Origin of the sequence: Streptomyces sp. NBC_01092 (assembly GCF_045039535.1) — a bacterium.
In the GTDB taxonomy this organism is placed as follows: domain Bacteria; phylum Actinomycetota; class Actinomycetes; order Streptomycetales; family Streptomycetaceae; genus Streptomyces.
The window spans coordinates 1,828,628-1,940,111 of record NZ_CP108659.1; the positions used below are offsets into that span (position 1 = coordinate 1,828,628).

Annotated in this window: 107 protein-coding genes, 1 pseudogene and 1 riboswitch (2 of these 109 cut by a window edge); of the genes and pseudogenes, 50 read left to right on the forward strand and 58 right to left on the reverse strand. The window is 71.1% G+C overall.

Features of this window, described 5'->3' with window-relative positions:
• Both OG254_RS07985 and OG254_RS07990 read right to left on the reverse strand, forming a co-directional pair.
• A protein-coding gene (locus OG254_RS07985) for an immunity 21 family protein (protein ID WP_351195648.1) crosses the window boundary here: on the reverse strand, nt 1-352 show its 5' portion. Its footprint begins 164 nt before the window's first position; the window shows 352 of its 516 coding nt (coding positions 1-352); its start codon is at nt 350-352; the stop codon falls past the left edge of the window.
• 56 nt (nt 353-408) lie between these two features.
• On the reverse strand, nt 409-930 hold the full coding sequence (locus OG254_RS07990; RefSeq protein WP_405594893.1) for a rhodanese-like domain-containing protein: 522 nt from the start codon (nt 928-930) through the stop codon (nt 409-411).
• 121 nt (nt 931-1,051) lie between these two features.
• On the opposite strand from OG254_RS07990, the gene OG254_RS07995 reads away from it, so the two are divergent.
• Nucleotides 1,052-1,498 carry an Lrp/AsnC family transcriptional regulator gene (locus tag OG254_RS07995; RefSeq protein WP_405578848.1) on the forward strand — a complete coding sequence of 149 codons (447 nt, stop codon included), beginning with the start codon at nt 1,052-1,054 and terminating at the stop codon, nt 1,496-1,498.
• A gap of 68 nt (nt 1,499-1,566) precedes the next feature.
• Here OG254_RS07995 and OG254_RS08000 read toward each other — a convergent pair whose 3' ends face one another.
• Nucleotides 1,567-4,593: an AAA family ATPase gene (locus tag OG254_RS08000; RefSeq protein ID WP_405578851.1), complete on the reverse strand. Its 3,027-nt coding sequence runs from the start codon at nt 4,591-4,593 to the stop codon at nt 1,567-1,569.
• Nucleotides 4,590-5,753: an exonuclease SbcCD subunit D gene (locus tag OG254_RS08005; protein ID WP_405578854.1), complete on the reverse strand. Its 1,164-nt coding sequence runs from the start codon at nt 5,751-5,753 to the stop codon at nt 4,590-4,592. The genes OG254_RS08000 and OG254_RS08005 overlap by 4 nt, the downstream gene beginning before the upstream one ends.
• 269 nt (nt 5,754-6,022) lie before the next feature.
• On the opposite strand from OG254_RS08005, the gene OG254_RS08010 reads away from it, so the two are divergent.
• From OG254_RS08010 to OG254_RS08045, 8 genes are all read left to right on the forward strand, one after another.
• On the forward strand, nt 6,023-6,421 hold the full coding sequence (locus OG254_RS08010) for a hypothetical protein (RefSeq protein ID WP_405578857.1): 399 nt from the start codon (nt 6,023-6,025) through the stop codon (nt 6,419-6,421).
• A 145-nt stretch (nt 6,422-6,566) separates the two neighbouring features.
• Complete coding sequence (locus OG254_RS08015; protein ID WP_405578860.1) at nt 6,567-8,909, forward strand: hypothetical protein; 2,343 nt, start codon at nt 6,567-6,569, stop codon at nt 8,907-8,909.
• A gap of 52 nt (nt 8,910-8,961) precedes the next feature.
• Nucleotides 8,962-10,392, forward strand: a complete 1,431-nt coding sequence (locus OG254_RS08020) for a hypothetical protein (protein ID WP_405578863.1) — start codon at nt 8,962-8,964, stop codon at nt 10,390-10,392.
• A gap of 125 nt (nt 10,393-10,517) precedes the next feature.
• Nucleotides 10,518-11,672: a serine/threonine protein phosphatase gene (locus tag OG254_RS08025; protein ID WP_405578866.1), complete on the forward strand. Its 1,155-nt coding sequence runs from the start codon at nt 10,518-10,520 to the stop codon at nt 11,670-11,672.
• Nucleotides 11,669-12,829, forward strand: a complete 1,161-nt coding sequence (locus OG254_RS08030) for a protein kinase domain-containing protein (protein WP_405578869.1) — start codon at nt 11,669-11,671, stop codon at nt 12,827-12,829. The genes OG254_RS08025 and OG254_RS08030 overlap by 4 nt, the downstream gene beginning before the upstream one ends.
• A gap of 55 nt (nt 12,830-12,884) precedes the next feature.
• A complete protein-coding gene (locus tag OG254_RS08035; RefSeq protein WP_405578872.1) occupies nt 12,885-13,589 on the forward strand; it encodes a vWA domain-containing protein in 705 nt (234 codons plus the stop codon).
• Entirely contained in the window at nt 13,586-14,011 is a 426-nt protein-coding gene (locus tag OG254_RS08040; protein ID WP_405578875.1) for a hypothetical protein, read from the forward strand. The genes OG254_RS08035 and OG254_RS08040 overlap by 4 nt, the downstream gene beginning before the upstream one ends.
• A gap of 40 nt (nt 14,012-14,051) precedes the next feature.
• Complete coding sequence (locus OG254_RS08045; protein ID WP_405578878.1) at nt 14,052-15,185, forward strand: hypothetical protein; 1,134 nt, start codon at nt 14,052-14,054, stop codon at nt 15,183-15,185.
• A gap of 1 nt (nt 15,186) precedes the next feature.
• Here OG254_RS08045 and OG254_RS08050 read toward each other — a convergent pair whose 3' ends face one another.
• From OG254_RS08050 to OG254_RS08060, 3 genes are read right to left on the reverse strand one after another with little or no spacing between them, the layout of a single operon-like run.
• Nucleotides 15,187-15,813: a YigZ family protein gene (locus OG254_RS08050; protein ID WP_405578881.1), complete on the reverse strand. Its 627-nt coding sequence runs from the start codon at nt 15,811-15,813 to the stop codon at nt 15,187-15,189.
• A 58-nt stretch (nt 15,814-15,871) separates the two neighbouring features.
• On the reverse strand, nt 15,872-16,414 hold the full coding sequence (locus OG254_RS08055) for a histidine phosphatase family protein (protein ID WP_351195671.1): 543 nt from the start codon (nt 16,412-16,414) through the stop codon (nt 15,872-15,874).
• Complete coding sequence (locus tag OG254_RS08060) at nt 16,411-17,169, reverse strand: hypothetical protein (protein ID WP_405594895.1); 759 nt, start codon at nt 17,167-17,169, stop codon at nt 16,411-16,413. The genes OG254_RS08055 and OG254_RS08060 overlap by 4 nt, the downstream gene beginning before the upstream one ends.
• 274 nt (nt 17,170-17,443) lie before the next feature.
• Between OG254_RS08060 and OG254_RS08065 the strand changes: the two genes are divergently transcribed.
• Nucleotides 17,444-17,851, forward strand: a complete 408-nt coding sequence (locus OG254_RS08065) for a CoA-binding protein (protein WP_405578884.1) — start codon at nt 17,444-17,446, stop codon at nt 17,849-17,851.
• Between the two features lie 81 nt (nt 17,852-17,932).
• Nucleotides 17,933-19,156, forward strand: a complete 1,224-nt coding sequence (locus OG254_RS08070) for a 4-hydroxybenzoate 3-monooxygenase (protein WP_405578887.1) — start codon at nt 17,933-17,935, stop codon at nt 19,154-19,156.
• Nucleotides 19,157-19,181: 25 nt separating this feature from the next.
• Here OG254_RS08070 and OG254_RS08075 read toward each other — a convergent pair whose 3' ends face one another.
• A complete protein-coding gene (locus OG254_RS08075) occupies nt 19,182-19,541 on the reverse strand; it encodes a metalloregulator ArsR/SmtB family transcription factor (protein ID WP_187284572.1) in 360 nt (119 codons plus the stop codon).
• A gap of 61 nt (nt 19,542-19,602) precedes the next feature.
• On the opposite strand from OG254_RS08075, the gene OG254_RS08080 reads away from it, so the two are divergent.
• Complete coding sequence (locus OG254_RS08080; RefSeq protein WP_405578890.1) at nt 19,603-20,688, forward strand: cation diffusion facilitator family transporter; 1,086 nt, start codon at nt 19,603-19,605, stop codon at nt 20,686-20,688.
• Nucleotides 20,689-20,692: 4 nt separating this feature from the next.
• Here OG254_RS08080 and OG254_RS08085 read toward each other — a convergent pair whose 3' ends face one another.
• Both OG254_RS08085 and OG254_RS08090 read right to left on the reverse strand, forming a co-directional pair.
• Nucleotides 20,693-21,253: a YbaK/EbsC family protein gene (locus OG254_RS08085; RefSeq protein WP_405578893.1), complete on the reverse strand. Its 561-nt coding sequence runs from the start codon at nt 21,251-21,253 to the stop codon at nt 20,693-20,695.
• 43 nt (nt 21,254-21,296) lie between these two features.
• The gene (locus OG254_RS08090; RefSeq protein ID WP_351195678.1) at nt 21,297-21,869 is read right to left on the reverse strand and encodes an XRE family transcriptional regulator; all 573 of its coding nucleotides are present in this window, start codon (nt 21,867-21,869) and stop codon (nt 21,297-21,299) included.
• Between the two features lie 107 nt (nt 21,870-21,976).
• Here OG254_RS08090 and OG254_RS08095 point away from each other — a divergent pair, with 107 nt between their 5' ends.
• Complete coding sequence (locus OG254_RS08095; RefSeq protein ID WP_405578897.1) at nt 21,977-22,834, forward strand: EamA family transporter; 858 nt, start codon at nt 21,977-21,979, stop codon at nt 22,832-22,834.
• Between the two features lies 1 nt (nt 22,835).
• On the opposite strand, the gene OG254_RS08100 is transcribed toward OG254_RS08095, so the two are convergent.
• A complete protein-coding gene (locus OG254_RS08100; RefSeq protein WP_405578900.1) occupies nt 22,836-23,627 on the reverse strand; it encodes an acyltransferase in 792 nt (263 codons plus the stop codon).
• A 116-nt stretch (nt 23,628-23,743) separates the two neighbouring features.
• Here OG254_RS08100 and OG254_RS08105 point away from each other — a divergent pair, with 116 nt between their 5' ends.
• A complete protein-coding gene (locus OG254_RS08105; protein ID WP_405578903.1) occupies nt 23,744-24,274 on the forward strand; it encodes a gamma carbonic anhydrase family protein in 531 nt (176 codons plus the stop codon).
• Nucleotides 24,275-24,365: 91 nt separating this feature from the next.
• Here the strand turns inward: OG254_RS08105 and OG254_RS08110 are convergent, their stop codons facing one another.
• The 3 genes from OG254_RS08110 to OG254_RS08120 form a co-directional block, all read right to left on the reverse strand.
• Nucleotides 24,366-25,010 (reverse strand): DedA family protein, encoded by a 645-nt coding sequence (locus tag OG254_RS08110; RefSeq protein ID WP_405578906.1) that lies wholly within the window; start codon nt 25,008-25,010, stop codon nt 24,366-24,368.
• 71 nt (nt 25,011-25,081) lie between these two features.
• On the reverse strand, nt 25,082-26,626 hold the full coding sequence (locus OG254_RS08115) for a carboxylesterase/lipase family protein (RefSeq protein ID WP_405578908.1): 1,545 nt from the start codon (nt 26,624-26,626) through the stop codon (nt 25,082-25,084).
• Between the two features lie 162 nt (nt 26,627-26,788).
• Nucleotides 26,789-28,627: a ricin-type beta-trefoil lectin domain protein gene (locus tag OG254_RS08120; RefSeq protein ID WP_405578910.1), complete on the reverse strand. Its 1,839-nt coding sequence runs from the start codon at nt 28,625-28,627 to the stop codon at nt 26,789-26,791.
• 371 nt (nt 28,628-28,998) lie between these two features.
• Between OG254_RS08120 and galU the strand changes: the two genes are divergently transcribed.
• A complete protein-coding gene (galU, locus tag OG254_RS08125) occupies nt 28,999-29,949 on the forward strand; it encodes a UTP--glucose-1-phosphate uridylyltransferase GalU (protein ID WP_405578912.1) in 951 nt (316 codons plus the stop codon).
• A 64-nt stretch (nt 29,950-30,013) separates the two neighbouring features.
• Here the strand turns inward: galU and OG254_RS08130 are convergent, their stop codons facing one another.
• On the reverse strand, nt 30,014-30,466 hold the full coding sequence (locus tag OG254_RS08130; protein ID WP_405578915.1) for a DUF4442 domain-containing protein: 453 nt from the start codon (nt 30,464-30,466) through the stop codon (nt 30,014-30,016).
• 184 nt (nt 30,467-30,650) lie between these two features.
• On the opposite strand from OG254_RS08130, the gene OG254_RS08135 reads away from it, so the two are divergent.
• Nucleotides 30,651-31,952 (forward strand): MFS transporter, encoded by a 1,302-nt coding sequence (locus OG254_RS08135; RefSeq protein WP_405578917.1) that lies wholly within the window; start codon nt 30,651-30,653, stop codon nt 31,950-31,952.
• Here OG254_RS08135 and OG254_RS08140 read toward each other — a convergent pair.
• The 3 genes from OG254_RS08140 to OG254_RS08150 all read right to left on the reverse strand — a co-directional run bounded on the left by OG254_RS08140 (nt 31,914) and on the right by OG254_RS08150 (nt 35,050).
• Nucleotides 31,914-32,759 (reverse strand): spermidine synthase, encoded by an 846-nt coding sequence (locus OG254_RS08140; protein ID WP_405578919.1) that lies wholly within the window; start codon nt 32,757-32,759, stop codon nt 31,914-31,916. The genes OG254_RS08135 and OG254_RS08140 overlap by 39 nt on opposite strands.
• A gap of 97 nt (nt 32,760-32,856) precedes the next feature.
• Nucleotides 32,857-34,026 carry an elongation factor Tu gene (gene tuf, locus OG254_RS08145; RefSeq protein WP_405578921.1) on the reverse strand — a complete coding sequence of 390 codons (1,170 nt, stop codon included), beginning with the start codon at nt 34,024-34,026 and terminating at the stop codon, nt 32,857-32,859.
• A 301-nt stretch (nt 34,027-34,327) separates the two neighbouring features.
• Nucleotides 34,328-35,050 carry a DNA alkylation repair protein gene (locus OG254_RS08150; protein ID WP_405578923.1) on the reverse strand — a complete coding sequence of 241 codons (723 nt, stop codon included), beginning with the start codon at nt 35,048-35,050 and terminating at the stop codon, nt 34,328-34,330.
• 49 nt (nt 35,051-35,099) lie between these two features.
• Here OG254_RS08150 and OG254_RS08155 point away from each other — a divergent pair, with 49 nt between their 5' ends.
• Nucleotides 35,100-35,882, forward strand: coding sequence for a TVP38/TMEM64 family protein (locus OG254_RS08155; RefSeq protein ID WP_351195701.1), 783 nt, complete (start codon nt 35,100-35,102; stop codon nt 35,880-35,882).
• A 27-nt stretch (nt 35,883-35,909) separates the two neighbouring features.
• Here OG254_RS08155 and OG254_RS08160 read toward each other — a convergent pair whose 3' ends face one another.
• Nucleotides 35,910-37,079: a thiolase family protein gene (locus tag OG254_RS08160; RefSeq protein ID WP_405578925.1), complete on the reverse strand. Its 1,170-nt coding sequence runs from the start codon at nt 37,077-37,079 to the stop codon at nt 35,910-35,912.
• Between the two features lie 172 nt (nt 37,080-37,251).
• On the opposite strand from OG254_RS08160, the gene OG254_RS08165 reads away from it, so the two are divergent.
• The 4 genes from OG254_RS08165 (at nt 37,252) to OG254_RS08180 (ending at nt 39,749) form a co-directional block, all read left to right on the forward strand.
• A complete protein-coding gene (locus OG254_RS08165; protein ID WP_351195703.1) occupies nt 37,252-37,722 on the forward strand; it encodes a helix-turn-helix domain-containing protein in 471 nt (156 codons plus the stop codon).
• Nucleotides 37,723-37,972: 250 nt separating this feature from the next.
• Nucleotides 37,973-38,845: an undecaprenyl-diphosphate phosphatase gene (locus OG254_RS08170; RefSeq protein ID WP_405578928.1), complete on the forward strand. Its 873-nt coding sequence runs from the start codon at nt 37,973-37,975 to the stop codon at nt 38,843-38,845.
• Between the two features lie 119 nt (nt 38,846-38,964).
• Entirely contained in the window at nt 38,965-39,144 is a 180-nt protein-coding gene (locus tag OG254_RS08175; RefSeq protein WP_351195706.1) for a hypothetical protein, read from the forward strand.
• 29 nt (nt 39,145-39,173) lie between these two features.
• A complete protein-coding gene (locus OG254_RS08180; protein WP_405578931.1) occupies nt 39,174-39,749 on the forward strand; it encodes a chloramphenicol phosphotransferase CPT family protein in 576 nt (191 codons plus the stop codon).
• Between the two features lie 41 nt (nt 39,750-39,790).
• Here OG254_RS08180 and OG254_RS08185 read toward each other — a convergent pair.
• Together OG254_RS08185 and OG254_RS08190 are read right to left on the reverse strand one after the other, a co-directional pair.
• Nucleotides 39,791-40,054 (reverse strand): annotated as a pseudogene (locus tag OG254_RS08185) (GNAT family N-acetyltransferase); the annotation flags it as partial.
• A gap of 89 nt (nt 40,055-40,143) precedes the next feature.
• On the reverse strand, nt 40,144-41,223 hold the full coding sequence (locus tag OG254_RS08190; RefSeq protein WP_405578933.1) for an LLM class flavin-dependent oxidoreductase: 1,080 nt from the start codon (nt 41,221-41,223) through the stop codon (nt 40,144-40,146).
• A 140-nt stretch (nt 41,224-41,363) separates the two neighbouring features.
• Between OG254_RS08190 and OG254_RS08195 the strand changes: the two genes are divergently transcribed.
• The 3 genes from OG254_RS08195 to lnt all read left to right on the forward strand — a co-directional run bounded on the left by OG254_RS08195 (nt 41,364) and on the right by lnt (nt 44,602).
• Nucleotides 41,364-42,344 carry a threonine/serine dehydratase gene (locus OG254_RS08195; protein WP_405578935.1) on the forward strand — a complete coding sequence of 327 codons (981 nt, stop codon included), beginning with the start codon at nt 41,364-41,366 and terminating at the stop codon, nt 42,342-42,344.
• A gap of 112 nt (nt 42,345-42,456) precedes the next feature.
• A complete protein-coding gene (locus OG254_RS08200; protein ID WP_405578937.1) occupies nt 42,457-42,942 on the forward strand; it encodes a nuclear transport factor 2 family protein in 486 nt (161 codons plus the stop codon).
• A gap of 73 nt (nt 42,943-43,015) precedes the next feature.
• The gene (gene lnt, locus OG254_RS08205) at nt 43,016-44,602 is read left to right on the forward strand and encodes an apolipoprotein N-acyltransferase (protein WP_405578940.1); all 1,587 of its coding nucleotides are present in this window, start codon (nt 43,016-43,018) and stop codon (nt 44,600-44,602) included.
• Here lnt and OG254_RS08210 read toward each other — a convergent pair.
• Together OG254_RS08210 and OG254_RS08215 are read right to left on the reverse strand one after the other, a co-directional pair.
• Nucleotides 44,526-45,431, reverse strand: coding sequence for a Gfo/Idh/MocA family protein (locus OG254_RS08210; protein WP_405578943.1), 906 nt, complete (start codon nt 45,429-45,431; stop codon nt 44,526-44,528). The two genes, lnt and OG254_RS08210, sit on opposite strands and share 77 nt — an antisense overlap.
• 13 nt (nt 45,432-45,444) lie before the next feature.
• Entirely contained in the window at nt 45,445-46,647 is a 1,203-nt protein-coding gene (locus OG254_RS08215) for an FAD-dependent monooxygenase (protein ID WP_405578946.1), read from the reverse strand.
• Nucleotides 46,648-46,731: 84 nt separating this feature from the next.
• Here OG254_RS08215 and OG254_RS08220 point away from each other — a divergent pair, with 84 nt between their 5' ends.
• From OG254_RS08220 to OG254_RS08230, 3 genes are all read left to right on the forward strand, one after another.
• Complete coding sequence (locus OG254_RS08220) at nt 46,732-47,322, forward strand: TetR/AcrR family transcriptional regulator (RefSeq protein WP_351195719.1); 591 nt, start codon at nt 46,732-46,734, stop codon at nt 47,320-47,322.
• A gap of 67 nt (nt 47,323-47,389) precedes the next feature.
• Nucleotides 47,390-47,899 carry a DinB family protein gene (locus OG254_RS08225; RefSeq protein WP_405578948.1) on the forward strand — a complete coding sequence of 170 codons (510 nt, stop codon included), beginning with the start codon at nt 47,390-47,392 and terminating at the stop codon, nt 47,897-47,899.
• Nucleotides 47,900-48,011: 112 nt separating this feature from the next.
• Complete coding sequence (locus OG254_RS08230) at nt 48,012-48,509, forward strand: hypothetical protein (protein WP_405578950.1); 498 nt, start codon at nt 48,012-48,014, stop codon at nt 48,507-48,509.
• A gap of 21 nt (nt 48,510-48,530) precedes the next feature.
• On the opposite strand, the gene OG254_RS08235 is transcribed toward OG254_RS08230, so the two are convergent.
• The 8 genes from OG254_RS08235 to OG254_RS08270 all read right to left on the reverse strand — a co-directional run bounded on the left by OG254_RS08235 (nt 48,531) and on the right by OG254_RS08270 (nt 54,756).
• Complete coding sequence (locus OG254_RS08235) at nt 48,531-48,986, reverse strand: hypothetical protein (RefSeq protein WP_405578952.1); 456 nt, start codon at nt 48,984-48,986, stop codon at nt 48,531-48,533.
• 124 nt (nt 48,987-49,110) lie between these two features.
• The gene (locus tag OG254_RS08240) at nt 49,111-49,794 is read right to left on the reverse strand and encodes a uracil-DNA glycosylase (protein ID WP_351195725.1); all 684 of its coding nucleotides are present in this window, start codon (nt 49,792-49,794) and stop codon (nt 49,111-49,113) included.
• A 120-nt stretch (nt 49,795-49,914) separates the two neighbouring features.
• Complete coding sequence (locus tag OG254_RS08245) at nt 49,915-51,495, reverse strand: ABC transporter substrate-binding protein (protein WP_405578955.1); 1,581 nt, start codon at nt 51,493-51,495, stop codon at nt 49,915-49,917.
• Between the two features lie 202 nt (nt 51,496-51,697).
• Nucleotides 51,698-52,459 carry an SDR family oxidoreductase gene (locus OG254_RS08250; protein ID WP_351195728.1) on the reverse strand — a complete coding sequence of 254 codons (762 nt, stop codon included), beginning with the start codon at nt 52,457-52,459 and terminating at the stop codon, nt 51,698-51,700.
• 19 nt (nt 52,460-52,478) lie between these two features.
• A complete protein-coding gene (fabG, locus tag OG254_RS08255; protein ID WP_405578958.1) occupies nt 52,479-53,240 on the reverse strand; it encodes a 3-oxoacyl-ACP reductase FabG in 762 nt (253 codons plus the stop codon).
• Between the two features lie 114 nt (nt 53,241-53,354).
• Nucleotides 53,355-53,804, reverse strand: coding sequence for a DUF3037 domain-containing protein (locus OG254_RS08260; protein ID WP_351195731.1), 450 nt, complete (start codon nt 53,802-53,804; stop codon nt 53,355-53,357).
• Nucleotides 53,801-54,565 (reverse strand): HipA family kinase, encoded by a 765-nt coding sequence (locus OG254_RS08265; protein ID WP_405578961.1) that lies wholly within the window; start codon nt 54,563-54,565, stop codon nt 53,801-53,803. Before OG254_RS08265 ends, OG254_RS08260 begins: the two co-directional genes overlap by 4 nt.
• A gap of 56 nt (nt 54,566-54,621) precedes the next feature.
• Complete coding sequence (locus OG254_RS08270) at nt 54,622-54,756, reverse strand: hypothetical protein (protein WP_405578964.1); 135 nt, start codon at nt 54,754-54,756, stop codon at nt 54,622-54,624.
• 559 nt (nt 54,757-55,315) lie between these two features.
• On the opposite strand from OG254_RS08270, the gene OG254_RS08275 reads away from it, so the two are divergent.
• Nucleotides 55,316-55,642, forward strand: a complete 327-nt coding sequence (locus OG254_RS08275) for a hypothetical protein (protein WP_405578967.1) — start codon at nt 55,316-55,318, stop codon at nt 55,640-55,642.
• Between the two features lie 62 nt (nt 55,643-55,704).
• On the opposite strand, the gene OG254_RS08280 is transcribed toward OG254_RS08275, so the two are convergent.
• A complete protein-coding gene (locus OG254_RS08280) occupies nt 55,705-57,009 on the reverse strand; it encodes a M64 family metallopeptidase (RefSeq protein ID WP_405578970.1) in 1,305 nt (434 codons plus the stop codon).
• A gap of 792 nt (nt 57,010-57,801) precedes the next feature.
• On the opposite strand from OG254_RS08280, the gene OG254_RS08285 reads away from it, so the two are divergent.
• Nucleotides 57,802-58,290 (forward strand): Rieske (2Fe-2S) protein, encoded by a 489-nt coding sequence (locus OG254_RS08285; protein WP_405578972.1) that lies wholly within the window; start codon nt 57,802-57,804, stop codon nt 58,288-58,290.
• Between the two features lie 21 nt (nt 58,291-58,311).
• Here the strand turns inward: OG254_RS08285 and OG254_RS08290 are convergent, their stop codons facing one another.
• Nucleotides 58,312-58,962 (reverse strand): cysteine hydrolase, encoded by a 651-nt coding sequence (locus OG254_RS08290; RefSeq protein ID WP_405578975.1) that lies wholly within the window; start codon nt 58,960-58,962, stop codon nt 58,312-58,314.
• Between the two features lie 138 nt (nt 58,963-59,100).
• Between OG254_RS08290 and OG254_RS08295 the strand changes: the two genes are divergently transcribed.
• Nucleotides 59,101-59,568, forward strand: coding sequence for a pyridoxamine 5'-phosphate oxidase family protein (locus OG254_RS08295; RefSeq protein ID WP_351195740.1), 468 nt, complete (start codon nt 59,101-59,103; stop codon nt 59,566-59,568).
• 12 nt (nt 59,569-59,580) lie between these two features.
• Here the strand turns inward: OG254_RS08295 and OG254_RS08300 are convergent, their stop codons facing one another.
• Nucleotides 59,581-60,483, reverse strand: a complete 903-nt coding sequence (locus OG254_RS08300) for a LysR family transcriptional regulator (protein ID WP_351195741.1) — start codon at nt 60,481-60,483, stop codon at nt 59,581-59,583.
• 74 nt (nt 60,484-60,557) lie between these two features.
• Here OG254_RS08300 and OG254_RS08305 point away from each other — a divergent pair, with 74 nt between their 5' ends.
• The gene (locus tag OG254_RS08305) at nt 60,558-61,502 is read left to right on the forward strand and encodes a DMT family transporter (protein WP_405578978.1); all 945 of its coding nucleotides are present in this window, start codon (nt 60,558-60,560) and stop codon (nt 61,500-61,502) included.
• A 48-nt stretch (nt 61,503-61,550) separates the two neighbouring features.
• Here OG254_RS08305 and OG254_RS08310 read toward each other — a convergent pair whose 3' ends face one another.
• Nucleotides 61,551-62,882, reverse strand: a complete 1,332-nt coding sequence (locus tag OG254_RS08310) for an aminotransferase class I/II-fold pyridoxal phosphate-dependent enzyme (RefSeq protein WP_405578980.1) — start codon at nt 62,880-62,882, stop codon at nt 61,551-61,553.
• Nucleotides 62,883-62,917: 35 nt separating this feature from the next.
• On the opposite strand from OG254_RS08310, the gene OG254_RS08315 reads away from it, so the two are divergent.
• Together OG254_RS08315 and OG254_RS08320 are read left to right on the forward strand one after the other, a co-directional pair.
• On the forward strand, nt 62,918-63,601 hold the full coding sequence (locus tag OG254_RS08315) for a pyridoxamine 5'-phosphate oxidase family protein (RefSeq protein ID WP_405578983.1): 684 nt from the start codon (nt 62,918-62,920) through the stop codon (nt 63,599-63,601).
• Nucleotides 63,601-64,233, forward strand: a complete 633-nt coding sequence (locus tag OG254_RS08320) for an FMN-binding negative transcriptional regulator (RefSeq protein ID WP_405578986.1) — start codon at nt 63,601-63,603, stop codon at nt 64,231-64,233. Before OG254_RS08315 ends, OG254_RS08320 begins: the two co-directional genes overlap by 1 nt.
• A gap of 69 nt (nt 64,234-64,302) precedes the next feature.
• On the opposite strand, the gene OG254_RS08325 is transcribed toward OG254_RS08320, so the two are convergent.
• From OG254_RS08325 to OG254_RS08335, 3 genes are all read right to left on the reverse strand, one after another.
• Nucleotides 64,303-65,265 carry a DMT family transporter gene (locus OG254_RS08325; protein ID WP_405578989.1) on the reverse strand — a complete coding sequence of 321 codons (963 nt, stop codon included), beginning with the start codon at nt 65,263-65,265 and terminating at the stop codon, nt 64,303-64,305.
• 200 nt (nt 65,266-65,465) lie between these two features.
• The gene (locus OG254_RS08330) at nt 65,466-66,470 is read right to left on the reverse strand and encodes an EamA family transporter (protein WP_405578991.1); all 1,005 of its coding nucleotides are present in this window, start codon (nt 66,468-66,470) and stop codon (nt 65,466-65,468) included.
• Between the two features lie 186 nt (nt 66,471-66,656).
• Nucleotides 66,657-67,217, reverse strand: coding sequence for a Clp protease N-terminal domain-containing protein (locus tag OG254_RS08335; RefSeq protein ID WP_351195751.1), 561 nt, complete (start codon nt 67,215-67,217; stop codon nt 66,657-66,659).
• A 198-nt stretch (nt 67,218-67,415) separates the two neighbouring features.
• On the opposite strand from OG254_RS08335, the gene OG254_RS08340 reads away from it, so the two are divergent.
• Together OG254_RS08340 and OG254_RS08345 are read left to right on the forward strand one after the other, a co-directional pair.
• Nucleotides 67,416-67,604 (forward strand): hypothetical protein, encoded by a 189-nt coding sequence (locus OG254_RS08340; protein ID WP_187284622.1) that lies wholly within the window; start codon nt 67,416-67,418, stop codon nt 67,602-67,604.
• Between the two features lie 115 nt (nt 67,605-67,719).
• Nucleotides 67,720-68,151 (forward strand): SRPBCC family protein, encoded by a 432-nt coding sequence (locus tag OG254_RS08345; protein WP_147997294.1) that lies wholly within the window; start codon nt 67,720-67,722, stop codon nt 68,149-68,151.
• Between the two features lie 85 nt (nt 68,152-68,236).
• On the opposite strand, the gene OG254_RS08350 is transcribed toward OG254_RS08345, so the two are convergent.
• The gene (locus OG254_RS08350; RefSeq protein ID WP_405578996.1) at nt 68,237-68,857 is read right to left on the reverse strand and encodes a PadR family transcriptional regulator; all 621 of its coding nucleotides are present in this window, start codon (nt 68,855-68,857) and stop codon (nt 68,237-68,239) included.
• A gap of 192 nt (nt 68,858-69,049) precedes the next feature.
• Between OG254_RS08350 and OG254_RS08355 the strand changes: the two genes are divergently transcribed.
• Nucleotides 69,050-69,859: a PhzF family phenazine biosynthesis protein gene (locus OG254_RS08355; protein WP_405578998.1), complete on the forward strand. Its 810-nt coding sequence runs from the start codon at nt 69,050-69,052 to the stop codon at nt 69,857-69,859.
• 13 nt (nt 69,860-69,872) lie between these two features.
• On the opposite strand, the gene OG254_RS08360 is transcribed toward OG254_RS08355, so the two are convergent.
• Nucleotides 69,873-70,673: a CPBP family intramembrane glutamic endopeptidase gene (locus tag OG254_RS08360; protein ID WP_405579001.1), complete on the reverse strand. Its 801-nt coding sequence runs from the start codon at nt 70,671-70,673 to the stop codon at nt 69,873-69,875.
• Nucleotides 70,674-70,778: 105 nt separating this feature from the next.
• Between OG254_RS08360 and OG254_RS08365 the strand changes: the two genes are divergently transcribed.
• Entirely contained in the window at nt 70,779-72,551 is a 1,773-nt protein-coding gene (locus tag OG254_RS08365) for a substrate-binding and VWA domain-containing protein (protein ID WP_405579004.1), read from the forward strand.
• Nucleotides 72,552-72,690: 139 nt separating this feature from the next.
• Here the strand turns inward: OG254_RS08365 and OG254_RS08370 are convergent, their stop codons facing one another.
• Nucleotides 72,691-74,208 carry a glutamate-cysteine ligase family protein gene (locus tag OG254_RS08370; protein WP_351195761.1) on the reverse strand — a complete coding sequence of 506 codons (1,518 nt, stop codon included), beginning with the start codon at nt 74,206-74,208 and terminating at the stop codon, nt 72,691-72,693.
• Between the two features lie 554 nt (nt 74,209-74,762).
• Between OG254_RS08370 and OG254_RS08375 the strand changes: the two genes are divergently transcribed.
• Both OG254_RS08375 and OG254_RS08380 read left to right on the forward strand, forming a co-directional pair.
• Nucleotides 74,763-75,365 (forward strand): hypothetical protein, encoded by a 603-nt coding sequence (locus tag OG254_RS08375; RefSeq protein WP_351195763.1) that lies wholly within the window; start codon nt 74,763-74,765, stop codon nt 75,363-75,365.
• 513 nt (nt 75,366-75,878) lie between these two features.
• Nucleotides 75,879-76,085 carry a DUF5999 family protein gene (locus OG254_RS08380; RefSeq protein ID WP_147995577.1) on the forward strand — a complete coding sequence of 69 codons (207 nt, stop codon included), beginning with the start codon at nt 75,879-75,881 and terminating at the stop codon, nt 76,083-76,085.
• Nucleotides 76,086-76,295: 210 nt separating this feature from the next.
• Here OG254_RS08380 and OG254_RS08385 read toward each other — a convergent pair whose 3' ends face one another.
• The 5 genes from OG254_RS08385 to OG254_RS08405 all read right to left on the reverse strand — a co-directional run bounded on the left by OG254_RS08385 (nt 76,296) and on the right by OG254_RS08405 (nt 81,557).
• Complete coding sequence (locus OG254_RS08385) at nt 76,296-77,135, reverse strand: carbohydrate ABC transporter permease (RefSeq protein ID WP_405579008.1); 840 nt, start codon at nt 77,133-77,135, stop codon at nt 76,296-76,298.
• The gene (locus OG254_RS08390) at nt 77,132-78,130 is read right to left on the reverse strand and encodes a carbohydrate ABC transporter permease (protein ID WP_405579010.1); all 999 of its coding nucleotides are present in this window, start codon (nt 78,128-78,130) and stop codon (nt 77,132-77,134) included. The genes OG254_RS08385 and OG254_RS08390 overlap by 4 nt, the downstream gene beginning before the upstream one ends.
• Nucleotides 78,131-78,136: 6 nt before the next feature.
• Nucleotides 78,137-79,432, reverse strand: a complete 1,296-nt coding sequence (locus tag OG254_RS08395; RefSeq protein WP_405594897.1) for an extracellular solute-binding protein — start codon at nt 79,430-79,432, stop codon at nt 78,137-78,139.
• A 324-nt stretch (nt 79,433-79,756) separates the two neighbouring features.
• On the reverse strand, nt 79,757-81,097 hold the full coding sequence (gene lysA / locus OG254_RS08400; protein WP_405579013.1) for a diaminopimelate decarboxylase: 1,341 nt from the start codon (nt 81,095-81,097) through the stop codon (nt 79,757-79,759).
• Nucleotides 81,098-81,110: 13 nt separating this feature from the next.
• Nucleotides 81,111-81,557 carry an SAV_915 family protein gene (locus OG254_RS08405; RefSeq protein WP_405579016.1) on the reverse strand — a complete coding sequence of 149 codons (447 nt, stop codon included), beginning with the start codon at nt 81,555-81,557 and terminating at the stop codon, nt 81,111-81,113.
• A gap of 345 nt (nt 81,558-81,902) precedes the next feature.
• Between OG254_RS08405 and OG254_RS08410 the strand changes: the two genes are divergently transcribed.
• Nucleotides 81,903-82,466 (forward strand): universal stress protein, encoded by a 564-nt coding sequence (locus OG254_RS08410; protein ID WP_405579018.1) that lies wholly within the window; start codon nt 81,903-81,905, stop codon nt 82,464-82,466.
• 37 nt (nt 82,467-82,503) lie between these two features.
• Here OG254_RS08410 and OG254_RS08415 read toward each other — a convergent pair whose 3' ends face one another.
• The 7 genes from OG254_RS08415 to OG254_RS08445 form a co-directional block, all read right to left on the reverse strand.
• The gene (locus tag OG254_RS08415) at nt 82,504-85,065 is read right to left on the reverse strand and encodes an ATP-binding protein (RefSeq protein WP_405579021.1); all 2,562 of its coding nucleotides are present in this window, start codon (nt 85,063-85,065) and stop codon (nt 82,504-82,506) included.
• A gap of 2 nt (nt 85,066-85,067) precedes the next feature.
• A complete protein-coding gene (locus OG254_RS08420; protein WP_405579023.1) occupies nt 85,068-85,751 on the reverse strand; it encodes a response regulator in 684 nt (227 codons plus the stop codon).
• A 109-nt stretch (nt 85,752-85,860) separates the two neighbouring features.
• Nucleotides 85,861-86,529, reverse strand: a complete 669-nt coding sequence (locus OG254_RS08425; protein ID WP_405579026.1) for a potassium-transporting ATPase subunit C — start codon at nt 86,527-86,529, stop codon at nt 85,861-85,863.
• Between the two features lie 6 nt (nt 86,530-86,535).
• A complete protein-coding gene (gene kdpB, locus OG254_RS08430; protein ID WP_405579028.1) occupies nt 86,536-88,668 on the reverse strand; it encodes a potassium-transporting ATPase subunit KdpB in 2,133 nt (710 codons plus the stop codon).
• Nucleotides 88,668-90,329 (reverse strand): potassium-transporting ATPase subunit KdpA, encoded by a 1,662-nt coding sequence (kdpA, locus tag OG254_RS08435; protein ID WP_405579030.1) that lies wholly within the window; start codon nt 90,327-90,329, stop codon nt 88,668-88,670. The genes kdpB (OG254_RS08430) and kdpA overlap by 1 nt, the downstream gene beginning before the upstream one ends.
• An 8-nt stretch (nt 90,330-90,337) precedes the next feature.
• Complete coding sequence (gene kdpF / locus OG254_RS08440; RefSeq protein ID WP_016434100.1) at nt 90,338-90,427, reverse strand: K(+)-transporting ATPase subunit F; 90 nt, start codon at nt 90,425-90,427, stop codon at nt 90,338-90,340.
• A gap of 241 nt (nt 90,428-90,668) precedes the next feature.
• Nucleotides 90,669-92,510 carry an APC family permease gene (locus tag OG254_RS08445; protein WP_405579034.1) on the reverse strand — a complete coding sequence of 614 codons (1,842 nt, stop codon included), beginning with the start codon at nt 92,508-92,510 and terminating at the stop codon, nt 90,669-90,671.
• A 265-nt stretch (nt 92,511-92,775) separates the two neighbouring features.
• Here OG254_RS08445 and OG254_RS08450 point away from each other — a divergent pair, with 265 nt between their 5' ends.
• Nucleotides 92,776-93,339 carry a hypothetical protein gene (locus OG254_RS08450; protein WP_405579036.1) on the forward strand — a complete coding sequence of 188 codons (564 nt, stop codon included), beginning with the start codon at nt 92,776-92,778 and terminating at the stop codon, nt 93,337-93,339.
• Nucleotides 93,340-93,467: 128 nt separating this feature from the next.
• Here the strand turns inward: OG254_RS08450 and OG254_RS08455 are convergent, their stop codons facing one another.
• The gene (locus tag OG254_RS08455) at nt 93,468-95,966 is read right to left on the reverse strand and encodes an ATP-binding protein (protein ID WP_405579039.1); all 2,499 of its coding nucleotides are present in this window, start codon (nt 95,964-95,966) and stop codon (nt 93,468-93,470) included.
• Nucleotides 95,967-96,069: 103 nt separating this feature from the next.
• Here OG254_RS08455 and OG254_RS08460 point away from each other — a divergent pair, with 103 nt between their 5' ends.
• The gene (locus tag OG254_RS08460) at nt 96,070-96,204 is read left to right on the forward strand and encodes a hypothetical protein (protein ID WP_405579041.1); all 135 of its coding nucleotides are present in this window, start codon (nt 96,070-96,072) and stop codon (nt 96,202-96,204) included.
• Between the two features lie 13 nt (nt 96,205-96,217).
• Here the strand turns inward: OG254_RS08460 and OG254_RS08465 are convergent, their stop codons facing one another.
• Nucleotides 96,218-97,630: a hypothetical protein gene (locus OG254_RS08465; protein WP_405579043.1), complete on the reverse strand. Its 1,413-nt coding sequence runs from the start codon at nt 97,628-97,630 to the stop codon at nt 96,218-96,220.
• Between the two features lie 622 nt (nt 97,631-98,252).
• Here OG254_RS08465 and kdpB (OG254_RS08470) point away from each other — a divergent pair.
• The 6 genes from kdpB (OG254_RS08470) to OG254_RS08495 all read left to right on the forward strand — a co-directional run bounded on the left by kdpB (OG254_RS08470) (nt 98,253) and on the right by OG254_RS08495 (nt 105,474).
• Nucleotides 98,253-100,418, forward strand: a complete 2,166-nt coding sequence (gene kdpB, locus OG254_RS08470) for a potassium-transporting ATPase subunit KdpB (protein WP_405579046.1) — start codon at nt 98,253-98,255, stop codon at nt 100,416-100,418.
• 342 nt (nt 100,419-100,760) lie between these two features.
• A complete protein-coding gene (locus OG254_RS08475; protein ID WP_405579048.1) occupies nt 100,761-101,570 on the forward strand; it encodes an SDR family NAD(P)-dependent oxidoreductase in 810 nt (269 codons plus the stop codon).
• Nucleotides 101,571-101,601: 31 nt separating this feature from the next.
• Entirely contained in the window at nt 101,602-101,679 is a 78-nt protein-coding gene (locus tag OG254_RS08480) for a 50S ribosomal protein bL37 (RefSeq protein ID WP_405594899.1), read from the forward strand.
• A gap of 439 nt (nt 101,680-102,118) precedes the next feature.
• Entirely contained in the window at nt 102,119-102,715 is a 597-nt protein-coding gene (locus tag OG254_RS08485; protein WP_405579051.1) for a GNAT family N-acetyltransferase, read from the forward strand.
• A 155-nt stretch (nt 102,716-102,870) separates the two neighbouring features.
• Nucleotides 102,871-104,826, forward strand: a complete 1,956-nt coding sequence (locus OG254_RS08490; protein WP_405579054.1) for an APC family permease — start codon at nt 102,871-102,873, stop codon at nt 104,824-104,826.
• A 126-nt stretch (nt 104,827-104,952) separates the two neighbouring features.
• Nucleotides 104,953-105,474: a hypothetical protein gene (locus tag OG254_RS08495; protein ID WP_405579056.1), complete on the forward strand. Its 522-nt coding sequence runs from the start codon at nt 104,953-104,955 to the stop codon at nt 105,472-105,474.
• On the opposite strand, the gene OG254_RS08500 is transcribed toward OG254_RS08495, so the two are convergent.
• On the reverse strand, nt 105,452-106,036 hold the full coding sequence (locus OG254_RS08500) for a DUF1707 domain-containing protein (protein ID WP_405579058.1): 585 nt from the start codon (nt 106,034-106,036) through the stop codon (nt 105,452-105,454). The two genes, OG254_RS08495 and OG254_RS08500, sit on opposite strands and share 23 nt — an antisense overlap.
• 188 nt (nt 106,037-106,224) lie before the next feature.
• Here OG254_RS08500 and OG254_RS08505 point away from each other — a divergent pair, with 188 nt between their 5' ends.
• Entirely contained in the window at nt 106,225-106,644 is a 420-nt protein-coding gene (locus OG254_RS08505) for a molybdopterin-binding protein (protein ID WP_405579060.1), read from the forward strand.
• 102 nt (nt 106,645-106,746) lie between these two features.
• On the opposite strand, the gene gcvP is transcribed toward OG254_RS08505, so the two are convergent.
• Nucleotides 106,747-109,632: an aminomethyl-transferring glycine dehydrogenase gene (gene gcvP, locus OG254_RS08510; RefSeq protein WP_405579063.1), complete on the reverse strand. Its 2,886-nt coding sequence runs from the start codon at nt 109,630-109,632 to the stop codon at nt 106,747-106,749.
• A gap of 176 nt (nt 109,633-109,808) precedes the next feature.
• Nucleotides 109,809-109,904, reverse strand: a riboswitch (glycine riboswitch).
• A 114-nt stretch (nt 109,905-110,018) separates the two neighbouring features.
• Between gcvP and OG254_RS08515 the strand changes: the two genes are divergently transcribed.
• Nucleotides 110,019-110,420: a PRC-barrel domain-containing protein gene (locus tag OG254_RS08515; protein WP_351201685.1), complete on the forward strand. Its 402-nt coding sequence runs from the start codon at nt 110,019-110,021 to the stop codon at nt 110,418-110,420.
• Between the two features lie 610 nt (nt 110,421-111,030).
• Here OG254_RS08515 and OG254_RS08520 read toward each other — a convergent pair.
• Nucleotides 111,031-111,484: the 3' end of a DNA polymerase IV gene (locus OG254_RS08520; protein ID WP_405579066.1), read on the reverse strand. The gene runs 968 nt beyond the window's last position; only the last 454 of its 1,422 coding nucleotides appear in the window; its start codon lies beyond the right edge, outside the window — the gene reads right to left on this strand; the stop codon is at nt 111,031-111,033.

Consider the following 111,484-nt stretch of genomic DNA (forward strand, 5'->3'; position numbering starts at 1 on the left):
TCCCCGGCACCTTCCAGCGCACCTCGCGTCCCCAGTCCGCGGTGGCGAGCGCGTCCGGGACCCGGGCGAGCAGTTCCGCCTCGGAGTCGGCCGCGCACCACCGTACGAAGGTGGCGTGGTCGGGCAAATAGGAGGTCGACGCGGGCTCGTCACCGAAGACCAGCGCCGCGCTGTCTCCCACGGGCAGCAGTCCGACGAACCCGTCGACCTCGCAGGCCCGGTCGTAGTCCGAGGCCGTCTCGTCGCCGTCGGCGCCCGCCCAGAACGGCAGTACCGTCTCCGGTACGGCTATCAGGGGGCCGCCGCCCGACTCGATCCACTCCACCGTGCCCGGATCCGCGTATCTCACCATGGCAGCAGAACCTACACGCACAGCGGGCCCACAAGCTCACCGGTCCAACAGGGGCCTCAGCAGCCACAATTGTCCGCGTCGACCGGGGCCGTGAGCGGGTCGGGGGTACGGCGTTCGCGCCCCTGCCAGGTCTCGTACTCGAAGCCCTCTCGCGCCCAGTACTCGAAGCCGCCGAGCATTTCCTTGACCCGGTAGCCGAGTTCGGCGAGGGCGAGGGCGGCGCGGGTCGCCCCGTTGCAGCCGGGGCCCCAGCAGTACGTCACCACGGGCACGGACCTGTCGAGGAGCTGCTCGGCCTGCTCGGGGATGAGGGCGGTGGGCAGGTGGATCGCGCCCGGGATGTGGCCCTGGTCCCACGACTCGGTGGAACGGGAGTCCACGACGACGAATCCTGGGTTGCCGTCGGCCGAGAGCCCGGCGGCGACGTCGGACACGTCGGTGTGGAAGGCAAGGCTCGCACGGAAGTGGGCGGCGGCCTCGACGGGCGTGGCGGGCGCGACGCGCAGGACGGGATGGGCGCTGGTGGCGGTGGCGGTGGCGGTGGCAGGGATGGTGGTGGCGGTCGCAGGAACGGTCATGGTGGCGATGGCGGCAGGGTTCGTCATGCCCATCAACCTATGACCCATGATCCACTTCCTGAAGGGGCAATCCCCGGCTCTCCTCTTGATCTGCCGGTGATTCCCCTGCTATTTCTCGCTCATGACCACGTATTCCCCGGACGCCACTGACTGGCGCATCCTCGATGTCCTCCAGCGCGAGGGCCGCGCCAGCTTCGCCGAGCTGGCCCGTGCCGTGTCCATGTCCGCGAGCGCGGTCACGGAGCGGGTGCGGCGGCTGGAAGAGGCGGGCGTCATCCAGGGCTACGCCGCCGTGGTGGACCCGGAGCGGCTCGGCCTGTCGATCCTGGCCTTCGTGCGCCTGCGCTACCCGAACGGGAACTACAAGCCCTTCCACGACCTGGTCGCCGCCACGCCCGAGATCCTGGAGGCCCACCACGTCACGGGCGACGACTGCTTCGTCATCAAGGTCACGGCCCGCTCGATGCGGCACCTGGAGAAGGTGTCGGGAAGGATCGGCACGTTGGGCTCGGTGACGACGAGCGTCGTGTACTCCTCACCGTTGCCTCGCCGTCCGCTCGGTCACTGAGGTCACCGATGCCTCGACAGGTCGTACCGGCCTCACCGAACTCCTGTGGTTGCCGGCAGCTACGGGACTCAAGCACCTCGCTGCCGCAGCACCGACCCCGATCTCCCCTTCACCACCTCCAGCTGCGCATGGATCCGCCGCCGCAGATCGGGGACATGGCTGACGATCCCGACGCTGCGGTCGCGCTCGCGCAGTGAGTCGAGGACGTCGAGGACCTCGTCGAGGGTCTGGTCGTCGAGGCTGCCGAAGCCCTCGTCGATGAAGAGGGTGTCGAGGCGGACACCGCCGGCCTCGTCGGTGACGACGTCCGCTAGGCCGAGGGCGAGGGCGAGTGAGGCGAAGAACGTCTCGCCGCCGGACAGAGTCGCCGTGTCACGCTCGCGGCCGGTCCAGGCGTCGACGACGTGCAGCCCGAGGCCGCTGCGGCCACGGCCGGTGCGGTCGTCGGAGTGGACCAGGGTGTAGCGGCCGGAGGACATGCGCCGCAGCCGTGCGGTCGCGGCGGCGGCGACCTGTTCCAGACGGGCCGCCAGCACGTACGACTCCAGGCGCATCTTGCGTTCGTTGTCCGCCGAGGTGCCCGAGGTGAGCCCGGCGAGGCGGGCCACGCGGTCGTACTCCGTGCGCAGCGGGGCGAGTTGGCGTACGGCGGTGGCCACGCGCGCGGACAGCCGGTCGAGTTCGGTGCAGCGGCGGGCGGCCGCGTCGCGCGTGGAGGCGGCGTCACGGGTCCGCCGGGCGGCGGCTGAGGCGGCGTGCTCGGCGCTCATGAGGTCGGCGGGCGGCTGCTGGGCGGCGGTGGCCGTGTCGGCCTCGGCGAGGACGGCGCGGACGGCGGCCTCCTCGGACTGCCAGGCGTCCAGGCGTCGTTGCAGGTCGCGGTGGGCGGCGTCGTCGAGGAGCGCGGCGGCCGCGGCCTGCGGGGTGTCGAAGCCCGCGCGGAAGGCGGCGTCGGCGAGGCGGGCGTCGGCGGTCTTGAGCCGCTGGGCGGTGTCCTCCGCGGCACGTGAGGTGTCGGCGGCCTCGGTGAGCAGCGCGGCCTGCCGCTCCAGCTGCCTGGCCCGCGCGGCCACACTCCCGGCGGCGCCGCGCGCCTCCGCCAACTCCGCTTCCAGGGTGGCCTTCTCCCGGTCCAGCCGCTCGCGATGGCCGACCCGCGCGGCGGCCCGGACCTCCGCCTGCTGATGGGCCGCGGTGCGTTGGTCGTGTTCCGCCTCGGCCCGGCGCAGCTCCTCGTGGGCGGAGTGCAGCCCGGAGGCGTCCCGGCGGGCCTGGGTGTACAGCCGCTCCAACTCCTCGGCCGCCTCGGCGAGTCGACTTGTCGGCATGTCACCGGCCTCGGCGGTGGCCGCGGCCAGGGCTTCCCGTACGACGCCCAGGCGGCGTTCGGCCTCGGCGTGCCGCTCCTCCGCCTGCTGGTAGGCGGCCTGTGCGCGCTCCTCCGCCGCCCTGTCGACGTGGCCGACGTCCTTGCGGGCGGGTGCGGGGTGGTCGACGGCTCCGCAGACCGCGCAGGGTTCGCCGTCCTGAAGCTGCGCGGCGAGCTCGGCGGCGATGCCGTTCAGGCGCTGTTCCTTGATGTCCAGCCAGTGTGCCCTGGCCTTGAGCGCCTGGTCCTGGGCCTCGGTCGTCTGTCGGGCCGCCGTGTCCGTGTCGGCGGCCAGCTGGTCGCGCATCCGAGCGGCGGCGAGCCGCTGCCGCGCGGGCTCGCGCCGCTCGGCCAGCTGGTCGGCGCGGTTCGCGGCGTCCTGCGCGGACTCGATGCGCGTCTGGAGCGCGACGCGGGTCTCCTCCCACTCGCCGAGCCAGGCCTCCGCCTCCAGCCGGACATCGTCGTCGGCGCGCTCCTGACGGTCCAACTGGGCGCGCTCGTCCACGAGTTCGGCCAGCCGCCGCTCGCCGCGACGGGCCGATTCGAGCCCGCCCAGCTCCTCGGCGACCCGGCGCGCGGCGGTGGCGAGCCCCACCGCACCGGCATCGGCGAAAGCGCCCTGCGCCGGGGAATCAGCGACGTCTGCGAACGCATCCCGCAGCAGCTCACGCGCGCGTACCTGTGCCGTGGCCGCCTGCCGGTGCTCGGCGTCGGCCGCCTCCCGCAGCTCCAGAGCGGGTGCCACGACCTCGGCCTTGCGGCCGCGCTCCATGCGCGCCTGTGCCTGACGGTGGGCGTCGGCCCGCTCCTCCAGCAGCCCAGCCCGCTCCCGCGCCTCGGCGAACCGCCGCTGCAGGCGGGCCACTTCGCGTACGTCGGCCAGCGCACGCTCGGCGGCCGCCTGGGCGGACTCGGCGGCCAAGAGGCCGCAGTGGGCGATGGTGAGCTGCTCGCGGGCGGTGCTGCGGGCGACGGCAGCGGCGCCGAGGATGGCCTCGGCGAGGCCCGGCTCACCCGGTGCGAGTTCGGGCAACCGCATCGCGTCGCCCGCCGCCTGCTGCATGCGGTGCGCATCGGCCAGCAGCGCGGCGTCGCCCTCCCGCACCTGCGCCTCGGCGCCCCTGCGGCGCTCGGCGAGACGCTTCTCGACCTCGGCGAAGCGATGGGTGTCGAAGAGACGCCCCAGCAGCTTGCCGCGGGCCTCGGCGTCGGCGCGCAGGAAGCGCGCGAAGTCGCCCTGCGGCAGCAGCACGACCTGGCAGAACTGCTCGCGGCTCATGCCGAGCAGCTGGGTGATCTCCTCGCCGATCTCCTGGTGCGAGCGGCTGAGGTCCTTCCAGGAGCCGGGCTGCGCGTCGTACTCGCGCAGCCAGCTCTGCGCCTTGTCGAGCGTGGTTCCCGAACCGCGCTTCTTGGCGCGCTCCCAGGGCGGCTGACGTGTGACCTCCAACCGGCGTCCGGCAATGGTCAGTTCGAGGCGGACCTCGGTGCGGGTGCCGGCCTCGGCGTGGTCGCTGCGCAGGGTCATGCCCTGGCCGCTCTGCCGGGCGCCGGGCACGGAGCCGTAGAGCGCGTAGCAGACGGCGTCCAGGACGGAGGTCTTGCCGGCGCCGGTCGGTCCGTGCAGAAGGAAGAGGCCGGACAGGGACAGCGTGTCGAAGTCGACGGTCTGGGAGCCGCCGAACGGTCCGAACGCCGTCATGTCGAGGCGATGCAGCCTCACCGCGCCACCTCCCGCACGGTCTCGTCCGCCCGTACGGCATCGAAGGCGTCCCGCAGCACGCCCTGCTCGTGCGCGTCGGGACCGGCCCCGCGCACATGCGCCACGAAGTCCTCCGCGATCTCCTGATCGCTGCGGCCGGCGAGCCGCTGCGCATACGACACGTCGGGATCCTCCGGCGCCCGCTCGGGGGCGAAGGCGAGGCTGAGTGTGTGCGGGAAGCGTTCGGCGAGGCGGGCCATGGGGTCCGCCGGGCGCACCGCGTCCGTGAGCGTCGCCTCGATCCACGCCTCCTCGTGCCGGGTGAGCCCGGGATCGGCGAGCAGTTCCTCCAGCGTGCCCCGGATCCGGGCCAGCGCGCGGGGCACCGGGCAGTCGACGCGCTCGGCCGTGACCGCGCCCTCGGCGTCCAGGTCGACGAGCCACATGCTCTTGCGGTGGTCGGCTTCGGAGAAGGAGTACGGCAGCGGCGAGCCCGAGTAGCGGACACGCTCGGTGATGGTCTGGCAGCCGTGCAGATGGCCGAGCGCCGCGTAGTCGACACCGTCGAAGACCCCGGCGGGCACCGCGGCCACCCCGCCGATCGTGATGTCCCGCTCGCTGTCGCTGGCCTGGCCGCCCGTGACGAAGGCGTGCGCCAGGACGACCGACCGGGTGCCACGCGGGCGCGTGGCGAGGTCGGCGCGCACGCGGTCCATGGCGGCGGCGAGCACGGCCTCGTGCCCGGGCTTCTCGACGCCGAACTCGTCCTTCACCAGGGCGGGTTCGAGATAGGGCAGACCGTAGAAGGCGACGTCTCCGGAGTCGTCCCGAAGTACGACCGGCGTGCCGCACGCCGACGGCTCGGTCCGCAGATGGATACCCGCGCGGCCGATCAGCCCCGCTCCCACACCGAGCCGACGTGCCGAGTCGTGGTTCCCGGAGATCATCACCGTCGGCACGCCGAGGTCGGCGAGCCGGTGCAGGGCGTCGTCGAACAGCTCGACCGCGGCGAGCGGCGGCACCGCCCGGTCGTACACGTCTCCCGACACGACCACGGCGTCGACGCCGCGCTCGCGCACGGTCGCGACGAGGTGCCCGATGAACCCGGCCTGGGCACCGAGCATGTTGACCCGGTGGAACGCCCTGCCGAGATGCCAGTCGGAAGTGTGCAGCAGTCTCATGATCCCCGAGACTAACGGCCGGGTCTGACAGCACGGTCAGTTACTCCCGTTATCGTCCCGCGCCCGACTGCACCTGTGTCGCCGGGCCGACTGCCCGACGACACCCTGGGGCACCGGTTGGTCAGGAAGCGGAACGGAACCGAGCAATCCTGGCCGCATCCCGATCAGGAAGCGGCGCATTCCAGCCATAGTGAGAAGAAGCACTCCGGGTCCGACGGACGCCGCCCTACAGTTTCTCCCCTGTTCAGGCAGGACTTCGGGGGAACGGCATGGATCCAGTGACGGCCGTCGCAGCGGCAGGTGTGGCGCTCGTGGTCAAGGGAGCGTTGGAGAGTGCGGGGCAGGAGGCCGGCCGCTCGGGCTGGGCCGGAGGTGCCCGGCTGGTGGAGCGGATCCGCGCACGGTTCCGTGGCAACGCGGCAGCGGAGCAGGCCTTGGAGCAGGTGACCGGCTCCCCCGACGACGAGAACGCTCAACAGGACCTTCAGCGCCAGCTCGCCGGGCACATGATGCTCGACTCGGATTTCGAGGCGGAGATCCGCAAGCTGGTCGACGAGGCCGTCGCCGCGCAGGGCCGGTCCGGTCCGCAGATCAGTGCGGGGCTGATCAAGAACGCCCAGGTGTTCAACGGCAAGGTCGAAATCCAGGGGAACTGGACGACGTCGTAGCACCACCGACGTCGTGAGGCCGTGTCGGCCGGGACCGTCCGGTCCGACGTCGGCACGTCCGCCTTCCCCGCGTCCCGATCCGCACGCGCGGGCACGTTCCGTGCACCGACACCACTGCTGATCCGAAGGCCGAAAAGACCAGAACATGAGCGAGGACAGCGCCCCCGAGAGTGCCCGGCCCGCAGCCGGTACGGGGGACCGCAGAGACGATCCGCCACGAGGCAAGAACAAGGAAGACACCAAGCGGGCCGCCGTCGACGAGGACGCGGCGGAGCCGAAGAAGGACGTCGAGACCCCCGGCACCGAGGCACCTCGGACGGATGCCGAGGTGCACGACGGGCCGGTCAGCGAGAAGGACGCGCTGCTTTCGCTGGCCGAGGGGTACGGGCGGGACGACGCCGAGCGGTCCGAAGCGCTGCGTGCCGGGGCCATCGCCGACGAGATCGCCCGCCGGCTGAGCGCCGACGCCTCCGGTACCCGCATCGGCACGCTCGCTCTCTTCAACGCGGACGTGAGCTTCGGCGGGGGCTTCCACGCCGGCGGCGCCCGTGCCGGCGGGCCGCGGCCGGGCGGAGTGTCCGTGCTGGCCATGGACGCGGCCGACATCGCCGACCACACCGAACTGTTCGTCGTGCCCGAGGCCTACGGCGAGGCGCTGGACGCCCTGTGCGAGCGACGGGTGCTCGTGCTCACCGGTGCGCCCGGAAGCGGCAGGGAAGCCGCGGCGGTGAACCTGCTCGGGGAGGCCCTGGCCATGGACGGCGGCGGGGCGGGCTGCCACCGGCTGCTGACCCCCGCCGCCGTGCTGGAGGTGAGCTGGGACCCGCCGGTGAAGCACTCGGGGTACCTGGCAGCGCTCGACGACGGGTCCGCCGTCGTCGAGAAGTTCGCCTCCGCCTTCCTCAGCGGGCACTCCCACGGGACGGCACAGTGGGCCGCGGTGGTCGCCACGCTGCGCGCCACCGGCTGTTTCCTGGTCCTGACCGGCGGGCACGACCTGGAGGTCCTCGCGGGCGGCCCGGGAGGCGACCAGGTGGCCCGGCACGCGCTCACTCCCGTGGACCCGCTGGCCGTCGTCGAACGCCGGGTCCTCGGTCACAGCGGCGGCGCGGACGCCTCCGCCGACCTCCACTCGCTGCTCGAGCGCACCGGCGCCACCACCGCCCTGCGCGAGCAGCCCTCGGCCCGCAACGCTGCCCGGCTGGCCTCCGTGATCCGCGCCGATGCCGATGTGGCCGCCGCCGTGGCCCAGCTGCGGGACCCCAGTGAGCAGGTGCGCGCCTGGTTCAACCAGTACGGCGCCCCGGACGCCGTGGCGTTCGCGCTGGCCGCTGCCGTGCTCGAGGAGTGCGGCTACCTCACCGTCGCGGACGCCGCGATGAAGCTGCGGGCGGCCCTCAGCGAACCCGAACCCGCCCCACCCGATGTGAGGTTCGGGGACCGGCTCGGACACGAGCAGCAGTGGATCCGGCTGGACCTGCCCGCGGCGGGCGGTTTCGGGGCCCCGCGGGTCCGGTTCCGCAACGCGCTGCTGGGCCAGGTCATCCTCGCCTACGCCTGGAATCTGCTCGACGGCCGCCGTGACGCCGTCCTCGACTGGCTTCGTCAGCTGCTGAGCCATCGTGACCTGGACGTGCGTGCCCGGGCCGCGGTCGCGGCGGGCGTGCTGGCGCTTGCCGATCCGCACCATGCGGTGCACCGGTTCCTGACGACGTGGGCGGGCAGTACGTCCTGGCCGTTGCGGCAGGCCGCCGCCACCGCGCTCAGTGTGGCGGGAAGCCGCCCGGAGACGGCGGAGGCGGTGTGGGAAGTGCTGCACCAGTGGGCGCGCGGCGACGCCTCCGCCTACCAGCGCCGGCTGGCGGGGACGGCGGCCAACGCGGTCGGCGGGCTGCTCGGCCGTACGGCGCCCGGGCGGGCCGTGGCCGTGTTGCGCAGTGCGCTGGACCGGGAGGACGACTGGGGCACCCTGCCGTCCGTGGCATGGGGCGGCGTCCACCTCATCCACCAGGGGCAGACCTCCGCGGTGCTGGACGCCTATCTGGAGTGGTCCGAGCCGCAGGACCTGTCCCCCATGGTCGTCAAGTCGCTGTCGGCGTTCGTGTTCGCCGTCTCCCAGCCGTACGAGGAACCGGTCCTCGACGTCGGCGGCAGCGGACACGCCCGTGTGCCGGGCGTGCCTGTTCTCCTGACCGAGCTGCCGCGCCACCGTGAGCGGCTGGCGGAGCTGTGGGCGCGTGCCCTGGCCCGGCGCCCGGTGCAGGACGCCGCCCTGGACGCGCTGCACAAGTGGATCGACGACTTCGCGGTCAAGTCCTCCGGTTCCCTGGACGCCGTCGAGGCACTGCTGCTGTCCGTGTCCCGCCGGCCCGGCCGGCACCGCGAGCGGCTGACGTGGTGGCTGGACAAGTGGGCCCGCGACCGCGAGCGGCCTTCGGCGGGAGCCGCCCGCCTGCTGCGCACGCTCGACCGCTCCAGGTCCAGGTGAGCGGCCTCGTACCACCCGCATTCGCAACAGCACTGAAAAGAGAGGGGGAGACATGGAGGAGCAGACCTACGACCCGGTCCTGAGCATCGACGACGTCCCCAAGTGGCGGCTGGTGAACCCGTTGCGGCCACCGGCTCCCGGCCGGGCCCTGGTTCTCGTCCGGGACAGCGGTCCGTCGCTGACGGTCCGCAGCGGCGAGGAAATACCCTCGTCACGGTTCGGGGCCTACCTCAGTGTGTTCACGGTCGACATGGCGGAGCACCGGCTGATCCTGGACATCCCGCTGCTCAGCCGCGATCCCACGTTCTCCTTCCGCAGCCGGGTGGACCTCGTGTGCCGGGTCGCCGACCCCGCCGAGGTGGTCGCCCGCGGGATCCGTGACATGAGCGGCGCGCTCTACGGCTTTCTGCGCAAGACGATGCGCTCGGTCGCCCGGGACTACGACATCGCCGAGTTCCACCAGGCCGAGATGGCGCTGAACGCCGCGCTGGCCGGGTTCAGCGGCGACGACGCGATCCGGCTGCGCAACCTGCAGATCGAACTCCTCGTCGACGAGGACGAGATCGCCGCCAGCGGGCGGGAGTTCCGGGACGTCGTACGCGAGACACGGCTGGAGGGCATGCGCCGCAAGCGGCACCTGGACATGATCCGCGAGGAGGGCGTCGACGGTCTGATCGCCGGGATCATGGAGAAGGAGGGCCCGCGCGCCGCCCTGGCCTGGATCGAGAAGGGCGAGGCGGAGAAGCGGGAGGTCCGGCGCGAGGTGATGCGCATGGTCCTGGAGCGCGGCGACGCCGACCGGGAGCCCTTCGAACAGGCGGAGCTGGAGCGGGCCGTCCTGGACGAGGTGCTCAGGGACGGTGACGGCCTGTTCGAGACAGCCACCCGGCGCGGGCGCCTGAGCGGCACCCTCGCGCGAGCCCTGGAACCCGGCGGCGACGGCGACGACCGGGACCTGCGGGACCGGGAACCCGAACCGCTCAAGGGCGAGGTCCTGCGGGAGCGGTACGACGACGGTTCGGACTTCGGCACGGACCGCGCGCGGCCGCGCGGCGATGGGGGTACGCCCCGTTCGCGGCTGTCCGGTTCCGGCGGCCGGCGCTCCGGCTCCGCGCCCGCCGGACCACCTGCCGGACCACCCGCTGACGAACCGTTGCCGGGACCCTTCGGCGGAGGTGCGGACGACCGGTCGACGGAACGCCGCGCGGACACCCCGGGCGGCCGCGCCGAGGACAGCGGCAGGACACGGCCCTGGCGGGAGCCGACGGCCGACACGGAGAGCGAAGGCGCCGGGAGGACAGGCGACGACCACCGTTCCGACCGCGCCACCGGCGACCGTCGCGGCGACGGCGGCACGGACCGGGACAGCGGCGGACGCACCGACCGTCGCAGCGACGACACCGCGCCGAGGGTGAGCCGCGTCCGCGGAACCGCCAAGCAGCGCCGCCCGGACGCGTCCGACGGCAAGGGGGAGCGACGATGACCCACTACGACCACTCGGCCCAGTCCCCGCTACCGACCGGCACACGGCCGCCGTACACGCCGCAGCCACATCCGGATTGGCCCCCCGTGCCTTCGCGCGGGCCGCAACCCCCGTCTCCGGACGCGGTGTCCCCGGCGCTTGCCGCCCCACCCGACAGTGCGCGGTCCGCACTGGACGGCGCCCCCGCGGACCGACCGGTACCCCAGCGGATCTGGTGCGTCGACGACGACCGTTTGGGTCTGCTGGCGATGTCCGTGTGGAGCGAGCAGGTCCCGGGCCGCGGCGAGGACGCGGAGCCGTTCGTCGCGTTCCACACGCAGAGCCAGCAGGGCGTGCTCGCGGTCTTCGACGGCTCGGGCGGCGCCGGGGCGGCACCGGCGTGGCAGGCGTCCGACGGGGAGTACCGCACCGGTGCCTGGGTCGGCGCGCGGGTGGCACGGCTGGCCACGGACGTCTGGTTCCACGACGTGGTGGACGGCGAGCCGGCCGCGCCGGAGACCCTGCACGACTACCTCCAGTTCTTCCAGGAGCGCGCCCCACAGCGCCGCAGCAAGATCAGCGGCACCATGCGCCGCCAACTGCCCACCACCCTGGCCGCCGTGCACTACCGCGTGACCCATCCCCAGGGCCGGCCACAACTGGAGCTGAGGCCGCTGTGGGCCGGCGACTCTCGCGCGTACGTGCTGCGCCCCGGGTCCGGGCTGCGGGTGCTCACCCGCGACCACACCCGGGAGAGCGACGCCCTGGAACTGCTGCGCACGGACCCGCCGATGACCAACCTGGTGTGCTCGGACCGGGACTTCGAGATCGACAGCCAGCAGCTGACGTATTCGCTGCCCTGTGTTCTGGTGGTCGCGACGGACGGGTTCTTCGGCTATGTGCACACCCCCGCCGACTTCGAAGTGCTGCTGCTGCGCACCCTGGCCGGGGCAGGCACCGCCGAAGAGTGGGCCGACCTGATCCGCCGAGAGGTGCAGTCCTACACGGCGGACGACGCCTCGCTCGCGATCGTGGCCCTCGGCTACGGCGGCTTCCAGCAGCTGCGGGACCGGTTCGCGGACCGACTGCAGACGCTGACCGATCGCTACCTCCGCAACCGTCCGCAGGGCCTGGACCTTTCCTCTCCCGTACGGGGCGAGTCGGGACCCGGCCCGGTGCCGGCGCCGGAGGATCCCGCGGACCTGCCGGCCCGTGTACGCGCCTGGCAGGACCAGACCTGGCACTCCTACCGCGCCGACTACGAGACCCATCTGCCCCCGGCACCCGAGGAGCGCATGTGAAGCAGGGCGATGTCATCGGGGGCTACCGCATCGTCAGCGAGCCCACGAACGCCAACGGCGGCAAATGCATATGGGCCTTCGCCGAGAAGGACGGCCACCAGTACTTCATCAAGCGGTTCCTGGAGCCCAAGCGCCCCCGCGACGACGCGGCCGACTCGGCGAGCGTACGGATCCGGCGGCAGCTGGCCCGGGAGTTCGAGGAGCGGCACCGCACGATCATGAACCGGCTGCGCCCGGACGCACGCGGCGGGGGCAACCTGGTCCTGGCCACCGACTTCTTCCACGAGGGCAGCACCTACTACAAGGTCACCGAGCGGATCGACACCTCCAGCCTGGAGAAGCCGCAGGCCCTGGAGCCCCGCCACAAGCTGGTGCTGCTCAAGACCCTCGGCAACAGCCTGCAGCAGTTGCACGACATCGACATCGTGCATGGCGACCTCAAGCCGCTGAACGTACTGGTGCAGAAGCGGCCCGACGCCACCTTCCACACGGCGAAGCTGATCGACTTCGACGACTCCTACGTCTCCGGAAACCCGCCGGAGCCCGACGACATCGCGGGCGACTCGGTGTACGGAGCGCCGGAATGGCGCCGGTACATGCAGCGCGACGGCTCGGTCGGCCCCGATCAACTGACCTGTGCGGTGGACGTCTTCGCACTCGGGCTGATGACGCACCTGTACCTGACGGGCGAACTGCCGCACCACGACGGGCGGTACGGCTCACCTGCCGATGCCGTCAGCGCGGGCGAGCTCCTCGACCTGGACACCCGGCTGTCGAACGAGATGCTCGGCCTGCTGCGCGCCATGACCGCCCGGGCCCCGCACAGCCGTCCACGGATCGCGACGTTCCTCAAGACGCTGTCCGACCCGAAGGTGTGCGCCCTCCAGCACCGGCGCCCGGGCACGGCCAAGACGGCCTCGCCCGCTTCGGCGACGGATGCCGCGAAGCCGTCGGGACCGCGCACCAGCCGGATCAAGACCAACTTCTCCTCGCGCCCGCGCCCCGCGACACCCCCGCCGGAGCCGCCCCGGCCGGCCGCCGCGGAGGACACGCCCGCACCTCCCGTGACCCCGCCGGCCGCCGACGGCCCGGTCGAACGGACCTCGCGCGTCCGCATCAACCTCGGCGACCGCGGCCGGCGCCGCGACTCGTCCTGAGCCCACGACCGGCAACGACCCGACGCACCCGCCCGAACCACCCAGGAGACCTCGTATGACCAACTCCGAGCAGTACCAGGGGAATCTGCAGTACGCCGTCGACATCGTGCTGTGCGTCGACGCCACGGGCAGCATGCACCCCGTCCTCGACACCGTGAAGTCGAGCGCGTTGCAGTTCCACGACCGGCTCGACGACGTGATGGCCAAGAAGGGCAAGGCAATCAGTCAGCTACGGCTGAAGGTCATCGCCTTCCGTGACTTCGGCGACGACCCCTCGACCGCCATCCAGCAGACCGACTTTCTCCAACTGCCCTCGCAGGCAGGCAACTTCGAGGACTTTGTGCGCGGCATCGACGCCTCGGGCGGCGGTGACATCCCCGAGTCGGGCCTGGAGGCGCTCGCCCTGGCGATCAACTCGCCGTGGGAGACGGGTCTGGACCGCAGGCGTCATGTCATCGTGATGTTCACCGACGCCCCGGCCCACGCGCTGGGCACGCACGCGGCCACCCAGTCGTATCCGGCGAGCATCCCGCGCAGCATGGACGACCTGTTCGAGCAGTGGGGGTACTCCCGCAGCCAGACCGCGGTGATGGAACAGTCGGCGAAGCGTCTGGTGCTGTTCGCACCGGACCTGGCGCCCTGGTCCGATCCGATCGCCGAGGAGTGGGACCTCACCCTGCACTTCGCCTCCAAGGCAGGTCAGGGACTGGAGGAGTTCGAGATGGACGAGATCATCGAAACGATCGCGAACAGCCTGTGAGGTTCGACTGGCCGGATTTCACGCTGGAGTGCCGCGAGGACGACCGTCTGCTCTTCGTGTGGCGCCGTTACAGCCGCATCGAGTCGAACGTGCGCCACTGCACCCGCCTACGGCTGCTCCCGCCGGGCTCCGACGGACTGTCCCAGTGGATCTTCCACCTGCGCTTCCCCGAAGGGCCGACGCCCGGCCTCCTCGTGGTCCGGGTGGACGTCCCGGCCGACCGGCTTCAGGAGGCGCAGGACTTCACCGATCTGCTGCGACGCCGCTTCGACATCCCCGAACAGGCTCCCGACGGCGCCGAGGACGAGGAGCTGCGCCGGGTGCCCCTGGACGGGCCCGAGTGGATCGCCGCTCCCGCGTCGAACGCGTCGGAGGAGTTGTTCACGACCGTGATGGCCCGCGCCCAGGGCGACACGGGCTGACGGCACCGCGGCACGGAGACGAGAGGGAGGGCAGGAGAAGGTGGCGGCATCGGCCAACTGGCGTTGCGCGGACTGCGACACGTTCAACAAGCCCGCGGAGGCGTCCTGCACGACCTGTGGCGGAACCCGGCGCGGCAGCGCGACGCCGGCGGCCCCTGCGGCGCCGAAACCATCCGCCACAGCGCGGCCCAAGACGGGTCCGAAGCCGGCGGGTTCCGGCGGAGGTGGCGCCAAGCGGCCCGGGGGCGGTGCCCGCCCGCCCGGCGCCTGGCGCTGCTCGGAGTGCGACACGAACAACGCGCGCACCGACCTGTCGTGCATCGGGTGCACCACGCCCTGGAAGGCGGCGGCGAAGCCGAGCACCCCGAAGCCGTCACCGTCCGGGGCGACGGGCACCGCGGGCGCGAAGAAGGCCACGCCCCGCACGACGACGCCCAGGAAGTCCGCGTCGTCGTCGCCCTCGACACCCCGAAGTACGCCGAGGAGTACGCCCAGAAGCACACCGAGGAGCACACCCCGGAGTACGCCGAGGACCTCGCGGCCCGCCGGCACCGCGTCCGGGACGGCCGGGCCGGGTGCCGGGGAAGGAGTGTTCTTCCCGTCGACCGGGACCACGGGCTACCGCCCGACCGCACCCCACACCCCGGTCACCCCACCGGTCCACACCCCACCGCCGCTCTACACGCCGCCTCCCGGACCCCGTTACACCACACCGCCCAGGCCCGCGAAGAGCGGCGGCCGGCTCCGCGGCTGCTTCGGGCTCCTGGTGGGGTTCTTCCTGCTCAGCGCGTTGGTGCGCGGCTGCGACGGCCTCCTCGACTCCGGCGGCTCGGACTCGGACGGAAACGACGGCACGACCGTCGCCGCCACCTGTCCCGACCGCATCGCCGCCGAACTCCCCGACGGGGACGGCGCCGAGCTGGTCCAGGCGTACCGCACGAAGAACAAGCAGATCACCCTGTGCCGCACCACATCCGGATCGCTGTACTACTACGGCGAGTTCAGCGACGGGCGCGAGCAGGGCATCGCGATGGAGGCGGAGGAGACGAGCGACGGCTACGAGGCCCGCAACGGCGAGTATCTCTATGTCATCGAGGGCGGCGTCGTGACGATCTACCAGTCGGGCACGCAGATCGGCGAGGAGGACGTGACCCCGGAGCCCTCACCGTCGTGACTCACGCGTCCCCGTACGCCTCTCCCCCGAGCGCGAACCCCGCAGTCCCCGCCGTCGCATCCGCCAGCCACGCACGGAACGCCTCCACGTCGGCGTCCGGCAGGCCGATCTCGATCGTGACCGCCTCCCCGTAGTGCACGCCCCGCACCTCGCGCCCGGTCGACCGCAGGTCGTTCTCCACCTTGCCCGCGCGCTGGTGGTCGACGGTCACCGAAGCCAGTCGGAAACGGCGCCGGGTGATCGTGCCGAGGGTGTCCAGCGCCTCGCCGACCGCGCCGCCGTAGGCACGGATCAGTCCGCCCGCGCCGAGCTTGACGCCGCCGTAGTAGCGGGTGACGACGGCGACGACGTAGCGCATGTCGCGGCGCAGCAGCATCTGCAGCATGGGGACGCCGGCCGTGCCGCCCGGTTCGCCGTCGTCACTGGCCTTCTGGATCGCGGCGTCGGCGCCGATGACGTAGGCCCAGCAGTTGTGGGTCGCGTCCGCGTGCTCCTTGCGGACGGCTGCGAGGAAGTCCTGGGCCTCCTTCTCGGTGGCCGCCGGGGCGAGCGCACAGATGAAGCGTGAGCGGTTGACCTCGGTCTCGTGCACGCCCGCGTGGGCGACTGTGCGGTACTCGTCCTGCATCCGGCCAGCCTATGCGCAGCGCCCGCGCCGGCCGCGCGGGAGGGGTTCGCCAGGCGTCTCACTTCTTCTTGCCGCGTGCCACCATCACGCCCGTCAGCAGTGCGGTGCCGGGCGCGAGGGCGCTCCAGGTGGTGCCGTGCCAGGCGAGGACGGCGATCGCCGAGGTGGGGAACTTGGTCCGGACGTCGTCCAGTGTGTCGTCGAGGCCGTCCCCGGCGAGTTCGAGGACGAGCTCCTCCAGGCCGGGGTTGTGCCCGATCAGGAGCAGCGTGGCGACCTCGGGGGACGCCTCGTGCACGACTTCCAGCAGCTCGGGCACCTCCGCCGCGTACACCCGCGGATCATGGCGCACCGGGGGCGGTGTGCCCCACTGGGCGGAGGCCAGTTCCCAGGTCTGGCGGGTGCGCACAGCGGTGGAGCACAGGGCGAGGTCCGGCAGGCAGTCGGCGTCGGCGATCATCCGGCCCGCCACCGGGGCGTCGCGCCGGCCGCGCGGGGCGAGCGGGCGCTCGTGGTCGGCGACGCCGTCCGGCCAGGCGGACTTGGCATGCCGCAGGACGACCAGGCGGCGCAAGGGGCCCGCTCCGAAGTGTGCGGTCACGACAGGGCTCCCAGGTCGTGGGTGAGGTCGAGGCCGAGGAGGCGGTCGGCGTAGGCGTAGGTCTCGAAGCGGGCGCCGTCCGGCAGGTCGGGCGCGCTCTCCACCCAGCGCAGCACCCCGAGCACCCCGGGCACGTCGAGGTCGTCCTCCCAGGCGGTGCGCAGCTCCGCCCGCACCTCGTCGGGGATGGGCCGCGACGGCTGCCGGGCCCAGGCGGCGACGGCGCGGCGCCAGCGTACGAGGGTGTCGTGGGCGTCGCTGAGAGCGGCCGCGTCGAGCTGCACGGGCACGCTTCTGCGCCGGGACAGCAGGACGAGGCGCAGGGCGGCGGGGTCGGCGTCCTCGGGGGGTGCATCCGAGTGGGCCGGGGCCACGGCGAGCCGTACGCCGTCCGGCTGCGCGCCGCCCTCGCGTACGACGTGGATGACCTGCGCCTCGCCCAGGCCCGAGGCGGGGTCCCGGCCGTCCTCGAAGGGCCGCACGCCCAGCGCCGCGGCGCCGGCCCTGAGCTCGGCCTGCTCGCGTTCCGCGTCGAGCAGCGCCCAGACCGGCGTCCCGCCCAGCTCCAGGGCGCGGAAGAGGAGATCCGCGGCCAGCAGCACCCGCAGGGCGGTGATGTCGAAGCCCTCCGTGTGCGCCTCGATGCGGGTCAGGCCCCGGCGGGCGGGCGCGGCGTCGACGGGTTCGCCGGTTCGGGCGTCGATGATGCGCAGCACGGAGTGAGCGTAGGCGCACTGGCGGTCGTCCGCAGCCATCCGGGCCGCTTTGCGGGCCGCGTGGCGGGAGTCGGTTCGGTCGGGAGTTCGCTGGTCGTCCGTGTCGTACCCGGGCATCGCCACCCCCTGCGGTGCGGACTGCCCGAACGGTACTGCGCGTCTGCCCGAGCGGACAGGAGTTCGGTCCGGGGCATTCGGAAAGGCCGGGGAAGTCGGTGCGCCGGCCCGCGCCGGGGAATCCTCGCGGGCCGTCGGCCGTTGTGCCTGGTGACGGAGATCGACAGCGGTTCTACGAAGCACGAGGGGGCCTGTGGTGTACGGCGACGAGGCTGCGGTTCGCAAGATCCTGACCGAACTGGGCGACACGTGGGCCATCGTGGGCCTGTCGTCGAACCAGCGCCGGGCGGCCTACCGGGTCGCCGAAGTACTCCAGCGCTACGGCAAGCGCATCGTGCCGGTCCATCCGAAGGCGGAGACGGTCCACGGCGAGCAGGGCTACGCCTGTCTGGCGGACATCCCGTTCGACGTGGACGTGGTCGACGTCTTCGTGAACAGCGATCTCGCGGGCCCGGTCGCCGACGAGGCGGTCGCCAAGGGCGCCAAGGCGGTCTGGTTCCAGCTGGATGTCATCGACGAGGCGGCGTACGACCGCACCCGCGCGGCCGGCCTGGAGATGGTCATGGACCGCTGCCCGGCGATCGAGATACCCCGCCTGGGCTAGCGGCGGCTCATCCGCGTCGGCTCGGCCCGGCCGGCCCCGGAACCCTCCCCTCCCCAGGCCGGCCGCCCGCATAATGCTCGGGTGACCTCCACTTCCCCCCACCACAACTCCAGCCCCGCGCGGCGCTTTCCGGTCGTGGTCGTGGGCGCCGGACCGGCCGGCCTCACCATCGGCAACATCCTGCGGGCGGCGTCCGTCGACTGTCTGGTCCTGGAGATCGAGACGCGCGAGTTCATCGAGCAGCGGCCGCGCGCCGGGGTGCTAGAGGAGGGGGCGGTCCGCGGCCTCCAGCGGCGGGGCCTCGCGGAGAACCTGCTGGCGCGGGCGCAGCGGCACACCGAGTGCGAGTTCCGGTTCGCCGGGGAGCGCTACCGGTTGGAGTACTTCGATCTGACGGGGGTTCACCACTGGGTATACCCGCAGCAGTTCCTGGTAACGGACCTGGTGCGGGAGTACGTGGACGTGCGGGGCGGGGACATCCGCTTCGGCGTCCAGGACGTGGAGCTGCACGACCTCGACACCGACCACCCCTCGGTGTCTTACACCTGCCCCGAGACGGGTCTGAGAGAGGTGGTGCACTGCGACTTCGTCGCGGGCTGCGACGGCGCGCGCGGCGTCACGCGTACGGCGCTGCCCGCCGGCCGGGCGCAGATCGCCCGCAGCGACTACGGCATCGGCTGGCTCGCGCTGCTCGCTCAGGCGCCGCCGTCCTCCGACTGTGTCCTGTTCGGCATGCATCCGAACGGGTTCGCCGGGCACATGGCGCGCAGCCCCGAGGTGACCCGCTACTACCTCGAGTGCCCGCCCGGCGACAGCCCGGAGAACTGGTCGCACGAGCGCGTCTGGACGGAGCTGCAGCAGCGGCTGGGCGCGAACGGCGTGCCGCCGCTGACGGAGGGGCGGCTGATCGAGAAGCGCGTCCTCGACATGCACAACTACGTCGTCGAGCCGATGGTGTTCGGCCGTCTCTTCCTGGCCGGCGACGCCGCCCATCTGACGGCCCCCATCGCCGCCAAGGGCATGAACCTCGCCCTGCACGACGCCTTCCTGCTCGGCGACGGTCTCGTCGCCCACGTCACGAAGGGCGACGGCGCCGGTCTGGACGCCTACTCGGCGACGTGTCTGAACCGGGTGTGGGACTCCCAGGAGTTCTCCCACTGGCTCTCCGACGTCTACCACGGCACGTCATCGGGTGACCCGTACCGCGCGGGCACCACCCTCGCCCGGCTCCGCCGCATCTTCGACTCCGAGACTGCGGCGAGGGCGTTCGCGGAGCAGTACCTGGGCAGGCACACCGCCGGCTGAACGAGCGCCGGTGCGGGCGGCCGGGTCAGTCGTGCAGGGGCCGGTCGGTGAGCCGGTGGTCCGCCACGTTCAGCGCCTCGTCGACGAGACGGCGCAGATGGCCGTCGCCGAGGGAGTAGATCACCCGGCGGCCCTCCTTGCGCGTGTTCACCAGGCCGGCGAGCCGTAGCCGGGCCAGATGCTGGCTGACGGCCGGACGGGCCGCGCCGCAGGCCTCCGTGAGCGTGGTGACGTCGGCCTCGCCCGACGTCAGTGCGTGCAGCAGCGTGAGCCGGGTGCGGTCGCCGAGCAGGGCCAGGAGTTCGGCGGCGAGCGCGAACTGTTCCTCGCCCGGGGTGCGCGGATGCGCATCGTGCGCAGTTGATAGGTGCATGCGTGCGCTCATACGCACATAATGGCGTCGTGGGCGGTCCGCGTCCACACCCGCGCACCGGAAGGGGTCCGCCGTGAGCGACCGGCACGAGCACGCACATGGTCGGGAGCACCGTCACAGCCACCCCCACCACGCCCACGATCCGCATCCGCACCCGCACTCCCCCACCGGCGCCGGACTCCGCCACCGCCTCACTCATCTCCTCAAGCCGCACTCCCACGAGACGGCCGACAAGCTCGACTCCGCCCTGGAGTCCTCGGCCCGCGGCATGCGCGCCCTGTGGGTGTCGCTGGCGGTGCTCGGTGTGACGGCGCTCCTCCAGGCGCTCGTGGTGGTCGCCTCGGGTTCGGTGGCGCTGCTCGGCGACACGGTGCACAACACGGCGGACGCGCTGACCGCCGTACCGCTCGGGATCGCCTTCGTGCTGGGCCGGCGCGCGGCGACCCGCCGCTTCACCTATGGCTATGGACGGGCCGAGGACCTCGCGGGCATCGCCATCGTGCTGACGATCGCCGCGTCCGCGGCCTTCGCGGCATGGACGGCCGTCGACCGCCTGCTCGACCCGCGCCCGATGGAGCAGATCCCGGCGGTGGCGGTGGCGGCGCTCGTCGGGTTCGCGGGGAACGAGTGGGTGGCCCGGTACCGGATGCGGGTGGGCCGCGCCATCGGGTCGGCGGCCCTGGTCGCGGACGGTCTGCACGCCCGTACGGACGGATTCACCTCACTGGCCGTCCTGTTGAGCGCCGGGGGTGCGGCGCTGGGGTGGCAACTCGCGGACCCGATCGTGGGGTTGGCGATCACGGCCGCCATCCTGCTGGTGCTGCGGGACGCGGCGCGCGAGGTGTTCCGGCGGGTGATGGACGCCGTGGACCCGGCCCTGGTGGACCGGGCCGAGCAGGCGCTGCGCGAGGTCGAGGGCGTGCGCGAGGTGGGCGAGCTGCGGTTGCGCTGGATCGGGCACCGGCTGCGGGCCGAGGTCGCGGTGGTCGTGGACGGCGAGGCGACGGTACGGCAGGCACACGCCATCGCCGTGGAGGCCGAACACGCCCTGCTGCACGCCGTACCCCGGCTCACCGCGGCCCTGGTCCACGCGGACCCGGCACCGGTGCCGGGCGAGGCGGATCCGCACCTGGCCCTGGCGCACCACACGGCCGTCTGAAGCGTCAGACCGCGACGCCGAGCCCTTCCAGGACGACGGCACCGGGAATCTCGGCGAACGCCTTGCCCGGCACCAGCAGTTTGCCGCGCCTGCGTCCGCTGCCGACCAGGACGTAGGGCAGATCGACGACGGCCGAGTCCACCAGCACCGGCCAGCCGTCCGGCAGTCCGAGCGGGGTGATGCCGCCGTACTCCATGCCGGTCTCGCCGGTGGCCGTGTCCATCGAGGCGAACGACGCCTTGCGGGCGCCGAGTTGGCGACGTACGACGCCGTTCACGTCGACCCGGGTGGTGGACAGCACGACGCAGGCGGCCAGTGTCGTCTCGCCGCCGCGCTTGCCGGCGACGACCACACAGTTCGCGGACTGTTCGAGCAGTTCTTGTCCGTAGTGCTCGACGAAGACGGCGGTGTCGGCCCACTGCGGGTCGGTCTCGACGTGGACGATTTGCTCGGCGGGGACGCTGCCGTGCCAGTTGCGTACGGCGTCGGCGACCGGGCCGATGAGTTCGTCGAGGCAGTCGGGGGCCGCGGTAGCGCTGTCGAAGTTTCCGATGGGTGCGTCCATGAGCGCACGCTAACAGGGCCGCCGACGCCGTCCGAGCGACGTCTCAGCGGGCGGGCGGGACCGAGACGGCCAGCATCCACTCGGTGGGGACGTCGCCCTGATTGCCGTAGGTGTGCGGGGCGTCGGCCTCGAAAGTGGCGCTCGCGCCGGCCGGCACGAGGTAGTCCGTGCCGTCGACGGTGAGGGTCAGTTCGCCCGCCGTGACGTGGACGATCTCGACGGTGCCGACGGGGTGCGGATCCGAGGCACTGCTCTCGCCCGGCATCACCCGCCAGTGCCACATCTCCAGCGGACCGGGCGCCTCGGTCCCGGCGAGGAGCCGGCTGTGGCTGCCCGCGTCGGTGTGCCACAGCCGCACGACCTGGTCGGCCGGGACGATCCGCACCTTGGGTCCCTGCTCGTAGTCGAGCAGCGTGGTGATGCTGATCCCGAGCGCGTCACCGATCTTGATCACGGTGCCGAGGCTGGGGTTGGTGCGGGCCTGCTCGATCTGGATGAGCATGCCGCGGCTGACACCCGCCCGGGCGGCGAGCACGTCCAGCGTGAAGCCGCGCACCGAGCGCCAGTGTTTGACGTTGCGCGCCAGGGACTGGGTCAGCAGGTCGAGGTCCGACACATTCCGTCCATCGTTGCGGAGTTCAATATTCTGAATGACAGGGTTTACCCGACTGCACTACGGTGAGGTGGACCCGATCGTGCACCGAACTGTACTGCGAGGCCACCATGACGGCACTCTTCGCCCTGGCCACCAGCCTGCTGTGGGGGCTGGCCGACTTCGGCGGCGGACTGCTGACCCGGCGCACCCCGGCGCTGACGGTGGTGGTCGTCTCGCAGGCGATCGCGACGGCGGTGCTCGGCGTGATCGTGGTGGCCACGGGCGCCTGGAGCGAGGCCGGCGACCATCTCTGGTTCGCGGTCGCCGCCGGTGTGGTGGGCCCGGTCGCCCTGCTCTGCTTCTACAAGGCACTCGCGCTCGGCCCGATGGGTGTGGTCTCCCCGCTCGGCACCGTGGGCGTGGCCGTCCCGGTCGGCCTCGGCCTCTTCCTCGGCGAGCGGCCGGGGCTGCTGCAGGTCGCGGGGATCGCGGTCGCCGTGCTCGGTGTCGTGCTCGCGGGCGGGCCGCAGCTACGGGGGGCCTCCGTGCAGCGGCAGGCCATCCTGCTCACCCTGGTCGCGGCCTTCGGCTTCGGCACGGTGTTCGCGCTGATCGCGGAGGCGTCGACCACCGTCACCGGCCTGTTCCTCGCGCTCTTCGTCCAACGCGTGGTGAACGTGACGGCGGGCGGCCTCGCCCTGTACGCCTCCTCGCGGCGGGGTCTCGCCGCCCTGCCCGACGGCGGTTTCCCCTGGCGGTCGCTGCCGGCGCTGGCCTTCGTGGGCCTCGCCGACGTCGCGGCGAACGGCACGTATGTGGTCGCCGCCCACCACGGCCCGGTGACCGTGGCCGCCGTGCTCGCCTCGCTCTACCCGGTGGTGACCGCCCTGGCCGCCCGCGGTTTCCTGCGGGAGCAGCTGCGCGCGGTGCAGGCGGCGGGCGCCGGGCTCGCGCTGGTGGGCACGCTGCTGCTGGCGACCGGCTGACTCAGGACTCCGCGTCCACTTCGGCGAGCCGGGCAGCCGCCTTCTCGTCCAGCTCCGCCAGCTTGGCCGCCGTCTCCTCGTCCAGCTCGGCCAGCGCCTGGAGCTGCTCGGGGGTGACGCCGTCGGGGATCGGCACGGGCGCCGGGGTGCGAAGCGGCGGCTGCCAGCCCTCGTCGGGCGTCCAGCGCCGTACGACCCGGGCGGGGGCCCCCGCCACCACGGCGTGGTCGGGCACGCTGCCGCGGACCACTGCGCCGGCCGCCACCACGACGTTCCTCCCGATCCGCGCGCCCGGCAGGATCACGGCCCCGGTGCCGATCCAGCACCCGGGGCCGATCTCGACCGGCTCCATGCGCGGCCACTGCTTGCCGATGGGCTCGTGGGGATCGTCGTAGGAGTGGTTGGTGGACGTGACGTAGACGTACGGCCCGAAGTAGCAGTCGCTTCCGATGGTGACCGTCGTGTCGGCGATGACATGGCTGCCGCGGCCCAGGACGACCCCGTTCCCTATGCGCAGGATCGGCTCCGGGCCCAGGTCGAGGTCGGGCATCAGACCGGCGGTCAGGGTCACCTGCTCGCCGACGATGCAGTGGGAGCCGAGGTGGATCCAGGGTTCGCCGAAGACCGTGCCCAGCGGGAAGGCCAGGCGGGTGGCCTCGCCGATCGAGCCGAAGCGGAAGCGGCCGGGGTGCTCGGCCGTCACCGAACCCGTGCGCTGCGCCCAGGCCCAGCCCGCGTGGACGGCGCGCTGCGCCAGTCGGCGTCGCCAGGATGAGAACGTGTTCTTGCGCATGAGCACCCGCTTACCGTACTGAGCATGCGGCGCCCTTACGCGGTGGAGGGGCTGTGATCTTCGCCCCAACGGGTGGCGGTAGCGTTCTGCCGTACCGCGGACGACAGGAGACGGTGATGACGCACACGGCGCTGATCAAGGGCATCGGCGGCAGGGAGCCGAAGATCGACGGCGAGGTGTTCGTGGCGCCGACGGCCTCGGTGATCGGGGACGTGACGCTGGATGCGGGCGCGAGTGTCTGGTACGGCGCGGTGCTGCGCGGCGACGTGGAGAAGATCTCCGTCGGCGCGAGCAGCAATGTGCAGGACAACTGCACATTGCACGCCGATCCCGGGTTCCCGGTGACCGTGGGCGAGCGGGTGTCCATCGGGCACAACGCCGTCGTGCACGGAGCCACCGTCGAGGACGACTGTCTTGTCGGGATGGGGGCGACTGTGCTGAACGGGGCGGTGATCGGGGCCGGGTCCTTGGTCGCGGCGCAGGCTCTGGTGCCGCAGGGGATGGTGGTGCCGCCCGGGTCGCTCGTCGCGGGAGTGCCCGCGAAGGTCAAGCGGCAGCTGACTGAGGAAGAGCGTCAGGGTGTGACACTCAACGGGACGATGTATGCGGAGCTGGCGAAGGCTCACCGGGAAGAGCACGGGGCGTAAGGTCGCGCGCGGTCTGCGGGTTCGTCGTGGTTGATCGCGCCCACGCGGCGGAGCCGCATATCGATACAGCCCCGCGCCCCTAGGGGGCGCTTCAGTCCCCGGTGGCCACCGGCTGCGGTTCCTGGTGTGCCGTCTGGGCCTTCTTCGCCTTGCGCTTCAGGATGAGCATCGACGTCAGGCCGACCAGGACCGCCGCCACCAGGCCCAGCCACGAGAAGCGCTTCAGCCAGGACTCGGCCACCACTCCGACGTAGTAGATGACCGCCGTCGTGCCGCCCGCCCAGACGATGCCGCCGAGGACGTTGGCGGTCAGGAACTTCCAGTACGGCATCCGCAGGACACCCGCGAGCGGGCCGGCGAAGATCCGCAGGAGAGCGACGAAGCGGCCGAAGAAGACGGCCCACATGCCCCACTTCTGGAAGGAGCGCTCGGCGGTCGCGATGTGGGCTTCGCTGCAGTGTCTGGGGAACTTCGCCCCCAGCCAGGCCAGCAGTGGGCGTCCGCCCTTGCGGCCGATGGCGTAGCCGATGGAGTCGCCGATGATCGCGCCCGCGGTCGCGCAGGCGCCGAGCACGACAGGGTTGATGTCACCGTGCTGTGAGGCGAGCAGCGCCGAGGAGACCAGGATGATCTCGCCGGGCAGCGGGATACCCAGGCTCTCCAGGCCGATGACCACGCCGACCAGCAGATAGATCGCCAGCGGGGGCACCGTTTCGAGCCATTCCTGGACGTGCAACGCCGCATCCTCTCGTGTACTGGACCCTTGTTCCCGGCGCACGCTCGACCGTGAGCGTGCGCCGGGGCAGCCTACCCGTTCTGTGTGACGCCTTCGGAGTCCCACAGGTTGCACTGGTGGTCACGGTGCACGGTGACGCTCACCTCATTCCCACCGGCGGACGGGGTGCGCAGGGCCAGCACGCTGCCCGGCTCGGATGGCATCGCGGGCTGTCCCGTGGCCCGCGGGACCCCGTCCCGCACGAAGGAGCCCCAGTACTGGACCATCTGTCGCGCGAGCCCGCGCTGCTCGGCGTTCAGCGGGGCCTGCAGACCGAAGTGCTTGAACAGGTACTGCACCTCGTTGACGTGGGTCGCGCCGAAGTCGAAGTCCGTGCCGAGGTCGCGCAGCGAGGCGAAGGGCGGGGAGGTGCGGTCGGCGAACTCGTACGCGTAGACCTTGCCGCGCCCGGCGAGCGTGCCGTCGAGGCGGAGCGCAGGGCAGGCGAAGAGCTGGTCGCCCTGGGCCGCGGCGTAGGCGAGGGTCGGCGAGGGGTGGGCCGAGAGCGGGTAGCGCGCGAGCGCCTCGTCGCCGTAGTCCGCGCGCATGACGGCCGGGTACTGGTCGGCGGTGAGCGGAGTGCCGTTCAGGTCGAACCGGGCGAAGGCGAACAGCCGACCCTCGTCCTGGTTGGCCCCGTTCATGACCGGCACACCGGCCGCGGCTCCTTGCGCGAACGCCTCCTTCGGCTGCCTCGGCAGGAAGGCTCCACCGGCGACCGGCGCCCAGTCGAACATGCCCTGCGCGGCCAGGATCTCGGCGGCCGGCTTGGCGCGCAGGCACGCCAGGTCGGCGCAGCCGAGCTTCTGCGCGAAGGCGGCGCCCTGGGCCGTGGCCGTCTCGTGCGTACGAGCACCGCAGTCGCCGTACGCCCCGCTCTGGATGATCCCGGCCCGCAGCAGCCCCTTGGCCGTCGGCGAGGCCAGCTGGGTGCAGACCGAGCCGCCGCCCGCCGACTCGCCCGCGATGGTCACCCGGCCCGGGTCACCGCCGAAGCGTCCGATGTTGGCGCGCACCCAGCGCAGCGCGGCCTGCTGGTCGAGCATGCCGAAGTTGCCGGAGACCCCGTCACGGGCCTCGCTGTCGAGGCCGGCGGTGGCGAGGAAGCCCATGGCGCCGAGGCGGTAGTTGACGGTCACGACGACCGTGCCGGTCTGCCGCGCGAAGGTGTCGGGGACGACGTCCTGACCGGCGCCGGCGGTGAGGCCGCCGCCGTGGAACCAGACCATGACGGCACGACGGGCGGCGCCCTGGGGGACGTACACATTGAGGTCGAGACAGTCCTCGGTGTGGCTCGGCTGCTCGTAGCCGGGGTCCCAACTCGCGCTCTGCACACACTTGTTGCCGAAGTCCTCCGCGCTGCGGACGCCCTGCCAGGGCCGCACCGGACGCGGCTCCTTCCAGCGGAGCTCTCCGACCGGCGGCTGCGCGTAGGGGATGCCGAGGAACTGCCGTCCCTCGGCGGTGGTTTCACCGCGTAACCAACCGGCGTCGGTGCGGACGACGGGAGGGTCGGCGGCCTGCGCCGGCACGGGCGTGACGAGCGCGGCCGCGAGGGCCATCAGTGCAACGGACATACGACGAATCACCGGTCCACCTCCGTCTTACGGGCATGGGACAGCACTGGTGCGGCGGGAAAACTATGAACCCGAGTGACTCGTGTCAATGATGTGAACGAGAAAACGGCCGAATGGCGTCAGGAACCGAAGAAGGGGTCACCCCGGCGGGGTGACCCCTGACTAGCGGAGGGCCGAGTCGAGCGTCGACGTGGCGGTGCCGGCGACCGTGGAGACGATGGCCGACACGTCGGCCGGGAGGGCCACGACGGTGTCGACCGGGGTAGCGGGTGCGGGTTCGCCGCCGGAGTCGTCCTGGACGTAGCGCGTCTCGTACTGCGACTGCGGGGGATCCTCCGGCTCGCCCTGCGAAGGCTCGGGGCCGGGCGGATCGGGAATCGCGCCGTGCGGAGATCCGCGATCGGGCTCTACGGGCGCGGTGCCCTGCTCCTTCTTCTCGTCCTGCCGCTCCTCGGTGTCCTGCCGCGGCTCCTTCTCCGGTGTCTCCTGCTTCTGCTCGCCGACGTCCGCCAGCCCGCCGTCGAGCATCCAGCGCTGCGCCTCGGAGCCGTCGCGTTCGGCGACGACCACGCCGGTGCCCTTGCCCCGGGCTACCGCCAGCCGCTCGGCCCGGCGCAGCAGCAGTTCCCCGTGGATCGTGAGGTCGTAGCGCACCTCCCCGGCGTGAGCGAGGCAGTGCGCCAGGACGACAGTGCCCTCGTCGGGGTCGGAGTCGAGGCAGAGGGTGGGATCGACGGCGCTGCGCAGCACGCCGTTGTCCCGGTACGACCACTGCTGGGACGCGCTGGACGAGCAGTCCGCGAGCTCGGCCCGGGCTCCGGTGCGGACCTGGCCGGCGCGCAGGTCGAGGCACAGTCCGCCGTCGAGGTTGCGGAGCCTGCCCTGGGCGATCTCGACGGGGTCCTCGGCCGAGGCGGCCGAGGGTGTGCCGCCGGATGAGGGTTCGGCGACCGCGCTCGGGTGGACGGTCCTGCCGCTGGGCGCGCCCCAGGTGGCCTGCGCGCCCGGGACGCCGTTCTCGTCGGACCAGCCCTTCGCGGTGAGCACGGTCACGAGCAGGGCGAGGGAGGTCAGACCGACGCCCACGGCGACGGCCTTGCCGCGTACGGGCGGTGGCGTGAGCCGTTCCGGGCGGTGGCGCCCGCCCCGTCTGCGGCGGTCGCACACCGTCGGCCCGGAGCCGCCCCGCCCGGGCCGGGAGTCGAGATAGCGGCGGGCGCCCCAGCCGAGCACGGTCTCGGCGAGCAGCACTTCCAGGCCGCCCTCGAAATGGCTGAGCTGTTCGGCGGCGTGCCGACAGTAGCGGCACTCCATCAGATGCTGCTGGACATCGGGCAGCAGGGCCCCGCCGCGGCGAATGGGGACGTCGAGGAGACGGTTGTAGAAACGGCATTCACGGGTGGGCGCGAGTTCGCCGTGCGCGCGGACGCACCCCCTGCGGAATTGCTCGCGCGCTCCCTCCAGAGCGGCCGCCGCGGTGGGTGTGTCCACCCCCAGCAGACCAGCGGGTATGGTTATCGGTTCCGCCTCGACCTCGGTGTGCCAGAGGAGGCATTGCGAAGCGCCCGGCAGGGCCCGGAATGCGCGCTCGGCGATTTGCCGCCTTTCGGGCGTCGCGGGCCGTGCGGCACGCAGCCCTCGCCCGCCGGTCGGTTTGCCGAGTTCCGGCAGCAGGGCGGAAATTCCGTCGTCGGCCGCCCACTCCTTCACCATGTCCCTTACGGCGACGAGGAGTTGGGGTCGCAGGGCGCCGATGGCCGGTCGGTGGAGCACGCGATGGAACGCAGCGGCGGCCACCATGGAGGCCGAACTCTCCGTGGAGGCCAGGCAGATGGCCGCGTAGTCGTAGGTCGCACGCCAGTGTCGCGCCATCAGCAGGGCGACGGCGTGGGGGTCCGCGCCGTCCTTGTCCAGGCGCGCGACCAGGTCGCGGTCGGACTCACCGGGGCTCAGCCCGGGCCGTGGCGGGTACGGCGGTCGTGGGGGGTAAGGGGATTGCACTGAACCATTTCCTTCCCAGCCGCAGGACGGCATGGGGAATGCGCGTCCTTCGGAAAAGCAGGCGCCTGATTGGTGCATACCTGGGCCGCGTCACCTCTGGACCGGCTATCGGGCCGCTCACTTTCGCACAAGCGCCGCACAGGAAACAAGAAGTTCGAGTGACCGATGTTCAAAAAGCGAGAAATTCAAAAGAGTTACCGGCGGTATCCGCACCCGCATTCGAAGTCGCCGTCGAACTCGACGCCAAGTTGTGTGCACCCAAAGAACATCGGTCCACGGAATCTTCAACTCCGCATACCGCACAGCGGACACAGCAGGCTCCGAGGTTTTGTCTCGGCTCGCTCTCATCCCCGTACAGCAGCATGGCCCGCATGATCGTCCCCCACACGACACCCGCTGCCGATTCGCCCCGTAGGGTCCGCAAGGCGGTCGTCCCGGCCGCGGGCCTCGGCACGCGGTTCCTGCCCGCGACGAAGGCGACTCCCAAGGAGATGCTGCCGGTCGTCGACAAGCCGGCCATCCAGTACGTCGTCGAGGAGGCCGCGGCGGCCGGTCTCGACGACGTACTGATGGTCACCGGCCGGCACAAGCGCGCCATCGAGGACCACTTCGACCACGCCTTCGAGCTGGAGCAGGCGCTCGCGGCCAAGGGCGACGCGGTCCGACTGGACGCGGTGCGCGACCCGGCCCGGCTCGCCGACATCCACCACATCCGCCAGGGCGACCCCCTCGGCCTCGGCCACGCGGTGCTGTGCGCCCGTCAGCACGTCGGCGACCAGCCGTTCGCCGTCCTGCTGGGCGACGACCTGATCGACCCGCGCGAGAGCCTGCTGAGCCGGATGCTGGAGGTGCGCGACCGCCACGAGGGCAGCGTGATCGCCCTGATGGAGGTCCCGCCGGAGCAGATCCACCTCTACGGCTGCGCGGCCGTCGAACCGTCCGGCGAGGAGGGGGTGGTGCGCGTCACGGGCCTGGTGGAGAAGCCGTCACGCGAGGACGCGCCGAGCCACTACGCCGTCATCGGGCGCTATGTCCTCGACCCGGCCGTCTTCGGCGTCCTGGAGCGCACCCCGCCCGGCCGCGGCGGCGAGATCCAGCTCACCGACGCACTTCAGGAGTTGGCGACGGACGGCACGGTCCACGGGGTCGTGTTCGACGGCCTGCGCTACGACACCGGCGACAAGGCGGACTACCTGCGCACGGTGGTGCGGCTCGCGTGCGACCGGCCGGACCTGGGGCCGCAGTTCACGGCCTGGCTGAAGGAGTTCGTGGCGGGCCTGGAGGACAGCGGGGCCGCAGGGCACCAGCGGATCGCGGCCTGAGGGAGCCATGGACAGCGAGCGGGGACCCTGGGCAGGGCCCCTGCTCGCTGCCGTAGAACCGGACTCAGCCGTTGGGCCGCAGGGTCCACACGACGGTCATCTCGCCGGTGACGGCACCGTCCGCCCGCTGGATCTCGATCATCACCGGGAACTCGGGCCGCTCGCCCGCGTCCAGCTCCGCGACGACCTCGGCGGCCGGGCGACCCAGCGTCGCGGTGGCGGTGACGGCGCCCATGGCGAGCTTCTTGTAGGCGATCTCGGCGCTGACCGCGAGCGGCACGGCACGCGAGAGCTGGTCGCCGAAAGCGGCCAGCACGATCGCACCACTGGCGGACTCCCCGAGCGTGAACATCGCGCCGGCGTGCGGCCCGCCAACGTGGTTGTGGTAGTCGCTCTGGTCCGGCAGAGCCACCACGGCCTTGTCCGGCGTGGTCTCCAGGAACTCGAGGTTCAGGGTCCGGGCCATGGGCACGGTGGCGGCGAGCATCTCGCCGATGGACATCTGGTCTGCGCTCATGACGGTCATGTTACCCATGAGTAGGAATTTGGGAACAGGCTGAGCACGATGTGACGAGAGTCGTATCCCCGAGAAGCCCGACCACACCGGGCGGACCGGCCCGGGGCGGCACGAGCGGGCCTCACCGGGCCCGTGACCTGCTGTCCGCTTGGCAAATCGACGCGGGGGCGGCGATAGTCGGCCGGTGACCTCCCCCGCCGACCTCCGCCGCCGCTCCCGCCGCCCCACCTGGGCGGGCCGCAACTACAGCCTTCTGACGGCCGCCGCGTTCGTGACGAACCTCGGCAGCCACGGAGCACTGATCGCCGCGGCGTTCGCGGTGCTGGAGGCGGGCGGCGACGGCGGCGACGTGGGCCTGGTGGCCGCTTCCCGCACCCTGCCCCTGGTGCTGTTCCTGCTGATCGGCGGCGCCGTCGCGGACCGCCTCCCCCGGCACCGGGTGATGGTCGCCGCCAACGCCCTCAACTGCCTCTCGCAGGCCGCCTTCGCCGTGCTGGTCCTCTCCGGGAAGGCCGAGCTGTGGCAGATGATGCTGCTCACCGCCCTCGGCGGCACCGGCCAGGCGTTCTTCAGCCCGGCGGCCGAGGGCATGCTGCTGTCGTCCGTCAAGGGAGAGCAGGCGGGCCGGGCGTTCGCCGTGTTCCGCATGGCGATGCAGGGCGCGGCCGTGGGCGGCGCGGCGCTGGGTGGTGCGATGGTGGCCGCGATCGGGCCCGGCTGGGTGCTGGCGGCGGACGCGGCGGCCTTCGCGGTCGCCGGGGCGATGCGGGCGTTCCTCGACGTGAGTCACATCCCGCAGCGCGTGCGGGGCGGCGGCATGCTGGCCGATCTGCGCGAGGGCTGGCGGGAGTTCGCCGGGCGGCCGTGGCTGTGGGGCATCGTCGTCCAGTTCTCCATCGCGAACGCGGTCGTGGGCGCGGCCGACGCGGTCTACGGCCCCCTGGTCGCCCGGGACCATCTGGGCGGGGCGGGTCCCTGGGGCCTGGCCCTGGGCTTCTTCGGGGCGGGCACCGTCGCGGGGGCCCTGCTGATGACCCGCTGGCAGCCGCGCCGTCTCCTGCTCGCCGGCACCTTGTGCGTCTTCCCCCTCGCCCTGCCCTCCGCCGCACTCGCCGTACCGGTGCCGATCACCGTGCTGTGCGCGGTCATGTTCCTGACCGGCGTGACGCTGGAGGTGTTCGGCGTCTCCTGGATGACCGCGCTCCACCAGGAGATACCGGAGGACAAGCTCTCCCGGGTCGCCGCGTACGACTGGTTCGGCTCGGTCGCCCTGGTCCCGCTGGCGACGGCCCTGGCCGGCCCGGCCGAGAGTGCCTTCGGGCGCACGTCGGCGCTGTGGGGCTGCGCCGCGCTGGTGGTCGTCGTCACGGCGGGGGTGCTGTGCGTGCCGGACGTGCGGAACCTGCGGCGTCGTACCAAGCAGGTGGGCGCGGGCGACCGGGCCGGCTCAGCCGATGCTGAAAGCCCCGTCGGGGGGCTCGGGTGAGGGCACCGCGTCCTCGTCCCGCACCGGCCGCGCCCCGCCGATGAACTCGCGCAGGGCGGGCCCGTGTTCGACCCGGGCGGCGAAGGCGTCGGAGGCGGTGAGGCGGGCGAGCGCGGCCGTGTCGACGGGCCGGTGCGCGGCGACCAGCACCGCGTTCCCGAAGCGCCGCCCGCGCAGCACACCCGGCTCCGCGATCAGCGCGAGCTCCTCGAACACCGTGGCGCAGGTGGCGAGTTGCGAACGCAGGAAGGCGAAGGGAGCGGCGTCGGCCAGGTTGGCCAGATAGACGCCGCCGCCCCGCAGCACCCGCTCCGCCTCGCGGACGTACGCGTCCGACGTCAGATGCGCCGGCACCCGTGACCCGCCGAAGACGTCGGCGACGAGCACGTCGGCCGAGTCGTCCGGGGCCGTCTCCAGCCAGGCGCGCGCGTCCCCGCCGTGCAGCCGGATGCCGGCCCCGTCCGGAACCGGCAGATGCTCGACGACCAGCTCCATCAGCCCGCGGTCGGCCTCGACGACGTCCTGGCGCGAGCCGGGCCGGGTCGCCGCCACGTACCGGGGAAGCGTGAGCGCCCCGCCCCCGAGATGCAGCACGTCCAGCGCCCGACCGGCGTCCGCGACGGTGTCGAGTACGTGCCCGAGCCGTCGGGCGTACTCGAACTCCAGATACTCCGGCTCGTCGAGATCGACGTACGACTGGGGCGCCCCGTCGACGGTCAGCAGCCAGGCCCGCTTCCGGTCGATGTCCGGCATCAGCTTGGCGAAGCCGTAGTCGACGGCACGGGTGACGGGGATGGGATCGCTCACCTTCTCATTGTGCCCGGGGGAAGCGCCCCGAAGGGGCGCGGGGAACTGCGCGACCAGCCACGACGGCCCCGCAGTCCCCCACACACAGACACCGCCCCTATGAAACGGCGGTCACGGTCCCCGCCCCCACGGTCCGGCCACCCTCGCGGATGGCAAATCCGAGGCCGGGCTCCAGCGGCACCTCACGCCCCAGCTCGACGGTCATGGTGACCGTCTCCCCGGGCCGCGCGACGCCCGCCTCACCGAGGTCGATGTCCCCGACCACGTCCGCCGTGCGGATGTAGAACTGCGGCCGGTACCCGCTGACGACGGCGGTCGTACGACCGCCCTCACGGGCCGAGAGCACATACACCTGCGCGGTGAACCGACTGCGAGGCACCACACTCCCCGGCGCCGCGACCACATGCCCCCGCCGGACGGCGTCCCGCGGGACCCCGCGCAGCAGCAGCGCCACGTTGTCCCCGGCCTGGGCCTCGTCCATCGGCTTGCCGAAGGTCTCCAGGCCGGTGACCACGCTCTCCAGCCCGGCGCCGAGCACTTCGACCCGGTCGCCCAGCCGCACGGTGCCCCGCTCGACCGCCCCGGTGACCACGGTCCCCCGGCCGGTGATGGTGAGCACGTTCTCCACGGGCAGCAGGAACGGCGCGTCCACATAGCGCTCCGGTATCGGAACGTAGGTGTCCACCGCGTCGAGCAGCGCCTCGATCGACGCCGTCCACTGCGGGTCCCCTTCCAGCGCCTTCAGCCCCGAGACCCGTACGACGGGCACGGCGTCGCCGCCGTAGCCGTGCTCGGACAGCAGGTCGCGGACCTCCAGTTCGACGAGGTCGATGAGCTCCTCGTCCCCCGCGTCGGCCTTGTTCAGGGCGACGACGATGTGGTCGACGCCCACCTGGCGGGCGAGCAGCACGTGTTCGGCGGTCTGCGGCATGATCCCATCGAGCGCGGAGACGACGAGGATCGCCCCGTCCAGCTGGGCGGCGCCGGTGACCATGTTCTTGACGTAGTCGGCGTGGCCCGGCATGTCCACATGGGCGTAATGACGGGTGTCGGTCTCGTACTCGACGTGCGCGATGTTGATGGTGATGCCGCGCGCGGCCTCCTCCGGCGCCCGGTCGATGCGGTCGAAGGGCACGAACGTGCCGGACCCGCGCTCGGCGAGGACCTTGGTGATGGCGGCGGTCAGGGTGGTCTTGCCGTGGTCGACATGGCCCATGGTGCCGATGTTCAGATGCGGTTTGGTGCGCACGTATGCCGTCTTGGACATGGCTGTACCTCGAAGTCTCTGCAGAAGTCTCTGCGAAGCAGATGGGGACCCCAAGGACTTGCCGACCCTCCCCCTGCGGGGTCCGCCGGACTGTCCGGAGAGGGTCAGCTTCGGGCGCCGTCGACTGTGGTCGCAATGACCGGAACGGCAGCCTTCGGAGCATCCGCGACTGCGGATGCTGCGAGGACGAAGGCGTGCCGGAACATGACGCCGATCATTGCCGACGCTTTGCCCGACGTCGAATGGTTTTTCGCGGTACGGGACTTGGGTTACGGGGACTTGCGACGTGCGGTACGGGACTTCAGGCGCCGATGTTCTTCAGCGCCTCCCTCACCGACAGCGGCGCGAACCGTCCCTGCTCCCGCGCCAGGAAGTCCCGTACGGCCTCGGGGTCGGTCTTGGCGTACTCGCGCAGGCACCAGCCGATGGCCTTGCGGATGAAGAAGTCGGTGTGCCCGGACTGGCGCAGGCAATACGCGAAGAGGCGTTCGGTGTCGGTGCGTTCCTTGTAGCGCAGTTGGTGGAGCAGGGCCGTGCGGGCGACCCACAGGTCGTCGTCGGCGATCCAGGCGTCCATGTCCGCCTTGAGCTCGGGGTCGGCCGCGACCAGCCCGCCCACGACATGCGCGGCGAGTGCGTCGACCGTGTCCCACCAGGAGACGGTGGCGGCCAGATGCCGGGCCACCGGCAGGAATCCGGAGGAGCAGCGCCCCACGTGCCGGCGCAGATGGTCGACGGCGAAGTAGTGGTACTCACGCTCGGGCAGCTGCCAGCAGCGCAGGGCAATGGCGGTGCAGTCGGCCTCGTCGGGGCGGGGTGTGCCCTGGACGACGGTGCGGGTCAGGGCGCGTCGCACCGGCGTCGTGAGGCCGAGGAAGGGGGCCACGTCCTTCATGTACGCCCGCATGGACACGGCACGTTCCGGGTCGGCGGCAGCGCCGTAGGTGGCCACGAGCCGCTCCAGCACCGTGTCGGCCAGGGCACTGCGCGGAACTTCCAGTGTTCCCGTTCCTGTGACGCCCATGAGACGAACCATACGGCGATCACACATCTTCGTCGGTTACTGTCGCCAAATGCTCGACGATGCCACCACCCGCTCTGGGGGCACCGCCACCGCCTCTTCGCAGGCCGCCGCCAACGAATCAGCCGTCGCCGTCGCGGTGCCGGCGCCCGTCCCTGCCGGCTTCGGCCCGCGCTGCGCGAGAGCACTGCTCTCGCCGTGGGCGCGGCTGTCCCTGCTCCTGGTCCTGCTCGCGGCCGCCGCGGCGTCCGTGCTGCTCTTCGAGCCGCACAAGCTCCTGGCGCACGGCTGGCCGCCCCAGGTCGGCGGTCCGGTCGCGGTGGTGCTGTTCGCCGTGGCGTACGGGCTGATCACGGTCGCGTTCGTGCCGCGGCCTCTGCTGAACCTCGCGGCGGGCGCGCTCTTCGGCTCGGCGCTGGGGATGGGCGCCGCCATGGCCGGCACCGTGCTCGGGGCCGCGATCTCCTTCGCGCTCGGCCGGATGCTCGGCCAGGACGCGCTGCGCCCGCTGCTGCGCGGCCGGTTGCTGAAGGCGGTGGACAAGCAGTTCAGCAAGCACGGCTTCCGGTCGATGCTGGCGGTGCGGCTGTTCCCCGGTGTGCCGTTCTGGGCCGCGAACTACGCCGCCGCCGTCTCCCGTATGGGCTACGTCCCCTTCCTGCTGGCCACGGCGCTCGGTTCGATCCCCAACATCGCCGCGTACGTCGTCGCCGGTGCCCGGGCCGGGCAGCCGACGTCGCCGGTGTTCCTGATCGCGGTGGCCGCCATCGCGCTGCCGGCGCTCGCGGGCGCGGTGGTGGCCTGGCGCAAGCGCCACCACCTGCGCCGCCGCTGAGGGGGCGGGTCGGGCCGACCCGTCGGCTCAGACCGATTCGAGGATCATCGCGTTGGCGAGCCCGCCGGCCTCGCACATCGTCTGCAGCGCGTAGCGGGCGCCGCGCTCGCGCATCGCGTGGACCAGGGTCGCCGTCAGACGGGTTCCGCTCGCCCCGAGGGGGTGACCGAGAGCGATCGCGCCGCCGTGCACGTTGACCTTGCCGAGGTCGGCGCCCGTCTCCTGCTGCCAGGCCAGCACGACGCTGGAGAACGCCTCGTTGATTTCGAACAGGTCGATGTCGTCGAGGGACAGCGCCGCCCTGCGCAGCACCTTCTCGGTCGCCGGGATGACTCCCGTGAGCATCAGCACCGGGTCGGAACCGGTGACGGCGAAGCTGTGCAGCCGGGCGAGGGGGCGCAGACCGAGGCGGGCCGCCGTCTCGCTGGAGGTGATGAGCACGGCGGAGGCGCCGTCGTTGATGGGGCTCGCGTTGCCCGCGGTGACGTTCCACTCGATCTGCGGGAAGCGCTCGGCGAACGCCGGGTCGTGGTAGGCGGGCTTGAGGCCGCCGAGGATCTCGGTGGTGCTGCCGGGACGTACGCACTCGTCGCGCGAGACGCCGTCCAGGGGCGCGACCTCGACGTCGAACAGGCCCTGCTCCCAGGCGGCGGCCGCCTTCCGGTGCGAGGACACGGCGAACTCGTCCATCTGCTCGCGGGTGATCGACCACTTGGCGGCGATCAGCTCGGCGCTGATGCCCTGCGGGACGAGCCCCTCCGGGTAGCGCTCGGCGATGCCGGGGCCGAAGGGGTCCTTGCCGGGCGGCACGTTCGACCACATCGGCACCCGGCTCATCGACTCGACGCCGCACGCGACGACCATGTCGTACGCCCCCGCGATCACGCCCTGGGCGGCGAAGTGCACGGCCTGCTGGGACGAGCCGCACTGGCGGTCCACGGTGGTCGCCGGGACCGTGTCCGGGAAGCCCGCCGACAGGGCGGCGTAGCGGGTGGTGTTCATGGCCTGCTCGCCGACCTGGTCGACGGTGCCGCCGATGACGTCGTCGATCAGCGCCGGGTCCACGCCCGAGCGCTCCACGAGGGTGCGCAGGGTGTGGGCGAGGAGCTGGACGGGGTGGACGTGTGCCAGGGAGCCGTTCGGCTTGCCCTTGCCCATCGGGGTGCGTACGGCTTCGACGATGACTGCGTCACGCATGGTGCGGGCCTCCTTGGCCGCCGGGCGGTGACCGGCGCGCGGGCCGGTGCGGGGACCGGCGCGATGCGCGATTACCAGTGAGTAGGAAATCCGAACTCACCATAGCCCGAAGAGTTGGAAAATCAAACCCACCAGGGTTGGAAAGTCGAACCCGGCCCTTAAACTGAGCGGCATGGCCGCCACCAAAGACCCGCGCCCCTGCTCCATCGCCGACGCCCTGGCGCTCGTCGGCGAGAAGTACTCCCTGTTGGTCCTGCGCGAGGTGTGCCTGGGCAACGGCCGCTTCGACCAGCTGGTGCGCAACATCGGTGCCCCGCGAGACATCCTCGCCACCCGGCTGCGCCGCCTCGTCGACGCCGGGATTCTGACGAAGCGGGCCTACAGCGAGCGCCCGCAGCGGTTCGAGTACCGGCCCACGCAGGCCGGGCTGGAACTGGAGCCGGTGCTGATGACCCTCATGGCGTGGGGCGACCGCCATCTGCGCGGCGACGACGACCGCCCGATGGTGATCGAGCACGCCTGCGGCAACGAACTGCTGCCGCTCGTCACCTGCCGTGCCTGCGGCGATGCGGTGCGCCACGAGGACCTCACGGCCCATCCCCAGGCAGCCGGCTGGTCGGTGTCGGGGCCGACGGCGGCGTAGCCGAAGGAGCGAGCGGAGCGACCGACCGCCGCCTGCGGCAGGCACTTTCCGCTCGCCGCCACCCAAGCGCAGGCCCCGTAGCAGGTCAACGCCGGTTTACCCGCGGTGGGCGATCGTCCGCCCTAGCCCCTGTGCCGGAGCCGTCATCGCGGGACGCTACGCTGCCCCTCGACACTCGCGATCTCTGCGCCGCCGACGCGGTGTCCCCCCTCGCCCCTTGCCACGATCAGCACTTGGACTCCGTAACTTCATGTCTTGGTTTGAATCCCTCATCCTCGGACTCGTCCAGGGGCTGACCGAGTTCCTCCCCGTGTCCTCCAGCGCGCACCTGCGTCTGACCGCGGCGTTCTCGGGCTGGGAGGACCCCGGTGCGGCCTTCACGGCGATCACTCAGATCGGCACGGAGACCGCGGTGCTGATCTACTTCCGCAAGGACATCGGGCGGATCATCTCGGCGTGGCTGCGGTCGCTGACCAACAAGGAGATGCGACGCGACCACGACGCCCAGATGGGCTGGCTGGTGATCGTCGGCTCGATCCCGATCGGCGTGCTCGGCCTGACGCTCAAGGATCAGATCGAGGGCCCGTTCCGCGACCTGCGGATCACCGCGACGATGCTGATCGTCGTCGGCATCGTCATCGGCATCGCGGACCGGATGGCGGCGCGCGACGAGACCGGCGGGCGGCACCGCGCCGCCAAGCAGCGCAAGGGCCTCGAGGACCTGAGCGTGAAGGACGGCCTGATCTTCGGCCTGTGCCAGTCGGCGGCGCTGGTCCCCGGAGTCTCCCGCTCCGGCGCCACCATCAGCGGTGGCCTCTTCATGGGCTACACGCGCGAGTCCGCGGCCCGCTACTCCTTCCTCCTCGCGATCCCGGCCGTCCTCGCCTCCGGCCTGTTCGAGCTCAAGGATGCGATGGAGAACGACCACGTCTCCTGGGGCCCGACGATCTTCGCGACGGTGATCGCCTTCGCGTCCGGCTACGCGGTCATCGCCTGGTTCATGAAGTTCATCTCGACGAAGAGCTTCATGCCGTTCGTCTGGTACCGCATCGCCCTCGGCATAGTCATCATCGCCCTGGTCTCGACGGGCGTCCTGAGCCCGCACGCGGCGGAGTCGGGCTGACACCGACGCCTGACTCACCGGTCAGCAGGAGCGGCCCTCCGAAATCCGTGACCAATCACATACGTTGCGCGTAGCCGTCCGGTAGCGCACCGTCAGGTCTTGCCCCTAGGCTTGTCCGCATGTCCCCCCATTCCTTAGGCCCTGGTTCCGTGCGGTCTGCTGCCGAGGTGAACGAGGCGATTCGCGCCCTGTGGCTGCGTGCGGGCGGCTCGCTGTCGGCTCAGGAGCGCGCGGAGTACGAGCTGTTGGTGGTCGAGTGGGCGGCCGCCATCCGCAGTCAGGTCATCAAGGCGGCTTGAGCCCCCGACCCGCGCCGGAGATCCATTCCATGAAGCATCTGGACGACGTGCCGCCGCGCCGCGGCCTCGTCATCTTCCTCAACGGCACATCCAGTTCGGGCAAGTCGAGCATCGCTACCGAACTGCTGCGGACTCTCGAAGAGCCGTGCTTCCACATGCCCGTCGACGCCTTCCACGCGATGCGCTCGCGGACCCCCGTCCCGCAGGACCAGCTCGCCACCGTCCTCCACCGCACCTGGCAGGGCTTTCACCGCGCGGTCGCGGGCATGGCCGCCGCCGGCAACAACGTCGTCGTCGACCACGTACTGAGCGCCGAGTGGCGTCTCAGGGACTGCCTGTCGCTCTTCGTGCCGCAGGACGTCGTCCTCGTCAAGGTGCACTGCCATCCGGCGGAACTGGAGCGCCGGGAGCGCGAGCGCGGCGACCGGCCGCCCGGCCTCGCCGCGGGCCAGCTCGCGCGCGTGCACGCTCATGGTGTCTACGACCTGGAGTGCGACACCGGCCGCAGCACACCGCAGGAATGCGCCCGCCGCATCAAGGAGTTCCTGGCCCGCAGGCCCAGCCCCACCGCTTTCGAACAGCTGCGACGATCACCGTCTCACTAGGCCCTGTCCGGCGGATCAGGCCAGACGCAGGTCGATCCAGGGCGCTCGTAGAGCCGCGTGCCGAGGCCGCGGCGGCGGTGCTCAGGCAGAACGCGGGCTATTACCGTGGCGGTGGCGCGGTTGTCCTTGGTGGGCGGGCGCACGGTGGTGCAGCCGATCAGGACGTCGCCGAGGTAGGCGACCTCCAGGCGGTTACGACCCGTGCGGGCGCGGACGTCGTCGAGCGACAGAATCAGATTGTGGGCGTACTGCCAATCGCGGATCGAGGCATCGTCGTCCACCGCGTGGATACGAAGGTCATTCATCGGCCTGGCAAATCGGTGTCCGCCGTGACGCGTCAACCGGCCATGCTGTGCAGGGAAGTGCAGGTCAGAGCTGCGGGAGGCGGGTCAGCTCAGGTGAGGAGTTTCGCGAGCTGGGCCATCTCGGCGGGCGGGTCGATCACCGGCTGGATGAGGAGTTCGTCGACGCCGGCCTGTTCCAGGGTGGTGATGCGGGCGAGGAGGTCGTCGCGGGTGCCGACCAGGGCCAGGGTGTTCATCAGCGAGGGCAGAATCAGGTCCCGGTCCTGCGGTGCGATGCGTCCGAGGTAGTTGGGGTAGAGCTTTGTGTGCCGGTCCGGCGCGGTGGGGGTAGTGCCGCGCCGGTCGAGGAGCCGCCGCACCGCCTCGCGTTCCTCGGGGCCGAGTTGCTCGGCGAGGGCGGGGGTGTCGGCGGCTGTGTCGGCGGCGAAGGCCAGCAGCGACAGGACGAGGTGGCCCGTCGCGTCCCGGGCCGCGTCGCCGTGGGGGTCCTCGTCCTCGTCGAGCAGGTGGAGCGCGGTGACGACGTAGGAGTCCGCCCGGGAGTCCATGTGGGAGTGGGGGTCGCGGGGTGTGCCCTGGGCGGCGTGGCGGCGGGTGTCGTGCAGCGCGTGCCAGGCGGTGGGGTCCAGCAGGCCGAAGGAGATGAGGCCGGTGCCGCGGCGGCCGGCGACGGTGGCGGCCTTCGGTCCGAGCAGCGCGGCCACGACGAACTCGATCGGGTCGGCGGTGTTCACGTGCGCCCCGGCGTGCAGGAACCGGATGTCGCGGACCCGGTCACCTTCGCGGTACTGGGTCGAGCGTCCGGCGCACAGGTCCTGCAGTGCGGCGGTGAAGTTCTCCAGCCTGGCCGCCGTGGTCGGCCGCATGCCCAGGGTGCGCCGGGCGGTGTTTCCGGTGCCGACTCCGCAGATGATCCGGCCCGGTGCCAGGGCGTTGAGGCTGGCGAGCCCGCTCGCGGCGGCCGGGGCCGAGCGCAGCGCCGGTGAGGTCACGCCGATGCCGAGCCTGATGCGGCTGGTGGCCTTCGCACACAGGCTCAGGGCGACGAAGGGGTCGCCGTGGACCATCGGGGTGTCGTTGACCCAGAAGCTGTGCAGGCCCAACTCCTCGGCCCGCACGGCGAGGTCCTCCACACCGGGCTGGGCGGCGACTACGACGCCTGTACGCATCCGAACCTCCAAGGTGTGAGGATCGACTCGAACCTGCTCAGCATGGCAGGTCCTGGCTAGCTGGCGCGGCCTGAGCCACCTCAACTGATCTACAGCGATTGACAATTACTCCGTCGGCGGTGGCGCTACGCTCCTGTGCCGTGCAGAAGACGCGTCTCGACACTGCTCGGATCCGGGCGGCGCGCCCGGTGATCGACCCGGTCTTCCTCGACACTCCGCTGTACCGCTGCGAGGCGCTGGAACCCGACCTCGGGTGCGCGGTGAGCATCAAGCTCGAAACGGCGAACCCGGTCCGCAGCTTCAAGGCCCGCGGCACCGAGGTGGTCGCGAGCCTGCTCGCCGAGCATGGCTCGCGAGCCGCGGTGTGCGCCAGCGCGGGCAACCTCGGCCAAGCCCTCGCCTGGTCCGGTCGCGGCCGTGGGCTCGACGTCACCGTCGTGGCATCCCGCTTTGCGACTGCGGCCAAGCTTGATCGCATCCGCGCACTGGACGCCAGGCTGGAACTGGTGGACGGCGACCACGAGATGGCCCGCGAGCGGGCGGCGGCGATCGCGCGGTACCACGGCATCCGGCTGCTCGAAGACAGCCTGGACATCGAGACCTGCGAGGGCGCGGCGACCATAGGCCTGGAACTGGTCGACACCGCGCCGTCGTTCGACACCGTCCTGATTGCCCTCGGCGGCGGGGCGCTGGCCACCGGCGTGGGTCATGTGGTGAAGGCCTTGGCGCCCGAAGTCGAGGTGATCTGCATCCAGCCGCTGGGAGCGCCGGCGATGACTCACTCCTGGCGCCGACGACGTGTCGTCACCACCGACTCGACCAGCACCATTGCCGACGGCGTCGCCGGCCGGCGTCCCATCCCGGCCGTCCTGGACGACCTCCTCCTGGTCGCCGACGACGCCGTCCTGGTCCAGGAGGCGTCGATCATCGCCGGTATGCGGATGCTCCTCGACCATGCCGGCCTCGTCGTCGAACCGTCGGCCGCGCTCGGCATCGCGGCGATCCTCGAAGACCGTGACCGGTTCGCCGGTCGACACATAGTCACCATCGTGTGCGGCAGCAACGTCGACATGGACGCCTATCACCGCTGGGTCGGTGCGGCTCCCACCCACAGCGCTTGACTCGGTCGCTCTGATCGTTCCTGGGAACGGCCTCGCCGCCGACACCACTGTTCCACCGAATATCGCCGTACGCCCTCTTGGCTCCGTCCGTCACATGCCCAACACTGAGCCGATGACGCAGCGTGTAGAACTGGCCACCCTCAGGGACCGGCTGGCAGTCGATGGAGTGATCACGGACTACGCGGTCGCCGTGGACGACGGCGACTGGCAGGCGTACCGGAGCCTGTTCACCCAGGACGGGCGCGCGGACTACCGCTCGGCCGGCGGGATCGAGGGGGACGCCGGCAGTATCGCCGCGTGGCTGGCGGAGAGCCTGCGGGTGTTCTCGATGCGCCAGCACCTCATCGTCAACCGCCGGGTGCACTTCGGGGTCCTGGATCAGGACACCGGCGACACGGCCAGGGTGCAGGCCGACTACGTCAATCCGATGCGGTTCGCGGCGGACGGCGAAGGCTCCTCGGCCCCCGACTTCGTGTGCGGCGGACGGTACGCCTTCGGGCTGCTGCGGACGGACGACGGCTGGCGGCTGCGCGAGGTCGTCGTCCAGGAGAAATGGCGCCGTCTGCCCGAGCGGACCGCGCCCGCGGTGATCGACTGAGCGGACGCCCACTGTCCCACTGTCAGTGCCTGTGAGCACACTGGAAGGACCACGAGGTGGGTAGGGAGGGCGCATGAAGACGATCAGCGACTGGCTCGCCTCACCCTGGCGGCGCTCCACTGCCGCAGTGCTGGCCGGAGCGCTGCCCGTGCTCGCCTTCCCGCAGCCGTCGCTGTGGTGGTTCGCGTATGTCGCGCTGGTCCCGTGGATCGCCCTGATCCGCACCGCGCCGACCGGGAAGCGGGCGTTGTACGACGGCTGGTGGGGCGGGTTCGGCTTCATGCTGGCGATGCACCACTGGCTGCTGCCCAACCTGCATGTCTTCACGTTCGTCATCTCCGCCCTGCTCGGTGCGCTGTGGGCGCCCTGGGGCTGGCTGGTGCGCCGCTTCCTGGCCCCGTCGAGCCCCTCCCCCGGCCGGGTGGCGGCGGCGCTCGTCGTCCTGCCGTCCGGCTGGCTGATGGTCGAGCTGGTCCGCTCCTGGCAGGGCCTCGGCGGCCCGTGGGGGGTGCTGGGCTCCAGCCAGTGGCAGGTGGAGCCCGCGCTGCGGCTCGCCTCGGTGGGCGGGGTGTGGCTGATCAGCTTCCTGGTGGTGACCGTGAACGTCGCGGTCGCCGTGCTGGTGACGGTGCGCGCCTCCCGGGTCCCCGCGGTGGCCGGTCTCACCGCCACGGCCGTGGCAACCTCCGCCGCCTGGGTGTGGTCCCCGCGGCCCGACGTCCAGGAGCGCGTCCGGATAGCCGTCGTACAGCCCGGGGTCATCCAGGGCGGCCCGGACGGTCCCGACCGGCGTTTCGACCGCGAGGAGCAGCTCACCCGCGAGCTGGCCGGCGAGGATGTCGACCTGATCGTGTGGGGTGAGAGCAGCGTCGGCTTCGACCTCGGCGAGCGGCCCGACCTCGCCCGGCGGCTCGCGGCACTCTCGCGGGAGACCGGGGTGAACATCCTGGTCAACGTGGACGCGCGGCGCTCCGACAAGCCCGGCATCTACAAGAGCTCCATCCTCATCGGCCCGAACGGCCCGACGGGCGCCCGCTACGACAAGATGCGGTTGGTCCCCTTCGGGGAGTACATACCGATGCGCTCGATGCTGGGCTGGGCGACATCCGTGGGCAGGGCGGCCGACGAGGACCGCAGGCGCGGCACGCAGCAGGTCGTGATGGACGCCGGGCACGGGCTGCGCGTCGGCCCGATGGTCTGCTTCGAGTCGGCCTTCTCCGACATGAGCCGCAACCTCGCGGACGACGGCGCCGAGGTGCTGATCGCCCAGTCGGCGACGTCGACGTTCCAGCAGAGCTGGGCCCCGGAGCAGCATGCCTCGCTGGCCGCGCTGCGCGCCGCCGAGACGGGCCGGCCGATGGTGCACGCGACGCTGACCGGCGTCTCCGCCGTGTACGGCCCGAGCGGCCAGCGCATAGGTGCCTGGCTGGGGACGAGCGCGAGCACCAGCGCGGTCTACGAGGTGCCGCTGTCCGGCGGCGTCACGCCGTACGTCCGCTTCGGCGACTGGGTGGCGCACGCGGCGCTGCTGATCATGGCCGCCTGGTGCGCGGGCGAGGGCATCCGGACGCTACGGCCCCGGTTCAGGCGGCCCGCTCCTGAACCGCACGTACCACCCGTTCGCACAACTCATGAGTGGCCAGCGCGTCCCGGGCGCTGAGCACCTTGCCCGCGCGCACGGCGTCGAGGAAGGCGAGCACCGCCTGCTCGATGCCGCGCTGGCGGGCCACCGGCACCCAGTCCCCGCGCCGCCGCACGGTCGGCTGGCCCTTGTGGTCGACGACCTCGGCGAGGTTGAGGACCTGACGCTTGGTGTCCTGCCCGGACACCTCCAGGATCTCCTCGGCGGAGCCGCTGAGCCGGTTCATCACACCGAGCGCGGTGAACCCCTCACCGGCCAGTTGCAGCACGAGGTGGTGCAGCAGTCCGCCCTGCACCCGGGCGCGCACCGTCACGTCGTCGATCGGGCCGGGCACCAGGAAGCGCAGGGTGTCCACGACGTGGATGAAGTCGTCCAGGATCATCGTGCGCGGCTCTTCGGGCAGCCCGATGCGGTTCTTCTGCATCAGGATGAGCTCGCGCGGATGGTCGGCGCACTGCGCGTAGCCCGGGGCGTAGCGCCGGTTGAAGCCGACGGCGAGGCTCACGGTGTGCTTCTCGGCGAGCGCCACCAGGCGCTCGGAGTCTTCGAGGCGGTAGGCGAGCGGCTTGTCGACGTACGTCGGCACGCCCGCCTCCAGCAGCCGCGTCACGATCTCCGGGTGCGCGCCGGTGGGTGCGTGCACGAAGGCGGCGTCGAGGTCCTGGGCGAGGAGCGAGTCGAGGTCCTCGTGGCGCTGCGCGGCCGGGAGGTGGAGGCCGTCGGCGACCCGGGCGAGCGTGGCGGGCGTACGGGTCTGCAGATGCAGTTCGACCCCGGGCCGGCCGCCGAGCACCGGCAGGTATGCCTTCTGCGCGATGTCACCGAGTCCGATACAGCCGACCTTCACGGGGATGTCTCCTCTAGCGGTTGCCGGCCGGTCCAGCGGTTGCCTGCCGGGTCTTTCCGGCAGCATACGGCGCCTGTGGCGGCCGCCAGTCGGCGATGCCGTCGAAGCCCCGCAGGAACAGCAGCGGCGCCGCCTTGGACACCGCGGCCAGCGCCGTGTTGCGTACGGCGATCCCGGCGCGGCCGGTCATCATGTTCAGCCGGCCGATCCTGACGGCCTGGCGGGCGATGGCGGTCGTACGCGGAAGGCGGGCCGCGGTGTAGGCGCCGAGGTCGTCGCCGTGGTGTGCCAGGACGACCGCGTCCTCGATGGCCTGGTTGCCGCCCTGTCCCAGCGTCGGCGGCATGGCGTGCGCGGCGTCCCCGACCAGGGCGACCCGGCCGCGGTGGTAGGAGGGCAGCGGGTCGGCGATGTGGTGGACGTCGTGGCGCAGGACGTCCTCGGGGCGGGCGGCGGCGAGGATCGCGGGGATCGGGTCGTGCCAGTCGCCGTAGCGGCGCAGCAGTTCGGCCTTCTCGTCGTCCGGGGCGCGCTGCGCGGCGGGCGTGACAGCCGCCGCGTACGCGTAGACGCGGCCGTCCTTGAGCGGGTGCGAGCCCCAGATGCGGCCCCTGCCCCAGGTCTCGTGCGAGGCGAAATCCGCGCCCGGCACGGGAATCACGACTCGCCAGGTCGTGAACCCTGAGTAGACGGTGCCGGGGTGCTCCGGGAACAGCGCCTGCCGTACGGCGGACTGGATGCCGTCGGCGGCCACCACGAGGTCGGCCTCCAGGTCGCCGTCCGGCGTGCTCACCCGGGCCGGCCGGTCGGCGTCGCCCGGGTCGGCGAGGCTCGCGGCGATGCCGGTACGGACAGCCCCGGACGGGAGCCGCGCGACGAGGCTGTTGATGAGGGTGGCCCGGTGCAGCAGGACCAGGGGCCCGCCGAAGCGCGCGGCCACGGCCTCGGCGTCCGTGCGGGAGAGCCAGCGACCGGACGGGGTGCGCAGCCCTCCGTCGCCCTGCCAGGCGGCGAGGTCGCGGATCTCGTCGCCGACCCCGATGACGTCCAGCGCGCGCAGGGAGTTGGGCGCGAGGGAGATGCCGGAGCCGACCGGCTCCAGGGACGGGGCCCGCTCCAGCACGGTGACGTCCCAGCCGCCGATGCGCAGCGCTGCCGCCGCGGTCAGGCCTCCGATGCCGCCGCCGATGACGACGGCCCGCCTCGACTGTGCCATGGCTCCTCCTGAGCTGACTACAGGTGTAGTTCCTCCAGGCGCCGACTGTACTACAGGCGTAGTGCGAGGGGTAGGTTGATCTCCATGTCCGAACGCACCACGGGCGCCTCGCGCGCCGACCTCGTCGCCGACACCGCCCTCGCGCTGCTCGCCGAGCGCGGGATGCGCGGGCTCACGCACCGGGCGGTCGACGAGGCGGCCGGACTGCCGCAGGGCTCCACGTCGAACGTGGCGCGCACCCGGCAGGCGCTGCTGGAGCTGACGGTGCGCCGGCTCGCGGACCGCGAGGCGAAGGTCCTGGCGCTGGAGGAGCTGCCGGATCCGCGCGGCGGCCTCGACTCGCTGGTCGACGGGCTGGCGCTGGCGACGCACCGCGCCCTGACCCGCCACCGCGAACTGACCCTCGCCCGCTACGAACTGGCCCTGGAGGCCACGCGCCGACCCGAGCTGCGCGCCTACTTCGACGCGACCGGCGCCCGCTTCCGCGACCAGCTCACCGCGCTGGTGACCGCGATGGGCTCGACGGCCCCGGCCCGGCACGCGCTGTCCCTGGTCGCCTGGGCGGACGGGCTGATGTTCAGCTGCGTGGCCGGGTCCTTCAGCGCGCAGGTGCCGAGCCTGGAGGAAGTGCGGTCGGGGCTGCGCGAGTTGCTCGACGGGATGTTCGGGCAGTGAGCCCGGCGACGTTCAGTCATCAGTGAAACTGCTGGTGAGGGCAGGGAAGTTGAGCCAGGATGCAGGCATGACGATCGAACGCCATGAGCCCGCCACCACCGCCGACGAGCGCACCATGCTGGAGGGCTGGCTGGACTACCACCGGCAGACCCTCGGGTGGAAGTGCGAAGGCCTGACCGACACCCAGCTCAGGACCGCCTCGGTGGAGCCGTCCGAGCTGACGCTGCTGGGGCTGGTGCGGCACATGGCGGAGGTGGAGCGGTTCTGGTTCCACGAGGTTCTCCTGGACGAGGACCTCGGAGTGCTCTACTGCAGCGAAGAGGACCCCGACGGCGACTTCCACTTCACCGAGGACGACACCTGGAAGGAGGCGTACACCACCTGGCAGTCGGAGGTGGACAACGCCCGTCGCAACACGGCCGGCCTCGGCTTGGACGACCTCTCCAAGGGCCGGAGCCGATCCGGCGAATCCTTCAACCTGCGCTGGATCATCACCCACATGATCGAGGAGTACGCCCGTCACAACGGCCACGCCGACCTGATCCGCGAACGGATCGACGGCGCCACGGGCGACTGACGTCAGCCCGGACGGTCCGGCGCCGCCCGTACGGGGACGGAGATCACCCGTGTGGATCAACCTCTGCTTGTCCACTGTCCAGGCGGCAGCCCGACCCAGCAGAGTTGCGCGGGTGCATCGAACGACGACCACCGCAACGCTCCTGGTCACCGTGGCCGTCTCGGCCCTCGGCGGCTGTACGACGGTTCAGCACCCGCCGGTTTCGGGGGCGCCGTCGGCACCGTCCCGGCCGCCGGTGCCCCGGCCGGGCGCCCATACGGACCCGAAGGTCGTGCAGGCGCCGGCCCGCGAGGCCCTGACTCTCGCCGACCCGTCCCGGAGCCCCGACGCCACGCCGTCCGCCGCACACCCCGCGTCCCCCACGCCCCCATCACCGGCGCGGCCCGCCCCCCGGTCCCCGCACTCGCACCCCCGCCAGGAGCACCACGAGCCCGGTCGCCCGCACTCCGCCCCGCAGGGCCCGAAACAGCCGCCCGTGCCGGACGTGTCCGAGACTCTGCCCAAGGAGGTCCAGGGCAACGGGGACATCTGCGCGCTGGGCAAGAAGTACGGCGGCTGGAGGCCGGACAGCCCGGAGTCGCGGATCTGCGAGCAGACGTACGGGCAGTGAGGGTGCCTCGGGCCCCCGCCCCTACACGCCCTCCCCGAGCCGCCCCTCCCACCGCAGGATCTCCGCCCGCACCCCGTCCCCGTAGCTGTCGTCCCCCAGCACCCCGGCCGCTCCCCGTGCCCGCCGCAGATGGACGATGGCTGCCTCCGTGCGGTCGAGCTTCACGTAGTCGGCCGCCAGGTTCAGGTGCAGCGAGGGATACAGGGCCCGTACGGCGACCGCACCGCCGGCCCCCTCCGCCTCCGTCAACGCCCGCAGATCCCACGCCAGTTCATCCGTGGGGTCGTCATGGGTGTCGGCCAGATAGTGGGCCAGGGTGCACCGGTGCAGCGGGTCGCCGTCCTCGCCGAGCTCCGTCCACAGCTCCAGCAGGCGGCGCCGGGCCTCCTCGCGGTCCCCGGCGTGATGGAGCATCACGACCTGCCCGATCCGCGTCAGCACGGCGTCCGGCGCCGTCTGCTCCTGTCGCTCCGCCACCGCGTCCTCCGGCCCTCGTCGGCTGGTCCCACCCGACGCTAACCGGCCCCACCGGCATTCCCGGTCAGGCGGCTCCGTACGGCAAGGGGCCGGCCCGGCGAGCGAACCGGCCCGCGGGCGGATGTCAGCCCAGGTTCGGGACGCGCCAGTCGATCGGCTCGTGCCCCTGCTGGGCCACCGCCTCATTGATCTGGGTGAACGGGCGGGACCCGAAGAACTTCTTCGCGGACAGCGGCGAGGGGTGCGCACCCTTGACCACCACATGCCGCGTCTCGTCGATGAGCGGGAGCTTCTTCTGGGCGTAGTTGCCCCACAGCACGAACACGGCGGGGTCGGGCCGGCCGGCCACGGCCTTGATCACCGCGTCCGTGAACTTCTCCCAGCCCTTGCCCTTGTGCGAGTTCGCCTCGCCGGCGCGGACCGTCAGCACCGCGTTGAGCAGCAGGACGCCCTGCTCGGCCCACGGCATCAGATAGCCGTTGTCCGGGACGGGGTGGCCGAGCTCCTCCTGCATCTCCTTGTAGATGTTGCGCAGCGAGGGCGGCGTCCTGACGCCGGGACGGACCGAGAAGCACAGGCCGTGCCCCTGGCCCTCGCCGTGGTACGGGTCCTGGCCGAGGACCAGGACCTTCACCTGCTCGTACGGCGTCGCCTCCAGCGCGGCGAAGACCTCCTCGCGAGGCGGGTAGACGGGACCCTTCGCCCGCTCCTCCTCGACGAACTCCGTCAGCTCCTTGAAGTAGGGCTGCTGCAGCTCGTCACCCAGAACCCCGCGCCAGGACTCGGGCAGCATGGCGATGTCGGTCACGTCAACTTCCTCCGGTGTGCGCTCACTTCAGGGTCGCACCATGTGCGCCCCGCGGACGGCCGCGCCGGAGCGCGGCCCCCTTCCGAGCACAGAACCTACAGGCGCCCACTGACAATCGCGCTACCAGCTGGTCTTCCGGGACAGCGTCCACATCGTCATCATCGTCGCGGGGTCGATGGACTGCTCCGCGCCGGAGATCTCCTCGCTCGCGGCCACGAACTGCTTGCCCTGCCACAGCGGCAGAAGTCGCGCGTCTTCCACGACGATCTGCTGGGCCTCCTCGAACTCCTTGGCCACGGCGCCACGGTCGCTCTTGCGGCGCGACTCGGGCAGCAGCGTCTCGGTGATCTTGGGCGCCAGGTAGGGAGTGCCGAGTGCGTTCTCCTGGCCCACGAAGGGCGCGACGAAGTTGTCGGCGTCGGCGAAGTCAGGGAACCAGCCACGCCCGAACACCGGGTATTCACCGTTCTGGTAGCCCTGCACGTACGTCTTCCAGGGGCGGCTCTTGAGGGTGACGGTGAACAGTCCGGACTCCTCCAGCTGCCGCTTCAGCTCCTCGAACGCGGGCTTGGTCTGCGAGCCGTAACGGTCGCTGGTGTACCAGAGCTGGAGCGGGACCGGATCGGTGATGCCCGCCTCGGTGAGGATCTTCTCGGCCTTGTCGGGGTTGGGGTTCCCGAAGCTGTCGAAGAAGCTCGTGGTGTGGCCGACCAGACCCCGGGGGATCATGGAGTACAGCGGTTCGACGGTGTCCTTGTAGATCTTGTGGGCGAGCAACGGTCGGTCGATGACCTGGGCGATCGCCTTGCGGACCTCGGGCCTCTTGGCCCATGGGTCCTTGGGGTTGAACACCAGGTAACTGATCTCGGTCGTGGAGTTCTCGATGAGCTGGAGCCCCTCGTCCTTGCCCTTCACCTGGATGTCCACGGTTTCGGAGGCGGGCAGTCCGCGGTAGATGACGTCGATCTGCTTGTCCTTCAGGGCGTCGACCATGTCGGACGACTGCTTGAAGTAGCGGATGGTGACGCCGTTGTTCTTGCGGTCCGCGATTCCGTTGTAGTTGTCGTTGCTGACGAGCTCGGCCCGCTCGCCGTCCTCGTAGGAGGAGAGGCTGTACGGCCCCGAGCCACCGATCTTTCCGTCCTCGCGGAGCTTGTCCGCGGCGTACTCGTCGGGGTTCACGATGGACATCGCGGGCGTGGACAGTACGAACGGGAAGGTGGCGTCGGGCTCGTTGAGGTGGAAGACGACCTCGCGGTCGCCCTTCACCTGGACCCGGGAGAGGCTCCCCAGCAGTCCCACAGGGCCACCGTTGACCTTGATCTTCTTGACCCGGTCGATGGAGTACTTGACGGCCTGAGCGTCCAGGTCCCGTCCGTCGGAGAACTTCAGACCCTCGCGCAGCGTGCAGCTGTACACCGTGGTCGAGGTGTCCGTGAACCTGCAGCTCTCGGCAGCGTCGGGCTCGGGCTCGGACGCGCCGGGGCTGTAGTTCAACAGGGTCTGGAAGACATTGCGGAACAGCTCCCAGGAACTGTCCCAGGCGGCCGCCGGATCCAGCGTGCTCGGGGCACTGGTGGTCCCCACAACGATCGGACTCTCACTTTCGGACGAGTCAGAGGAGAAGACACCACAACCGGCGACCATGCCTATGGCCGTGACCGCCGCCAGCTGGCGGAGGTATCTGTCCCGCTTGAACACGCGCACCATCCTCGATCGGGCATATCACAAGGGTGGCCAGACCATACCGCAGTGTTCGGCCGCTTGGACCTCCGCCCTGGCAGGCCCTTGATCAGCGGGTATGTCGGTGGCAGGAAACAACGGCGCTCTTCCTGTTTACGCCCCCACGAGGTGGGCGCCCGCGCGTTCGTCGACCTCGCCGCGCGGGCGCCCACCGCCGTCGTCAGCCGACGCCGGCGTTGAGGAAGATGCCGCCGTCGACGACGAGCGTCTGCCCGGTGACCCAGTCGGACTGGTCCGAGGTGAGGAACGCGGCGGCGCCGCCGATGTCGGAGGGCACGCCGAGCCGGGCCAGCGGGTAGGCCGCGGCGGCCTCCTCCTCCCGGCCCTCGTACAGGGCCTGCGCGAACTTGGTCTTCACCACGGCCGGCGCGATGGCGTTGACCCGCACCTTGGGCGCGAACTCGTGCGCCATCTGCTGGGTGAGGTTGATCATCGCGGCCTTGCTGACGCCGTAGGCGGCGATGAACGGCGAGGGCGCGATGCCGGCGACGGAGGCGATGTTGACGATCGCGCCACCGTTGTCCTTCTGCCAGGCGTGCCAGGTCTTCTGCGCGAAGCCGAGCGCCGAGATCACGTTGGTCTCGAAGACCTTGCGGGCGACGCCCAGGTCGAGATCGGCGAGCGGCCCGAACACCGGGTTGGTCCCGGCGTTGTTGACCAGGAAGTCGACCCGGCCGAAGGCCTCCATGGCGCGCTCGACGGCGACGGCCTGGTGGGCCTCGTCGTGCGCCTTGCCGGCCACGTAGATGGCGCGCTCGGCGCCGAGCTGCTCGACGGCCTCCTTGAGGGCGTCCTCGCCCCGGCCGGTGATGACGACCCGGTCGCCGCGGGCGACGAGCGCCTCGGCGACGCCGTAGCCGATGCCGCGGCTGGCGCCCGTGACGAGGGCGACCTTGCCGGAGAGTTCAGGCAGTGCAGTCATGTCCGTGTCTCCCTGAGCCCTAGTCGAGCGGTCCGCCGGCGACGTACAGCACCTGGCCGGAGACGAACCCGGCCGCCTCGCCGGTGAAGAAGGCGATGGCGTTGGCGATGTCCTCGGGCTCGCCGACGCGCGCGACCGGGATCTGGGTGGCGGCGGCGGCCTTGAAGTCCTCGAAGCCCATGCCGACGCGGTCGGCGGTGGCCTTGGTCATCTCGGTGGCGATGAAGCCGGGGGCGACGGAGTTGGCGGTGACGCCGAACTTGCCGAGCTCCTTGGCGAGGGTCTTGGTGAAGCCCTGCAGGCCGGCCTTGGCGGCGGAGTAGTTGACCTGGCCGCGGTTGCCGAGCGCGGAGGACGAGGAGAGGTTGACGATCCGGCCGAAGCCCGCGTCCACCATGTGCTTCTGGCAGGCCTTGGACATCAGGAAGGCGCCGCGCAGGTGGACGTTCATGACGGTGTCCCAGTCGGAGACGCTCATCTTGAACAGCAGGTTGTCGCGCAGCACGCCGGCGTTGTTGACCAGGATCGTCGGGGCACCGAGCTCCTCGGCGATCCGCGCGACGGCGGCCTCGACCTGGGCCTCGTCGGAGACGTCACAGCCGACCGCGATGGCCTTGCCACCGGCCGCGGTGATCTTCTCCACGGTGTCCTTGCAGGCGGCCTCGTCGAGGTCGATCACGGCGACCGCGCGGCCCTCGGCGGCCAGTCGTACGGCGGTGGCGGCGCCGATGCCGCGCGCTGCGCCGGTGACGACGGCGACCCGCTGCTCAGTGGTGGACATGAGTGACTCTCCTCGAATGAGCGACCGCTTAGTACCTTCGATGCACGTGACGCTAGAAGTCCTGGCACGCGGTGTCAACGGTGACCGCACGCATGTGATCCATTACCTGACCCGTCACTTCACCAACACCTCCAGCAGCCGTTCCGCCTCGGCCGCCGGATCGGAGGTGAGCCCGGTATGCACGGGCCCCGGCTGGACGACCGTGGAGCGGGGCGCGATGAGCCAGCGAAAGCGCCGCCCGGCGTCGTCGCCGGCCGCCTGCCCGGCCGCCTCGCTGCCGCCGCAGACGCGCTCGACGGCCCCGAGGGCGGCCCGGATACCGGCCACGTCCGCGTCCGGGTCGAGGGCGAGCAGCCGCGCCTCGTCGAGATGGGTGCGGGCGCCGACGTAGCCCTGTGGCCGGCAGTACACCAGCACGCCCGCGTTGATGCACTCGCCGCGTTCGACGCGGGGGACGACGCGCAGGAGGGCGTACTCGAAGACGTCCCGGTCGTTCCTCTCGCCGCCCCGGATGATGTGGCGTTCGACCACATGGCCGGCCATGTGAATGTGGCGCTCGCTCACTTGGTCTCCTCGATTCCGGTGACGCGCTCGTGGATGACGGCAGCCCGGGCCAGCAGCGGTCTCGCATAGGCCCGCCGGAGGTCGTCCGGGGTGTCGAAGCCGGGCTCCGCGGCCAGCCAGGCGTCCGGGATCTCGGCGGTCACCTCGGCGAGCAGGTCCTCGGTGACCAGCGGCGCCAACTCGGCGGCGGCGCCGAGCACATCGGGCGCGAAGGAGGCGAGGGCGTGGTCGGAGGCGTCGTACGCGCGCTCCGCCGAGGCCTGTGCCCCGGGCCAGTTGTGGTGCCAGATCATGGTCGCGCCGTGGTCGATGAGCCACAGATCGCGGTGCCACATGAGCAGGTTGGGGTTGCGCCAGGACCGGTCGACGTTGTTCACCAGGGCGTCGAACCAGACGATCCGGCCGGCTTCCTCGGCGCTCACCTCGAAGGCGAGCGGGTCGAAGCCGAGCGCGCCGGAGAGGAAGTCCATCCCGAGGTTGGTGCCGCCGCTGGACCTGAGCAGGTCCTGCACCTGCTGGTCGGGTTCGCCGAGCCCCAGCACCGGGTCGAGTTCGACCGTCACCAGCCGGGGCACCCTGAAGCCCAGCCTGCGGGCGAGTTCGCCGCAGACGATCTCGGCGATGAGCGTCTTGCGGCCCTGTCCGGCGCCGGTGAACTTCAGGACGTACGTCCCGAAGTCGTCGGCCTCGACGAGCCCCGGCAGCGAGCCGCCCTCACGCAGCGGCGTGATGTAGCGGGTCGCGGTGACTTCTTTCAGCATTTCCCAGGCAGCCTGTCTCTTCAGTCCTGTAATCCACGTCCGACCTGGCACGTGGGTCATTCGAGCAGCTGCGCCTGGTCGTAAGGGGCCTGCGCTTCGCCGATGGCAGGGGCCATCTCCTCTGCCCATCTCCGAATATCCTGCAGGACCGGGCACATGGTGCCGCCCAGGGCAGTGAGCTCGTACTCCACGCGAACCGGAACCTCAGCGAAGACCCGGCGGGCGATGAGTCCGTCCCGCTCCAGGCATCCTCCAGGGCACTGGTGATGAGCACGGTCCACCGGCTCGCCGGACGCTCAAGCGCCTCCCGCGTCGGCGTGCTCGCGCCGTAGATCTCCGTACCCCTCCCAGGTGCTCTGCTCATTCGGGCAGCCTACATCGATCCGACTTCAGCGATTTCGCCTGGCTTTCAATAGCCAACAGCGGCCCAGGGCGGTCACATAAAAGTGACTTGGTGACGTCAAAGATATCGCCCTCAAAAACTTGATGAAGTTTCAAGCAGCTCTTAGTGTTTCCTCGACCGAGCAGATTCCAACTCCGTTGAATCAGAGGAGAGTCGTGATCAACCGTCGTTCAATAATCCGGGGCTGAAGTGCCGCTGCCGTAGCCGGCACAGGGGCTCTCGCATTCAGCGCAGGCGTAGCGCAGGGCAACACCGCCACCAAGCATCTACAGCCACTCCCACCTGGACCACGTGGGTGCGGTGATCGCGCCGCTATTCTCGGCCTGCACAAGGATCCGGCGCGTCCGATGCCACAAAGGGTCCTCCACGGCAATGACAACACCCTCCACATCGGCGGCGAGGAAATCCGGGTCATCTATCCGGGCGCCAACCATGAGGCCGGGAACGTGCTCATCCATGCCCACGACGCCATCCTTGAACTGGACTTCGACAGGTACGTCGGCGGTCACGTCCACCGCACCGGCACAGGAGCCGACGTCGAGCAATCGCGGGCCTTCTTCGTCGACTTGTGGAACATCACCAAGAAGAACATGGGGACGATTCCCTTCACCGCCGACAGCGCAGGCTCCGTCGTCGTCTCCATCTCCACCGACGCGACGATCAACTTCCCCTAGGACCCGTCGCCGACGGTGGCCCCTGCGCACGTGGGTCGTGGCAGGGGCCACCGCCTGTGCCCTCATGGGGCGGCGATCCGCCAGGTCACACTGCTGGACGCGGCTTGCCGTGAAGCCGGCTCGCGCAAGGCCGATGTGTGGTCGACGGCCTTCGCGGTGACCGTGTGCGTGCCCTGGTCGATACCCAGCGCACTCGGCGTGACGGCGCGACGGCCAAGCGCCTCGCGGACCTGGACCCCGTCGACGTACCAGTGCACGCGGACGTCGGACAGGCTGTCGCCCAGCAGTGGGGCGAGGCTGACGCGGAGCGTTGTCGAAGCGCCCAGGGTGCGGGCGGTGGAGATGCCGGGGGTGAGCAGGGTGGCGTGGCGATAGAAGCCCGCGATCATCGCTTCCCGGCCAGGCAGGTTGAACTTGTTGTTGCTCAGGCTCCGCATGATGGAGTTCTCGGTGGGCCGGTAGATGCCCTTGTTGTGGTAACCGCCGCCCTCGTACGCGTCGACCGTGCCACCCGACGGATCACTCCGGCCGATCCAGCGGTACCACTTGGTCCGGTAGTACCGCATGTCGGCGGCGGTCTGCATCGTGAGGTTGGGCTCGGTGGGCTCCGGCCCTGGGTAGCGGTCGCCACCTCCGTCCTGGTACTCGTCCCCGAGCAGGCCTATGGAATGGCCGAGTTCATGGGCCCCTATGAGGTAGGAGCTGGGGTTGTCGGAGGACATCGTGGCGATACCCGTGTGTCCGGCGGTCGAGGTGAGACCGCTGTATCCGGCGCCGCCGTACTTTGTGGAGTTCGCGATGACGAAGACGACGTCGGAGTCCGGGGCCTTTCGCGCGTACGAGTCAACCTTTCGCTCGTCGACGCAGAGCAGCCGCTCGACGCCGTCGCAGTAGAAGTAGCTGCTGACGGCGGTGTCCCTGACGACGTCCTGGGTCGGATCGCCGGAGACGCCCGACTGGTTGGAGACGGCCTTCACCAGCCAGAAGTTGAACAGCCCGCGGTAGCTCCGATAGGGCTCGATCTGGAAGATCGAGTCGAGTGTGGTGCGTGCGTCCGCCTCCAAGTCGGCCTGCTGGCCGGCCGCGTAGCCGTCGCCGATGATCACGACGTCGAGGCGGCCGTCGGCGGAGCCTGTCCGCTGTAGCGCGGTCACGCGGGTGTCTCCCAGCGGCACCGCCGGGGCCGATTGTGCCTGCCTGATCCGCTGCGGAACGGTGACGGGGACCTGGCGGTGTCTGCCCTCACCGTGCTGGTCGGGGAAATACTCCACGGTGCGGGCGTCTGCGGAGGACGGGGAGTGGGCGTTGGCGGCGGCGGAAGTGGACGCCGCCGGGGCCGGGATGGCGGCAGCGCCGGACGCGGCCAAGGCGAGTGTGCCTGCAGTGACCGCACGGAGGAGGTGTCTATGGAGGTGCACTAAGACCTCGCATTGAGTGGGGGGTTAACTGGGGAGTTAAGTGGGCTTAACTCGCCGCACAACATAGGGGGTTGACTTGACGAGAGACAAGTACTGAGAGGCAAGTGGCCCGCGAGAAAGGGGTCGACGTCATGAACCGCTTGAAGGAAACGTGGCCTAGCGGGCCGTGGTGCGAGGTCAGGGAAGTCGACCGTGGTCGCTGGGGTATGGGCCGGGGTGACGGAACTCGGGTGGCCAGCGGCCGCTGTGAGTATGGACCGCATGCGCCAGTTACTGTCGGCGAGGCGGTGTCCGGAGCGGCCCTTGGTGATGGTTGAAGACCACAACGCCACGGTCGAGCCGGTGGTTGTGGCGTTCCAGGGCCTCCAGGACGTGAGGCGGGAGCGTGACCTCCCGGCCACTCTTAGCGTGACCTCCCGGCCACTCTTGCAGTGGAGTCGAAGAGCACGGGCCCACAGCGGACGTGTGGGTACCGCTGACGACGGGTGAGCGTCGGCCATGGACGCAGTTGTGAGGCATGAGTGTGCCCCGCGGTGTGGCCCGGCACGTGAAGCCGCCGACGCGTCGACAGCAAATCGACGGACGTTGACAGCGAATCGACAGCCGTCGACAGGGGACCGACAGCTCCGCTTTACCCACCTCGCCTGGTCAGCGGGCCAGGATTTCGAACGTCTCCTGAACAGCCGGTCCCCAGGGGCCGTACCTGACGACAGATCACGAATGACGGGAAGGAACGTCTGCATGACCAGCGAATCAGTTCAGCCGGTGTCGGGACCGAGCCGCCGTACCGTCGTGGCGGCGGTCGGCGCGGCGGGGCTCGCCGTTGCGCTGACCGCGTGCGGATCGGACGACGAGGCATCGGGCTCGTCCACCGAACAGGGCGCCGCCGGCGCCGGTGCGACGACCGAGGCGGGTGGCTCGTCCGCCGACGCGGGCGCCGGTGGCGCGGCTCTCGCCAAGACCGCCGACATCCCGGAAGGTTCGGGCAAGGTCTTCAGCGACGAGAAGGTGGTCGTCTCGCAGCCGGCGGCGGGCGACTTCAAGGCCTTCTCGACGATCTGCACCCACCAGAACTGCCCGATGACGGACCTCAAGGAGGACACCCTCTCCTGTGCCTGCCACGGCAGCCAGTTCTCCGTGCTCGACGGCAGCGTGAAGAAGGGGCCCGCGACCCAGGCACTGGCCGAGAAGCAGATCACCGTGTCGGGCGACTCGATCACGCTCGCCTGACCGGGTCACGACGGACAGGGCTCAGGCCCGACCCGCACGGGGCGGACGCTTGAAGCAGCCCAGAACCTCGTCCGTGGTCGCGACCGTGGCGACCAATGCGAGGGTGTGGCTGATCATCGCGGGGGTGTAATCGGAGGGCACCCCGGCGATGGCGTCCCGTGGCACGACCACGACATAGCCCCGGTTCACCGCGTCGAAGACGGCGTTGGGGATCGCGACGTTGGCCGAGACGCCGCTGACGATCAGCGTGCGGCAGCCGAGGTTGCGCAGCAGGGCGTCGACGTCGGTGCCCTGGATCGGGGACAGGCCGTGCAGTCGCCGTACGACGAGGTCCTCCTCGGCGACCTCGATCGGCTCCGCCACGCGGACCGCCTCGCTGCCGGACAGCTGCCGGACGGGGAGCCGTTCGGCGGCGCGGAAGAGGCGGGCGTTGTGGTTGGCGCCGCGGCCGTCCGGGCGGCGTTCGGCGATCGCGTGGATCACCTGGACGCCGCTCGCGTGGGCGGCCGCGACCAGCCGGGCGACGTTGTCCAGGGCTCCCGAGGAGCGTGCCTGCTCGGCGAGTTCGGGCAGCGCGCTCTCCGGCCCGACGACGCCGCGCTGGCACTCGACGGTGAGCAGGGCGGTGGTCGCGGGGTCGAGGAGTTCGCTGAGGTGTGCGGACGACGGCATGGGTCCCCCTGTGGCCGACGGCGGCGTGGGCCGGTGACAGTAGCCACCATTGCGTGTGGACGGAAGACGACTCATCCTTTTCTGACGTGATGTCAGAGGATCTCTCCTCTGGCACGACGTGAGAGAAGAGGGGGACGTATGACCGTCACTCAGCGCCGGGGCCGGAAGATCATGATGACGCCCGGTGAGCTGGACGAGTTCCTCACCGAGCAGCGCACCTGTCGGGTCGCCACGGTGTCCGGCGACGGCTTTCCGCATGTCAGCGCCCTGTGGTTCGCCTGGGACGGCAACTCGCTGTGGCTGTACTCGGTCGTCCGCAGCAAGCGGTGGACCGATCTGCGGCGCGATCCGCGGGTCGCGATCGTGATCGACACGGGTGAGGAGTACGAGCAACTGCGCGGCGTCGAGCTGTCCGGCACCGTCGAATTCGTGGGCGAGGCGCCGCGGGTGGGCGAGCTGCGTGCCGAACTCGACGTGCCCGAGACGCTGTTCGCCCGAAAGAACTTCGGCCTCGACGAGATGCCGCACGACGGGCGGCACGCCTGGATGCGGCTGACTCCCGAGAAGATCGTGTCCTGGGACTTCCGGAAGCTGGGGTCGCGTTAGGGACTTTCGGCCTCAGCCGGCCTTCTCGGCGGCCGCCTGCAGCGCCTGCACCGCCGCCCGGATCGACGGGCGGCGGTCGGCGTCGGCGCGCCACACCGCGTAGATGTACCGGTGGACGCGGTTGCGCACAGGCACGGCCCGCACGCCCAGCGGCATCGGGTCACGGCCCAGCCGGGGCGCGACACAGACGCCCAACCCGGCGGCGACCAGCGCGAGTTGGGTGTGGTGCTCCTCGGCGCGATGGGCGATGCGGGGCTCGATCCCCTTGGTCCGCAGCGTGTACAGCAGCCACTCGTGACAGAACTCGCCCTCGGGCCAGGCGACCCACTCGTCGCCCGCGAAGTCCGCCAGGTCGACCTCACGCAGGTCGGCGAGCGGGTGCCCCTCGGGCATGGCGATCTCCACGCGGTCGTCGAGGATCGGGGCCTTGGCGAGCCCCTCCGGCATGGGCAGGGGCTTGTTGTACCAGTCGAGGACGACGGCCAGGTCGGCGTCGCCCCGCATCACCGCGGCGACCCCGTCCTCGGGCTCCAGCTCGCGTGACGTCAGGCGCAGCGCCGGATGGTCGGCGCGCAGCGCGGTGAGCGCGGCCGGGAAGAGCCCGCGCAGGGCGGTGGGGAACGCGACCAGCCGCAGCTCGCCGACCACCTGCCCGCGCTGGGCCTCCAGATCGGCCTGGGCGAGCTCGACCTGCGACAGGATGCGCGCCGCGTGTTCGGCGAGCAGCCGCCCGGCGTCGGTGAGGCGCACGCCCCGGCCGTTCTTGGCGAGGAGCTGCTGGCCGACCTCCCGCTCCAGCTTGGACATCTGCTGCGAGACGGCCGATGTCGTGATGTGCAGCCCTTCGGCGGCGGCGCTCACCGAGCCGTGCCGGGCGAGGGCGTCGAGGGTGCGCAGGCGCTCCAGGTTCAACATGTAAGCAATGCTACGAGATATCGCTCGCGAAATCTCGATTGTGCTACGAGGTCCGGCACGGCATGGTTGCTGCCATGACCACCGCCACCGCCGCACGTGACGCGGCCGGGGCCGCTTCCGCCGTCCCCTCCCGCCCTCGCGGCCGCCTCGACTGGCGTCTGCGGTTCGCCGCCCTCTCCCTGATCTGGGGTTTCAGCTTCCTGCTCATCAAGGTGGGCACCGACGGGTACGCCCCGTTCCAGGTCACGCTGGGACGGCTGGTGTTCGGTACGGCGGTTCTGGCGGCCGCGATGGCGGTGAAGCGGCAGCGGCTGCCGCGCGGGGCGCGCACCTGGGGGCATCTGACGGTCGCCGCGTTCCTGCTGAACGCGCTGCCGTTCTCCTTGTTCGCGTACTCCGAGCTGACGATCCCGTCCACGCTGGCGGGCATCTGCAACGCGACCTCGCCGCTGTGGGGCATGGCCCTGTCCCTGGTCGCGCTGTCGGAGGACCGGCCTACGCGCGTGCGGGTCGCCGGGCTCGGGATCGGGTTCCTCGGCGTCCTGACGGTGCTCGGGGCGTGGCAGGGCTTTCACGGGCTGGACGCCACGGGTACGGCGATGGCGCTGCTGGCCTCGCTGAGCTACCCGATCGGCTGGATATACGTCCGCCGGACGCTGGCCGGGTCCCGTGAGTCGCATCTGTCGCTGACCGGCGCGCAGTTGTTGCTGGCCACGGTCCAACTGGCCGTCGTCACACCGTTGTTCACCTCGTTGCCGACGCGGCTCTCCCCCGTGCCGCTGCTGGCGATCGTGGCGCTGGGGGCGCTCGGGACCGGGCTGGCCGTGTTGATCCAGTACGGGTTGGTCGCCGAGGTCGGGCCCACCACGGCTCAGATGGTCACGTATTTCATTCCGGTGATCGCGACCGCTGCGGGGGTTGCCCTGCTGGGCGAGTCGCTTGCCTGGTCGACGCCGGTGGGGGCGGTGGTTGTGCTGGCGGGGGCGGCGCTGACCCAAGTGCGCCGAAAGAACGCCTGACGGGGAGGGGCTCGGCAATCGTTTGAGGTCGGCACCAGCCCTCGCGTCCTACATGTAGCTCCTTGTCGGCCCCGGTCCCACCGCCGTCGCCACCGCGTCCGCCAGCGGGCCGGCCTCCTCCTCGCGGAGCGTCGAGGTGGTGACCCGGATTCCGGGCGGTGAGCTCGTGCGGAAGCGGGCGCCGGGGGCGACCGCCCAGCCGGCATGCAGCAGGCGGGCCACTGCGCCCGTCTCGTCGGGCACCGGGATCCAGACGTTGAGGCCGCTGCGCCCATGGGCCTCGACCCCCCGCTCGGCCAGCGCCCGAATCAGCAGGTCACGACGCCCGGCGTACGTCGCCGCCACTGCCGCCGGGTCCACCGCGCCGTCGGTCCAGAGCCGCACCACGGCCCGCTGCACCAGCCGGCTCACCCAGCCGGCGCCGAGTCGCTGGCGTCCGCGCACCCGGTCCACCGTGACCTCGTCGCCGGTGAGCACGGCGAGCCGCAGGTCGGGGCCGTACGCCTTGGCGACCGAGCGGACGAAGGCCCAGTGGCGGGTGATGCCGGCCAGGGGGTGCAGAGGGAGGTCGACGATGCCGTGGCCGTGGTCGTCCTCGATCAGCAGGAGATCCGGGTGCTGCCGCAGCGTGGAGCGCAGGGCACGCGCGCGCGTGGCGCTCACCACGGCTCCGGTGGGGTTCTGCACGCGGTCGGTCACGATCAGGGCGCGCGCCCCGGAGTCGAGGGCCCGCCGCACGTCGTCGGGCAGTGGCCCCTCGTCGTCGACGCCGACAGGGACCGTGCGCAGGCCGAGCGCCGGGATCAGATCCAGCAGGCTGCCCCAGCCGGGGTCCTCGACGGCGACCGTGTCCCCGGGCTTGAGGTGGGCAGCGAGGACGCGCTCGATGGCGTCGAGCGAGCCCGAGGCGACGGCCAGCGGACCTTCCGGCACTCCGTCGGCGTCCAGCCAGTCGCGCGCGATGCGTGCCAGCTCCGGCTCCACGGGGTCGTCCCCGTACAGCACCGGATCCCGGTCGGCCAGCTCGCCCGCGGCCGCGAAGGCCTTCGCCAGCGACGGCAGCAGTGCCAGGTCGGGGTTGCCGCTCGCCACATTGCGGACGCCGTCGGGCACGTCCACCCGGACGAACTCGCGGCCGGTCGTGGCGGGCCTCGGCCGCACCCGGCTCCCCCGGCGGCCCGCGGTCTCGATCACTCCGCGGTCCCGCAGGACGCGATAGGCGGCCGCGACCGTGTTGGGGTTCACCCCGAGGTCCGTCGCCAACTCCCGCATGGGCGGCAGCAGTTGGCCCGGCTCCAGCTCACCCGAGCCGACCGCACGCTCGACGCTCGCCGCGATCTCAGCTGCGCGACGCCCTTCGATCCGATATCCTTCTAGCACAAACGACATTATGCACTAGTGCAATGGAGAAAGCAATGCTGGGGTCCGAGGAACAGGCGCCGCAACCCGCCGTCTACACGCCGACCGACCGCACCGTCCCCACCCGCTCCGCGGATCGTGCGGCGTACGACAAGGAACTGGTCCACGCGATACTCGACGAGGCCTACGTCTGCCACCTCGGTTTCGTCCGCGACGGCGCGCCGGTGGTGCTGCCCACGCTGTTCGGCCGGGTCGGCGAGACGCTCTACGTCCACGGCTCCACGGGTTCGCGCCCGCTGCGGATGACGGGCCAGGCCGACCCCGGGCTGCCCGTGTGCCTGACCGTCACGCATGTCGACGCTCTGATCCTGGCCCGCTCGGCCTTCCACCACTCGATCAACTACCGGTCCGTGGTGGTGCACGGCACCGCGTACGACGTGACGGACCCGCAGGAGAAGCGGATCGCCCTCGACGCGCTCGTCGACCACGTGGTGGCGGGCCGGGCCCGTGACTCCCGGCCCGCCAACAAGAAGGAGCTCGCCGCCACCGCCGTGATTCGCCTCGACCTGAACGAGGTCTCCGCCAAGCTGCGCACCGGCGGCGTCAACGACGAGCCCGAGGACCTCGCCCTCCCCCACTGGGCCGGCGTCGTCCCGCTGCGCAAGGGCTACGAGGCACCGGTCGGCGACCCCGAGCTGGCCCCCGGCACCGAACTCCCCGACTACCTCGCGGCCCTGTGATGCTGATCCACCCCTGGGACGAGCCCCGCGACGACACCGAGTGGCAGCGGTGGCTGGAGGTCCACGACTTCGGGCAGCTGGTGGTCAACGGCCTGGACGGCGAGCCGCCGCATGTCCAGCCGCTGCACTTCGCGTACGACGCCGGGCGCGGCGAGGTCGTCACGCATCTGGCCCGCCCGAATCCGATGTGGCCGGCGCTGCTCGCGCACCCCGAGGTCGTGCTGAGCGTCGTCGACGACTACGTGTATGTGCCGGGCCCCTGGCAGGCGGGACCGGAGCAGCCGCCCGAGCACGGCGAACCGACCAGCTTCTACGCGGCGGTCCAGCTCCGGTGCCGGGCGCGTGTCGTGGACGACCCGGCCGAGAAGGCCGAGCTGCTGAACCGCCAGGTCGGTCACTTCCAGCCGGAGGGCGGTTCGGCGGAGGTGGCGGTCGGCGAGGTGCCGTACGGCAGGCTGCTGTCGGGCATCCGCGGGCTGCGGCTCGAAGTGACCGGTGTGCGCGCGAAGTTCAAGTTCGGCGGCAGGCGGTCGGAGGAGGTCCAGGACCGCATCGCGGGGAATCTGGCCGGGCGGGGCGGCCCGCGTGACGCGGCGGCGCGCGACCACATGCTGCGACGGCGGCCGGCCTGAGTACGGAGGCTGCGCGGAGGCTTCGGAGTTGAGGGGTCCGGCACCGCGCGCGGCGCCGGACCCTCCGCATCAGGCCGGCATCGGTTCGCGCTCCCGCTGCCGTTCCCGCCGCGCCCCGCGGGTCTCCGCGACCGCGAGGCCCGCGACCGACCCGAGCATCAGCAGGGTGCCGACGAGGGTCGGGGCGGTCAGGTGCTCACCGAGCAGGACGACGGCCAGCACCGCCGCGCTGACCGGCTCCAGCAGCATGATCACGGAGACGGTGGCGGACCGTACGGCGGCCGCGCCCGCGAAGTAGAGGGCGTACGCCAGAGCCGTGGGGACTGCCGCGATGTACGCCAGCAGCCAGCCGAGCCGGAGGGCATCGGCCGTGTGCGGCAGGAGCCCCTCGGCGAGGGCGAGCGGCAGCAGGCACAGGCTGGTGACCGCGAAGGCCCACACGGACGTGTCGGCCGCGTCGGCCCCGCCGTCGCGGCCCCACTTGCGGGTCAGCAGCGTCAGCACGGAGTAGCCGGCGGCGGACACCAGCGCGAGCAGCACGCCCCACGGCCGTACGGTCGCGCCCTCGCCGCCGAGCGCGAGCACCGCGAGCCCGGTGAGCGCGCCGGCCACCGCGGCGACGCCGCCGCGGCCGAGCCGCTCCCCCAGGGTCAGCCGGGCGCCGAGCGCGATGAACACGGGCCCTGCGCCCAGGGTCACCACAGTGCCCACGGCGAGTCCGGTGGCCTCCACGGCCGCGAAGTAGGCCGTCTGGAACACGGCGAGTCCGATGCCCGTGGCCCCGGCCCGCAGCGCCTTGCGGGCGAGGGACTCGGAGACGGTGCGCCGAGGACGGGGACGCAGCAGCCGCACGGCGAGCAGCAACACGAAACCGATCGCGCAGCGCCAGAAGGAGAGGGCGATCGGCCCCATGTCACTGGTCCGGTAGACCAGGGAGGCGGCCGCGCCCGCGGTGCCCCAGGCGGCACCGGCGATGATCAGGTAGATGAGGCCTCGCCCGATGGGCAGGCCGGAGACAGGTGTGTTCGACACGAGTGGTTCTCCGCAGACATGCAGAAGTGCTGGGAGGAGCCCGGTTCAGCGGGGTCCATGGACTTCGTCTGCGGGCAGCACCGTTGGGCCGTGCGGTGCGCGGGGTTCAGTTCCCGTCAGGCACCGAGGCTTGGCTTCCGGAGGCCCGCCTCAGGCGGCCGGAGGCGGAAGAACGAGTGTCGAAGGCATGATCACGCAGCCTAGGCGAGGTTTCCGCGGGCGGACAACTCGCGCTCGGGTCCACCGCCGGCCACCGGCTCGGCGGAGACCTTGGCGGGTGCGGACGACTGCGCGATGAACGCCCCGGCGAGGACGACCGCGCCGCCGATGATCTGCGGCGCCGAGAGGTGCTCGCCGAGCAGGAACCACGCGAGGACGGTCGCGATCACCGCTTCGAGGCACGCCACGACGCCGGCGACCTGCGGTGACAGCCGCCGGACCGAGACCACGCCGGTGACGTACGCGACGACCGTGGCGACGAGCACGATCCAGGCCAGCAGCAGGGGGGCCGCGACCGCGGTTCCGTTCATGTCGGCGGTGCCCGCGAGGACCGTCCAGTCCATGGTCCAGGGGCGGGCCACGACGGTCAGGACGGCGGCGCCGACCAGCAGGCCGAAAGCGATGACACCGAGCGGGTCGGGTGCCCGCTCGCCGGAGCCGCTGCCCTGGTCGGCCAGGACGAAGTAGCCGACCTGGCAGCAGGCGGCGCCGAGCGCGAGGAGCAGGCCGAGGGCGTCGAAGCTCAGGCCCGCCCAGACCTCGACGACGCAGACGAGGCCGCCGACCGCGAGGACCACGCCGACGGCGGCGGCACGCGTCACGGGCCGCCGCTGCACGAACCGCACCCAGCCGAGGACCAGGGCGGGTGCCAGGTACTCGACGAGCAGGGCGACGCCGACCGGGATGCGGGAGATCGAGGCGAAGTAGAACGCCTGCACTCCGGCCACGCCGAGCAGGCCGAACCCGGCGAGCAGTGCGGGACGGGCGCGCAGCAGTGCCCGGTGGCGCACGGCGAGCGGCAGCATCACGAGGGCGGCGCCGGCCACGCGCAGCCACACCACGTGGAGCGGGTCGAGCCCCGCCTCGATCAGCGGCTTGGCCGCGACTCCGGAACCTCCGAAGGCGATCGCGGATCCGACCGCCAGACCGAGCCCGACACCCTTGCCACGGCCCACCTGACCGCTCTCAGACTTACGCACCGGCACATGATGACAGGCGATGACAGCAGCGTCATCCCCGTTGACACCTGTCTCGCGGTGTGGACGGTCGACGGGGTGGATCGGGACGCGACGAGCATGGCCGGCACCGGGGTTCCGGAAGGTGGCGGGCGGCGTCGGCGGGGCCACGGCCGGGGAGTCCCGGCCGTCAGGCGAGGTTGCCGACCGACGCTCCTAGCGGGCGCCCTCGCCGCCGGTGACGTACTCGTCGCGGGGTTCGTCCATGCGGGCGCGTACGACGGTCGCGTCGATGCCGGCGCGGCCGAGCACCTCGACGGCGCGTGCCTGGGGGTCCACGACGATCGCCGCGAGCAGGTCGACGCCGCGGGCGGCAGTGTCGCCGCGCAGGGTGGCGCGACGGCAGGCGTGCTCCATCGCGCTCGCGGCCAGCGGGGAGAAACCCTCGCCGTGCATCACGACGGGGACGGCGCCGGAGTCCTCGACGGTGCCCTGCCAGCGCAGGCCGTAGCCGATGGTGCGCTGCACGAGGTAGCCGAGCAGCCGGGCGATCTGGGGGCCCTCGCCGAAGACGGCGTACACATCCGGGTCGTGCTCCAGGAGCGAGTGCAGCAGATGGGCCGTGTCGATCTGCCGGTCCCCGTCCCTGAGCGCCCTGCGGCGGGCACCGGAGACCACCGCTGCCAGTTCGTCGCTGAGCCTGGCACCGTCCGCCGGGGTGTCCGGGCGCCGACAGTCCTGTTCCTGGGCCGACTGCCGGGGGATACGGGGTTGCACAACCTCTACCCCATCAGCCACATCGAGCCGAGTCATCGCCGGGGGGAAGCATTTTTGCGTCCCACACAGAGTGGAGTCCGTCGGCCGGAATCTCCTCCTTACGGATGAGATCACGCCGAAAGACCCCCAGGGGCGCGCGCCGCCTTGCAGTGCGCCGCACACGCAACCAGGGCGCTGCGCGCTACGTCCCACAGGGACATGGAGAGCAGGTGCTGGCTGGTGGCGCTGCCGGCCGTCGACGGCAGACAGTACGTCTACCGGGTGTACGCCCCGAAGGACGCCCTGCTCGCCGACCTGTTCTGGGAGGCGTGGCACTGCCACGAGGAGAGCGCGTTACCGCGGGCGTGGGATCTCTTCGACGCGGCGGTCATCCGGCTGGTGGGCTGACCCCGTGGGGCAGGTCCCACACCTCCACACATTCTGACGGTTCATCAGTATTGAATGTTCCGGCCCCCACGGCTACGTTCCGCGACACCGTAGCCCGAGACGAAGGGGTGGTCGCATGGCCGAAGTCAGCGCGGAGTCACGCATCGAGGCACCGGCCGAAAAGGTCTGGGCACAGCTGACGGACTGGTCGGCGTACGGCCAGTGGAACGCGACCCACACCAGCTTCCCGAGCGGCGGCCCCACGGCGCTCGAAGTGGGCGGGACCTTCCAGGAGAACATGAAGCTGATGGGGTTCCCGGCCGAGGTCGAGTGGACCATCGAGGAACTGGAGCCGGCGCGGGTGCTCGCGATTCGCGGCAAGGGCCCGATGGCCGTGACCGTGGCCACGCGCTACACCCTCACGCCGGACGGCGACGCCGCGACGGCGGTACGCATCGACGGCGAGTTCACGGGCGCGGCGGTGTCGTTGATGGCGGGCAAGCTCAAGGACTCGGCGACGGCGGCACTGAACGAGTCGCTGCGCAAGCTGGAGGGTCTGGTGACCTGAGCCGCGCCGGCCGCACGCGTGAAGGCGCCCCGCGGATCGCTCCACGGGGCGCCTTCCTTCACGGCGGGCAGGCCGCCGGTGCTGCTCAGTCCTCGTCGGCGAGGATCAGGTACAGCTTCTTGCGGGCGTCGTTGATGACGGTCAGCGCCTTGTCGCGCTGCTCCTTGCTGCCCGTCTTCCAGACCTGGCCGAAGGCCTCCATCAGCCCGAAGCCGGCCTGACGGATCTCACCGAGGGCCTCCCAGTCGACACCGCGGGAGGCTTCCTCCCAGGGCGCCTCGGGACCGGACTCGGCCGCCTCGCGGCCCGCCTCGGTGAGCGAGAACAGCTTCTTGCCGCCCTCGGTCTCACTGGCGATCAGGCCCTCGTCCTCCAACAGCTGGAGGGTGGGGTACACCGAGCCGGGGCTGGGCTTCCACGCCCCGCCGCTGCGCTCGGCGATCTCCTGGATCATCTCGTAGCCGTGCATGGGGCGGTCCTTCAGCAGGGCGAGGATCGATGCCCGTACGTCACCGCGCCGGGCCCTGCCTCGCGGCCCTCCTCGACCCCGCGGCCCCCAGGGGCCGGGTCCGCCGAATCCGGGCCCACCGAAACCGGGGCCACCGCCGGGACCGAAGGGCCCAAAGGCGCCACGCAGCTGCTCGAATCCACCTCGGCCGCGGTGACCGTGTCCACCATGCCCACGCTCGAATCCTTGGGAACGCATCGCAATCACTCCATTTCATCGTTGATCTGTCGCATCGCTGATCTGTCGCGATGCCTCAACGATATATCGGAACCGATCGCATGACAAGACGCGTTCTTCAGGGCGTCCGTGATCCACTTCCGCGGCAGATGGGTCCAGCAACTCCGAATTGGCCTTGGCCGCCCCCTCCGCGCACCCCCTACGGTCGGCGACATGCGGATTCGAATCGTCGACGCCTTCTCCGACCGTCCCTTCGCCGGCAACCCGGCCGGCGTGCTGCTTCTCGACGCCTTCCCGGAGGACGACTGGCTCCAGAAGGTGGCCATGGAGGTCAATCACGCCGAGACGGCCTTCGCGCACCCGTTGCCCGCGGGCGGGGAGGCCGACTGGGCGTTGCGGTGGTTCACGCCGGTCGCCGAGGTGGCGATGTGCGGGCACGCCACGCTCGCCACGGCCCATGTGCTGCACAGCACCGGCGTGCACGAGGGGCCCGTGCGGTTCGCCACCCACAGCGGGGTGCTGCTCGCCACGCCCGGCGACGACGGGTCGGTCACGCTCGACTTCCCGACCGCGCCGCTCACCCCCGTCGAGGTGCCGGACGGCGTCGCCGAGGCACTCGGCGCGCAGCCGCTCCTCGCCCGCGACACCGGCCCGAACATCGGCGACCTGCTCCTCGAACTCGCCGACGAGAAGACGGTCCTCGGCCTGGCCCCGGACCTCCGGGCACTCGGCGCCCACTCGGAGCGCGGCATCATCGCCACCGCCCGCGCCGAGGACCCCGCGCGCGGCTACGACTTCGTCTCGCGCTGCTTCTTCCCGAACGTCGGCATCGACGAGGACCCGGTCACCGGCAGCGCCCACACGGCCCTCGCCCCCTTCTGGTCCGAGCGCCTCGGCCGGACCGGGCTCACCGGCCTTCAGGCCTCCCGCCGCTCCGGCCGCGTCCGCACGGAGCTCCGCGGCGACCGCACGCTGCTGAGCGGCCGCGCCGTGACCGTCATCGACGGGGAGTTGATCACCTAGGGGGCGTCATCGCTCACGCCGTCGGCAGCCAGTCCACCCTCCCGGCCAGCAGCGCGTAGCCGACGAACGCCCCTATGTCCAGCAGGGAATGCGCCACGACCAGCGGGCCCACCCGGCCCCATCGCCGGTACAGGTACACGAACACGACGCCCATCGCCATGTTGCCGAGGAAGCCGCCGATGCCCTGGTAGAGGTGGTACGAGCCGCGCAGTACGGAACTGGCCACCAGCGCGGTGCCGGGCGTCCAGCCCAACTGGCCCAGCCGGCGCAGCAGATAGCCGACGACGATGACCTCTTCCAGGATCGCGTTCTGCAGCGCCGACAGGATCAGCACCGGGTACTTCCACCACACGTCGGGCAGCGCCTCGGGGACCACCGTGAGGTTGAAGCCGAGGCCACGGGCGCCCAGGTAGAAGGCGATTCCGGTGCTGCCGATCACCGCCGCGATCGCCGCGCCGCGGCCGAGGTCGGGCCAGGGGCGGGTGCGGTCGAAGCCGAGGGTGCGCAGGCTCGCGCCCTCGCGCAGCAGGAAGTGTGCGACCAGGGCGACCGGCACCAGCGCGCTGGTGATCCCGAAGAGCTGCCAGGCGAGATCCAGCCAGGGACGCCCTGGAGCGGCCGAGGCGTTGAGCGTGGCGGCCTGGTCCTTCAGGCCACCGGGTTTGGTGACGGAACCGACAAAACTGATCAGGGCGGACACACCGCTCGCACCGAGCGAAAGCGCCAGAACGAGCAGCGTCTCATCACGGAAGATCCGTCGGGAGGGCCGCTCATACGGAAAAGAATCGGCCACGGGGCCTGCCTCGCCCTGCACTCCTGCCTCCAGTTGAGTAATCCCGCCTCATCCGCATTGCCGCACCGCTAGGGTCTCGAAAACAGTTACGAAGACCGTGCGCGACAGGCCGTTGGGGTGACCGACATGGGACGTCACAGCTTGCCCGATCAGTATGGGGCGGACGGCAGCGGCCCCCGTCGACGCGCACGACGCCGCACGGTGGCCGTCGCCACGGTCGTCGTCCTGGCAGTCGTCGGCGGTACGGCCGCCGCGGTCCGCGGCGGACTGTTCTCCCTGGGCTCCTCCTGCCAGGACGATCCGGTACGGCTCACCGTGGCCGCCTCCCCCGACCTGGCCCCCGCCCTGCGGACCGCGGCCGAGCGGGCCCGCGAGGACGACCTCACCTCCGACGGACGGTGCGTCGCCGTCACGGTGAGCGCGCGCGAGTCGTACAAGGTCGCCGACACCCTCCTGGCGGGCAAGGACCCCGGCGCCGAGGTGTGGGTGCCGGACTCGGAGGTGTGGCTGGAGCGGCTCGGCACCGACGGTGACACGGCCGACGTCTCCACGGTGGGCCATGTCGCCTCCACACCGGTGGGAGTGGCGATGGTCCCGACGGCCGCGAAGTCGCTGGGGTGGCCGAAGAAGGCGTACGGCTGGATGGAGCTGGCCGGCGCCGCCCTGCGCGACGACTCGCTCCGGCTCGGTGCGGCCGACCCCGCGCGCAGCGCGACCGGGCTGCTCGCGCTCACCCGGCTGAGCGCGGCCTCCGCCGGGGACGCCGGCGGGGACACACAGACCGCGGGGATGATGAAGGCGCTCTCGCAGCGCGTCTCCGACAGCGACGGCCAGATCCTGGAAACGCTGCCGCGTGACGCCTCGGGCACCGAGCAGGGCAACCCTAGGCGCAACCAGGCGCTGGTCGTCAGCGAGCAGGCGGCGTACATGTACAACTCCGCGGCGGACGGCGGGGACGACCTCGACTTCTTCTACCCGAAGGACGGCTCGCCCCGGCTGGACTACCCGTACACGCTGCTCGGCCAGGCCGGCCTGACGACCGACGAGAGCCGGGCCGCGATCCGGTTCGTGAGCTATCTGCGGGATCCGCGGCAGCTGCGGCTGCTGGAGCGGCACGGCTTCAGGACGTCCGAGGAGGAGGTGCCGGACGCGCTGGTGACCGGGGCCGGCGGCAGCGGCCCGCAGCCGTACGCGAAGCCCGCGATCCGGCCGGCCTCGGCGGTCGCGCTCCAGGAGACCCTCGGGGTGTGGACGATCACCGTCCAGAGCGCGCGGATCACCACCGTCGTGGACAGCTCCGCCTCCATGTCCGAGCGGGTCCCGGGCAGCGGGCGGTCACGGATGGACGTGACCAGGGAGTCGCTGCTCCAGGCCCTCGCCACGTTCACGGCCGACGACGAGATCGGCCTGTGGGACTTCGCCACCGAGCTGGACGGCGACAAGGACTACCGCGTCCTCGTGCCGACCGAGCGACTCGGCGACCGCGAGGGCGCCGGCGCGCAGCGCGAACGGCTCTCGGCGGCGTTCGGCGACCTGGCGCCGGTGCCGGACGGCGCGACCGGGCTGTACGACACGACGCTCGCCGCGTACCGGGCGGCGACCGGCTCCTACGCCGAGGGGAAGTTCAACGCCCTGGTCGTCCTCACCGATGGCGTGAACGAGGACCCCGGCAGCGTCTCGCGCGCCGAACTCGTCGCCCAGCTGGAGCGCCTCACCGACCCCGAGCGCCCGGTCGCCCTCATCATGATCGCCGTCGGGCCCGACGCCGACCTCGACGAGGCCAACCGCATCGCCGCGGCCACGGGCGGCTCGGGCCACGAGGTGACGGACCCGTCCCAGATCCACTCGGTGATCCTCAAGGCGATCGTGAACGCGGCGTCACCGGACCGGCTGGGCTGACGGGCCGGGCGGTCGGGCGCAGTCCGCTGCGGTTCGGCAGCGCCCCCAAGGGGCGCGGGGAACTGCGCGACCAGCCACGACGGCGCCGTAGACGAGCGACAACAGGACGCGGCACTTCCTGCGGAGCGCATGGTGCCCGTCAGCCCAGCGGCACCGGCTCCAACAGCCCCACGGGCCAGGTGTGCACCGGATCCCCGCGATGCATCAGCTCGCGGTACCGCCGCGTCGTGGCCGCGAGCGCGGCGTCCCGGGTCAGGCCCGACTCCAGTGCGCGATGGAAGGTGGCCGCCTGCCAGGTGGCGCCGTTCATGCGCCGGCGGCAGCGCTCCTCGATGACGCCGAGGTAGAGGTCGCGGTCGGCCGGCTCGACCCCCCACGCGTCGAGGCCGACTTCGGCGAGCGGAAGGAGTTCGTCGCGTACGAGGCTCACCGCGTCGACCTCGGCCGTCCCGCCGTAGCGGCCGCGCCGGGGCCAGATCAGCCGGGCGTCGATGCCGTGCTTGCAGGCCGCGTCGAAGTTGGCGGCCGCCGCCTCGAAGGACATCCGGGTCCACACGGGCCGCGACTCCTCGGCGAGGGCGCGGACGACGCCGTAGTAGAAGGCCGCGTTGGCGATGACGTCCGTGACGGTCGGCCCGGCGGGCAGCACGCGGTTCTCCACGCGCAGGTGCGGCACTCCGTCGGCGATGCCGTAGACCGGCCGGTTCCAGCGGTACACGGTGCCGTTGTGCAGGACGAGTTCCGCGAGGGTCGGTGTGCCGCCCGCATCGAGGACCTCCAGCGGGTCCTCGTCGTCACAGATCGGCAGCAGGGCCGGGAAGTAGCGCAGGTTCTCCTCGAAGAGGTCGTACGCGGAGGTGACCCAGCGCTCCCCGAACCAGGTGCGCGGTCGCACGCCCTGGGCCTGGAGTTCGGGCGGGCGGGTGTCGGTGGACTGCTGGAAGAGCGGCGGGCGCGACTCGCGCCACAGCTCACGCCCGAACAGGAACGGCGAGTTGGCGCCGATGGCGACCTGCACGGCGGCGACCGCCTGGGCCGCGTTCCAGACGTCGGCGAAGCGGCCCGGAGTGACCTGGAGGTGCAGCTGCACGGAGGTGCAGGCGGCCTCGGGGGCGATGGACTTCGAGGTGCACGTCAGGCGCTCCACGCCGTCGATGTCGAGCCTGAAGTCCTCACCGCGGGCCGCCACGATCTGATCGTTGAGCAGGGCGTAGCGATCCACGTCCGAGAGGTTCGAGGAGACCAGGTCGTCGCGGTCGAGCGTCGGCAGAATGCCGATCATCACGATTCCGGCGTCGACCTCGCCCGCTTTTCGATCGGCATATGCCAGTGACGTACGGAGTTCTTCGGCCAGCCGGTCGAATACCCGCCCCTGCAATCGATGTGGGGCTATGTTCACTTCCAGGTTGAACATGGCGAGTTCTGTTTGGAAATCGCGGCTCGCGATCCGCTCCAGCACCTGCGCATTCAACATTCTCGGCATGCCGTCGGCGCCGGTGAGGTTCAATTCGATCTCCAGCCCCATCAGGTTCTTGGGTCGATCGAACCGCTTCTCCGCCAGCAGCCGCTCCAGGCCCGTCAGACACTGCCGCAGCTTGTCACGGTAGTGCTGGCGATCGGACAGATCGAACCGACCTGCCACGACCTTCTCCCCCATCTAGGCTTCCCTCCTCGGATGGGCGGGCCGTCGATCCGGCCGCCGGTCTCCCGGGTCAGGTGGGATGATGCCCAGCAGAAGCGATCGATAACGTCCCACGCGAACCCTGCGCCCGCTACTCTGTCGGATGTGACCGGTGGCACATTCAGCGGGCATGGTGCACTGTGCAGTTTCGGACGGCTCACGAACTCGTGAAAAACGCCGACGAGAATTGGCCGTCCACACGGATGGCATTTTTCGAGGTCACCGCCACGGCGCCCACCAGGAATCGGGATGATTCCCGCAAATCAGCGACCGATTGACTCCTTGCCGGGTGCACCAAAAGCGGTTAGACGAAACACCGTCTGAACACTCGTCGTATAAACTCCGCAATCAAGGCAGAGGGTTGGCGCCCGGGTCCCGGGCCTGCCGTCAGGTGACGTGCGGCAAGCCTCACCCATCCCCCTTGGCTCCCAGACCCGGCCCCGCCTCTCTGACCTCCGTGAGCTGACAGCGCCGTCCGCCCCCGCCCCGCCCTCGCGCCACCGTGCCTGTCGAATGAGAGGCGACCCACCATGCCGCTGCATGTCCCCCCGGCTCCCGCGCCCGCACTTCGCTCCGTCCTCACCGCCCTCGGCTCACCCACCGCCGTCCGCGAGGCCCGAACGCCCTCCCTGCGCGCCGCCCAGGGGCCCGCCACACCCGAACTGCCGTTGCCCGTCCATGTCCTGGACGAGATCACCCCGGCGGGTGTGTCGGCGACGCGGCTGGCCGGCTGGCGTTTCCTGATCCGGTGCGGCGACCGCGCGGTGGCCGCGGCCGAGACCCGGCTGACCCCCGACGGCTGGGCGTTCTCGCACTTCTTCGAGGGCCCCTACATCGCCTCGACCGAGCGGGCGCTGCGCCAGGCGGAGACCGTCGCGCAGCCCTACCAGCCCCGCCTGCTGTCACTCCCGAGCCTCTACATGCTCGCGCTCTGGCTGCACGGCGACTGCACCGCGGACGGCGCCACCGGCCATCCCGACGCCGCGGACATGCTCGTGCCGCTGGCCCCGGCCCCGCCCGGCATCGCGGCCCACGTGCCGCACCGGGTCGCCGAACTGCTCCCGGTGCTCACCCACCGGGCGACCCCGGCCCCGCTGCCGCCCCTGCCTCCACTGCTCGGCTCCCCCGCCTGACGGCACCACGGCGCGAACGCAGGCGTACCCCGCCGCCCATTACCGGGTGGCGGGGTACACCTGTGTTCGGCGATGGAATTGGGGGCGCTGGGGATTAGGCTCGTATCGGACAACAGGAAACTCGCTCGCACGAGCCATAAAGCTCTCGTACGAGCAATTGAATGCTCGCCTGAGCACCAAAAGGCGCTACGGCGAGGAAAGCGTCGCTCGCACGAGCGGGAATGCGCTCGAACGAGCCCCTCCATAGCCCCGGCCCGCATGGACTAGCCCCATCCGACCACGGCGAACCATCCGAAGTGACAGTGCAGTTGGGATGAACCGTCCGCGCGGGTGATGCGTCATCAACCTGTGAGAAAGCGGTGCTGCGAAATCCCTGCGGATTGACGCCCGTGGGGCAACACTGGGTTCCGACCGACTTATCACAACGGGGGAGCGGCCATGAACGAGGCTTCACGCCGCGAGACAGACAAGACAGCCACCTCACAGATCACAACAGAGCGAAAGATCCCATCCATGTGCCAGCACCAGCAACCGTGCCCCTCAGCCGACTCCGCCGACCGGGAATCCGCCCGACTCCTGGCGCACCACCCGGAGCAGGGATGGAGCCTGCTGTGCAACGGCGTTCTGCTCTTCGAGGACACCGGTGAGCTCCTGCCCGACGGCCAGATCATCGCCCCGCACCGTCCGCTGGGCACCGGCAAGGTGATGACCGCCGCGTAGCGCCTCGCCGGCGGACAACGCCGGTAGGGCCCTGCACCACCGGGCGGCTCGACGGACGCCCGGCGTACTCCGAGGGGCCGGTCGCAGACTCTTACTGCGAGCCGGCCCCGATGTGTGTCCGGCGGTGGTCACTCACCGTAGTTCTCCATGTGCCGGGGGACAGTGGCGACCTACTGGATGTGTGGGTAGCCGTACGTCCGTCCGCGCGCGTCACCCCTTGGTCGCGCCGGCGGTGAGGCCGCCGACGAGCTGGCGCTCGGCGACCGAGTAGAAGGCGAGGGCGGGGACCATGGCCAGCACCAGGTAGGCGAAGACGCGGGCGTAGTCCGCGGAGTACTGGCCCTGGAACTGCTGGACGCCGATGGGGATGGTCCACCACGTGGAGTCGGTGAACACCAGCAGCGGCAGGAAGAAGTTGTTCCAGCTGGTGACGACGGCGAGGACCGACACGGTGCCGAGCGCCGGCCGCGCCATGGGCAGCAGCACCCGCCAGAAGAACCCGAAGGAGCTGCATCCGTCGAGCGTGGCCGCCTCCTCCAACTCGCCCGGGATGTCCCGGAAGAAGCCGCGCAGGATGATGATGGTCATGGGCAGTCCGAAGGCGGCCTGCGGAAGGATCACGCCGAGCGGGTTGTCCAGCAGTCCCATGGAGCGCAGCAGCAGGAACAGGGGCAGGGCGGCCACCGCGAAGGGGAACATCAGCCCCATCGTGAACAGGGTGAACAGGGTTTCGCGTCCCCGGAAGGCGAATCGCGCGAAGGAGAACGCCGAGAGCGCGGAGACCGCCACGACGAGGACGGTCGTACCGATCGCGATCAGGGTGCTGTTGCCGATCAGCCGCCAGAAGTCCCCCGAGCCGAGGATGTCCGTGTAGTTGCCGGTCACCCAGGACTCCGGCAGCCCGACCGGGTTGCGGGAGAGTTCGTCGGTGGACTTGAAGCCGGACAGCACGGCGTACAGCAGCGGCACGACCATCACCGCGCCGACCACGACGAGGATCACGTGCAGCGGCAGGCTCTTCCCGTTCCTGCTGCCGGACCTGGCCGTCACTTGGCGCCTCCCCGCATCGTCGTGGTGGCTCCTTGGAGATCGCGGCGGAGCACGAACCGCTGGTAGGCGAGGGCGAAGACGAGGCTGATGCCGAACATGGACACGCTGATCGCGCTGGCGTAGCCGACCTGGTAGCGCTTGAAGCCGTACTGGAACATGGTCACGGCCATCGTCTCGGAGTGGTGGTCGGGGCCGCCCGCGGTGGTCACCCAGACCAGGTCGAAGAGCTGGATGGACCCGATCACGGACAGGAACACGCTGATCCGCAGGGTGGGCGCGAGCAGGGGCAGGGTGACACTGCGGAAGCGCTGCCAGGCGTTCGCGCCGTCGATGAGCGCGGCCTCGGTCAACTCGGCCGGGACGGCCTGGAGTCCGGCCAGGTAGAGCATCATGTGGAAGCCGAAGTACTTCCAGGTCATGACCAGGAACAGGGTGGCCATGACGTTCGACGGGTCGGCGAACCACTCGCCACCGAGCCCGTCGAGACCGATGCCGCCCAGGATCCGGTCGGCGAGGCCGTCGTCGGGGGCGAAGATCATGCCGAACAGGACGCCGGTGATGGCCTCTGACAGGACGTACGGCCCGAAGAACAGCATCCGGTAGAAGGCCCGGCCGCGCAGTTTCTGGTTGAGCAGGACGGCCATGGCGAGCGCGAACGGCAGCTGGATCGCGAGCGACAGCAGGACGAGGAGCAGACAGCGCCACAAGTCCCCGAGGAAGACGGGGTCCTGGAAGAGCCGGGTGAAGTTGTCGGCGCCGATGTAGTCGGACGGCATCCCGAAGCCGCCCCAGCGGAAGAAGGCCGCGTACAGCGCGAACAGCATCGGCAGCAGCACCAGGATCAGGAAGAGCAGCAGGGCGGGCACCTGGAAGCCGACCGCGGTGAGCCAGTGCCGCATGCGCCGCCGGGCCCGCCCCCGGGCCGTGCCGGCGGGCGGGGGCGGGAGTTCGACGCCGGGGCCGGTGCGCTTGTCCGGCAGGAACGTGGAGGTCATCGCCGGCTACTGCTCTTCCTTCGCGGTCTTCGTGACCGACTCGGCGACCGCTTGCGGGGACTTGGACCCGGCGATGAGCGCGCCGACGCTGTCGTTGACCTCCTGGCCGACGGCGGGCGCGTAGGCCTGGTCGAGATAGAGCTGGAAGCCGGTGGCGGCCTTCAACTGCGCCTGTACGGCCTTGATGTTGGGGTCGGTGATGGCGCTCTCGGCGGCCGGGACGACCGGGAGGGCGCTGGTCTTCTTGACCAGCTCCACGTCCGTGGCCTCGGAGGCGAAGAACTTCAGGAAGTCGACGGCGGCCTGCGGGGCTCCGCTGCGCAGGGCATGTCCGCCGCCCCCGCCGAAGACCTCGGTGATCGTGCCCTTGCCGCCCTCGACCGCGGGGAACGGGAAGAAGCCGAGGTCGTCGCCGAGGCCCTTGCCGGCGTCGGCCTGGACGACCGGGGCCCACTGGCCCATGAGCTCCATCGCCGCCTTGCCGTTGCCGACGGCCGCGGCCTGGCCGGTGGGGCTGGAGTAGGCGGCGCCGAGGAAGCCCTTCTGGAACGGCTGGAGGTCGACGAGCTCCTGGAGGTGCTGTCCGGCCTGGACGAAGGGGTCGCCGGTGAAGTCCTTGTCGTCGTACGCCTTCTGGAGGGCGGAGGCGCCGGCGGTGCGCATCGAGAGGTAGGCCCAGTAGTACATGCCGGGCCACTTCTCCTTGCCCGCGAGGGCGAGCGGCGCGGTGCCCTTCGCCTTCAACTTCCGTACGGCGTCGAGGAAGCCGCTCCAGGTGGTCGGCGGCTCGGCGATGCCCGCGTCCTTGAAGAGCGCCTTGTTGTACCAGAAGCCGATCATGCCGATGTCGAACGGGATGCCGTACACCTTCTCGTCGAGGAGGTACGGCTCCTTCGCGACCGGCAGCAGGCCGTCGGCGAAGTCCTTGGTCCGGTCGGTGAGGTCCTCGACGAGTCCGGCGTCGACCTGCTGCTTCAGGACGCCGCCGCCCCAGGTGTGGAAGATGTCGGGCAGCTTCCCGGAGGCGGTCAGGGCCGTCATCTTCGATTTGTAGGCGTCGTTCTCCAACTGGACGATCTTCACCTTGACCTTGGGGTTCTGGGCCTCGAACTTCTTGGCCAGCGCAGCCCAGACGCCCTTGGTCGGCTCGGTGGTGGAGATGTTCCACCACTCGATGGTGGTCGTGCCGTCCGACGACCCTCCACCGGAATCTCCGCCGCAGCCGCTCAGTGCCGTCGTGCCCACACCGGCCGCGGCGGAGACCGCCAGGAAGCCGCGGCGGGACAGTCCCGGGTCGCCCATCATGCGCTCCTTGGGTACGGGACGGTTCGTCCATGACCGCCCACAGTTTCGAAACTTTCGAAGACTATCCAGAAAGGTTCGTTGCTGCCGCACCCTAGAGACAGCTTCCAAACGGTGACAACCCCTTGTACCCGGTGAATATCCCGTCGGTGCCGAACCTCCTGATGTCACCATGGATACAGGCGAAACATTCGGCCTGCCTTGCGAACATTACGGAGGGGACGGAGTGGACGGTGAAGGGGTGAGAAGGGCCCGGAAACGCCGCACCTCCGGACGAGGGCCGGGCCGTGCCTCGTCCGGAGGTGGTTCGGATCGCGGCGTCGGCTACAGGCCCACGTCGCGGCGGCGGAAGTCATCCAGGGACTCGCGGCGGACCAGGAGGCGGGCGAGGCCGTCGTCCACGGCGACCACGGGCGGGCGGCCGACCATGTTGTAGCCGGAGGCCATGGACAGGTGGTAGGCGCCGGCCGCCGGAATGGCGAGCAGGTCTCCGGGGCGGATGTCGCCGGGGAGTTCGACGTCGGCGGCGAGGATGTCGCCCGCCTCGCAGTGCCGGCCCACCACGGTCACCGGGGCCGGGGCGGCGGTGCTGTGCCTGCCCACCAGGCGGGGTGCATAGCGCACCCCGTACAGCGCGGGCCGGGGGTTGTCGCTCATGCCGCCGTCCACCGGGACGTAGGTGTGCGCGCCGGTCTGCTTCACGGACAGGACGTGGTAGAGCGCGACTCCGGCAGGGCCCGCGATGGCACGGCCCGGCTCGATGATGAGGCGGGGCACGGTGAGCCCGGCCGCCGCGCAGGCCTCGGCGAGCTCGGCACGCACCTTGCGGGCCAGCGTGGTCAGGTCGAGGGCGGGTTCGCCCGGGCGGTAGGCGATGCCGTGGCCGCCACCCAGGTCGAGTTCGCGCAGCACCAGTCCGTGCTGCTCGTACAGCCGGGACATCAGGCCGACCATGCGGCGTACGGCGGCGAGGTAGGGCTTGACGCTGGTGATCTGCGAGCCCAAGTGGCAGTGCAGGCCGGTCAGTTCGAGCTGCGGCTGGTCCAGTATCCGGGCGATGGCGTGCTGCGCGTAACCGTCGGAGATGGACAGGCCGAACTTCTGGTCCTCGGTGCCGGTGCGGATCTTCTCGTGGCCGCCGGCGCTGATACCGGGCACGACGCGGACCATCACCTTCTGATGTCCGTCGGGGCCGACCGCGGCGGCCAGCCGGGCGATCTCGGAGGGGCTGTCGATGACGATACGGCCGACGCCGAGGCGCAGGGCGGTTTCCAGGTCGCGCGGGGACTTGGCGTTGCCGTGCAGCACGATCCTGTCCGGCGGGAAGCCGGTGGTGACCGCGAGCTCCAGCTCGCCGGCCGAGCAGACGTCCAGGCCCAGGCCCTCCTCGTCCATCCAGTGGATCATCGCCCGGCACAGGAACGCCTTGGCCGCGTACAGGACTTCGGCCTCGGGGAAGGCGTGCCGGTAGGTGCGGCAGCGCTCGCGGACCTCGTCCTCGTCGATGACGTAGACGGGGGTGCCGAAGCGGTCGGCGATCTCGGCGAGCGGCACACCGGCGACGGTGATCTCACCCCCGCGCGGCTCGACGGCCGAGGCCGGCCACACCGACAGGGCGTCGGCCGCGGTCGCGGTGGTGACGGCGGGTTCGTGAATGGTGGTCATCGTGCGTTCCCCCTCAGCCGATCCACATCGCGAGCACGGAGACGAGCGCCGCCGCGCCTGTCACGCGCAGCGCTCCCACGGCCTGGGGATCCCAGGCTCCTTCACGGAAACGGGGACCGGAGTGCGGCCGGCCGTGGTCCACCGCGGACGCCCCGGCCGGGGACGTCGGGGCCGGAGCCGGGGCGCAGAACTGGGGGTCCACCGTGACGGTGGTGACGCCGAGCGGCGCGGTCAGGGAGCGCAGGGCCGGCTCGGCGAGGCGGATCCAGGGCTGGTCGGCGCCGAGGGTCGCGGTCAGCTTCCGCCGGGAGGTGAACCCCACGGCCGTGCGGTCACCGATGGGCGTACGGAAGAGGCGGGCCGCGCAGGAGGACTGTCCCGGCCGGACCGGAACGTACAGGGGGCCGGCCGGGAACCGTTCAGAGGGCTCCGGGTCTTCGTCGGACAGGATCTTTGCCATGGGGGCCTCCGGAAGGATTCCGAGGTGGATCGTGTGGGTCGCTTGTCGGCCCCGGACGCGGGGAGGCGGACCGGGGCTCGCCATCGACGCTATGCCCGGTGACCCGGGGTTCCGCATCGCTCATGACGCGATGCTGACGTGAATCGGCCGGACGCTGACGGGATGCTGACACTGGGCCCGGCGGTCGGGGACGAGCACCGTCAGAGGTGCGCCAAGAATTGCCGTCCGGGCTGGCTGTGGGGCTGTGGCGGGAGTGTCATGGAAGGACCCGTCGAGGGTCTCCCCCCCGCGGGAGCGGGAGGAAGAACCCGCGAAAGAATGACGCGAAAGCAGAACGGTGGAGTCATGTCTGGTTCCGACGGCCGCGTGGGCCCACGGGTCGTGGTGGGCGTGAGCGGCTCGCTGGGCAGCCTCGCCGCGCTCGCCCGGGGCGCCGAGGAGGCGCGGCGGCGCGGCGGCGAGCTCTGGCCGGTGCTGGCGTGGCAGCCGCCGGGCGGGGAACTCGCCGCGCGACGGGGCCCGGGGGCGAGCCTGCTGACCGACGAATGGCAGCGGCTGGCGCGGGAGCGGCTGGTCGGTGTCCTGAAGGACGCGCTGGGCGACACCGGCCCCGGAGTATGGATGTACGCCCTGGTCGCGCAGGGCAGTGCGGGCCTGGCCCTGGTGGAGGTCGCCGACCGCGAGGACGACATCCTCGTCGTCGGCGCCGGCCGCCGCAGCCTCTGGCACCGCGCCTGCTGCCGCTCGGTGACCCGCTACTGCCTCGCCCACGCGACCTGCCCGGTTCTGGCGGTACCGCCGTCCCCGCTGGAGTCGGAGCTGGCGGCCGCGCACCGCCGCAACGTCTGGCGACTGGGACTGGACACAAGGGAGTTGGCGGGCCGGACGGTGCCGCCGGAGGGGGCGTGACGAGCCAGCGCCACCGCCAGGTCCGGTTGACAACCTGTCACGACATGGCCGCGGCCGGCACCTCCGGCTCGCCGGGACCGTCCGACTCCCCCGGCCCGCGCCCCGGTGCCATCCGCAGGCTCAGCACCATGGTCAGGCCGCCTCCTGGCGTGTCCTCAGCCGTGATCGTGCCGCCCATCGCCTCGGCGAAGCCGCGGGCGACGGCCAGGCCGAGCCCGACACCCGCGCCGCGCGGGGAGTCGCCGTAGCGCTGGAAGGGTTCGAAGATGCGTTCCTTGGCCTCGTCGGGCACACCCCGCCCGCGGTCGACCACACGGACCTCGACCCGGTCGCGGATGGCGCTCGCGGAGACCAGCACGGGCTCGTCCTGGGGGCTGTACTTGACGGCGTTCTCGACGACGTTGGCGACGACCCGCTCCAACAGACCCTTGTCCACGGCAACCATGGGCAGCGTCTCCGGAATGTCCAGGTCCACGCTGCCTTCCGGCACCCCGCCCAGCGCCATCGGCACCACCTCGTCCAGGTCGATCTCCCGGATCAACGGCGTGACCGTGCCGGTCTGCAGGCGCGACATGTCGAGCAGGTTGCCGACGAGGAGGTCGAGCCGGTCGGCGCCCTCCTCGATGGCCTGGAGGAGCTCGGCCTCGTCCTCCTCCGACCAGGCCACGTCGTCGGACCGCAGCGAGGAGACGGATGCCTTTATCCCCGCGAGGGGCGTGCGCAGATCGTGGCTGACGGCGGCCAGCAGCGCCGTACGGATGCGGTTGCCCTCGGCCAGCTCCTTGGCCCGGTCCGCCTCGCGCCGCAGCCGCTGGCGGTCCAGGACGACCGCGCACTGCGCGGCGAACGCGGCCAGCACCCGGCGGTCCTCGGCGGGCAGCACCCGGCCGGTCAGCGCGAGCGCCATGTGGTCGCCGACCGGCACGTCCACGTCGGCGTCGTCGGGGTCCTGGCAGGGCCGGAAGCCCACGCTGCCGGCGCAGGTCCACGGGGCGACGTCGCTCTCGCGCTCCAGCAGCGCCACGGACTCCATGCCGAAGGTCTCGCGGACCCGCTCCAGCAGTGCCTCCAGGCTGGTCTCGCCGCGCAGCACGTTCCCGGCGAGGAAGGACAGGATCTCCGACTCGGCACGCAGGCGGTTGGCCTGGTGGGTGCGGCGGGCGGCGAGGTCCACCACGGAGGCCACGGACACCGCCACCCCGACGAAGATCGCGATGGCGACGATGTTCTTCGGGTCGGCGATGGTCAGCGTGTGGACGGGCGGGGTGAAGAACCAGTTCAGCAGCAGTGACCCCGCCACCGCGGAGGCCAGCGCCGGCAGCAGGCCGCCGAGGAGCGCCGCGGCCACCGTCAGCGACAGGTACAGCAACATGTCGTTGGCGAGGCCGACTTCGGGCGCGACGTGCGTCAGCAGCACGGTGAGGACGGCCGGGCCGAGCACACCGACCAGCCAGCCCCAGATGATCCGTGCCCGGCCGAGGCGTGCACTGCGGGGCACGGGAAGTCCGCGCCCCTTGCCCGCCTCGTCGTGGGTGATGAGGTGGACGTCGAGGTCGGGGCCCGAGTCCCGGGCGACCGTGGCGCCGACGCCGGGTCCGAAGACGTACTGCCAGCTCTTGCGGCGCGAGACGCCGAGCACGATCTGGGTGGCGTTCACGCCGCGTGCGAAGTCCAGCAGGGCCACGGGGATGTCGTCGCCGACGACGTGGTGGAAGGTGCCGCCGAGGTCCTCCACCAGCCCGCGCTGCACGGCGAGTTCCTTCGGCGACGAGGAGCTCAGCCCGTCGCTGCGGGCGATGTAGACGGCGAGCACCTCGCCGCCGGCGCCCTTCTCCGCCAACCGCGCGGCCCGGCGGATCAGGGTGCGCCCCTCCGGACCGCCGGTCAGGCCGACGACGATGCGCTCGCGCGAGCCCCAGATCGTCGAGACCTCGTGCTCGCTGCGGTAGGCGTTGAGGTATTCGTCGACCCGGTCGGCCACCCACAGCAGCGCCAACTCCCGCAGCGCGGTGAGGTTCCCGGGCCGGAAGTAGTTGGACAGGGCCGCGTCGACCTTGTCCGACTTGTAGATGTTGCCGTGCGCCATACGGCGCCGCAGCGCCTGGGGCGACATGTCGACCAGTTCCACCTGGTCGGCGCGGCGTACGACCTCGTCGGGGACGGTCTCCTGCTGCCGTACCCCGGTGATGGACTCGACGACATCGCCCAGCGACTCCAGGTGCTGGATGTTGACCGTCGATATGACGTCGATGCCGGCCGCCAGCAGCTCCTCGACGTCCTGCCAGCGCTTGGCGTTGCGCGAGCCGGGGATGTTGGTGTGGGCCAACTCGTCCACCAAGGCCACCTTGGGGCGCCGGGCCAGGACGGCGTCGATGTCCATCTCCGTGAAGGAGGTGTCCCGGTACTCCAGGTCCTTGCGCCGGATCTGCTCCAGGCCGTGCAGCATCACCTCGGTGCGCGGCCGGTCGTGGTGTTCCACGAACGCGACGACGCAGTCGGTGCCGCGTTCCACCCGCCGGTGCGCCTCGGACAGCATCGCGTACGTCTTGCCGACGCCCGGTGCCGCACCGAGGTAGATCCGAAGTTTGCCGCGTGCCATGTTCACCCTTCGAAGCGGTAACCCATGCCGGGTTCGGTGATGAGATAGCGGGGGTGTGAGGGGTCGGCTTCCAGCTTGCGACGCAACTGCGCCATGTAGACCCGCAGGTAGTTGGTCTTGCTGCTCTGGGAGACCCCCCAGACCTCCTGGAGCAGGTACTTCTGGGTGACGAGCCGGCCCGGGTTGGTGACCAGGATCTCCAGCAGATGCCACTCCGTGGGAGTGAGGCGCACGTCGTGGCCGCTTCGGGCGGCCTTCTTGGCGCGCAGGTCGATGACGAACTCGTCCGTCTCCACGACCGTCGTCTCCGGGGCGAGCGGTGAGTCCTCGGTACGACGGACGGCAGCTCGCAGCCGCGCCATCAACTCGTCCATGCTGAACGGCTTGGTGACGTAGTCGTCGGCCCCGGCGTCGAGGGCGACGACCTTCTCGTCGGACGCCTGACGTGCCGACAGCACCACGATCGGTACGCGGGTCCAGCCACGCAGGTCCTTGATGACGTCGACGCCGTCCATGTCGGGCAGACCGAGGTCGAGCATGACCACGTCGGGCTGGCGTGCGGCCGCGATTCTGAGCGCCGTGGCACCGTCGGGGGCCGCGTCCACGCCGTACTTGCGTGCCTGCATGTTGATCACGAGGGCCCGCACCAGCTGCGGGTCGTCCTCCACCACCAGCACCCGGGTCATGGGTGTACGCCTTCCTGTCCTGCACGTCGGCAACCGGCTTCACGGCGGCGGGAGTCGGCGGAACCGGAGGTGCCCGGCCGCCGACTCCCGCTCGGGTCGCGTAACGCCATCAGCTCTTGGCCACGAGTTCCTTGAGCGCGATGTTGAGCTCCAGGACGTTCACGCGCGGCTCGCCCATGAAGCCGAGGGTGCGGCCGTCGGTGTGCTCGTCGACCAGCTTCTGCACCTGGTCGGCGGACAGGCCGTTCTTCTCGGCGACCCGGTGGACCTGGATGTCCGCGTAGCTCGGGGAGATGTTCGGGTCCAGGCCGGAACCGGAGGACGTCACCGCGTCTGCGGGCACCTGGGACGGCTTGACCTTGTAGCCGGCGGTCGAGTTGTCCTTGACCACGGCGGCCTTGGCGTCCTTCACCCACTGGATGAGCTCTTCGTTGTCGCCGGACCGGTTGGTCGCGCCGGACAGGATGAGCTTGTACTGGGTGTTGACGCTGTTGGTGCCGAGGCCGTTCTGCGGGCGGCCCTGGAACCACTTCAGGTCGGGCGCCGGGGTCTCCTCGCCCTTCTTCAGCGGCAGGTTGTAGGCCTGGCCGATGAGGGAGGAGCCGACGACCTTGCCGTCCGCCTTGATCTCGGAGCCGTTCGCCTTGTTGCTGAACAGGCCCTGCGCGATGCCGGTGACGACCAGCGGGTAGATGACGCCGGTCACCAGGGTCAGCACGAGGAGGGCACGCAGGCCCGCCCCGAGCAACCGGGCCGTGTTCGATACGGAGTTGTTCATGATGGATCAACCGATCCCGGGGATGAGAGAGATGAGCAGGTCGATGATCTTGATGCCGATGAAGGGCGCGATCAGGCCGCCCAGACCGTAGACGGTCAGGTTGCGGCGCAGCATCTTGTCGGCGCTGACCGGCCGGTACTGCACGCCCTTCAGGGACAGCGGCACCAGCGCGATGATGATCAACGCGTTGAAGATGACCGCGGACAGGATCGCGGAGTCCGGGGAGGACAGGTTCATGACGTTGAGCTTGTCCAGGCCCGGGTAGACGACCGCGAACAGCGCCGGGATGATCGCGAAGTACTTCGCGACGTCGTTGGCGATGGAGAACGTGGTCAGCGCACCGCGCGTGATCAGCAACTGCTTGCCGATCTCGACGATCTCGATCAGCTTGGTCGGGTTGGAGTCGAGGTCGACCATGTTGCCGGCCTCCTTGGCGGCCGACGTACCGGTGTTCATCGCCACGCCGACGTCGGCCTGCGCGAGCGCGGGCGCGTCGTTCGTACCGTCACCGGTCATCGCGACGAGTTTGCCGCCCGCCTGCTCCCGCTTGATGAGCGCCATCTTGTCCTCGGGAGTCGCCTCCGCGAGGAAGTCGTCGACGCCCGCCTCGTCGGCGATCGCCTTGGCGGTCAGCGGGTTGTCACCCGTGATCATGACGGTCTTGATGCCCATGCGGCGCAGTTCCTCGAACCGCTCCCGCATGCCGTCCTTGACGACGTCCTTGAGGTGGATGACGCCCAGGATGCGAGCGCCCTCGGCGTCCTCCACGGCGACCAGCAGCGGGGTGCCACCGGCCTCGGAGATGCGATTGGCGACGGTGTCCGCGTCGTCGGCGACCGCGCCGCCGCGCTCCTGCACCCAGGCGATGACCGAACCGGCCGCGCCCTTGCGGATCCTGCGCCCGTCGACGTCCACGCCGGACATCCGGGTCTGCGCGGTGAACGCGATCCACTCGGCGCCGGCCAGCTCGCCCTGGTGGCGCTCGCGCAGCCCGTACTTCTCCTTCGCCAGGACGACGATGGAGCGGCCCTCGGGCGTCTCGTCGGCCAGCGACGACAGCTGGGCGGCGTCCGCCACCTCGGCCTCGGTCGTCCCGGTCACCGGCACGAACTCGGCCGCCTGGCGGTTGCCGAGCGTGATGGTGCCGGTCTTGTCGAGCAGCAGCGTGGAGACGTCACCGGCGGCCTCGACCGCGCGGCCGGACATCGCGAGGACGTTGCGCTGGACCAGGCGGTCCATGCCCGCGATGCCGATCGCGGAGAGCAGAGCGCCGATCGTGGTCGGGATCAGACAGACCAGCAGGGCGACCAGCACGACCATCGTCAGGTGCGTGCCCGCGTAGTCCGCCAGCGGCGGCAGCGTGGCACAGGCCAGCAGGAAGACGATCGTCAGCGAGGCCAGCAGGATGTTCAGCGCGATCTCGTTCGGCGTCTTCTGCCGGGCCGCGCCCTCGACCAGATTGATCATCCGGTCGATGAAGGTCTCGCCGGGCTTCGTCGTGATCTTGATGACGATGCGGTCGGAGAGGACCTTCGTACCCCCGGTGACCGCCGAACGGTCGCCGCCGGACTCACGGATGACCGGGGCCGACTCACCGGTGATCGCCGACTCGTCGACGGAGGCCACGCCCTCGATGACGTCGCCGTCACCAGGGATGATGTCGCCGGCCTCGCAGACGACCAGGTCACCGATCCTCAGCTCGGTGCCCGGCACACGCTCTTCGGCGGAACCGTTGAGCCGGCGCGCCACCGTGTCGGTCTTGGCCTTGCGCAGGGTGTCGGCCTGCGCCTTGCCGCGGCCCTCGGCGACGGCCTCCGCCAGGTTGGCGAAGATCACCGTCAGCCACAGCCAGGCGCTGATGGTCCAGCCGAACCAGTCCCCCGGGTCCTTGAAGGAGAAGGCCGTCGTCAGCACGGAGCCGACGAGAACCACGAACATCACGGGGGACTTGACCATCACCCGCGGGTCGAGCTTGCGGACGGCGTCCGGCAGCGACTTGAGCAGCTGCTTCGGGTCGAAGAGGCCGGCGCCCACACGGCCCTCGGGGGTCTTGTGACCGGTGGGCACGTCGCTGTGCGGCGCCCGGGTCGGGGTGGCTGTGGACATGGAGTCCTCTTGCTTCTCGATGCGAGTGGTCATCACGCCAGCCCCTCGGCCAGCGGCCCGAGCGCGAGGGCCGGGAAGTACGTCAGACCGGTGATGATGATGATCGTGCCGACGAGCAGACCCGTGTACAGGGGCTTGTCGGTGCGCAGGGTGCCCGCGGTCGCCGGCACCGGCTTCTGCTCGGCGAGCGAGCCGGCCAGCGCCAGCACGAACACCATCGGCACGAAGCGGCCGAGCAGCATGCACAGGCCCAGCGTGCTGTTGAACCACTGCGTGTCCGCGTTCAGACCGGCGAAGGCCGAGCCGTTGTTGTTGGAGGCGGACGTGTAGGCGTACAGGATCTCGGAGAATCCGTGCGCCCCGCTGTTGGTCATGGAGTTCGCCGGGGTCGGCAGCGCCATCGCGAAGGCGGTGAAGACGAGCACCAGCGCCGGCGTGACCAGGATGTAGCAGGCGGCCAGCTTGATCTCGCGGGAGCCGATCTTCTTGCCCAGGTACTCGGGCGTACGGCCGACCATCAGACCGGCGATGAACACCGCGATGATCGCCATGATCAGCATGCCGTAGAGGCCGGAGCCGGTACCGCCGGGCGCGATCTCTCCCAGCATCATGCCGAGCATGGTGATGCCGCCGCCGAGGCCGGTGAAGGACGAGTGGAAGGAGTCCACCGCACCGGTCGAGGTGAGCGTGGTCGACGTCGCGAAGATCGCCGACGAGCCGACGCCGAAGCGGACCTCCTTGCCCTCGTACGCCCCGCCGGCGATGTCGAACGCCGGGCCGTGGTGGGCGAACTCGGTCCACATCATCAGGGCCACGAAGCCGACCCAGATGGTGGCCATGGTCGCGAGGATCGCGTAGCCCTGCTTGACCGAGCCGACCATGAGGCCGAAGGTGCGGGTCAGCGCGAACGGGATGACGAGGATCAGGAAGATCTCGAAGAGGTTCGAGAACGGGGTGGGGTTCTCGAAGGGGTGGGCGCTGTTGGCGTTGAAGTAACCGCCACCGTTGGTGCCCAGCTCCTTGATGGCCTCCTGCGAGGCGACCGCGCCGCCGTTCCACTGCTGCCTGCCACCGATGAACTGGCCGACCTCGTGGATGCCGGAGAAGTTCTGGATGGCGCCGCACGCGACCAGGACGACCGCGGCGACGGCGGCGATCGGAACCAGGATGCGGACGGTGCCGCGTACCAGGTCGGACCAGAAGTTGCCCAGCTCACCGGTGCGCGAGCGCGAGAACCCGCGCACCAGCGCCACGGCGACGGCGATGCCGACGGCCGCGGAGACGAAGTTCTGCACGGCCAGACCGGCGGTCTGCACGACGTGGCCCATGGCCTGCTCGCCGTAGTACGACTGCCAGTTGGTGTTGCTCACGAACGACGCGGCGGTGTTGAACGCCTGGTCCGGGTCGATGGCGGAGAAGCCGAGCGAACCGGGCAGCACGCCCTGGATCCGCTGGAGCAGGTAGAGGAAGAGGACGCCGACGGCGGAGAAGGCGAGGACGCCGCGCAGGTACGCGGTCCAGCGCATCTCCGTGTCGGGGTTGGCACCGATGCCCTTGTAGATCCACTTCTCGACACGCCAGTGCTTGTCGGAGGAGTAGACCTTGGCCATGTAGTTGCCAAGCGGGATGTAGGCGAGCGCCAGGGCGGCGATCAGGGCGAGCAGCTGGAGCACGCCGGCAAGTACGGGACCCATATTGCTGCTCAGAACCTCTCCGGGAAGATCAGGGCGAGGACGAGATAGCCCAGCAGGGCGACGGCCACGACGAGGCCGACGATGTTCTCGGCAGTCACAGCTTGGTCACCCCCTTGGCGACGAGAGCCACCAGTGCGAAGCACGCGATCGTGGTGACGACGAAGGCCAGATCGGCCATCGTGAACTCCTGGAGTGAGGTTCGTTGGACAGGGACGGTTCGAGGAAACAGCCTTCGTGGCCGGATTCGAGCGCCGTTGACGGCTCCCTTACGGCCCACTGCGCGCCTTTGACGGAACCCTTACGGCGACACGATCGCCGCAGGTGGCAGGCGCGCCGGGATCAGAACAAGCGGAACCGCAATCGACAGATCACCGCGCCGGTCTCCTTGCGGACGGCGTGCGCGACGACCGCGCCCCGCTGGTTCTGCAGCAGCCGCTGCCACAGCCGCTCCGGCTCGGTCTCCGGGATCAGCACGGTGACCCGGGTGGCGGGCTCGGCGGCCATGACGTCTCGGACGTAGGCGGCGATGGGGCGCCCCAGACTGCGCCGCTCGCAGGTCAGCCGGATCAGCGGCACGCCCGGGTCCCAGTCGGCCCAGGAGCGCTCCAGGGAGTGCAGAGCGACCCGGTCCTCGGGGTCGGGGTAGCAGACGGTGACGGCCCGGACCTCGTCGCCCAGGGACGCGGCGGCGGTCAGCGCCTCCGAGGTGAGCCTGGAGAGGGTGGAGACGGGGACGATCACGACCGAGCGGTCGCGGTGCGGGTGCTCGGGGATACGGCCGAGGCCGAGACGCTCGCCGATGCGGGTGTAGGCGCGGTGCACGGTCTCGAAGGCCATGACGAGCACCGGCAGGGCGATCACGATCAGCCAGGCGCCCTCCCCGAACTTGCTCGCGGTGACGACGACGGCCGAGACGCCGGTCAGCAGTCCGCCGAAGCCGTTGAGCAGCGCCTTGCCGCGCCACCCCGGCCCGCGTTCGATACGCCAGTGCCGGACCATGCCGACCTGCGCGATGGTGAAGCCGACGAAGACGCCGATGGCGAAGAGCGGCACGAGGGTGTTGGTGTCGCCGCCCGAGAAGACGATCAGCGCGGCGGAGACCGCGGTCAGCGCCAGCACGCCGTGGCGGTGCACCTGCCGGTCGGCCTTCAGGGCGAACACGTGCGGCAGGTAGTTGTCGCGGGCGAGCAGCTTCAGCAGCACGGGCAGGCCGCCGAAGGAGGTGTTCGCGGAGAGGGCCAGCAGGATCATCGTCGCGAACTGGATGACGTAGAACGCCCAGTTGTGGCCGAGCGAGGCGTCCGCGAGCTGGGCGAGGACGGTGACGCCCTCGACGGGCTGGAGATGGAAGCGGGAGATCAGCACCGAGAGGCCGATCAGCATCACGCCGAGCACGGCGCCGAGCGCGACCTCCGCGCGCTGGGCACGCTTGGCGCGCGGGACGCGGAAGGAGGGGACGGCGTTGGCGATGGCCTCGACGCCGGTCAGGGCGGAACACCCGGAGGCGAAGGCCTTCAGCAGGAGCAGGGCACCGACGGTGGTGGCGTTGTCGGAGAGGACCGAGGCATGCCCGGCGGCGGTCGCGGTACTGACCGGCTCGGACCGGAACAGACCCACGGCTATCAGCACGAAGATCGAGCCGACGAACACGACCGTCGGAACGATGAACGCCTTCGCCGACTCCACGATGCCCCGCAGGTTGACGGCCGTGACCAGCGCGAGCACGGCCAGGCACAGCCACAGCCGGTCGTCGTAGAGCGCCGGGAAGGCGGAGGTCAGGGCGGCCACGCCGGCGGTGACGGCGACGGCGACGTTGAGGACGTAGTCCAGGACGAGCGAGGCCGCCGCGACCAGGCTGGTGCGCTTGCCCAGGTGTGTCCTGGCCACGGCGTAGGAGCCGCCGCCGTCCGGGAAGGCCGCGATGACCTGCCGGTACGAGGCGACCAGCACCGCCAGCAGCGCGGCGATGGCGAGGGTGACCGGGAGCGTGAAGCCGAGGCCGTGGGCGCCGGCCGCGGCCAGCACGAGGACGATCGCCTCGGGCCCGTAGGCCACGGACGCCATGGCGTCGAGGGACAGGGCGGCCAGGCCCGTGACGGCGGTGAGCCGGTGCCGTTCGCCGGTATCCGGCGGTTCCTCGTCGGCGGGGGTCGCGCCCGGCGCGGTGGTCAGGACGGACATGGGATGCGTGCTCCTTCGTACGGACGAGCCGTCACGCGCGAGGGGCGCACGTGACTGACCAAGGTTCTGTCCGCATCAGGTCGTTCCCGAGCGCTCCTTGCGCCTTCTTCGCGCTGAACCGGCCGTCCTTGACGCCACCTTGACGGGGTGTGCGACACGCACAACGGGTCCGGACCGCTGCGGCGGCGTCAAGAACCGCCCGGCGCTCGTCAGGGTCGCATCAAGGTGCGTCGCTCCGGCTCACGCGATCCCTAGCGTCGGTCGTATGGAACACCGCAACGAGGCGCGCGACGACGACCCGATCGGGCAACCGGCCGCCGGTCCCCCGGAAGAGGCGGCGTACGACCGCCGTTGGGCACGCGATCTGTTCGACTCGGTCCGCTGCGCCGCCGTGCTCCTGGGGCTGCTGTTCCTGATCGACCGGGGCGCGGGCTCCCTCACCGACGGGCGGGCCGCGCTGTGGCTCACGCTGGCGGTCCTGCTCTTCTTGGTGCTCTGCCCGGCACGGGTCTCGGCCGGCGAGGGCTGGCTGGCCTCCCGCCGACTGCTGCGTACCCGGCGCGTGCGCACCGACCTTCTGGTGTCGGTGCGCCGCCTGGACGGTGTCGCCCAGCGGCTGGTGCTCCGGGACGTCTTCGGCCACCGCGTCGAGATCGACCCCGAGGTCCTCGTCGGCAACCCGGACCTGTGGCACCGCCTGTCCGAGGACGCCCACACGTCGCTGAGCCGCGGAACCATGACCTGCGGGGCGACCGTGCTACGGCGCGTGGCGGAGCGGATCGACCGCGAGAACGCGGCGACGGTGTTCAAGGTCTCCGGGCTGCGGTAGCCGACGGCCCGCAGCCATCGGATCACCATGTGCCGCGAACACCGGCCAATTTCCCTGCGGAGATTCAGAGTTGACGTCAGGTCAACGCATCGAGACGGCCTGCCCGCCCGGGTCGGCCGATCGTGCCCTCACACGACCCCGCCGGCCCGGCCCCGCCCCCGCTCGGCGAGCACGGCCTGCTCCGCCAGCGGCAGCGACACCACCATCGTCAAACCGCCCCCCGGCGTGTCCTCCGGCGTGATCGTGCCGCTCATCGCCTCGGTGAGTCCCCTGGCCAGGGCGAGCCCCAGCCCGAGCCCGGTGTTGTTGTCGGTGTCGCCGAGGCGCTGGAAGGGCTCGAAGAGGCGCTCCCGGCCCGTCGGCGGGAGCCCGGGCCCACGGTCGACGACCCGGAGTTCGGCCCGGCCCGCCAGGGCGCTCGCGGTCACCAGGACCCTTGCGCCGGCGGGGCTGTGCCGGGCCGCGTTGGCGGCCAGGTTGGCGATCACCCGTTCCAGGAGCGGCGGGTCGACCAGTACCGCGGGGATCTCCTCGACGTCCCCGACCTCGACGCCGGGTATGTCGACCAGCGCGGCCGGCAGCACCTCCTCCAGGGCGGTGGGCCGCAGGTTCAGCTTCAGCACGCCCGCCTCCAGACGGCTGAGGTCGAGCAGGTTCTCCACCAGGCGGTTCAGCTTGGCCATGGACTCGTCGGCGGTGGCGAGGAGTTCGTCGCGGTCCTCGGCGGAGAATTCGACGTCCCGGCTGCGCAGGGACGTTACGGCGGCCCAGCCCGCGGCGAGCGGAGTGCGCAGATCGTGGCCGACGGCGCGCAGCAGCGCCGTACGCATCCGGTCGGCGGCCTTCACCGGCTCGACCTCGGCGGCGGCCTCGGCGAGCCGGGCCCGCTCCACCGCGGACCCCACGTGCGCGGCGCACGCGGCCAGCACGCGTCGCTCGGACGAGGACAGGTCGCGGCCGTGCAGCGCCAGGTAGGCGCCGGGGCCCGCCGGTACGGCGGTGACGCCCGCGGTGTCGGGCGGCTCGTCGACCAGTTCCGCCGACTCCATGCCGAAGGTCTCCCGGGTGCGTTCCAGCAGCGCTGGGATCGTCTGGCCGCCGCGCACGATGCTGCCCGCGAGGGAGGACATGGTCTCCGCCTCGGCAGTGGCACGGGCGGCTCTTCTGGACAGGCGCAGGGAGCGGTCGACGACGGCCGCCACCGTGGCGGCCACCAGCGCGAAGACCGCGAGTGCCAGCAGGGCGTTGGGGTCGTCGAGCGTGAAGGCGCCTATGGGCGGGATGAACCAGTAGTTGAGCAGGAGGGACGCGGTGACCGAGGCGATCACCGCCGACGTCACGCCGCCTATGCAGGCCACGCCCACCACCGTGAGCAGGAACAGCAGGGCCTCGCTGGTCAGGTTCAGGGTGCCGCGCAGCTGCGCGAGGACGAGGGTGATCAGCACCGGCAGCACGAGTCCGGCCACCGGTCCCGCGATCATTCGGGACGTCGAGAGCGTACGGCGGCGGGACGGCAGCAGGGTGCCGCCGCCGGCCCGCTCGTGGGTGACCCGGTGGACGTCGATGTCGCCCGAGAGCGCGACGACGGACTCCCCCGTCCCCAGCCCCGTCACGAACCGTTCCAGACGTCCGCGCCGGCTCGCGCCGAGGACGAGCTGGGTGGCGTTCTCGGCGCGGGCGAACTCCACGAGCGTGGTCGCGACGTCGTCGCCGACGACTTGGTGATAGCTGCCGCCGAGGCCCTCCACGAGCCGGCGCTGACGGGCGAGCGAGGCGTGCGAGGCGCCGGCGGCGAGGCCGTCGCTGCGGGTCACGTGCACGGCGAGCAGGTCCCCGCCGGCCGACCGGGCGGCGATACGGGCCGCCCGGCGGATGATCGTGTCGCCCTCCGGACCGCCGGTCAGCGCGACCACGACCCGCTCCCGGGTCTCCCACACCCCACCGATCGCGTGCTCGGCCCGGTAGCTGTTGAGGGCCGCGTCGACCCGGTCGGCCACCCACAGCAGCGCCAGCTGCCGCAGCGCGGTGAGGTTCCCGGGCCGGAAGTAGTTGGCGAGGGCCGCGTCGACCTTCTCCGGCGCGTGGATGTTGCCGTGCGCCATGCGGCGGCGCAGCCCCTCGGGCGGGATGTCGACGAGCTCGACCTGCTGGGCGCGGCGTACGACCTCGTCGGGCACGGTCTCGTGCTGCGGCACCCCGGTGATCTTCTCGACCACGTCCTTGAGGGACTCCAGGTGCTGGACGTTGACGGCCGTGATGACATCGATGCCCGCGGAGAGCAGTTCCTCGATGTCCTGCCAGCGCTTGGCGTTGCGTCCGCCGCCGGGGACGTTGCCGTGGGCGAACTCGTCGACGATCGCGACCTGCGGCCGGCGGTCGAGCACCGCGGCGAGGTCCATCTCCTCGAACTGCCCGCCCCGGTAGTGGCACTGGGCACGCGGCACGGCCTCGAGGCCGTCGAGCATCGCCTCGGTCCGGGGGCGTGCGTGGCACTCGGCGAACGCCACCACCACATCGGCCCCGCGGCCCGCCCGGCGCCGCCCCTCATCGAGCATGCGGTACGTCTTGCCCACCCCTGGGGCCGCCCCGAGGTAGACCTTCAGCCGTCCGCGCGGTGCATCGTTCATCAGGTCTCAGGGAACCGCTCCCGGAGCCCCTGGGCGCGAATCTTGACGCATCCCTGGCGCCCCCGACGTGGACGTTGACACTGTCTTGACAAGGCAGGGACCGATGCGCCGGGACCTGATAGCCGTGGAGACGTCGGAACTCCAGCGCCTCTACGACGACCACCTCATCAGCGACACGACCCGCCGTCGCCTGCAGCACTCGCCGGACCTGGAGGACGCCCGGCTGGCGGACGTCTGATCTCGGGGCCGCTTCAGCGGAACTCGGCGAGCCTCGGCCGCAGTCCGAGGACGGTGAGCAGCAGCGCGGCCGACAGCAGACCGCACGCCCACCGCAGCAGTCCCCCCAACGTCGACCGGCCGTCGCGCACCGAGGCCGCGAAGTGCTCCCGGTTGATGTCCGTCACCTCGTCCAGGGCGGCCATCCACTCACCGAAGTGACCGCCCGACATCCCCGGCTCCCAGCTGATGCCGAACTCCACGGCCGCGCCCTCCCGGCCCCGGGCCAGTAGGTCGCGGATCGTCCGGTCGTCGCGCCGGTAGACGGCGTACGCCTCGACCGTCCGCTCGGCCGCGGCCCGTTCCCCGGCGAAGGTGATGTTGTCGAGCTCGCGCCGGAACTCGCCGGTGAAGCGCAGGTCGGCGTTGTCGGACTCGTACGCCTGCCAGGTGGTGGCGAGGTCGGTGTCGTACGAGGAGATGGTCGCGCCCTCGATGCCGTACAGCTCCTGCGACTTGGCCAGGAACGCCCGCTCGTACCGGTCGCGGCGCTCGGGGGCGAGGAGGTACCGGCTCTCGTCGGCGTTGGCGTCGTGGGCGATCGCCCGTGCGCGGGAGAGCGCCACGATGGAGTCGAAGGCGTCGCGCCGGGCGCCGCGCAGGTGCTCGGACGACGCGGAGAGCAGCTGGCCGCCGAGGATCACGGCGAGCAGGGCGCAGGCGGTCGCGGCCAGGACCCCGGGGTTGAGGATCCGGCGGAAGCGGCGGGCCAGGTACCACTGGAGGACGCCGAGCACCGCGAGCAGCAGCAGGCCGAGCGCGACGACGGCGGCGAGCTGCGCGGTCAGGATGGCGCGGGCCAAGGTGTAGTGCGCCTCGAAGGTGTCGTTGTTGGAGGACACCAACGTCCTCGCCGCCGGCAGCAGTCGGCGCTGGAGCAGATCGGTCGCGCCGCGGTGGTCGGCGAGGGCGTCCGCCTTGCCACCCTTGCGCCCGTCGTTCTCCAGGGCACGGCCGACGAGTTCCTGGTACTCGGCGAAGCCGTCGGTCAGGGACTCCACCGTCTTCTCGTCGGCCTGGTCGCCCTGGGCGGCGACGGCGAGCGTGCGCAGTGCGTGCGCGATGTCGCGTCGCGCGTCGTCGTACAGACCGACAGCCTTCTCGTACGGCGTCCCCAGGCGCCCTTCGCCCGCGTTCCCGCTGGACAGCAGCATGTTGGCGGCCTGGGCGTCCATGTCGTTCAGGGCGAGGCCGAGGCCGGCGGCGCTGCTGGTGCGGGGAGCGTCGCAGTCGGCGACCGTGTCCCAGGTGCCGAGGGCGCCCAGTCCGGCGACGAGGAGGAGGGCCGTCAGGGCGGTGGCGAGCAGGGCCGTGGCCGTGCGCAGGAGGCGCAGTCGCGCGGGCACGGTGGCCCGCTGTCGACGGCGCAGAGCGGCCCGCACGGCCACGGTCCGAGCCCGGAGGGGCTGCCCCGGGCCGTGCGGTGTGTTCCCCCACGGAGCCGCGGACCAGGGCTGCCCCCCCGGGGGGGGCGACCCCCTCTCGCCGTGGCTGCTCGGCAGCCTCCGTCCGAGGTCTGCCGGTGGTGACCGTCAAAGCCCCTCCCACATCACGCCACGGACGGTCGCCCGTCCCCCGTGCCGCTCAGTCTGCGACCGGATCCGGCCATGAACGGCCGTCGTTGACGACCCCCTGACGTGCCGTCAATCGGCTTTGACGGGCCCCATACGCGACACGCGGCCGGGCCGTATGGAAGCCGCAAATTCCTTGCTGAGCAGGATCGTCCGGGCACGGAGCGCGACTAGATTCGCTGTCGGCCGCCGAGAAGGCCACTGGCGCCAGTGGCCTCACGGGACCGGACCGCCGTCCGGCCCGGCCGAGGCGGCGGGGTGCGTGCGAGGGGCACGCACCGGCGCACGGCGTACCGCCTTCCCACCGCCGACGTCCGTGCGCCACCCGTGCGGGGCCGGGGCCCCGGCCCCGCACGGTCCTCCGCCTCCCCAGTCCTGTCCCCAGTCCTGTCGTCTGTCCTGTCGTCTGTCCTGTCGTCGCCGAGACCCGAAGGTCCCCATGTTTCCCGCCGCTCCCGAGCAGGCCCCGCCGAACCGCCCCCAGCGCACCTCGCAGCCCGGCGCAGGACCCGGAGGAAGACCGAGCTCCCGGCGGCGGGCCCCGAGCGGACTCTTCGAACCCGCCCAGCTCGTCCGGTCTTTCCCTGACGCGCTGCGCAAGCTGCACCCCAGGTCCCTGGTGCGCAACCCCGTGCTGTTCGTGGTGTCCGTCGGCGCGGGCCTGACCACCCTGTCGGCCCTGATCCACCCGGCCGTCTTCACCTGGGTCATCAGCGCCTGGCTGTGGCTGACGGTGATCTTCGCCAACCTGGCGGAGGCCGTCGCCGAGGGCCGCGGCAAGGCCCAGGCGGAGTCGCTGCGCAAGGCCCGTACGGACACGGTGGCGCTGCGCCTGCTGGACTGGCGCTGGGGTACGAACGCGCGCACCGCCCGCACCGAGGCCGTCGCCGCCACCGACCTCAAGCCGCTGGACGTCGTGCTGGTCGAGGCGGGCGAGATGATCCCGGCGGACGGCGACGTCATCGACGGTGTGGCGGCGGTCGACGAGTCCGCGGTCACCGGCGAATCCGCGCCCGTCATCCGGGAGTCGGGCGGCGACCGAAGCGGGGTCACGGGCGGCACGACGGTCCTGTCCGACCGGATCGTCGTCCGCGTCAGCGCTCGCCCCGGCCACAGCTTCCTGGACCGGATGATCGCCCTGGTCGAAGGCGCGAACCGGCAGAAGACGCCGAACGAGATAGCCCTGAACATCCTGTTGGCGTCGCTGACGATCATCTTCCTCCTGATCGTGATCACACTGCAGCCGATGGCCGCCTACGCGGGCGCCGCCCAGTCGACGACCGTCCTGGTGGCGCTGCTGGTCACACTCATCCCGACCACGATCGGCGCCCTGCTCTCCGCGATCGGCATCGCGGGCATGGACCGCCTGGTGCAGCGCAACGTCCTGGCCATGTCCGGCCGGGCGGTGGAGGCGGCCGGCGACGTGGGCACTCTGCTGCTCGACAAGACCGGCACCATCACCCTCGGCAACCGCGAGGCCGCCGCCTTCGTCCCGCTGCCGGGCATGCACGAGCGGCAACTCGCGGAAGCCGCCCAGCTGTCGTCGCTGGCGGACGGGACCCCCGAGGGCCGCTCCGTCGTAGTACTGGCCAAGCAGCGCTACGGCCTGCGCGAACCCGCCGAGGGCGAGCTGGCGAACACCCGCTGGGTGCCCTTCAGCGCGCAGACCCGGATGAGCGGCGTCGACCTGCGGTGGGACAACGGCGCCGTGTGCGCGATCCGCAAGGGCGCCGCCCAGCAGGTCATCGAGTGGGTGCAGATGTACGGCGGCACGGTCCCGTCCGAGGCACGGCGCTACGCCGACTCGGTCGCGGCCGCGGGCGGCACCCCGCTGCTGGTGGCCGTGCATGACTGGAACGGCCCCCGGGTGCTCGGCCTGATCCACCTCAAGGACGTGGTCAAGGAAGGCATCCGCGAGCGCTTCGCGGAGCTGCGGCGCATGGGCATCCGCACGGTGATGATCACTGGCGACAACCCGCTCACCGCCCGCGCCATCGCCCAGGAGGCGGGCGTGGACGACTACTTGGCCGAGGCGACACCCGAAGACAAGCTCGCGCTCATCCAGCGGGAGCAGGCCGGCGGGAAGTTGGTCGCGATGACCGGTGACGGGACGAACGACGCGCCCGCGCTCGCCCAGGCGGACGTCGGCGTGGCCATGAACACCGGCACGTCGGCCGCCAAGGAGGCCGGCAACATGATCGACCTCGACTCCAATCCGACCAAACTCATCGACATCGTCGAGATCGGCAAGCAACTCCTCATCACCCGGGGCGCGTTGACGACGTTCTCGATCACGAACGACGTCGCCAAGTACTTCGCGATCATCCCCGCGATGTTCGCCGGCGCCTACCCGGGCCTGGACGCGCTCAACATCATGGGCCTGCACAGCCCGACTTCGGCGATCGCCTCGGCGATCATCTTCAACGCCCTGATCATCGTGGTGCTGATCCCGCTCGCCCTGCGCGGTGTGCGGTACACGCCGTCGTCGGCGCACGATCTGCTGCGCCGCAACCTGCTCCTGTACGGCCTCGGCGGCCTGGTGCTGCCCTTCCTTGGCATCAAGCTCATCGACCTGCTGATCTCCGGGGTGCCCGGCCTTGGCTGAGCCCCGGCCGGCGCCCTGGCCCGCCGGCCGTCAAGGACACGTATGCGCACGTCAGAGGCCCGTCAGGGAACAGTTCCCGAGCTTGTCCGGGGCGTGCGGAACGGCTTCCATGGACACCGTGAACAGCGCCTGGCTCCTTTTCGACCGGCCGCCGAGTCCCGCTCGGCCGCTCCGTCGTGCGCCGCGCTGCCCGGAAACGCTGCTGTCGTCCCGCTGACGCGTTTTCCGTGACCCGAGGGGCGCCGTGAATTTGTCCGGCGCCCCTCGCGCTTCCCTTCATCCCGCACGTGCACCGCCCCCTCGCCGGGGGTCGCGTGGCGTGCCGTATCCAAGGATTGGATCATGTCCGACTCCACCTTTTCCTCCCGTACCGTCCTTGTCACCGGCGCGACTTCAGGCATCGGCTACGAGACCGCCCGCCGGCTGGCGGAGCGCGGTGCCACCGTGCTGCTGCACGGCCGTACCGCCGAGGACGCGCTCGCCGCTGCCGACAGCCTCATCGCCACAGCCGGTGTCAACGCCGACCAACTGTGCACCTTCGCCGCCGACTTCACCCGCCTCGACGAGGTCGAGACGCTCGCCCACAAGGTCGTCGCCGAGCATCCGCACCTGGACGTCCTCGTCAACAACGCGGGCATGGCCGCGCCCGAGCGGCACACCGTCACCGCCGACGGGAACGAGATCGCCTTCCAGGTCAACTTCCTCGCCCACTACCTGCTGACGTGCCTGCTGGAGCCGGCCCTCACCAGCGACCCGGGCGGCCGCGTGGTCAACGTGTCGTCGTCGCTGCACCGCACGGCGTCCATCTCCTGGGCCGACCCCAACCGGGCCCGCCGCTACTCCCGGCTCGCCGCCTACGCCCAGTCCCAGCTGGCCCTGACGGTCTTCGCGGCCGACCCCCGCGTCACCGCCGTCTCCGTCCACCCCGGCGTCTGCGACACCGCGCTGCTGTCGCTGTACGCCCACGAGGGCGTCACCCCGGCCGAGGGCGGCGGTCATGTCGTCCGGCTGTGCGACCCGGCGGTCGAGATCGTCAACGGCGCCTACTACGACCGCGCCGAGCGCGTCGACCCGGCCCCCGCCGCCACCGAGGACCGCACGGTGAAGCGCCTCAACAAGCTCGCCGACCTCCTGGTCGGCCGTACCGCTTGAACTTCGTTCCACCGCAAGGGAGTTGAAACGCGTGTCGAAGCGCGCCCGCAAGAGGAAGGCCCGCCGCAAGAAGAAGGCCAACCACGGCAGCAAGGCCGGTCAGCGCTAGCCGAGTTCCGAGCCACCGGCCGGGATCCACCGGGGCGGGCGACGGGAGCAGCGATGTTCCCGCCGCCCGCCCTGTGCCACATCACTCGTCCCCTGTCACATCACTCGCCCCGTGCCACATCACCTGTCCGTGAGGCCGTCATGATCGAGCTCGCTCCCCAGCCCCTCCCCACCCTCACCCGCTGGTTCCCGGCCGGTACCCCGGCCCTGCCGCCATCGGCGAGCACGTCCTCGCCACCGGCGTCGGCTGCTGGTTGGCCGACCGTCCGGTTCAGCCTTGTGCCATCGCCGTGTCGCCGTGTCGTGCGCCGGATACGTCGTCCTGCGCGGCGCCCCGGACACGCTCACCGCGGACGTCCTCGCGCCACTGGCCGGAACCCGCATCGAGGCACCTGCCCGCGCTCGGCGCCGCCTTCGAGCGGCTCACACCCTGGGAGCGGATGATCTGGACCTTGCAGGCCGAACCCCAGTCGGCCCCGCTCCCCTTCGGTGTGACCGTGCGCCGCCTGGAGCCGGGCGACACCGACGCGCTGCACGACCTCGGCTCCGACGCCTCGTGGATCTCGGCCAGTTGGGGCGGGCCGCTGGGCCTCGCCTCCTCGGGCCACGGCTGGGCCGCCGTGAGCCGCAAGGGACGGATCCTGGCCGTGGCCTGCACCTACTTCCGGGGCAGCCGCTACGGGGACGTGGCGGTCTTCACCGTGCCGAACCACCGCCGCCACCGCCTCGGCCTGGCCTGCGTCACCGCGCTGTGCGCGGACATCACCGCGCGCGGCCGGGTCCCGAGCTGGAACTGCTCGGTCCTCAACCGCGCCAGTCATCTGCTCGCGTGGACCGCCGGTTTCCGCCTGGCGCGTGAGTACGTCCACTACGCGGGGGGGGAGTCCGGTCTCCCGGAAGCGGCTCAGCGCGTGAGCACGTCGGCACGCGTCGACCGATGCACGCCGATGACGCTGGGTGTCCACCCTCCCCAACGCGCCGCCCGTCCCCCATACAGCCGAACCCCTGACGAACCGGTACCAGAACCCACATCTTGATGCGCGACCACCGCCGCCATGGCCAGTCTTAACGGAAGCTTGACGCCTACGGCCCCTTGATCCGTGGGCCCGTACGTCACTCTCTGCTTACGCTGGTGCCGCCGTCCGCGTGATGGCCGGAATCGCATGCCGACCCGCACATCAGGAGCACGCCGATGGCCACGACCGAACACCCTCCTCCCAGTCGCTTGCGCGCCTGGATGCTGGAGGGCCTGTCCGACATGGGCAAGGGCCACGGCACCAAGAGTCCGCAGGCGGAGAAGGAGCCCGTGGACGAGGGCCAGCCCTGGTTCCGCGTCATGTGTCTCACCGGCGTCGACTACTTCTCGACCCTCGGCTACCAGCCGGGCATCGCCGCCCTCGCGGCCGGCCTGCTCTCCCCCGTGGCGACCATCGTGCTCGTGATCGTCACCCTCGCCGGCGCCCTGCCCGTCTACCGGCGGGTGGCCGAGGAGAGCCCACACGGACAGGGCTCGATCGCGATGCTCGAACGGCTGCTCACCTTCTGGAAGGGCAAGCTGTTCGTCCTGACCCTGCTGGGCTTCGCGGCCACGGACTTCCTGATCACCATCACCCTGTCGGCGGCCGACGCCTCGACCCACCTGGTCGAGAATCCGCACCTGGAAAGCGCGCTGCACGACAAGCAGTTGGTGATCACTCTGATACTCGTCGCGCTGCTCGGCGCGGTGTTCCTCAAGGGCTTCCTGGAGGCGATCGGCGTCGCGGTCGTCCTGGTGGGCATCTACCTCGCGCTCAACGTCGTCGTCGTGATCTCCGGCCTGTACCACGTCGCCACCGAGGGACACGTGGTCACCGACTGGACCACCGCCCTCACCGCGGAGCACGGCAACGTCTTCGTCATGATCGGCGTGGCGCTGATCGTCTTCCCGAAGCTCGCGCTCGGCCTCTCCGGCTTCGAGACCGGCGTCGCCGTGATGCCGCACGTCAAGGGCGACCCGGGCGAGACCGAGGAGAACCCCAAGGGGCGGATCCGGGACACCAAGAAGCTGCTTACCACCGCCGCAGTGATCATGAGCTGTTTCCTGATCACGACGAGCTTCATCACCACGCTGCTGATCCCCGAGAAGGAGTTCGAGCCCGGCGGCGACGCCAACGGCCGCGCGCTCGCCTTCCTCGCCCACGAGTACCTCGGCAACGCCTTCGGCACGGTCTACGACGTCTCGACGATCGCCATCCTGTGGTTCGCCGGCGCCTCCGCCATGGCCGGCCTGCTCAACCTGATGCCGCGCTACCTGCCCCGGTACGGCATGGCCCCGCACTGGGCGCGCGCGGTACGGCCGATGGTCATCGTCTTCACCCTGGTCGCGTTCCTGGTCACCTGGATCTTCGACGCCGACGTCGACGCGCAGGGCGGCGCGTACGCCACCGGCGTGCTGGTGCTCATCAGCTCGGCCGCCATCGCGGTGACCATCGCGGCCCGCAAGGCCGGTCAGCGCAAGTGGTTCATCGGCTTCGCGGTCATCTCGGCGGTGTTCCTGTACACGACCGTCGTGAACGTCATCGAGCGCCCCGACGGTGTGAAGATCGGCGCCTGCTTCATCGCCGGCATCATCCTCATCTCCCTGCTCTCGCGGCTGATGCGCGCCTTCGAGCTCCGCGTCACCAGCGTGACGCTCGACGACATGGCGGAACGTTTCGTCCGGGACATGGCGAGCCGCAAGATCCGCTTCATCGCCAACGAGCCCGACAGCCGGGACAAGGCCGAGTACCGCGACAAGATCGAGCAGATCCGCAACGACAACGACATGTCCGAGCAGGAGGACTTCGTCTTCGTCGAGGTGACGGTCACCGACCCGTCCGAGTTCGAGGCGGGCCTGATCGTGCGCGGACAGGTCATGCACAGCCGCTACCGCGTCCTCACCCTGGAGTCCTCCTCCATCCCCAACGCCCTGGCCGCACTGCTCCTGAACGTCCGGGACAGCACCGGCCGCATCCCGCACATCTACTTCGAGTGGACCGAGGGCACGCCCTTCGCCAACTTCCTGCGCTTCTTCCTCTTCGGCCAGGGCGAGGTCGCCCCGGTCACCCGTGAGGTGCTGCGCGAGGCGGAGCCGGACCGGGACCGCAGGCCGCGGGTGCACACGGGCTGAGCCGACGCCTTTGTCGGCCCCTGAGCCCGCCGCGCCCATCAGGATCGCGTCAACGATGAGCCGTAAGGCGTCAGAGCACCGTCAGCGCAGTTCGCTCGGGCGCCTGGGCGCCCTACCGTCTGCACTGTGGACGGCAGCAGACTGCACCCGGCCCCGACCGGTGACCGCCACTGGCGCAGCAGCGCCCGGTTCGCTGCGGGCTGCGCTCTGGCCTTCCTCGGCATGACCCTGCTGGTCGACTGGGACGGACACACCCTGACGCCGCCGCGCGCCCTGCTGTGGCTGGTCATGACCGCCGTACTCTTCACGATCCTGCTCCCCCAGCGCGTGACCGCGGGCCCGGGATGGCTCGCCGTGCATGGCCTCGTACGACGTCAGGCAGTACGGACGGACGCGCTGGTGACCGTACGTCAGTACGGCGACGTCTGCGCGCACCTGACCCTGTGCGACGCGGACGGCCGCCGTCTGGAACTGGACCCACGGATCCTCGTCAACAACCCGCTGCTGTGGCACGAACTGGACACCGGAGTACGCCGCTCACGCGCGAGCGGGACCCTCCTGGAGGGCATCGACGTACTGGAACGGCTCCGGCATCAAATCGACGACGCGCAGGCGAGGGCGGTGCTCAAGGCGTCCGGGATCTTCTGAAGACCGACCGCCGGGCCGGGCGTACCACGACCTGCCCGTACGTCATCCGCCCGGCGATCTCGACCCGCAGGGCGACGGGCGCACCCGCATCGCCCGATGGACGCGTCTTGACCTGGGCGAACTCGACCACCAGCAGGTCGGTGTCCACGACGACTCCCGGTCGCGTGACCAGCTTCAGGGTGCCGGCGTGCATGTTCAGGTCGATGCGCAGGGTCGCCTCGGCTATCACCGCCTGCGTGAAGTCGAGAGTCACATCGCCCCAGGACGACTCGATCTCCAGCCGGCGGGGCACCACCCAGCCCCCGCTCCGCACGGCCGAACCGGCCTGCTGCTCGATGCGGACGAGTTCCTTGGCCTCCGCACGGCCCGGCGCCGCCGGCAGGTCCGCCGTCAGCCCCGCCAACTCGCCCAGCGTGCGGGCGGAAAGGGCGGCGGTCACCCGCTCCTCCAGCTCCTCGATGGTCAGCCGACCGTCCCCCGCCGCCCCGTTCAGCACGTCCACAGCTCGGTCCCGATCCGCGTCCGAGGCCCGCAGCCCCGTACGCGAGAGATCAGCCGACATGTCGCTCACCCCGATCGCAGTCCACCAACCGAACTAACGCTATATCGCGTTACATCCAACGGCCAAGCCCCTGCCGACAGTTCCCGCTCCGCCCGCCACGACAAGACCGGACTGCGGTCACGGCGGCGACTACGGTAGGAGCCAAAAGGCGCATAAGAACACAAACAACATCGCGTGAGGCGTCCCCGATGAGCCTGAGCATCCGCAACCACCTCCCCGGCACGATCACGGCCATCACCCCGGGCGAGGTCATGGCCATGGTCGACGTCCACCTCACCGGCGGCCAGGACCTCACCGCGGCCATCGCCCCCTCGGCCGTCGAGGAACTCGGCCTGTCCGCGGGCACCACCGTGAACGCCCTGGTGACAGCGACGCACATCTCGCTGGCCACCGCCCCGACCGAGGCCCTGCCCCTGCGCAACCAGCTCCCCGGCACGATCACCGGCATCGCCACCGGCGGCGTGATGGCGTCGGTGAAGATCGCGGTCGACGGCGGCGCCCTGACCGCCGCCATCACCAGGGACGCCACCACCGAGCTCGCCCTGTCCCCCGGCGCCCCCGTGGTCGCGCTGGTCGAGGCGACGGAGGTGGCCCTGACGACGGTGTGACCCCGACACGCACAAGGGCTCCCCTTCGGCTGTGCGTGACCGAAGGGGAGCCCTTGTGCTACGTCCGTGCGTCGGTCCCGGGGGACGTCAGCCCTGTGCTGCTCAGTCCTCGTAGGCGTCCAGCGGCGGGCACGAGCAGACGAGGTTGCGGTCACCGAAGGCCTGGTCGATGCGGCGCACCGGCGGCCAGTACTTGTCGGCGGCCGACACCCCGGCCGGGAACACGGCCTCCTCACGGCTGTAGGCGTGCTCCCACGTGTCGCCGAGCGCACCGGCGGTGTGCGGGGCGTTGCCCAGCGGGTTGTCCTCGGCGGGCCACTGTCCCGACCCGACCTTCTCGATCTCCGCGCGGATGGCGATCATCGCCTCGCAGAACCGGTCGAGTTCGTTCAGATCCTCGGACTCGGTCGGCTCGATCATCAGCGTCCCGGCCACCGGGAACGACATCGTCGGCGCGTGGAAGCCGTAGTCGATGAGCCGCTTGGCGACGTCGTCGACGCTCACGCCGGTCGCCTTGGTCAGCGGCCGCAGATCGATGATGCACTCGTGCGCGACCAGCCCGCCCGGCCCGGTGTAGAGCACCGGGAAGTGCGGCTCCAGCCGCTTGGCGATGTAGTTGGCGGACAGCACGGCCACCTGCGTCGCCCGCTTCAGCCCCTCACCGCCCATGAGGCGGACGTACGCCCAGGAGATGGGCAGGATGCCCGCCGAACCCCACGGCGCGGCCGAGATCGGACCGACCCCCGTCTCCGGACCGGCGGCGGGCTGGAGCGGGTGGTTCGGCAGGTACGGCGCCAGGTGCGCGCGTACGCCGACCGGACCGACGCCCGGACCGCCACCGCCGTGCGGGATGCAGAAGGTCTTGTGCAGGTTCAGGTGCGAGACGTCACCGCCGAAGTGGCCCGGCTTGGCCAGCCCCACCAGCGCGTTGAGGTTCGCGCCGTCGACGTACACCTGCCCGCCCGCCTCGTGCACCTGCGCGCAGATGTCGGCGACGTGCTCCTCGAACACACCGTGCGTCGACGGGTACGTGATCATCAGCACCGCGAGCTCCTCGCGGTGCTGCTCGATCTTCGCCCGCAGGTCCGCGACGTCGATCTCGCCGTCCTCGGCGGTCTTCACGACGACGACCTTCATGCCGGCCATCACGGCGCTGGCGGCATTCGTGCCGTGCGCGGAGGACGGGATGAGGCAGACGGTCCGCTGCTCGTCGCCGTTCGCCCGGTGGTACCCGCGCACGGCGAGCAGTCCGGCCAGCTCACCCTGCGATCCCGCGTTGGGCTGGAGCGACACCTTGTCGTAGCCGGTGACCTCGGCGAGACGTTCCTCCAGCTCACGGATGAGCGTCAGATAGCCCTGCGCCTGCTCGGCGGGCGCGAAGGGGTGCAGCTGCCCGAACTCCGGCCAGGTGACCGGCTCCATCTCGGTGGTCGCGTTGAGCTTCATCGTGCAGGAGCCCAGCGGGATCATGCCGCGGTCTAGCGCGTAGTCACGGTCGGCCAGCCTGCGCAGGTAGCGCAGCATCGCCGTCTCGGAGCGGTTCTGGTGGAAGACGGGGTGCGTGAGGTAGTCGTCGGTGCGCAGCAGCCCGTCCGTGAGCGCCTCCTCGGCGCTCGCGTCCAGCGCCTCGATGTCGCCCTCGACCCCGAACGCCGTCCATACGGCGCCCAGTTGGGCCCGCAGGGTGGTCTCGTCGCAGGCGATGGAGACGTGGTCGGCGTCGACGAGGTACAGGTTGACGCCGTTCTGCCGGGCGGCGGCGACGACCTCGGCGGCCTTCGCGGGTACCCGCACGGTCAGCGTGTCGAAGTAGGAACCGTGCACGACCTCGACCCCGCCGGCGGTGAGCCCCGCGGCGAGGATCGTGGCGTAGCGGTGGGTCCGCCGGGCGATGGCCCGCAGCCCGTCGGGACCGTGGTAGACGGCGTACATCCCGGCCATCACGGCGAGCAGCACCTGAGCCGTACAGATGTTGCTGGTCGCCTTCTCGCGCCGGATGTGCTGCTCACGCGTCTGGAGGGCCAGCCGGTACGCCCTGTTCCCGTCGGCGTCCACGGACACACCCACGAGCCGCCCGGGCAGGCTGCGCGCGAACTTCTCGTGTACGGCCATGAAGCCGGCGTGCGGTCCGCCGAAGCCCATCGGCACACCGAACCGCTGCGTCGTCCCGACCGCGATGTCCGCCCCGAGCTCACCGGGCGACTTCAGCAGCGTGAGCGCGAGCAGGTCGGCGGCGACGGTGACGAGGGCACCGAGCTCGTGCGCCTGGTCGATGACCGGCTTGATGTCCCGTACGACACCGGAGGCGCCCGGGTACTGCAGGAGCACGCCGGTGATGTCACGCGAGGCGATCTCGGCCGGAATGCCGTCGCTGAGGTCGGCGACCACGATCTCCACGCCGGTCGGCTCGGCACGGGTCTCGATCACGGCGATGGTCTGCGGAAGCACATCCGCGTCGACCAGGAACAGTCCCTTCTTGTTCCTGCCCATGCGCCGCGACAGGGCCATGGCCTCGGCCGCGGCGGTCCCCTCGTCGAGCAGCGAGGCACCGGAGGTCGGAAGCCCGGTGAGCTCGGCGACCATGGTCTGGAAGTTGAGAAGCGCCTCGAGCCGTCCCTGCGAGATCTCGGGCTGGTACGGGGTGTAGGCGGTGTACCAGGCCGGATTCTCCATGACGTTGCGCAGGATGACCGGCGGCGTGAAGGTGCCGTAGTACCCGAGCCCGATCATCGAGTCCAGGACCTGGTTGCGGTCGGCGAGCGATCGCAGCTCGGCCAGCACCTCGGCCTCGGTACGCGCGCCGGGAAGCTCCAGGGAGTCGGCGTTCTTGATCACATCCGGCACGGCGGCGGCGGTGAGCTCATCGAGCGAGCCGTACCCGACCTGGGCGAGCATCTTCGCCCGAGCCTCATGATCAGGACCGATATGACGCTGCTCGAAGGGAATACCCTGCTCGAGCTCGGAGAGCGGAATGCGATGGGCGGTCATTACGGAGGCCTCCTGGTCTGACACGACCTTCGAGGGGCACCACGGCACGGGTACCCCGACGGCCTCCCCCTCTGTCATCTCAACCTGAGAGCTTCACCGGGCCGCCCGAGGGCCGCCGGCTTTCACCGTCGGTGAGAGCGGAGGCCATCGACACCCGCCCTGCTTTCCAGAGTGACCTCGTCCGTGCGGTACGTGTGCCTGAGAGATTCCGGGGAGGATTTGCTCCTTCGGCGCCTCCGGTGATGTCCGGAGGACTCTCCCGCACGGGGTCAGCAGCCGCTAGTAAGACTACCAGCGAGGTCAACGCACGGACCTTCGAGTGGCCGCTCTCACCAATCTGCCTTTTCGTAGTGCTTACGGATGAGTTGCGACCAAGTGGAGGGCCCGTGCAGACCGACATCGATCCGCGCAATCTGATCGGCCGCAAGGCCTTCGACCGCAACGGCACCAAAATCGGCACCATCGACGAGGTCTACCTCGACGACGCGACCGGGGTGCCGGAGTGGGCGGCGATACGCACCGGCCTGTTCTCCCGGGACGCCTTCGTCCCCCTGGAGCCCAGCGAGCTGGTGGAGGGCACCCTCCACATCCCCTTCGACCGCGCCCTGATCAAGGACGCCCCCGACTTCGGGGTAGGCCGCCACCTCTCCCCCGAGCAAGAACTCCAGCTCTACCACCACTACGGCCTGGACGTAGCCGCCCCACCCCCACCCCCCGACCGAGACTTCGGCACCCTGGCCCCCAAAGAAACCCCAGAAGAAAACGGCCCCAAAACCCCCCACCCCTAACCGCCCGACTCAACAGCACCACACCCCGCACAGGTACAAGGCCCTGCCCAACACCGCTAGCCAGGCTCACCCGATTTCGCGGAGCTACGAGGCGCCCGACTCTCGCAGCAACCCACCCGACTCACCCACACCTGGGCCCAGCCCTGGAACGCGCCGGCCTCCCGTGGCCTACGCCGGCAGGTCCGGCCCTGCTCGGTTCCCGCAGCCGCCACGCACCCGCTTCGCGAAGCTGCGCTGCCCGACCGCCGTACTTTCAGCCCGCTCGACTCTCGTACCCGAAGCCCACTCGAAGCCGTAGTTGGGACCTGCCTACCTCCCCAGGGGCGGCGCACCCGCTCTCACAGCAGCGGCCCGCTCGACTCAGCACCCGAGACCCACCCGCCTCCCCCACCCAGCTGCGGGCAGTCGTGCCGCTGGGGCGGCACGGGTGGGCGCAGCGGCACCCCGCCAGCGCGGGGCGAGCGTCCCCACCCCCACGGCACCCCCGACGCCGGCACAGCAGGCACCAACCGCGCAACCGCTCGGCTCACCACCTTGCCCCGCACGCCCCGCCCGACTCCCCCACCCTCCGCCCCCCAAGCCAAAACCGTCCCCACCAACCCCAGCCCCCTCAGACAGCGAGCCCAGGCCCCTCAGACACCACAGATCCCCCAAGCCCCCCTGACCCCCCGGGCTCCCCACTCTCCCCAGCCCTCTCCGCCACCAGCGGCAACGGCTCCACCGCCTCCAACCCCGGATCATCCACCCGAAACGTCCGCACTCGCCCCGGCTCCGACCCAGGCGTCTCGAACCGCACGGTCACCCGCCCAAGCCCACTCCCCTGCACCCACCCATGCCCATACTCGGCATGCCGCACATCGTGCCCGGCGTGCCACCGCCGCTCACTCGGCGCCTCATCCCCCCGCGCCACCGCAGCCGCCTCCTCCTCACCGTCCTCCACCGGCCCCTCCCCCCGCTCCCCCGCCGCCTGAGCGAACAGATCCTCCTGCGTGTAGTCGGCCAGCCCGGTGACCCCGACCCCCAGCAGCCGCACCCCACCCGTCGTATCCACGGAATCCAGCAAC

What these genes read in the sequence shown, in the direction of transcription:
- OG254_RS07990 (WP_405594893.1), bottom strand. Translation starts at nt 930, where the DNA reads ATGACCGTTCCTGCGACCGCCACCACCATCCCTGCCACCGCCACCGCC.
- OG254_RS07995 (WP_405578848.1), top strand. Translation starts at nt 1,052, where the DNA reads ATGACCACGTATTCCCCGGACGCCACTGACTGGCGCATCCTCGATGTC.
- OG254_RS08005 (WP_405578854.1), bottom strand. Translation starts at nt 5,753, where the DNA reads ATGAGACTGCTGCACACTTCCGACTGGCATCTCGGCAGGGCGTTCCAC.
- OG254_RS08010 (WP_405578857.1), top strand. Translation starts at nt 6,023, where the DNA reads ATGGATCCAGTGACGGCCGTCGCAGCGGCAGGTGTGGCGCTCGTGGTC.
- OG254_RS08015 (WP_405578860.1), top strand. Translation starts at nt 6,567, where the DNA reads ATGAGCGAGGACAGCGCCCCCGAGAGTGCCCGGCCCGCAGCCGGTACG.
- OG254_RS08020 (WP_405578863.1), top strand. Translation starts at nt 8,962, where the DNA reads ATGGAGGAGCAGACCTACGACCCGGTCCTGAGCATCGACGACGTCCCC.
- OG254_RS08035 (WP_405578872.1), top strand. Translation starts at nt 12,885, where the DNA reads ATGACCAACTCCGAGCAGTACCAGGGGAATCTGCAGTACGCCGTCGAC.
- OG254_RS08050 (WP_405578881.1), bottom strand. Translation starts at nt 15,813, where the DNA reads ATGCAGGACGAGTACCGCACAGTCGCCCACGCGGGCGTGCACGAGACC.
- OG254_RS08060 (WP_405594895.1), bottom strand. Translation starts at nt 17,169, where the DNA reads ATGGCTGCGGACGACCGCCAGTGCGCCTACGCTCACTCCGTGCTGCGC.
- OG254_RS08075 (WP_187284572.1), bottom strand. Translation starts at nt 19,541, where the DNA reads ATGAGCGCACGCATGCACCTATCAACTGCGCACGATGCGCATCCGCGC.
- OG254_RS08085 (WP_405578893.1), bottom strand. Translation starts at nt 21,253, where the DNA reads ATGGACGCACCCATCGGAAACTTCGACAGCGCTACCGCGGCCCCCGAC.
- OG254_RS08095 (WP_405578897.1), top strand. Translation starts at nt 21,977, where the DNA reads ATGACGGCACTCTTCGCCCTGGCCACCAGCCTGCTGTGGGGGCTGGCC.
- OG254_RS08100 (WP_405578900.1), bottom strand. Translation starts at nt 23,627, where the DNA reads ATGCGCAAGAACACGTTCTCATCCTGGCGACGCCGACTGGCGCAGCGC.
- OG254_RS08105 (WP_405578903.1), top strand. Translation starts at nt 23,744, where the DNA reads ATGACGCACACGGCGCTGATCAAGGGCATCGGCGGCAGGGAGCCGAAG.
- OG254_RS08115 (WP_405578908.1), bottom strand. Translation starts at nt 26,626, where the DNA reads ATGTCCGTTGCACTGATGGCCCTCGCGGCCGCGCTCGTCACGCCCGTG.
- galU (WP_405578912.1), top strand. Translation starts at nt 28,999, where the DNA reads ATGATCGTCCCCCACACGACACCCGCTGCCGATTCGCCCCGTAGGGTC.
- OG254_RS08130 (WP_405578915.1), bottom strand. Translation starts at nt 30,466, where the DNA reads ATGAGCGCAGACCAGATGTCCATCGGCGAGATGCTCGCCGCCACCGTG.
- tuf (WP_405578921.1), bottom strand. Translation starts at nt 34,026, where the DNA reads ATGTCCAAGACGGCATACGTGCGCACCAAACCGCATCTGAACATCGGC.
- OG254_RS08150 (WP_405578923.1), bottom strand. Translation starts at nt 35,050, where the DNA reads ATGGGCGTCACAGGAACGGGAACACTGGAAGTTCCGCGCAGTGCCCTG.
- OG254_RS08155 (WP_351195701.1), top strand. Translation starts at nt 35,100, where the DNA reads ATGCTCGACGATGCCACCACCCGCTCTGGGGGCACCGCCACCGCCTCT.
- OG254_RS08160 (WP_405578925.1), bottom strand. Translation starts at nt 37,079, where the DNA reads ATGCGTGACGCAGTCATCGTCGAAGCCGTACGCACCCCGATGGGCAAG.
- OG254_RS08165 (WP_351195703.1), top strand. Translation starts at nt 37,252, where the DNA reads ATGGCCGCCACCAAAGACCCGCGCCCCTGCTCCATCGCCGACGCCCTG.
- OG254_RS08170 (WP_405578928.1), top strand. Translation starts at nt 37,973, where the DNA reads ATGTCTTGGTTTGAATCCCTCATCCTCGGACTCGTCCAGGGGCTGACC.
- OG254_RS08175 (WP_351195706.1), top strand. Translation starts at nt 38,965, where the DNA reads ATGTCCCCCCATTCCTTAGGCCCTGGTTCCGTGCGGTCTGCTGCCGAG.
- OG254_RS08180 (WP_405578931.1), top strand. Translation starts at nt 39,174, where the DNA reads ATGAAGCATCTGGACGACGTGCCGCCGCGCCGCGGCCTCGTCATCTTC.
- OG254_RS08190 (WP_405578933.1), bottom strand. Translation starts at nt 41,223, where the DNA reads ATGCGTACAGGCGTCGTAGTCGCCGCCCAGCCCGGTGTGGAGGACCTC.
- OG254_RS08200 (WP_405578937.1), top strand. Translation starts at nt 42,457, where the DNA reads ATGACGCAGCGTGTAGAACTGGCCACCCTCAGGGACCGGCTGGCAGTC.
- lnt (WP_405578940.1), top strand. Translation starts at nt 43,016, where the DNA reads ATGAAGACGATCAGCGACTGGCTCGCCTCACCCTGGCGGCGCTCCACT.
- OG254_RS08215 (WP_405578946.1), bottom strand. Translation starts at nt 46,647, where the DNA reads ATGGCACAGTCGAGGCGGGCCGTCGTCATCGGCGGCGGCATCGGAGGC.
- OG254_RS08220 (WP_351195719.1), top strand. Translation starts at nt 46,732, where the DNA reads ATGTCCGAACGCACCACGGGCGCCTCGCGCGCCGACCTCGTCGCCGAC.
- OG254_RS08225 (WP_405578948.1), top strand. Translation starts at nt 47,390, where the DNA reads ATGACGATCGAACGCCATGAGCCCGCCACCACCGCCGACGAGCGCACC.
- OG254_RS08250 (WP_351195728.1), bottom strand. Translation starts at nt 52,459, where the DNA reads ATGACTGCACTGCCTGAACTCTCCGGCAAGGTCGCCCTCGTCACGGGC.
- fabG (WP_405578958.1), bottom strand. Translation starts at nt 53,240, where the DNA reads ATGTCCACCACTGAGCAGCGGGTCGCCGTCGTCACCGGCGCAGCGCGC.
- OG254_RS08265 (WP_405578961.1), bottom strand. Translation starts at nt 54,565, where the DNA reads ATGCTGAAAGAAGTCACCGCGACCCGCTACATCACGCCGCTGCGTGAG.
- OG254_RS08275 (WP_405578967.1), top strand. Translation starts at nt 55,316, where the DNA reads ATGCCACAAAGGGTCCTCCACGGCAATGACAACACCCTCCACATCGGC.
- OG254_RS08285 (WP_405578972.1), top strand. Translation starts at nt 57,802, where the DNA reads ATGACCAGCGAATCAGTTCAGCCGGTGTCGGGACCGAGCCGCCGTACC.
- OG254_RS08290 (WP_405578975.1), bottom strand. Translation starts at nt 58,962, where the DNA reads ATGCCGTCGTCCGCACACCTCAGCGAACTCCTCGACCCCGCGACCACC.
- OG254_RS08295 (WP_351195740.1), top strand. Translation starts at nt 59,101, where the DNA reads ATGACCGTCACTCAGCGCCGGGGCCGGAAGATCATGATGACGCCCGGT.
- OG254_RS08300 (WP_351195741.1), bottom strand. Translation starts at nt 60,483, where the DNA reads ATGTTGAACCTGGAGCGCCTGCGCACCCTCGACGCCCTCGCCCGGCAC.
- OG254_RS08305 (WP_405578978.1), top strand. Translation starts at nt 60,558, where the DNA reads ATGACCACCGCCACCGCCGCACGTGACGCGGCCGGGGCCGCTTCCGCC.
- OG254_RS08315 (WP_405578983.1), top strand. Translation starts at nt 62,918, where the DNA reads ATGCTGGGGTCCGAGGAACAGGCGCCGCAACCCGCCGTCTACACGCCG.
- OG254_RS08320 (WP_405578986.1), top strand. Translation starts at nt 63,601, where the DNA reads ATGCTGATCCACCCCTGGGACGAGCCCCGCGACGACACCGAGTGGCAG.
- OG254_RS08340 (WP_187284622.1), top strand. Translation starts at nt 67,416, where the DNA reads ATGGAGAGCAGGTGCTGGCTGGTGGCGCTGCCGGCCGTCGACGGCAGA.
- OG254_RS08345 (WP_147997294.1), top strand. Translation starts at nt 67,720, where the DNA reads ATGGCCGAAGTCAGCGCGGAGTCACGCATCGAGGCACCGGCCGAAAAG.
- OG254_RS08350 (WP_405578996.1), bottom strand. Translation starts at nt 68,857, where the DNA reads ATGCGTTCCCAAGGATTCGAGCGTGGGCATGGTGGACACGGTCACCGC.
- OG254_RS08355 (WP_405578998.1), top strand. Translation starts at nt 69,050, where the DNA reads ATGCGGATTCGAATCGTCGACGCCTTCTCCGACCGTCCCTTCGCCGGC.
- OG254_RS08365 (WP_405579004.1), top strand. Translation starts at nt 70,779, where the DNA reads ATGGGACGTCACAGCTTGCCCGATCAGTATGGGGCGGACGGCAGCGGC.
- OG254_RS08370 (WP_351195761.1), bottom strand. Translation starts at nt 74,208, where the DNA reads ATGGGGGAGAAGGTCGTGGCAGGTCGGTTCGATCTGTCCGATCGCCAG.
- OG254_RS08375 (WP_351195763.1), top strand. Translation starts at nt 74,763, where the DNA reads ATGCCGCTGCATGTCCCCCCGGCTCCCGCGCCCGCACTTCGCTCCGTC.
- OG254_RS08380 (WP_147995577.1), top strand. Translation starts at nt 75,879, where the DNA reads ATGTGCCAGCACCAGCAACCGTGCCCCTCAGCCGACTCCGCCGACCGG.
- OG254_RS08390 (WP_405579010.1), bottom strand. Translation starts at nt 78,130, where the DNA reads ATGACCTCCACGTTCCTGCCGGACAAGCGCACCGGCCCCGGCGTCGAA.
- OG254_RS08395 (WP_405594897.1), bottom strand. Translation starts at nt 79,432, where the DNA reads ATGGGCGACCCGGGACTGTCCCGCCGCGGCTTCCTGGCGGTCTCCGCC.
- lysA (WP_405579013.1), bottom strand. Translation starts at nt 81,097, where the DNA reads ATGACCACCATTCACGAACCCGCCGTCACCACCGCGACCGCGGCCGAC.
- OG254_RS08405 (WP_405579016.1), bottom strand. Translation starts at nt 81,557, where the DNA reads ATGGCAAAGATCCTGTCCGACGAAGACCCGGAGCCCTCTGAACGGTTC.
- OG254_RS08410 (WP_405579018.1), top strand. Translation starts at nt 81,903, where the DNA reads ATGTCTGGTTCCGACGGCCGCGTGGGCCCACGGGTCGTGGTGGGCGTG.
- OG254_RS08415 (WP_405579021.1), bottom strand. Translation starts at nt 85,065, where the DNA reads ATGGCACGCGGCAAACTTCGGATCTACCTCGGTGCGGCACCGGGCGTC.
- OG254_RS08420 (WP_405579023.1), bottom strand. Translation starts at nt 85,751, where the DNA reads ATGACCCGGGTGCTGGTGGTGGAGGACGACCCGCAGCTGGTGCGGGCC.
- OG254_RS08425 (WP_405579026.1), bottom strand. Translation starts at nt 86,529, where the DNA reads ATGAACAACTCCGTATCGAACACGGCCCGGTTGCTCGGGGCGGGCCTG.
- kdpB (WP_405579028.1), bottom strand. Translation starts at nt 88,668, where the DNA reads ATGACCACTCGCATCGAGAAGCAAGAGGACTCCATGTCCACAGCCACC.
- kdpA (WP_405579030.1), bottom strand. Translation starts at nt 90,329, where the DNA reads ATGGGTCCCGTACTTGCCGGCGTGCTCCAGCTGCTCGCCCTGATCGCC.
- OG254_RS08445 (WP_405579034.1), bottom strand. Translation starts at nt 92,510, where the DNA reads ATGTCCGTCCTGACCACCGCGCCGGGCGCGACCCCCGCCGACGAGGAA.
- OG254_RS08450 (WP_405579036.1), top strand. Translation starts at nt 92,776, where the DNA reads ATGGAACACCGCAACGAGGCGCGCGACGACGACCCGATCGGGCAACCG.
- OG254_RS08455 (WP_405579039.1), bottom strand. Translation starts at nt 95,966, where the DNA reads ATGAACGATGCACCGCGCGGACGGCTGAAGGTCTACCTCGGGGCGGCC.
- OG254_RS08460 (WP_405579041.1), top strand. Translation starts at nt 96,070, where the DNA reads ATGCGCCGGGACCTGATAGCCGTGGAGACGTCGGAACTCCAGCGCCTC.
- kdpB (WP_405579046.1), top strand. Translation starts at nt 98,253, where the DNA reads ATGTTTCCCGCCGCTCCCGAGCAGGCCCCGCCGAACCGCCCCCAGCGC.
- OG254_RS08475 (WP_405579048.1), top strand. Translation starts at nt 100,761, where the DNA reads ATGTCCGACTCCACCTTTTCCTCCCGTACCGTCCTTGTCACCGGCGCG.
- OG254_RS08485 (WP_405579051.1), top strand. Translation starts at nt 102,119, where the DNA reads ATGATCTGGACCTTGCAGGCCGAACCCCAGTCGGCCCCGCTCCCCTTC.
- OG254_RS08490 (WP_405579054.1), top strand. Translation starts at nt 102,871, where the DNA reads ATGGCCACGACCGAACACCCTCCTCCCAGTCGCTTGCGCGCCTGGATG.
- OG254_RS08500 (WP_405579058.1), bottom strand. Translation starts at nt 106,036, where the DNA reads ATGTCGGCTGATCTCTCGCGTACGGGGCTGCGGGCCTCGGACGCGGAT.
- OG254_RS08505 (WP_405579060.1), top strand. Translation starts at nt 106,225, where the DNA reads ATGAGCCTGAGCATCCGCAACCACCTCCCCGGCACGATCACGGCCATC.
- gcvP (WP_405579063.1), bottom strand. Translation starts at nt 109,632, where the DNA reads ATGACCGCCCATCGCATTCCGCTCTCCGAGCTCGAGCAGGGTATTCCC.